Annotated in this window: 111 protein-coding genes, 1 tRNA gene, 1 other RNA gene and 1 pseudogene; 50 read left to right on the forward strand and 64 right to left on the reverse strand. The window is 66.9% G+C overall.

Annotated features, from left to right (window positions below; genetic code table 11):
• A partial coding sequence (locus tag AC2FAN_RS22705; protein WP_485176433.1) for an MBL fold metallo-hydrolase occupies positions 1–828 on the forward strand: 828 nt, incomplete at its 5' end.
• A 228-nt stretch (positions 829–1,056) separates the two neighbouring features.
• Here AC2FAN_RS22705 and rnpB read toward each other — a convergent pair.
• Positions 1,057–1,478, reverse strand: an RNA gene (rnpB, locus tag AC2FAN_RS22710) — RNase P RNA component class A.
• A gap of 56 nt (positions 1,479–1,534) precedes the next feature.
• Complete coding sequence (locus tag AC2FAN_RS22715) at positions 1,535–2,137, reverse strand: lytic transglycosylase domain-containing protein (protein ID WP_265054186.1); 603 nt, start codon at positions 2,135–2,137, stop codon at positions 1,535–1,537.
• A 427-nt stretch (positions 2,138–2,564) separates the two neighbouring features.
• Here AC2FAN_RS22715 and AC2FAN_RS22720 point away from each other — a divergent pair, with 427 nt between their 5' ends.
• The 6 genes from AC2FAN_RS22720 to AC2FAN_RS22745 all read left to right on the forward strand — a co-directional run bounded on the left by AC2FAN_RS22720 (position 2,565) and on the right by AC2FAN_RS22745 (position 9,046).
• Positions 2,565–3,314, forward strand: a complete 750-nt coding sequence (locus tag AC2FAN_RS22720) for a TerB family tellurite resistance protein (protein ID WP_265054187.1) — start codon at positions 2,565–2,567, stop codon at positions 3,312–3,314.
• Positions 3,315–3,324: 10 nt separating this feature from the next.
• On the forward strand, positions 3,325–4,143 hold the full coding sequence (locus AC2FAN_RS22725; RefSeq protein WP_265054188.1) for an N-acetylmuramoyl-L-alanine amidase: 819 nt from the start codon (positions 3,325–3,327) through the stop codon (positions 4,141–4,143).
• 104 nt (positions 4,144–4,247) lie between these two features.
• On the forward strand, positions 4,248–5,909 hold the full coding sequence (locus AC2FAN_RS22730; RefSeq protein ID WP_485176434.1) for an efflux RND transporter periplasmic adaptor subunit: 1,662 nt from the start codon (positions 4,248–4,250) through the stop codon (positions 5,907–5,909).
• 124 nt (positions 5,910–6,033) lie between these two features.
• Positions 6,034–6,792, forward strand: a complete 759-nt coding sequence (locus AC2FAN_RS22735; protein ID WP_485176435.1) for an ABC transporter ATP-binding protein — start codon at positions 6,034–6,036, stop codon at positions 6,790–6,792.
• Positions 6,789–8,021: an ABC transporter permease gene (locus AC2FAN_RS22740; RefSeq protein WP_265054191.1), complete on the forward strand. Its 1,233-nt coding sequence runs from the start codon at positions 6,789–6,791 to the stop codon at positions 8,019–8,021. The genes AC2FAN_RS22735 and AC2FAN_RS22740 overlap by 4 nt, the downstream gene beginning before the upstream one ends.
• Positions 8,022–8,104: 83 nt before the next feature.
• Positions 8,105–9,046, forward strand: coding sequence for a sensor domain-containing diguanylate cyclase (locus AC2FAN_RS22745; RefSeq protein ID WP_485176436.1), 942 nt, complete (start codon positions 8,105–8,107; stop codon positions 9,044–9,046).
• A gap of 229 nt (positions 9,047–9,275) precedes the next feature.
• Here the strand turns inward: AC2FAN_RS22745 and AC2FAN_RS22750 are convergent, their stop codons facing one another.
• The 7 genes from AC2FAN_RS22750 to AC2FAN_RS22780 form a co-directional block, all read right to left on the reverse strand.
• Positions 9,276–9,692, reverse strand: coding sequence for a GNAT family N-acetyltransferase (locus tag AC2FAN_RS22750; protein WP_485176437.1), 417 nt, complete (start codon positions 9,690–9,692; stop codon positions 9,276–9,278).
• Between the two features lie 19 nt (positions 9,693–9,711).
• Positions 9,712–10,014 carry an alkylphosphonate utilization protein gene (locus AC2FAN_RS22755; RefSeq protein ID WP_265054194.1) on the reverse strand — a complete coding sequence of 101 codons (303 nt, stop codon included), beginning with the start codon at positions 10,012–10,014 and terminating at the stop codon, positions 9,712–9,714.
• A gap of 228 nt (positions 10,015–10,242) precedes the next feature.
• On the reverse strand, positions 10,243–13,995 hold the full coding sequence (gene metH / locus AC2FAN_RS22760) for a methionine synthase (protein ID WP_485176439.1): 3,753 nt from the start codon (positions 13,993–13,995) through the stop codon (positions 10,243–10,245).
• Between the two features lie 4 nt (positions 13,996–13,999).
• Positions 14,000–14,911: a methylenetetrahydrofolate reductase [NAD(P)H] gene (gene metF, locus AC2FAN_RS22765; RefSeq protein WP_265054196.1), complete on the reverse strand. Its 912-nt coding sequence runs from the start codon at positions 14,909–14,911 to the stop codon at positions 14,000–14,002.
• Positions 14,911–15,924: an ArsR/SmtB family transcription factor gene (locus AC2FAN_RS22770; RefSeq protein WP_265054197.1), complete on the reverse strand. Its 1,014-nt coding sequence runs from the start codon at positions 15,922–15,924 to the stop codon at positions 14,911–14,913. Before AC2FAN_RS22770 ends, metF begins: the two co-directional genes overlap by 1 nt.
• Positions 15,925–16,779: 855 nt before the next feature.
• The gene (locus tag AC2FAN_RS22775; RefSeq protein WP_265054198.1) at positions 16,780–16,983 is read right to left on the reverse strand and encodes a cold-shock protein; all 204 of its coding nucleotides are present in this window, start codon (positions 16,981–16,983) and stop codon (positions 16,780–16,782) included.
• Positions 16,984–17,222: 239 nt separating this feature from the next.
• A complete protein-coding gene (locus AC2FAN_RS22780; protein ID WP_485176440.1) occupies positions 17,223–19,421 on the reverse strand; it encodes a glycoside hydrolase family 3 N-terminal domain-containing protein in 2,199 nt (732 codons plus the stop codon).
• A 120-nt stretch (positions 19,422–19,541) separates the two neighbouring features.
• Between AC2FAN_RS22780 and AC2FAN_RS22785 the strand changes: the two genes are divergently transcribed.
• From AC2FAN_RS22785 to AC2FAN_RS22805, 5 genes are all read left to right on the forward strand, one after another.
• Positions 19,542–20,165 (forward strand): YitT family protein, encoded by a 624-nt coding sequence (locus AC2FAN_RS22785; protein WP_265054200.1) that lies wholly within the window; start codon positions 19,542–19,544, stop codon positions 20,163–20,165.
• 95 nt (positions 20,166–20,260) lie between these two features.
• A complete protein-coding gene (locus AC2FAN_RS22790; RefSeq protein WP_485176441.1) occupies positions 20,261–21,430 on the forward strand; it encodes an alpha-hydroxy acid oxidase in 1,170 nt (389 codons plus the stop codon).
• Positions 21,431–21,456: 26 nt separating this feature from the next.
• Positions 21,457–22,095 carry a class I SAM-dependent methyltransferase gene (locus tag AC2FAN_RS22795; RefSeq protein ID WP_485176442.1) on the forward strand — a complete coding sequence of 213 codons (639 nt, stop codon included), beginning with the start codon at positions 21,457–21,459 and terminating at the stop codon, positions 22,093–22,095.
• A gap of 153 nt (positions 22,096–22,248) precedes the next feature.
• Positions 22,249–22,461, forward strand: a complete 213-nt coding sequence (locus AC2FAN_RS22800; RefSeq protein ID WP_485176444.1) for a hypothetical protein — start codon at positions 22,249–22,251, stop codon at positions 22,459–22,461.
• A gap of 90 nt (positions 22,462–22,551) precedes the next feature.
• A complete protein-coding gene (locus AC2FAN_RS22805) occupies positions 22,552–23,367 on the forward strand; it encodes a hypothetical protein (protein WP_485176446.1) in 816 nt (271 codons plus the stop codon).
• A gap of 323 nt (positions 23,368–23,690) precedes the next feature.
• Here AC2FAN_RS22805 and AC2FAN_RS22810 read toward each other — a convergent pair whose 3' ends face one another.
• Positions 23,691–25,295, reverse strand: coding sequence for an arylsulfatase (locus AC2FAN_RS22810; protein ID WP_476805603.1), 1,605 nt, complete (start codon positions 25,293–25,295; stop codon positions 23,691–23,693).
• Between the two features lie 364 nt (positions 25,296–25,659).
• On the reverse strand, positions 25,660–27,312 hold the full coding sequence (gene ettA, locus AC2FAN_RS22815; RefSeq protein ID WP_265054202.1) for an energy-dependent translational throttle protein EttA: 1,653 nt from the start codon (positions 27,310–27,312) through the stop codon (positions 25,660–25,662).
• Between the two features lie 161 nt (positions 27,313–27,473).
• On the opposite strand from ettA, the gene AC2FAN_RS22820 reads away from it, so the two are divergent.
• A complete protein-coding gene (locus AC2FAN_RS22820) occupies positions 27,474–28,013 on the forward strand; it encodes a hypothetical protein (protein ID WP_476805602.1) in 540 nt (179 codons plus the stop codon).
• Between the two features lie 99 nt (positions 28,014–28,112).
• Positions 28,113–28,919, forward strand: coding sequence for an MBL fold metallo-hydrolase (locus tag AC2FAN_RS22825; protein ID WP_265054204.1), 807 nt, complete (start codon positions 28,113–28,115; stop codon positions 28,917–28,919).
• Between the two features lie 14 nt (positions 28,920–28,933).
• On the opposite strand, the gene AC2FAN_RS22830 is transcribed toward AC2FAN_RS22825, so the two are convergent.
• Positions 28,934–29,674, reverse strand: coding sequence for an SDR family NAD(P)-dependent oxidoreductase (locus tag AC2FAN_RS22830; RefSeq protein ID WP_485176449.1), 741 nt, complete (start codon positions 29,672–29,674; stop codon positions 28,934–28,936).
• Between the two features lie 112 nt (positions 29,675–29,786).
• On the opposite strand from AC2FAN_RS22830, the gene AC2FAN_RS22835 reads away from it, so the two are divergent.
• Positions 29,787–30,407 carry a TetR/AcrR family transcriptional regulator gene (locus AC2FAN_RS22835; protein ID WP_485176450.1) on the forward strand — a complete coding sequence of 207 codons (621 nt, stop codon included), beginning with the start codon at positions 29,787–29,789 and terminating at the stop codon, positions 30,405–30,407.
• Between the two features lie 94 nt (positions 30,408–30,501).
• Positions 30,502–30,825: a hypothetical protein gene (locus AC2FAN_RS22840; protein WP_485176451.1), complete on the forward strand. Its 324-nt coding sequence runs from the start codon at positions 30,502–30,504 to the stop codon at positions 30,823–30,825.
• 10 nt (positions 30,826–30,835) lie between these two features.
• Here AC2FAN_RS22840 and AC2FAN_RS22845 read toward each other — a convergent pair whose 3' ends face one another.
• Positions 30,836–32,650, reverse strand: a complete 1,815-nt coding sequence (locus AC2FAN_RS22845; protein WP_485176452.1) for a monovalent cation:proton antiporter-2 (CPA2) family protein — start codon at positions 32,648–32,650, stop codon at positions 30,836–30,838.
• A 219-nt stretch (positions 32,651–32,869) separates the two neighbouring features.
• The gene (locus AC2FAN_RS22850; RefSeq protein ID WP_485176453.1) at positions 32,870–33,880 is read right to left on the reverse strand and encodes an aldo/keto reductase; all 1,011 of its coding nucleotides are present in this window, start codon (positions 33,878–33,880) and stop codon (positions 32,870–32,872) included.
• Between the two features lie 156 nt (positions 33,881–34,036).
• On the opposite strand from AC2FAN_RS22850, the gene fliK reads away from it, so the two are divergent.
• From fliK to mog, 4 genes are all read left to right on the forward strand, one after another.
• Positions 34,037–35,638 carry a flagellar hook-length control protein FliK gene (fliK, locus tag AC2FAN_RS22855; protein WP_485176454.1) on the forward strand — a complete coding sequence of 534 codons (1,602 nt, stop codon included), beginning with the start codon at positions 34,037–34,039 and terminating at the stop codon, positions 35,636–35,638.
• The gene (locus AC2FAN_RS22860) at positions 35,635–35,928 is read left to right on the forward strand and encodes an EscU/YscU/HrcU family type III secretion system export apparatus switch protein (protein WP_265054211.1); all 294 of its coding nucleotides are present in this window, start codon (positions 35,635–35,637) and stop codon (positions 35,926–35,928) included. The genes fliK and AC2FAN_RS22860 overlap by 4 nt, the downstream gene beginning before the upstream one ends.
• A complete protein-coding gene (locus AC2FAN_RS22865) occupies positions 35,925–37,088 on the forward strand; it encodes a GNAT family N-acetyltransferase (RefSeq protein ID WP_485176455.1) in 1,164 nt (387 codons plus the stop codon). Before AC2FAN_RS22860 ends, AC2FAN_RS22865 begins: the two co-directional genes overlap by 4 nt.
• A 96-nt stretch (positions 37,089–37,184) precedes the next feature.
• Positions 37,185–37,718 carry a molybdopterin adenylyltransferase gene (gene mog / locus AC2FAN_RS22870; RefSeq protein ID WP_485176457.1) on the forward strand — a complete coding sequence of 178 codons (534 nt, stop codon included), beginning with the start codon at positions 37,185–37,187 and terminating at the stop codon, positions 37,716–37,718.
• Between the two features lie 139 nt (positions 37,719–37,857).
• Here the strand turns inward: mog and AC2FAN_RS22875 are convergent, their stop codons facing one another.
• From AC2FAN_RS22875 to AC2FAN_RS22930, 12 genes are all read right to left on the reverse strand, one after another.
• Positions 37,858–38,412 carry a glutathione peroxidase gene (locus tag AC2FAN_RS22875; RefSeq protein WP_485176458.1) on the reverse strand — a complete coding sequence of 185 codons (555 nt, stop codon included), beginning with the start codon at positions 38,410–38,412 and terminating at the stop codon, positions 37,858–37,860.
• Between the two features lie 128 nt (positions 38,413–38,540).
• On the reverse strand, positions 38,541–38,927 hold the full coding sequence (locus AC2FAN_RS22880) for a response regulator (RefSeq protein WP_110488895.1): 387 nt from the start codon (positions 38,925–38,927) through the stop codon (positions 38,541–38,543).
• Between the two features lie 10 nt (positions 38,928–38,937).
• Positions 38,938–40,035, reverse strand: a complete 1,098-nt coding sequence (cheB, locus tag AC2FAN_RS22885) for a chemotaxis-specific protein-glutamate methyltransferase CheB (RefSeq protein WP_476805598.1) — start codon at positions 40,033–40,035, stop codon at positions 38,938–38,940.
• On the reverse strand, positions 40,035–40,628 hold the full coding sequence (locus AC2FAN_RS22890; protein ID WP_265054216.1) for a chemoreceptor glutamine deamidase CheD: 594 nt from the start codon (positions 40,626–40,628) through the stop codon (positions 40,035–40,037). Before AC2FAN_RS22890 ends, cheB begins: the two co-directional genes overlap by 1 nt.
• Positions 40,625–41,503, reverse strand: a complete 879-nt coding sequence (locus AC2FAN_RS22895; RefSeq protein WP_265054217.1) for a CheR family methyltransferase — start codon at positions 41,501–41,503, stop codon at positions 40,625–40,627. The genes AC2FAN_RS22890 and AC2FAN_RS22895 overlap by 4 nt, the downstream gene beginning before the upstream one ends.
• A gap of 3 nt (positions 41,504–41,506) precedes the next feature.
• Entirely contained in the window at positions 41,507–43,324 is a 1,818-nt protein-coding gene (locus AC2FAN_RS22900; RefSeq protein ID WP_485176459.1) for a methyl-accepting chemotaxis protein, read from the reverse strand.
• A 65-nt stretch (positions 43,325–43,389) separates the two neighbouring features.
• Positions 43,390–43,902 carry a chemotaxis protein CheW gene (locus tag AC2FAN_RS22905; RefSeq protein WP_265054219.1) on the reverse strand — a complete coding sequence of 171 codons (513 nt, stop codon included), beginning with the start codon at positions 43,900–43,902 and terminating at the stop codon, positions 43,390–43,392.
• A complete protein-coding gene (locus tag AC2FAN_RS22910; protein ID WP_485176460.1) occupies positions 43,899–46,220 on the reverse strand; it encodes a chemotaxis protein CheA in 2,322 nt (773 codons plus the stop codon). The genes AC2FAN_RS22905 and AC2FAN_RS22910 overlap by 4 nt, the downstream gene beginning before the upstream one ends.
• Positions 46,221–46,230: 10 nt before the next feature.
• Entirely contained in the window at positions 46,231–46,590 is a 360-nt protein-coding gene (locus AC2FAN_RS22915) for a response regulator (RefSeq protein ID WP_265054221.1), read from the reverse strand.
• 5 nt (positions 46,591–46,595) lie between these two features.
• Positions 46,596–46,877: an STAS domain-containing protein gene (locus AC2FAN_RS22920; RefSeq protein ID WP_476805596.1), complete on the reverse strand. Its 282-nt coding sequence runs from the start codon at positions 46,875–46,877 to the stop codon at positions 46,596–46,598.
• 122 nt (positions 46,878–46,999) lie between these two features.
• A complete protein-coding gene (locus AC2FAN_RS22925) occupies positions 47,000–47,467 on the reverse strand; it encodes a response regulator (RefSeq protein ID WP_265054223.1) in 468 nt (155 codons plus the stop codon).
• A gap of 52 nt (positions 47,468–47,519) precedes the next feature.
• A complete protein-coding gene (locus AC2FAN_RS22930; protein WP_485176461.1) occupies positions 47,520–49,016 on the reverse strand; it encodes a methyl-accepting chemotaxis protein in 1,497 nt (498 codons plus the stop codon).
• A 270-nt stretch (positions 49,017–49,286) separates the two neighbouring features.
• Here AC2FAN_RS22930 and AC2FAN_RS22935 point away from each other — a divergent pair, with 270 nt between their 5' ends.
• A complete protein-coding gene (locus tag AC2FAN_RS22935) occupies positions 49,287–50,033 on the forward strand; it encodes a superoxide dismutase (protein ID WP_485176462.1) in 747 nt (248 codons plus the stop codon).
• A gap of 97 nt (positions 50,034–50,130) precedes the next feature.
• Here AC2FAN_RS22935 and AC2FAN_RS22940 read toward each other — a convergent pair whose 3' ends face one another.
• From AC2FAN_RS22940 to AC2FAN_RS22960, 5 genes are all read right to left on the reverse strand, one after another.
• Entirely contained in the window at positions 50,131–51,531 is a 1,401-nt protein-coding gene (locus AC2FAN_RS22940; RefSeq protein WP_485176463.1) for an amidohydrolase family protein, read from the reverse strand.
• 128 nt (positions 51,532–51,659) lie between these two features.
• The gene (locus AC2FAN_RS22945; protein ID WP_485176464.1) at positions 51,660–52,517 is read right to left on the reverse strand and encodes a LysR substrate-binding domain-containing protein; all 858 of its coding nucleotides are present in this window, start codon (positions 52,515–52,517) and stop codon (positions 51,660–51,662) included.
• A gap of 34 nt (positions 52,518–52,551) precedes the next feature.
• A tRNA-Ile gene (locus tag AC2FAN_RS22950) sits at positions 52,552–52,627 on the reverse strand.
• Between the two features lie 115 nt (positions 52,628–52,742).
• Positions 52,743–55,151: a methyl-accepting chemotaxis protein gene (locus AC2FAN_RS22955; RefSeq protein ID WP_485176465.1), complete on the reverse strand. Its 2,409-nt coding sequence runs from the start codon at positions 55,149–55,151 to the stop codon at positions 52,743–52,745.
• A gap of 310 nt (positions 55,152–55,461) precedes the next feature.
• Entirely contained in the window at positions 55,462–55,872 is a 411-nt protein-coding gene (locus AC2FAN_RS22960) for an acyl-CoA thioesterase (RefSeq protein WP_265054229.1), read from the reverse strand.
• Between the two features lie 141 nt (positions 55,873–56,013).
• Between AC2FAN_RS22960 and AC2FAN_RS22965 the strand changes: the two genes are divergently transcribed.
• Positions 56,014–56,451, forward strand: a complete 438-nt coding sequence (locus tag AC2FAN_RS22965) for a VOC family protein (protein ID WP_485176466.1) — start codon at positions 56,014–56,016, stop codon at positions 56,449–56,451.
• On the opposite strand, the gene AC2FAN_RS22970 is transcribed toward AC2FAN_RS22965, so the two are convergent.
• Positions 56,424–57,671: an MFS transporter gene (locus tag AC2FAN_RS22970; RefSeq protein WP_265054231.1), complete on the reverse strand. Its 1,248-nt coding sequence runs from the start codon at positions 57,669–57,671 to the stop codon at positions 56,424–56,426. The two genes, AC2FAN_RS22965 and AC2FAN_RS22970, sit on opposite strands and share 28 nt — an antisense overlap.
• 181 nt (positions 57,672–57,852) lie before the next feature.
• Here AC2FAN_RS22970 and AC2FAN_RS22975 point away from each other — a divergent pair.
• Both AC2FAN_RS22975 and AC2FAN_RS22980 read left to right on the forward strand, forming a co-directional pair.
• Positions 57,853–58,122: pseudogene (locus AC2FAN_RS22975) on the forward strand (2-dehydropantoate 2-reductase N-terminal domain-containing protein); the annotation flags it as partial.
• Complete coding sequence (locus tag AC2FAN_RS22980; protein ID WP_476805594.1) at positions 58,068–58,373, forward strand: ketopantoate reductase C-terminal domain-containing protein; 306 nt, start codon at positions 58,068–58,070, stop codon at positions 58,371–58,373. The pseudogene AC2FAN_RS22975 and the gene AC2FAN_RS22980, both read left to right, overlap by 55 nt.
• On the opposite strand, the gene AC2FAN_RS22985 is transcribed toward AC2FAN_RS22980, so the two are convergent.
• Together AC2FAN_RS22985 and AC2FAN_RS22990 are read right to left on the reverse strand one after the other, a co-directional pair.
• Complete coding sequence (locus AC2FAN_RS22985) at positions 58,327–58,887, reverse strand: type 1 glutamine amidotransferase domain-containing protein (RefSeq protein ID WP_265054233.1); 561 nt, start codon at positions 58,885–58,887, stop codon at positions 58,327–58,329. The genes AC2FAN_RS22980 and AC2FAN_RS22985 overlap by 47 nt on opposite strands.
• 90 nt (positions 58,888–58,977) lie before the next feature.
• Positions 58,978–59,265, reverse strand: a complete 288-nt coding sequence (locus AC2FAN_RS22990; protein ID WP_265054234.1) for an HlyU family transcriptional regulator — start codon at positions 59,263–59,265, stop codon at positions 58,978–58,980.
• A gap of 255 nt (positions 59,266–59,520) precedes the next feature.
• Between AC2FAN_RS22990 and AC2FAN_RS22995 the strand changes: the two genes are divergently transcribed.
• Positions 59,521–59,772: a DUF2798 domain-containing protein gene (locus AC2FAN_RS22995; protein WP_485176467.1), complete on the forward strand. Its 252-nt coding sequence runs from the start codon at positions 59,521–59,523 to the stop codon at positions 59,770–59,772.
• Between the two features lie 7 nt (positions 59,773–59,779).
• On the opposite strand, the gene AC2FAN_RS23000 is transcribed toward AC2FAN_RS22995, so the two are convergent.
• From AC2FAN_RS23000 to dnaG, 5 genes are all read right to left on the reverse strand, one after another.
• A complete protein-coding gene (locus tag AC2FAN_RS23000; RefSeq protein ID WP_265054236.1) occupies positions 59,780–60,205 on the reverse strand; it encodes a secondary thiamine-phosphate synthase enzyme YjbQ in 426 nt (141 codons plus the stop codon).
• 7 nt (positions 60,206–60,212) lie between these two features.
• The gene (locus AC2FAN_RS23005) at positions 60,213–60,824 is read right to left on the reverse strand and encodes a LysE family translocator (RefSeq protein ID WP_265054237.1); all 612 of its coding nucleotides are present in this window, start codon (positions 60,822–60,824) and stop codon (positions 60,213–60,215) included.
• 153 nt (positions 60,825–60,977) lie between these two features.
• Positions 60,978–61,538 (reverse strand): hypothetical protein, encoded by a 561-nt coding sequence (locus AC2FAN_RS23010; protein ID WP_485176468.1) that lies wholly within the window; start codon positions 61,536–61,538, stop codon positions 60,978–60,980.
• Between the two features lie 221 nt (positions 61,539–61,759).
• Positions 61,760–63,775: an RNA polymerase sigma factor RpoD gene (gene rpoD / locus AC2FAN_RS23015; RefSeq protein WP_265054239.1), complete on the reverse strand. Its 2,016-nt coding sequence runs from the start codon at positions 63,773–63,775 to the stop codon at positions 61,760–61,762.
• Positions 63,776–63,973: 198 nt separating this feature from the next.
• A complete protein-coding gene (dnaG, locus tag AC2FAN_RS23020; RefSeq protein WP_485176469.1) occupies positions 63,974–65,869 on the reverse strand; it encodes a DNA primase in 1,896 nt (631 codons plus the stop codon).
• A 123-nt stretch (positions 65,870–65,992) separates the two neighbouring features.
• On the opposite strand from dnaG, the gene AC2FAN_RS23025 reads away from it, so the two are divergent.
• Positions 65,993–66,268: a type II toxin-antitoxin system VapB family antitoxin gene (locus AC2FAN_RS23025; RefSeq protein WP_485176470.1), complete on the forward strand. Its 276-nt coding sequence runs from the start codon at positions 65,993–65,995 to the stop codon at positions 66,266–66,268.
• Positions 66,262–66,654, forward strand: coding sequence for a type II toxin-antitoxin system VapC family toxin (locus tag AC2FAN_RS23030; protein WP_485176471.1), 393 nt, complete (start codon positions 66,262–66,264; stop codon positions 66,652–66,654). The genes AC2FAN_RS23025 and AC2FAN_RS23030 overlap by 7 nt, the downstream gene beginning before the upstream one ends.
• A 21-nt stretch (positions 66,655–66,675) precedes the next feature.
• Here AC2FAN_RS23030 and AC2FAN_RS23035 read toward each other — a convergent pair whose 3' ends face one another.
• A complete protein-coding gene (locus AC2FAN_RS23035) occupies positions 66,676–67,137 on the reverse strand; it encodes a GatB/YqeY domain-containing protein (RefSeq protein WP_485176472.1) in 462 nt (153 codons plus the stop codon).
• Positions 67,138–67,292: 155 nt separating this feature from the next.
• On the opposite strand from AC2FAN_RS23035, the gene carA reads away from it, so the two are divergent.
• From carA to AC2FAN_RS23055, 4 genes are all read left to right on the forward strand, one after another.
• On the forward strand, positions 67,293–68,501 hold the full coding sequence (carA, locus tag AC2FAN_RS23040; RefSeq protein ID WP_485176473.1) for a glutamine-hydrolyzing carbamoyl-phosphate synthase small subunit: 1,209 nt from the start codon (positions 67,293–67,295) through the stop codon (positions 68,499–68,501).
• A gap of 27 nt (positions 68,502–68,528) precedes the next feature.
• Positions 68,529–68,858 (forward strand): NIPSNAP family protein, encoded by a 330-nt coding sequence (locus tag AC2FAN_RS23045; RefSeq protein ID WP_485176475.1) that lies wholly within the window; start codon positions 68,529–68,531, stop codon positions 68,856–68,858.
• A 173-nt stretch (positions 68,859–69,031) separates the two neighbouring features.
• Positions 69,032–69,850, forward strand: coding sequence for a prephenate dehydrogenase/arogenate dehydrogenase family protein (locus AC2FAN_RS23050; RefSeq protein ID WP_485176476.1), 819 nt, complete (start codon positions 69,032–69,034; stop codon positions 69,848–69,850).
• Between the two features lie 51 nt (positions 69,851–69,901).
• A complete protein-coding gene (locus AC2FAN_RS23055; RefSeq protein WP_485176477.1) occupies positions 69,902–70,327 on the forward strand; it encodes a group III truncated hemoglobin in 426 nt (141 codons plus the stop codon).
• A gap of 100 nt (positions 70,328–70,427) precedes the next feature.
• Here AC2FAN_RS23055 and AC2FAN_RS23060 read toward each other — a convergent pair whose 3' ends face one another.
• Entirely contained in the window at positions 70,428–71,360 is a 933-nt protein-coding gene (locus tag AC2FAN_RS23060; RefSeq protein WP_485176478.1) for a LysR substrate-binding domain-containing protein, read from the reverse strand.
• A 91-nt stretch (positions 71,361–71,451) separates the two neighbouring features.
• On the opposite strand from AC2FAN_RS23060, the gene AC2FAN_RS23065 reads away from it, so the two are divergent.
• Positions 71,452–72,357, forward strand: coding sequence for a DMT family transporter (locus tag AC2FAN_RS23065; protein ID WP_485176480.1), 906 nt, complete (start codon positions 71,452–71,454; stop codon positions 72,355–72,357).
• A gap of 20 nt (positions 72,358–72,377) precedes the next feature.
• Here the strand turns inward: AC2FAN_RS23065 and AC2FAN_RS23070 are convergent, their stop codons facing one another.
• On the reverse strand, positions 72,378–72,644 hold the full coding sequence (locus tag AC2FAN_RS23070; RefSeq protein ID WP_485176481.1) for a hypothetical protein: 267 nt from the start codon (positions 72,642–72,644) through the stop codon (positions 72,378–72,380).
• A complete protein-coding gene (locus AC2FAN_RS23075) occupies positions 72,641–73,894 on the reverse strand; it encodes a class I SAM-dependent methyltransferase (protein WP_485176483.1) in 1,254 nt (417 codons plus the stop codon). Before AC2FAN_RS23075 ends, AC2FAN_RS23070 begins: the two co-directional genes overlap by 4 nt.
• Positions 73,895–74,049: 155 nt before the next feature.
• Here AC2FAN_RS23075 and AC2FAN_RS23080 point away from each other — a divergent pair, with 155 nt between their 5' ends.
• The 3 genes from AC2FAN_RS23080 (at position 74,050) to AC2FAN_RS23090 (ending at position 76,150) form a co-directional block, all read left to right on the forward strand.
• Positions 74,050–74,742, forward strand: coding sequence for a class I SAM-dependent methyltransferase (locus AC2FAN_RS23080; RefSeq protein WP_485176484.1), 693 nt, complete (start codon positions 74,050–74,052; stop codon positions 74,740–74,742).
• A gap of 137 nt (positions 74,743–74,879) precedes the next feature.
• A complete protein-coding gene (locus AC2FAN_RS23085; protein WP_485176485.1) occupies positions 74,880–75,674 on the forward strand; it encodes a hypothetical protein in 795 nt (264 codons plus the stop codon).
• Between the two features lie 11 nt (positions 75,675–75,685).
• Positions 75,686–76,150, forward strand: coding sequence for a hypothetical protein (locus AC2FAN_RS23090; RefSeq protein ID WP_476805586.1), 465 nt, complete (start codon positions 75,686–75,688; stop codon positions 76,148–76,150).
• 24 nt (positions 76,151–76,174) lie between these two features.
• On the opposite strand, the gene AC2FAN_RS23095 is transcribed toward AC2FAN_RS23090, so the two are convergent.
• The 4 genes from AC2FAN_RS23095 to AC2FAN_RS23110 all read right to left on the reverse strand — a co-directional run bounded on the left by AC2FAN_RS23095 (position 76,175) and on the right by AC2FAN_RS23110 (position 79,857).
• Positions 76,175–76,579, reverse strand: coding sequence for a GtrA family protein (locus AC2FAN_RS23095; RefSeq protein WP_485176486.1), 405 nt, complete (start codon positions 76,577–76,579; stop codon positions 76,175–76,177).
• A gap of 88 nt (positions 76,580–76,667) precedes the next feature.
• Positions 76,668–78,002, reverse strand: coding sequence for a hypothetical protein (locus AC2FAN_RS23100; RefSeq protein WP_485176487.1), 1,335 nt, complete (start codon positions 78,000–78,002; stop codon positions 76,668–76,670).
• Positions 78,003–78,306: 304 nt separating this feature from the next.
• Positions 78,307–79,368: a class I SAM-dependent methyltransferase gene (locus AC2FAN_RS23105; protein ID WP_485176489.1), complete on the reverse strand. Its 1,062-nt coding sequence runs from the start codon at positions 79,366–79,368 to the stop codon at positions 78,307–78,309.
• A 126-nt stretch (positions 79,369–79,494) separates the two neighbouring features.
• Positions 79,495–79,857, reverse strand: coding sequence for an ArsR/SmtB family transcription factor (locus tag AC2FAN_RS23110; RefSeq protein WP_265054257.1), 363 nt, complete (start codon positions 79,855–79,857; stop codon positions 79,495–79,497).
• A 154-nt stretch (positions 79,858–80,011) separates the two neighbouring features.
• On the opposite strand from AC2FAN_RS23110, the gene AC2FAN_RS23115 reads away from it, so the two are divergent.
• From AC2FAN_RS23115 to greA, 3 genes are all read left to right on the forward strand, one after another.
• Positions 80,012–81,226, forward strand: coding sequence for an MFS transporter (locus AC2FAN_RS23115; RefSeq protein WP_485176490.1), 1,215 nt, complete (start codon positions 80,012–80,014; stop codon positions 81,224–81,226).
• A 141-nt stretch (positions 81,227–81,367) separates the two neighbouring features.
• The gene (gene carB, locus AC2FAN_RS23120) at positions 81,368–84,685 is read left to right on the forward strand and encodes a carbamoyl-phosphate synthase large subunit (RefSeq protein ID WP_265054259.1); all 3,318 of its coding nucleotides are present in this window, start codon (positions 81,368–81,370) and stop codon (positions 84,683–84,685) included.
• A gap of 103 nt (positions 84,686–84,788) precedes the next feature.
• Positions 84,789–85,262, forward strand: coding sequence for a transcription elongation factor GreA (greA, locus tag AC2FAN_RS23125; protein ID WP_265054260.1), 474 nt, complete (start codon positions 84,789–84,791; stop codon positions 85,260–85,262).
• Positions 85,263–85,309: 47 nt separating this feature from the next.
• Here the strand turns inward: greA and AC2FAN_RS23130 are convergent, their stop codons facing one another.
• Complete coding sequence (locus tag AC2FAN_RS23130; RefSeq protein WP_485176491.1) at positions 85,310–85,921, reverse strand: MarC family protein; 612 nt, start codon at positions 85,919–85,921, stop codon at positions 85,310–85,312.
• 175 nt (positions 85,922–86,096) lie between these two features.
• Here AC2FAN_RS23130 and AC2FAN_RS23135 point away from each other — a divergent pair, with 175 nt between their 5' ends.
• A complete protein-coding gene (locus AC2FAN_RS23135) occupies positions 86,097–86,600 on the forward strand; it encodes a twin-arginine translocation signal domain-containing protein (protein WP_485176492.1) in 504 nt (167 codons plus the stop codon).
• 4 nt (positions 86,601–86,604) lie between these two features.
• Here the strand turns inward: AC2FAN_RS23135 and AC2FAN_RS23140 are convergent, their stop codons facing one another.
• Positions 86,605–87,069: an Lrp/AsnC family transcriptional regulator gene (locus AC2FAN_RS23140; RefSeq protein WP_265054263.1), complete on the reverse strand. Its 465-nt coding sequence runs from the start codon at positions 87,067–87,069 to the stop codon at positions 86,605–86,607.
• A 77-nt stretch (positions 87,070–87,146) separates the two neighbouring features.
• On the opposite strand from AC2FAN_RS23140, the gene AC2FAN_RS23145 reads away from it, so the two are divergent.
• The 3 genes from AC2FAN_RS23145 (at position 87,147) to AC2FAN_RS23155 (ending at position 90,244) form a co-directional block, all read left to right on the forward strand.
• On the forward strand, positions 87,147–88,157 hold the full coding sequence (locus AC2FAN_RS23145) for a mitochondrial fission ELM1 family protein (RefSeq protein WP_485176493.1): 1,011 nt from the start codon (positions 87,147–87,149) through the stop codon (positions 88,155–88,157).
• An 86-nt stretch (positions 88,158–88,243) separates the two neighbouring features.
• A complete protein-coding gene (trxB, locus tag AC2FAN_RS23150) occupies positions 88,244–89,209 on the forward strand; it encodes a thioredoxin-disulfide reductase (protein ID WP_265054265.1) in 966 nt (321 codons plus the stop codon).
• Positions 89,210–89,353: 144 nt separating this feature from the next.
• Positions 89,354–90,244: a LysR family transcriptional regulator gene (locus AC2FAN_RS23155; RefSeq protein WP_061969317.1), complete on the forward strand. Its 891-nt coding sequence runs from the start codon at positions 89,354–89,356 to the stop codon at positions 90,242–90,244.
• 569 nt (positions 90,245–90,813) lie between these two features.
• Here AC2FAN_RS23155 and AC2FAN_RS23160 read toward each other — a convergent pair.
• The 7 genes from AC2FAN_RS23160 to AC2FAN_RS23190 form a co-directional block, all read right to left on the reverse strand.
• Complete coding sequence (locus AC2FAN_RS23160; protein ID WP_265054266.1) at positions 90,814–91,365, reverse strand: NADPH-dependent FMN reductase; 552 nt, start codon at positions 91,363–91,365, stop codon at positions 90,814–90,816.
• A gap of 130 nt (positions 91,366–91,495) precedes the next feature.
• Positions 91,496–92,071, reverse strand: coding sequence for a methylated-DNA--[protein]-cysteine S-methyltransferase (locus tag AC2FAN_RS23165; protein ID WP_485176494.1), 576 nt, complete (start codon positions 92,069–92,071; stop codon positions 91,496–91,498).
• Positions 92,072–92,161: 90 nt separating this feature from the next.
• Positions 92,162–93,118: a protein-methionine-sulfoxide reductase catalytic subunit MsrP gene (msrP, locus tag AC2FAN_RS23170; protein WP_485176495.1), complete on the reverse strand. Its 957-nt coding sequence runs from the start codon at positions 93,116–93,118 to the stop codon at positions 92,162–92,164.
• 177 nt (positions 93,119–93,295) lie between these two features.
• The gene (gene leuB / locus AC2FAN_RS23175; protein ID WP_485176497.1) at positions 93,296–94,405 is read right to left on the reverse strand and encodes a 3-isopropylmalate dehydrogenase; all 1,110 of its coding nucleotides are present in this window, start codon (positions 94,403–94,405) and stop codon (positions 93,296–93,298) included.
• Positions 94,406–94,569: 164 nt separating this feature from the next.
• Complete coding sequence (locus tag AC2FAN_RS23180) at positions 94,570–94,902, reverse strand: DUF1236 domain-containing protein (RefSeq protein ID WP_485176499.1); 333 nt, start codon at positions 94,900–94,902, stop codon at positions 94,570–94,572.
• A gap of 129 nt (positions 94,903–95,031) precedes the next feature.
• Positions 95,032–95,415 (reverse strand): RidA family protein, encoded by a 384-nt coding sequence (locus AC2FAN_RS23185; protein ID WP_485176500.1) that lies wholly within the window; start codon positions 95,413–95,415, stop codon positions 95,032–95,034.
• A gap of 396 nt (positions 95,416–95,811) precedes the next feature.
• Entirely contained in the window at positions 95,812–96,996 is a 1,185-nt protein-coding gene (locus tag AC2FAN_RS23190; RefSeq protein WP_265054271.1) for a lytic murein transglycosylase, read from the reverse strand.
• 135 nt (positions 96,997–97,131) lie between these two features.
• Here AC2FAN_RS23190 and AC2FAN_RS23195 point away from each other — a divergent pair, with 135 nt between their 5' ends.
• The 3 genes from AC2FAN_RS23195 (at position 97,132) to AC2FAN_RS23205 (ending at position 98,182) form a co-directional block, all read left to right on the forward strand.
• Positions 97,132–97,392: a SemiSWEET family sugar transporter gene (locus AC2FAN_RS23195; protein WP_265054272.1), complete on the forward strand. Its 261-nt coding sequence runs from the start codon at positions 97,132–97,134 to the stop codon at positions 97,390–97,392.
• Positions 97,393–97,467: 75 nt separating this feature from the next.
• Positions 97,468–97,824, forward strand: a complete 357-nt coding sequence (locus AC2FAN_RS23200; protein WP_485176501.1) for a DMT family protein — start codon at positions 97,468–97,470, stop codon at positions 97,822–97,824.
• Between the two features lie 55 nt (positions 97,825–97,879).
• Positions 97,880–98,182, forward strand: coding sequence for a hypothetical protein (locus AC2FAN_RS23205; RefSeq protein ID WP_485176502.1), 303 nt, complete (start codon positions 97,880–97,882; stop codon positions 98,180–98,182).
• Positions 98,183–98,350: 168 nt separating this feature from the next.
• On the opposite strand, the gene AC2FAN_RS23210 is transcribed toward AC2FAN_RS23205, so the two are convergent.
• Together AC2FAN_RS23210 and AC2FAN_RS23215 are read right to left on the reverse strand one after the other, a co-directional pair.
• Positions 98,351–99,484 carry a PQQ-dependent sugar dehydrogenase gene (locus tag AC2FAN_RS23210; protein ID WP_485176503.1) on the reverse strand — a complete coding sequence of 378 codons (1,134 nt, stop codon included), beginning with the start codon at positions 99,482–99,484 and terminating at the stop codon, positions 98,351–98,353.
• A 172-nt stretch (positions 99,485–99,656) separates the two neighbouring features.
• A complete protein-coding gene (locus AC2FAN_RS23215) occupies positions 99,657–100,631 on the reverse strand; it encodes a Bug family tripartite tricarboxylate transporter substrate binding protein (protein ID WP_485176504.1) in 975 nt (324 codons plus the stop codon).
• Between the two features lie 139 nt (positions 100,632–100,770).
• Here AC2FAN_RS23215 and AC2FAN_RS23220 point away from each other — a divergent pair, with 139 nt between their 5' ends.
• Positions 100,771–101,580 carry a crotonase/enoyl-CoA hydratase family protein gene (locus AC2FAN_RS23220; protein WP_485176505.1) on the forward strand — a complete coding sequence of 270 codons (810 nt, stop codon included), beginning with the start codon at positions 100,771–100,773 and terminating at the stop codon, positions 101,578–101,580.
• 4 nt (positions 101,581–101,584) lie between these two features.
• Here the strand turns inward: AC2FAN_RS23220 and AC2FAN_RS23225 are convergent, their stop codons facing one another.
• Positions 101,585–102,064: a YaiI/YqxD family protein gene (locus tag AC2FAN_RS23225; protein WP_485176506.1), complete on the reverse strand. Its 480-nt coding sequence runs from the start codon at positions 102,062–102,064 to the stop codon at positions 101,585–101,587.
• A 161-nt stretch (positions 102,065–102,225) separates the two neighbouring features.
• Here AC2FAN_RS23225 and AC2FAN_RS23230 point away from each other — a divergent pair, with 161 nt between their 5' ends.
• Both AC2FAN_RS23230 and AC2FAN_RS23235 read left to right on the forward strand, forming a co-directional pair.
• Entirely contained in the window at positions 102,226–103,428 is a 1,203-nt protein-coding gene (locus AC2FAN_RS23230; RefSeq protein WP_485176508.1) for a pyridoxal phosphate-dependent aminotransferase, read from the forward strand.
• Positions 103,429–103,480: 52 nt separating this feature from the next.
• On the forward strand, positions 103,481–103,852 hold the full coding sequence (locus AC2FAN_RS23235; protein ID WP_485176509.1) for a rhodanese-like domain-containing protein: 372 nt from the start codon (positions 103,481–103,483) through the stop codon (positions 103,850–103,852).
• A gap of 77 nt (positions 103,853–103,929) precedes the next feature.
• Here the strand turns inward: AC2FAN_RS23235 and trmD are convergent, their stop codons facing one another.
• The 5 genes from trmD to ffh form a co-directional block, all read right to left on the reverse strand.
• Positions 103,930–104,649: a tRNA (guanosine(37)-N1)-methyltransferase TrmD gene (gene trmD, locus AC2FAN_RS23240; protein WP_485176510.1), complete on the reverse strand. Its 720-nt coding sequence runs from the start codon at positions 104,647–104,649 to the stop codon at positions 103,930–103,932.
• Positions 104,650–104,808: 159 nt separating this feature from the next.
• The gene (locus tag AC2FAN_RS23245) at positions 104,809–105,483 is read right to left on the reverse strand and encodes an HAD family hydrolase (RefSeq protein ID WP_485176511.1); all 675 of its coding nucleotides are present in this window, start codon (positions 105,481–105,483) and stop codon (positions 104,809–104,811) included.
• Positions 105,467–106,003 (reverse strand): ribosome maturation factor RimM, encoded by a 537-nt coding sequence (gene rimM, locus AC2FAN_RS23250; RefSeq protein ID WP_485176513.1) that lies wholly within the window; start codon positions 106,001–106,003, stop codon positions 105,467–105,469. Before rimM ends, AC2FAN_RS23245 begins: the two co-directional genes overlap by 17 nt.
• A gap of 99 nt (positions 106,004–106,102) precedes the next feature.
• Positions 106,103–106,471 (reverse strand): 30S ribosomal protein S16, encoded by a 369-nt coding sequence (gene rpsP / locus AC2FAN_RS23255; protein ID WP_265054284.1) that lies wholly within the window; start codon positions 106,469–106,471, stop codon positions 106,103–106,105.
• 56 nt (positions 106,472–106,527) lie between these two features.
• Positions 106,528–108,099, reverse strand: coding sequence for a signal recognition particle protein (gene ffh / locus AC2FAN_RS23260; protein ID WP_265054285.1), 1,572 nt, complete (start codon positions 108,097–108,099; stop codon positions 106,528–106,530).
• 440 nt (positions 108,100–108,539) lie between these two features.
• Here ffh and AC2FAN_RS23265 point away from each other — a divergent pair, with 440 nt between their 5' ends.
• Together AC2FAN_RS23265 and AC2FAN_RS23270 are read left to right on the forward strand one after the other, a co-directional pair.
• Positions 108,540–109,097, forward strand: a complete 558-nt coding sequence (locus tag AC2FAN_RS23265; protein ID WP_485176514.1) for a CAP domain-containing protein — start codon at positions 108,540–108,542, stop codon at positions 109,095–109,097.
• Positions 109,098–109,259: 162 nt separating this feature from the next.
• A complete protein-coding gene (locus AC2FAN_RS23270; protein WP_265054287.1) occupies positions 109,260–109,601 on the forward strand; it encodes a hypothetical protein in 342 nt (113 codons plus the stop codon).
• Positions 109,602–109,634 lie beyond the last annotated feature (33 nt).

Here is a 109,634-nt window from a genome sequence, read left to right on the forward strand (position 1 = left end):
GACATCGAGATCACCGCCATCCTCGACGGCTATGTGCCGCTCGGGGCCAAATCCTTCACGGGCGGAGACCCCGGCGACGTGCCGCGCCTCGTCGCTGAGGCCGGCCTGACCGAGGCACTGCCGACCTCGGTCAACGCCTTCGTCGTCAACACGAAGGACAGGACCTACCTCGTCGATACCGGCGGCGGCGCCTGGACCGGCCTTGGCGACACCATGGGCCGGGCCGAGGCCAATCTGCGCGCCGCCGGCATCGAGCCGGCCCAGATCGACGCCGTCATCCTCACCCACGCCCATCCCGACCACGCCGAGGGGCTGATCACCGCGCAGAAGACCGCCCGCTTCCCCAATGCGGAGGTCGTCATCCACGAAACCGAATATGCCTTCTGGCACGATGACGGCATCCTGAGCCGCGTCCCGGCCGAGGCGAAGCCGTTCTTCGAGTCCGCCCGCAACTCGCTCGCGCCCTACGCCGCCCGCACCCGCAAGGTGAAGGCCGGCGAGATCGCGCCGGGACTGACCTTGGAAGATGCGCCGGGCCATACGCCGGGTCACAGCATCCTGCGGCTGTCCTCGGGCAGGGAGCAGATCCTGCTGGTGGCCGATTGCGTGCACAACGCCGCGATCCAGACGGCGCGCCCGGAGATCACCTTCGTCTTCGATGCCGACGGCGCCCAGGCCGCGGCCTCACGCCGGCGCGTGCTCGACATCATCGCGGCGGACGGCATCGCGTTCAGCGGTTCGCACATGCCCTTCCCCGGCTTCGGCACGGTGAAGAAGAGCGGCAACGCCTTCCGCTTCGTGCCCGCCGAATGGAGCTACACGCTCTGAACCAGCGAGCCGCTTGCTGGAGCATGCTGATTTTGCACGGAACCGCTGCGTCATCCCGGACAAGCCGCGAAGCGGCGCCGATCCGGGAACCATCGTAGAGTTCCGGCACCCTTCGATGGATCCCGGGGCAAGCCCGGGATGACGGCGTGGTTCGGAGAAAAATGAGCACGCTCAAGCCGGAAACAAACGAAGGGCCGGGATCGCTCCCGGCCCTTTCGCATTTCTGAAGGTGCCAGTCGGCCTGTAAGCCGGGTTCTGGATGGCCGGAGGATCGCTCCCCCGACGTGACGGCCATTCCTCTGGGATGCACATCGCTGCGCACCTCGAGCAACCAACCCGGACGACAGGGCACAGAAACCTGCCCCTCCCCGCTTGCGCGGGCAGCATCGTCCCTATTCGGTTTTGCTCCCGGTGGGGCTTGCCATGCCGTCCCCGTTGCCGGGTCCGCGGTGCGCTCTTACCGCACCTTTTCACCCTTACCCCGCGCAAGAAGGCCGAAGCCAACGGGCGCGAGGCGGTTCGATCTCTGTGGCGCTTTCCCTGGGGTCGCCCCCGCCGGACGTTATCCGGCACCGTGTTTCCGTGGAGCCCGGACTTTCCTCCCCCGAAAGAACCTGAGCTCTTGCGGGAGCGGCCGTCCAGCCGACTGGCGAGGGGGAGATGCGCGCTGGCGCGGCCCACGTCAAGCGCAGGCCGGCGCGAAGCCTCAGTTGCGCGCCGTGATCGTGCGGACCTTGGCGCAGTAGGTGCGGTTGGCGCCGCTCATCCGGCTGGTCATATGGCCGCTCTGGTACTTCATGACGGTCCGGCAGGTGTCGCCACCGGCAAGCTTGTAGGCCTGCGCCAGATACATCATGCCGTAGCGCGCATTGGTCTCGGCATCGAGCAGGCCGCCCGCGCTGCCGGTATAGCCCATGCCGCGCGCCGTCTGGTGGCGGATCTGCATCAGGCCGAAATTGCCGGCATGCGCGGCGCGCGGATTGTAGCGGCTCTCGACCCGCACCACCGCATCGGCGAGCGAGAACGGCACGCCGTTGGCCGCCGCGTGGCGCGCGATGATCGCCTTGATGCCTTCGGCACCGGCCGGAGCTGCCAGCGCGCGGCTGGGACGGGCCTCGCCCTTCTCCGGCTCGGCATGGGCGACGCTCGCCGCATCGGCCTTGGCGGCCCGTGCGGCCTTGCGCCCGGCTTTGGTGTTCGCCTTGGTCGCGGTCGCCTCAGTCGGCTCGCCCTTCGTCTCACCGGCCTTCTCGCGGGCGATCTCCGCTTCGCGAACGATAAAGGCTCTGGCGTCCGTTTCCGCGTTCACGAATTCCTCCGCCGAAGCGATCCCGGAGAGGCTAATCAGGCACGCAGCCGCTAGGCCGCCACAGACATACCGCATGTTGAACTGAACCCATATTACGCCATGACTGGCCAATGGGGGTGGTCAATTGATGGTTCAATGTGTCGATAATCTGTCACGGCTCAAGCAAAAACCTCCAATAAATGCGTCAACAGGAATTTATTCTATATTCGACTGTTAAGTATTGATATGTAATTGTCGCCTCGTAAAACTTGGCCGGGTTCCCCTGCTCAAAAACGAATCAAGCACGAGCCCGGCCGGCCGCATTCCAGCCTCATTTCCGGCTCGGGGCGCATTATTGGCGCGGCAGGCCGTCGCAGCCCTGCCCCTTGCATCGGCGCCGTCGCTCCCCACATCATCCGCCCTCGGATTCACTGGGATCATTGCGTTCATGGCTTCCTCATTCTGGGGCGCGCTCGGCGGCGGCGGGCTCGGGCTCGTGCTCGGCGGCCCCCTCGGCGCGCTGCTCGGCGCAGTGGCCGGCCATGTGCTGGTCGATCGCGAGGGCGCGCCCTTCGGCCCGGCGCCGCGGGAACTCGTCTTCACCACGGGGCTCGTCGCGCTCGCCGCCAAGATGGCGCGCTCGGACGGCGTCGTGACCTGCGACGAGATCACCGCCTTCCGCCGCATCATCGAGGTGCCGCCCGAGCAGCAGCAGCGCATCGAACACCTGTTCGATCTCGCCAAGCAGACCAGCGCCGGCTTCGAGGCCTATGCCGCGCAGATCGCCGCCGCCTTCAAGGACGAGCCCGCCCTGCTGGAGGACGTGCTCGACGGGCTTTTCCTGATCGCCGCCGCCGATGGCGCGATCCATGAGGCCGAGCACGCCTATCTCCAGTCGGTCGCCGGCATCTTTGGCATCGCGGACGGCGATTTCGCGCGGATCGAGGCCCGTCACGCACGCCGCCCGGATGATCCCTATCTCGTCCTCGGCGCCAGCCGCGAGATGGATGACGCCGAGCTGAAGCGGCATTACCGCCGCCTCGTCGTCGAGACGCATCCCGACCGGGAGATCGCCCGTGGCCTGCCCCAGGAGGCGGTCGCGATCGCGACCCGGCGCCTCTCGGCCATCAACGCCGCCTGGGACGCGATCCAGAAAGAGCGCGGCATGAGCCGCAACCTCTCGCCCGAACCCGCCTGAGCCCGCACGCATGAACGACACCGCCAAACCCGACGCGGCCACCCCCGACAGCCGCTTCGCCGCCAAGGTCTTTCCCTCGCCCAACCATGGCGAGCGCAAAGGCCGCGACGGCAAGGATTCCGATGCCCTTCCCGGTCGCCGGCCGGACATGCTGATCCTGCACTACACCGGCATGCCCATCGCGGGCGAAGCGCTGCAATGGCTCTGCAACCCCGTCTCGCAGGTCTCGTCCCATTATTTCGTCTTCGAGAACGGCCACACGCTCCAGCTCGTGCCGGAGGGCCGGCGTGCCTGGCATGCCGGCGCCTCGCACTGGGCCGGCGAGACCGACATCAACTCCTGCTCGATCGGCATCGAGATCGCCAATCCCGGCCACCCCGGCGGCCTGCCGGACTACCCGGAAGAGCAGCTCGCCGCGACGCTGAACCTCTGCCGCGATATCTGCGAGCGCTGGTCGATCCCGCCCGAGCGCGTCCTCGCCCATTCCGACATCGCGCCGGGCCGCAAGATCGATCCGGGCGAAAAATTCCCCTGGCGCCGCTTCGCCGAGGGCGGCGTCGGCCTCTGGAACGAGCCGGCGTCGATCCGGGGCGGGCGCTTCTTCGCCCGCGGCGAGAGCGGCCAGCCGGTCGAGGCGCTGCAGGCGATGTTCGCCATGCTCGGCTATGGCATCGGCGTGGACGGTGTCTTCGACGAGAAGACGGAGGCTGTCGTCGCCGCCTTCCAGCGCCATTGGCGGCCCGAAAAGGTCGACGGCGTCGCCGATTCCTCGACGATCACGACGCTGCGGGACCTGCTCGCCGCGACGCAAGCAGCCCGCACCGCCTGAACGCGGGCTAACCCAAAGATTGCAGGAAGTTAACTCGCCTGCCGGCCCGGTTTCTGGCAAGCTCCGTCCAATTGCGCGCATGCGCATAGGGTGGGGACGCGACCTTGCGCAGATGGCTGATCGGAACGGGACTGGTGATCCTCGCTGCGGCCGGCGGCTACTGGGCGCTGCGCCCTGCCGGCGGCAACGCCAATGAGCCGGCCTATCGCACCGCGGCGCTCGATCGCGGCCGGATCACGGCGGCGGTGCGCGCCACCGGCACGCTGACCCCGGTCACCACCGTCCTGGTCGGCTCGCAGCTCTCCGGCCAGATCGTCGAGATCCTCGCCGACTACAATTCGCAGGTGAAGGCCGGCCAAGTCGTCGCACGCCTCAACAGCGACCAGATCAAGACGCGGCGCGACGCCGCCCAGGCCGATCTTGAACAGGCCAGGGCCGACCTCCTGGTCAAGCGCGCCCAGTTGGACCGTGCGCGCACCGCCCGCACCAAGGCCGACTCGGTGATCCGCGACCTCGAGGCCCAGCGCGACCGCACCACCGCGCAGCTCACCGACGCCAAGCGCACCTTCGAGCGCCAGAACGAGCTGTTCAACCGCAGCACCGGCTCGCAGCAGAACCTCGACACCGCGCGGACGCAGGTCGAGATCCAGACCGCGAGCCTCGCCTCGAACGAGGCCCAGCTCACTTCGGCCCGCGCCGAGCTCAAGGGGCTCGACGCCGACATCCAGCTTGCGGAGGGGCAGGTCCAGTCCGGCCAGGCGATGATCGGCAGCCGCGAGGCCAAGCTCAAGGACATCCTGATCGACCTGGAGCGCACCGATATCCGCTCGCCGGTGGACGGCGTCGTGGTCCAGCGCCAGGTCGATCTCGGCCAGACGGTCGCGGCCTCGCTCTCCTCGCCCACCCTGTTCCAGATCGCGCAGGACCTGCGCGTCATCGATATATACGCCAATGTCGACGAGGCCGATGTCGGCCGGCTGAAGCCCGGCCAGCCAGTCTCCTTCAGCGTCAACGCCTATCCCAACCGCACCTTCCAGGGCCGCGTCGAGATGGTCAGGCTCGGCGCGCAGACCATCCAGAACGTCGTGACCTATACCGGCGTCGTCCGCGTCGAGAACCGCGACATGGCGCTGCTACCCGGCATGACCGCCAATCTGCAAGTCGTCACCGAGGACCGGGCCGATGCGCTGCGCGTGCCCAACGCCGCCCTGCGCTTCCGCCCGGCCGGCGCCGCCGCGCCGCTTCCGGCCGCCACGGCAGACGCCGCCTCCGAGGGGCCGGCGAACGAGCGCGGCCCGCGCGCCGGCACCGCCTTGCGCGAGCGGATCGAGACCGAGCTGCAACCCACCGCCGAGCAGAAGCAGGCGATCGCCGAGATCCTCAGGGAACGCCGCGGCAACCGCGAGGCGATGGCGGGCCTCTCGCCGGAGGAGCGGCGCGCATCCTTCCGCGCCGCGCGGGCGGAAATCGTCGCCAGGATTGCCGCCGCCCTCGATCCCGAGCGTCGCGTGAAGTTCGAGGCCCTGATGCAGGAGGGCGGCCGGGCCGCGCCGCGCCAGGGCATTCCCGGCCGCGTCTATGTCCTCGACGAAGCCGGCCAGCCCAAGCCGGTGCCGGTGATGCTCGGCCCGACCGACGGTGCCTTCACCGAACTCCTCGGTGGCGACATCAAGGACGGCACCCAGATCGTGGTCGGCGGCGGCCCGCGCCTGACGACGGCGCCGGAACCGCCGGTTGCCCGCGCCCGCGGGCCGCGGCTGTTCTGATGCGAGAAGTGACGACGAGAGCCGTCGTTCTCGGGCGAGGCACAGCCTCGACCCGAGAATCTCGTCGAAGAGATGCTCGGGTCAAGCCCGAGCATGACGAGCACTTTCGCGCGGAGGCACGACCATGCCCCTGATCGAAACCCGCGATCTCTCCCGCGTCTACGATCTCGATTCCGGCCGCGTCACGGCGCTGGACCGGGTCTCGCTCGCGATCGAGGCCGGCGACCTCGTCGCGGTGATGGGCCCCTCCGGCTCGGGCAAATCGACCTTCATGAACCTGATCGGCTGTCTCGACCGGCCGAGTGGCGGGCACTATGTGCTCGACGGCGTCGCAGTCGAAACCCTGTCGAGCGATGGCCTCGCCGAGCTGCGCAACCGCAAGCTCGGCTTCGTCTTCCAGCAGTTCAATCTGCTGCCGCGCATCGACGCCTGCGCCAATGTCGAACTGCCGATGGTCTATGCCGGCGTGCCCCGGACCGAACGCCGCCGGCGCGCGCTCGCTGCGCTGGAGCGTGTCGGCCTGGCGGAGCGCGCGCATCACCGCCCGATGCAGCTCTCCGGCGGCCAGCAGCAGCGCGTCGCCATCGCGCGCGCCCTCGTCAACCAGCCGCGCCTGCTGCTCGCGGACGAGCCGACCGGCGCCCTCGACAGCCGCACCGCGCTCGAAATCCTCGCCCTCTTCCAGGATCTGAACCGCGAGGGCGTCACCGTCGTGCTCGTCACCCATGACGGCGAGGTCGCCCGCCATGCGCGCCGCCTGATCCGCTTCCGCGACGGGCACCTGCTCAGCGATATCAGGCAGGAGCCCGCCGATGCGCGCAGCGCTCTCGCAGCGCTCGATGCCGGCTTGCCGGAGGAAGCTTTGCCCGAGGTCGCGGCATGAGTCTCGTCGAAGCGATCCGTTCCGCCCTGTCCGCTATCGGCGCCAATGCTCTGCGCTCGGCCCTGACGATGCTTGGCATCATCATCGGTGTCGCCGCCGTCATCGCCATGGTCGCGATCGGCTCAGGCGCCCGCGAGCGTGTCACCGGCCAGATCAAGTCGCTCGGCGCCAATCTTGCCATCATCCAGTCCGGCAACGTCACGCAGGGCGGCGTCAGGCTCGGCGCCGGCGCCTCGTCGACCCTGACCGACGAGGACGCCGCCGCGATCCTGAAGGAGGTCGAGGACGTCACCGCCGCCGCCCCGGTCATCTTCACCCGCGCCCAGGCGGTCTATGCCGGCACCAACTGGTCGACGCAGATCACCGCGACCGATCTCGATTTCTTCGCCGCCCGCGAATGGGACATCGCCGAAGGCCGGCTGTTCGAGCCCGAGGAGTTGCGCAAGGGCGAGATCGTCGCCGTCATCGGCCAGACCGTGGCGCGCAATCTCTTCGGCGAGGAGAACCCGCTCGACCAGCAGTTCCGCATCCGCAACGTGCCCTTCAAGGTCATCGGCGTGATGGCGTCCAAGGGCCAGTCGGCGCTGGGGCAGGACCAGGACGACGTCATCTTCGTGCCGCTCGACACCGGCCGGCGCCGCATCGTCGGCCGCAACTATGCGCGTGATCGCTCGGTGCAGAGCATCATGGTGAAGTTCGCCAATGAGGAGGCGATCAATCCCGGCATTGCCGAGGTCACCGCCCTGCTGCGCCAGCGCCATCGCCTGACCGAGGATCAGGAGGACGATTTCATCGTCCGCAACCTCACCGAGATCGCCAACACCGCGACCGCGGCGGCGACGACGCTGTCCTGGCTGCTCGCGGCGGTTGCCGCCGTTTCGTTGCTGGTCGGCGGCATCGGCATCATGAACATCATGCTGGTCTCGGTGACCGAGCGCACCCGGGAGATCGGGCTCAGGCTCGCGGTCGGCGCCCGCCAGAGTGCGATCCTGACCCAGTTCCTGATCGAGGCGACGACGCTGGCGACGATCGGCGGCGCGGCCGGCGTCGCGCTCGGCATCGCAGCGGCGTTGGGCATCGCCCATATCGCCGGCTGGCCCTCGGTGATCTCGATCCAGACGATCCTGATCGCGGTCGGCGTCTCCGGGCTGATCGGCGTCTTCTTCGGCTTCTATCCGGCCAGGCGCGCCGCGAAGCTCGATCCGATCGAGGCGCTGCGGCGCGAATGAATCGCTGCCTTCCGCGCAAGGGCGCAAAGGTCCCTTAACGGACCGCCCGTAGGGTTGCCCTATCGGCAGGCAGGAGCGGCACCTTGAACAGCCATCAACTCGTGGCAGCGGCACGGCCCCTCTACGACCGCGCCGTCGCGTCGGCCGCCATCGGCGCTTGGGAATGCAATCTCGCCAACGAGACGCTGAGCTGGACCGATGGTGTCTATGATCTTTTCGGCCTGAAGCGCGATTCCGCGATCTACCGCAGCGCGACGCTCGATCTTTATGAGGATCGCTCGCGTCGCGAGATGAACCAGCTGCGCAGCACGGCCATCAGCACCGGCCAGGGCTTCGCGCTCGATTGCCGGATCAGGTCCGCGGCGGGCGAGAAGCGCTGGATGCGACTCGTGGTCGGCGTCGGCCATCAGCACGGCCGGCCGATCCGCATCTTCGGCTCGAAGCAGGACGTCACGGCCGAGAAGGGGCTGTGGGCCGAGGTCGCGGCGCTGGCGCGTACGGAAGCCCCGGTCGGCCTGCAAGCCCATCGCGGCCTGACCGATCTGCTGCGCCAGTTCCGCTACGAGCGCGGACGGGACATCGAGCGCCTCGCTGTCGCCGTCTTCGAGATCGATGGCTTCCGGGGCGTCCTCGAAAACTATGGCAAGGCGGCCGGCGACGCCCTGCAGCATTGCGTGATCGAACGGCTGAAGCGGTTTTTCCCCGATGCCCTGGCGGTCGAGCGGGTCGGTCCGGGCACATTCGCGCTGCTGCTGCGGATGCCGGGCGACCGGCACTATCTAAGCACCGTGCTCGACGGCACGCGCCGCCTGCTCTGCCGCCCGATCTCGCACGGCGCGCTCGTGGTGGACTTCACCGTGTCGATCGGCGCCGCCCTGCTGCTGCCGGGCGGCCATCGCGAGCCGCAAGAGGTCTTCGCCGAGGCCGAGGCGGCGCTCCATGTCGCCGGCATGGCGGGCGGAAACTGCGTCCGCGTTTTCGACGGCCCGGTCGCAGCCTCGCGCCTCAAGGCCAGCTTCGCCTAGAGCACCGCCTGGCCCGCTTCCTGAGAGCTTGCTGGATTTTGACGGAACCACGGCGTCATTCCGGGGCTTCGCGTCAGCGAAGAGCCCGGAACCATGAACGCGGGGTCAAACGAGAAGACCCGTCGGATCGGCGCGCTTTTGGATGAGCTGTCGTGTTCATGGGTTCCGGGCTCGGGCCTGCGGCCCGCCCCGGAATGACGGCGCGGGTCCGTATCAAATCAGCAGGGCCCTAGACCAGCGCCTTGATGAAGATGATCGACCCGTCCTGCCCCCGGCCCATGTCGCGCCAGCCATGGCGGCAATAGAAGCGTTCGGCCCGCGTGTCCGATCCCGTCGTCAGCCAGGCCTGTGCGTGGCCGGCCGCCACGAGCCCGGCCAGCGCCGCATCGAGCAGGGCTTGGCCATGGCCGCGGCCCTCATGGGCGGGATCGACGAACAGCGCCCAGACCAGCCCGGTCTGATGGTTGGCGCAGGTGAAGGCCACGACCTCGCCGGCCTCCTCCGCCACCAGGAAGATGGCGTGCTCGCGATACCAGTCGACCTCCTCGGGCGTGACCAGCCCCGGATCGCTCAGGACGTTCTCGTGCACGCCCATGCGGATGGCGTGGATGCGCGCGTTATCGGCAAGGGTCGCTTTGCGGATCATTGCGAGTTCGCCCTGCCGCTCAGCGCTTGCGCACGAATTCGGTGCGCAGCACCAGACCCTTGATCGAGTCGTGGCGGCAGTCGATCTCTTCGGGATTCTCGGTCAGCCGGATAGAGCGGATCACCGTGCCCTGCTTCAGCGTCTGGCCCGCACCCTTGACCTTGAGGTCCTTGACCAGGACGACCGCATCGCCATCGGCCAGCACATTGCCGGCGGCATCGCGCACCTCGACATGCCCGGCAGCAGCGGCGGCCGCTGCCACCTCGGAGGCCGGACGCCATTCGCCCGTCGCCTCGTCGTAAACGTAATCGTCGTCGGCCATGCCGCACTCCCTGAAAGTCGTGAGGGTGGCCTTAGCGCCCGCCGCGCCGAAACGGAACCTCTCCGTCATTCCGGGGCCGCCCGCAGGGCCGAGCCCGGAACCCAGAACCGATGCGCTCGGGAATTTGGGCACGGAGTTATTAGCGCCTTCACGAAGCACGACATCGGTTCTGGGTTCCGGGCTCATGGCGTTGCCATGCCCCGGATGACCGCGAGCGTAATCCGACCGCTACTCCGCCGCCTGCAGCCGATAGGCGGCGGTGTCGTAGTTGAGGATCGGCGCCAGCCAGCGCTCCACCTGCTCGATGCTCATGCCCTTGCGCTCGGCATAATCCTCGACCTGGTCGCGCTCGACCTTGGCCACGCCGAAATAATAGGCGTCGGGATGCGAGAGATAGAGGCCCGAGACCGAAGAGCCCGGCCACATCGCGTAGCTCTCGGTCAGCTTGACGCCGACGCGCCGCTCCGCCTGCAGCAGCTCGAACAGCGTCGCCTTCTCGGTATGGTCGGGCTGCGCGGGATAGCCGGGCGCGGGGCGGATGCCCTGATACTCCTCGCGGATCAGATCCTCGTTGGAGAAGGCCTCGTCGGGCGCATAGCCCCAGAACTCCTTGCGCACGAGCTGGTGCATCCGCTCGGCGAACGCTTCCGCGAAGCGGTCGGCCAGCGCCTTGACCATGATCGAACGGTAATCGTCGTTGTCCCGCGCGAACTTCTCGGAGATGCGCTCTTCCTCCGCACCGGAGGTCACGACGAAAGCGCCGATATAGTCCGGTGCCGCGCCTTCGGGCGCGACGAAGTCGGAGATGCACATGTTCGGCTTGCCGTCGCGCTTGGAGAGCTGCTGGCGCAGGCCGTGGAAGGTCGCGAGCGTGTCCTGCCGGCTCTCGCCGGTATAGAGGCGGATGTCGTCGCCGACGGCATTGGCCGGCCAGAAGCCGACGACCGCCTTGGGGTTGAACCAGCGTTCCTCGACGACGCGCTTCAGCATCGCCTGCGCATCCTCCCAGAGCGCGCGCGCCGCCTCGCCCTGCTTCTCGTCCTCCAGAATCGCCGGATAGCGCCCCTTCAGCTCCCAGGTCTGGAAGAACGGCGTCCAGTCGATCACCGGCACGAGATCGGCGATGTCGTAGGTGCGGAAGACGCGCGTGCCGAGGAAGCTCGGCTTCGGCGGCGTGTAGTTGCTCCAGTCCGGCTTGAAGGCGTTGGCGCGCGCCTTCGCCAATGGCAGGCGCTGCTTGTCGGCCTCCGAGCGGCGATGCGCGGCGGCGACCTTGGCATATTCCGCCTTGATGCCGTCGACATAGGCCGGCTTCTGGTCCTGCGAGAGCAGGCTCGAGACCACGCCGACCGCGCGCGAGGCGTCGGTGACATAAACCGTCTGGCCCTTCTCATAGGCCGGGTGGATCTTCACCGCCGTATGCACGCGGCTCGTCGTCGCCCCGCCGATCAGCAGCGGAATGTCGAAGCCCTCGCGCTCCATCTCGGAGGCGACGGTCACCATCTCGTCGAGCGAGGGGGTGATCAGCCCGGACAGCCCGATGATGTCGACGTTTTCCTTGCGGGCGGTGTCGAGGATCTTCTGGGTCGGCACCATCACGCCGAGGTCGATGACCTCGTAATTGTTGCACTGGAGCACGACGCCGACGATGTTCTTGCCGATGTCGTGGACATCGCCCTTCACCGTCGCCATCAGCACCTTGCCGGCAGCCGAGCGCTCGGAGCCGCCATTCAGGCGCTTCTCCTCCTCCATATAGGGCATGAGATAGGCGACGGCCTGCTTCATCACGCGGGCGGACTTCACCACCTGCGGCAGGAACATCTTGCCCGCGCCGAACAGGTCGCCGACCACGTTCATGCCGGCCATCAGCGGACCTTCGATGACGTGCAGCGGCTTGTCGGCCTTCAGCCGTGCCTCTTCGGTGTCGACATCGATGAATTCGGTGATGCCGGCGACCAGCGCATGCTCCAGCCGCTTCTCGACCGGCAGCTCGCGCCAGGCGAGGTCCTTGCCCGAAGCCGCGACCGAGCCGTCGCCCTTGAAGCGCGGTGCAGCCTCCAGCAGCCGCTCGGTCGAATCCTTGCGGCGGTTGAGGACCACGTCCTCGCAGAGCTCGCGCAGCTCGGGGTCGAGATCGTCATAGGAGCCGAGCTGGCCCGCATTGACGATGCCCATATCCATGCCGACCTTGATGCAGTGGTACAAGAATACCGAATGCATGGCCTCGCGGACCTTCTCGTTGCCGCGGAACGAGAAGGACAGGTTCGAGACGCCGCCCGAGATATGGGCGTGCGGCAGGGTCTCGCGGATCGTCTTCGTGGCCTCGATGAAATCGTTGCCGTAATTGTCGTGCTCCTCGATGCCGGTCGCCACCGCGAAGATGTTCGGGTCGAAGATGATGTCCTCGGGCGGGAAGCCGATCTCCTCGGTCAGGAGCTTGTAGGCGCGCGTGCAGATCTCGATCTTGCGGGCATAGGTGTCGGCCTGGCCCTTCTCGTCGAAGGCCATGACGACGACGGCCGCACCGTAGTTGCGGCAGATGCGGGCATGTTCGAGGAAGGCCGCCTCGCCCTCCTTCATCGAGATCGAGTTGACGATCGGCTTGCCCTGAATCGTCTTGAGGCCCGCCTCGATGACATGGAACTTCGAGGAATCGACCATGATCGGAACGCGGCTGATATCCGGCTCCGAGGCGACGAGGTTGCAGAACTCGGTCATCGCCTTCTCGGAATCGAGCAGGCCCTCATCCATGTTGATGTCGATGACCTGCGCGCCGTTGGCGACCTGGTCGCGCGCCACGTCGAGCGCAGCCGCATAGTCGCCGGCCGTGACGAGCTTCCTGAACTTGGCGGAGCCGGTGACGTTGGTGCGCTCGCCGATGTTGACGAAGGGGATGGTCTCGTCGAGCGTGAAGGGCTCCAGCCCCGCGAGCCTGAGATAGGGCTTCACCTCCGGCATCTGGCGCGGCGCCTTGCCGGCGACGGCCTCGGCGATGGCGCGGATATGCTCGGGCGTCGTGCCGCAGCAGCCGCCGACGACGTTGACGAAGCCCGCATCGGCGAATTCGGCGAGCATCGTCGCCGTCGCTTCCGGGCGCTCGTCATAGAGGCCGAACTCGTTGGGCAGGCCGGCATTAGGATAGGCGCAGACCAGCGTGTCGGCGACGCGCGACATGTCCTTGATATGCGCGCGCATCTCGCGTGCGCCCAGCGCGCAATTGAGGCCCACGGTCAGCGGCGCGGCATGGCGCACCGCGTTCCAGAAGGCCTCGACCGTCTGGCCCGAAAGGGTGCGGCCGGACAGATCGGTGATCGTGCCGGAGATCATCACCGGCAGGCGGATGCCCCGCTCGCGATAGACTTCCTCGATCGCGACGATCGCCGCCTTGGCGTTCAGCGTGTCGAAGATCGTCTCGATCAGCAGCAGCTCGGAGCCACCGTCGATCAGGCCCCTCACCTGCTCGGCATAGGCGTCGCGCACCTGGTCGAAGGTCACGGCACGGAAGCCGGGATTGTTGACGTCCGGCGAGATCGAAAGCGTGCGGTTGGTCGGGCCGATGGCGCCGGCGACGAAGCGGCGGCGCCCGTCCTCGGTCTGGGCGATCGCCGCCGCCTCGCGGGCGATGCGCGCGCATTCGACGTTCAGCTCGTAGACCAGCGCCTCCATGCCGTAATCGGCCTGGGCGATCGAGGTGCCGGAGAAGGTGTTGGTCTCGACGATGTCGGCGCCCGCCCGGAAATAGGCGAGGTGGATGTCGCGCAGCGCGTCCGGCAGCGTCAGCGCGATCAGGTCGTTGTTGCCCTTGAGATCGTGGTTCCAGCCCTTGAAGCGCTCGCCGCGGAAATCCGCCTCGGTGAGCTTCAGATCCTGGATCTGCGTGCCCATCGCGCCGTCGAGCACGAGGATGCGCTGCCGTGCGGCCTCGCGCAGCGAGCGATCGATCTCGGCCCCATCGACCGGGGCTGCCTTGAAGTCAGTCATAGGCTTACTCCGCCGCCACCGCCTGCGCCGCCGGCTTCTCGGGCTTCAAGCCGACGAGATGGCAGATGGCATAGACGAGGTCGGCCTTGTTCATCGTGTAGAAATGCAGGTCGCCGACGCCTCGGTCGATCAGGTCCAGCACCTGCTCGGCGCAGACGGCGGCCGCTACCAGCCGGCGCGTCGCGGCATCGTCTTCCAGCCCCTCGAAGCGGTCGGCCAGCCATTGCGGCACGCTGGCGCCGGTCTTGCGGGCGAAATTCGCCGTCTGCTTGAAGTTCTGGACCGGAACGATGCCGGGCAGGATCGGGATCTCGATGCCCTTGGCGCGGACCTTGTCGAGGTAGCGGAAATAGACGTCGTTATCGAAGAAGAACTGGGTGATAGCCCGCGTCGCGCCGGCATCGACCTTCTTCTTCAGCGCGTCGATATCGGCATCGAGCGAGGCCGCCTCCGGATGCTTCTCCGGATAGGCGGAGACGGTGACCTCGAAATCGCCGATGCGCTTCAGGCCCGCGACGAGATCGGAGGTCTGGTCATAGCCCTCCGGATGCGGCTCGTAGGTCGTGCCGAGGCCGCCGGCCGGGTCGCCGCGCAGCGCCACGACATGGCGCACGCCGGCATCCCAATAGGAGCGGATGACGTCGTCCACTTCCGCCCGCGAAGCCGAGACGCAGGTCAGATGCGCGGCCGGCTTCAGCCCGGTCTCCTCGACCATGCGCTTGACGGTGGCGTGGGTGCGCTCGCGGGTCGAGCCGCCGGCGCCGTAGGTCACCGAGACGAAGCCCGGAGCGAGCGGCTCGAGCCGGCGCACCGATTCCCACAGCGCGACTTCCATCTCCGCCGTCTTGGGCGGGAAGAACTCGAAGGAGACGCGGGGGCGGCGCGTGCCGTGACGGCTGGGGCGAAAGGCGTTCATCACGCAACCTCGAAATCGATCGTACGAACCGGGGGATCGGCCTGGACGCGCCGGTCGCGTCCGCGCCAGAGCATGACCGGAAGCTGGCCGGAGCCGCCATCGGCCAGGGTGACTTCGCGGGAAAGGTCGCAGGCGAGGCCGGCCTCCGCGAACCAGCCCGCAATCTGCACGCGCGAGAAGCCGAGCCGGCGATGCGCATGCTCGGTCCGCAGGAATTCCATGTCGTGCGGGGCGAAATCCACGACGATCAATCGCCCGCCCGGCGCCAGCATCGCCGCCGCCTCGCGCACGGCGCGTGCGGGATCGTCGAGGAAGTGCAGCACCTGATGGATGACGACGAGGTCGAAGGAGCCGCGCGCGAAGGGCAGCGCGTAGATGTCGCACTGCCTGAGCTCGACGCGCGAAAGCCCAGCCTGCTCCAGATTGGCGCGCGCCACCGCCAGCATCGCATGGTTGGCGTCGACGCCGACGGCGCGGCCGAACTTCGGCGCGATCCGCTCCAGCATCCGGCCGGTGCCGGTGCCGAGATCGAGCATGGCGCCGGGTGTGCCCTCGCCGACCGCCTCCTCGACGGCCGCCTCCACGGCATGGTCCGGCACATGCAGGCTGCGCAGCCGGTCCCAGTCGCGCGCGACACTGGCGAAATAGCTCTGCGCTGCCTCCGCCCGCGTCGTCCGCACGGCGGCGAGCCGCTCGCGATCGGCGGCGAGCACCGGGTCACTCAGATCGAGCCAGGCCGCGAGCGAAGCGGCGAAGGCGCCGCCCGGCCCGGTCTCGTCGAGCCGGAAGAAGGCCCAAGCCCCCTCGCGCGAGCGCCGGACCAGCCCGGCCTCGGCCAGAAGCTTGAGATGGCGCGAGATACGCGGCTGCGATTGGCCGAGGATATCGGTCAGGTCCGAAACCGAGAGCTCGCCCTCGGACAGCAGCGCGAGAATGCGCAGGCGGGTCTCCTCGCCCGCGGCTCGCAAGCCGGCGAGAAGCACATCGGAGGACAATGCCGTCGGCTGCCGCACGCGTTCGCACTCCCTCGGCTCGAGAAAAAGATATAAAGATATCTTTATGTCAAAAGGACTGTTCGTGCAAGCGGATTATCGTGCGGAAAACAGGACGGAGCGAATGGCCCCAACCGTCGCAAAATACGGCATCAGCGCCGTTGCCGCGTCATGCTCGGGGCTTGACCCGAGCATCTCCATCAGAACGGGCGCAGGAAACTCCTGAAGCAAGAGATGCTCGGGTCAAGCCCGAGCATGACGCCTCGGCCCGGCGGCGCCGCTGAGCCCAAACTTATCCCCGCCCCGCGAACCCATGCCTATCCTGCGCGCGTCCTATCCGACCGAGGGGCTTCGCGAGGCATCGTGGGCCGGATGGGTTTGCGGGCTTCGCGTCCCGGACCGTTGCGGGTCCGCTCGATCGCCGCGCGTCCGATTGGACGCGATAACGGTGATCGATTTATCCAATATCGCATCGGAAGCATCCGATGCGATAGCGCGGAGGTGCCGACTTCGTCCGGGCCCAACAGGCAGGCCCGCTCCTTCGCCGGAACCCAGAACGAAGCGGAACCCCCAGATACCCGTGCGCGGAGCCGGGCAGCGCGAGGTCGTCGCTGTTCGACACCATCGACATCGACTCGACATCGGCACGCAGCCGTCGACTGCGAAACGCCGCCCGGCTCCGCGCATCCCTCGGATGTCCAAGCCCGAAACCCCGCAGGCTCAGGCCTGACGGGGCTTTCGGTGCATCTCTTCCGGCAAAGGCCGACATCACGCCGGATTCGGCAACGCAGCGCCGATCCGGTCATTATGGCAAGCACGAGCCTGTCACGCCCTGAACCATGCGCGGCAGGCGTCTATCGGCAGCAGAAATAACGTTCAGAGCACTTTCAGATCGCCCGCCGCGGTCTTGCCGCGTTCGGTCTTCAGCTCGAACGACACATTCTGCCCTTCCGTCAGCGTCATCATCCCGGCTTCCTTGACGGCGGTGATATGGACGAACACGTCCTTGCCGCCTTCTGCCGGTTGAATGAAGCCATACCCCTTCTCAGTGTTGAACCATTTGACGGTTCCGGTCGCCATCGCCACATCCCTCGAAGTCGCGCCTGCCGGCCCGCACGCCCTCGAGCCGGATCCGATCAGGTTGAACCAACCTGGTCGGGGAATCCGCCTCCAAGCTACTGATAGAGAACGCGTGATCCGAACAGGTCGCGTTGCGATTTGATCGGCGCGTGCCCTAGCGTGTAAGCCGGCAATGGAAGGATTGACCGAAAACCCATCCTTGTCGAGATTAAACACCGAGCAGTCGAACGGCTGATCGATCAAGACTTGGTCAGGATCACCTGCGTTTTCGCTGCGGCGCGGGATGAACCTCCCAGGTAGATTTCGACCTCGCCGGGATCGACGACGTAGCGTCCCTGTTCGTCATGGGCGCCGAGTTTCGCGGCTTCCAGCCTGAAACGCACGGTTTTCGTCTCTCCGGCCTTGACCATCACCTTCTCGAAGCCTTTCAATTCGCGCAGCGGCCGCGACAGGCTCGCCACCGGCTGGCGGATATAAAGTTGTACCACCTCCTGCCCGTCGCGCGAGCTGGCATTGGTGACATCGACCGAAACCTCGACCACACCCGTCAGCGCCATCGAGGAAGCCGAGACGCGCGGATCGGCATAGGTGAAGCGGCTGTAGGACAGCCCGTAGCCGAAGGGGTAGAGCGGCTCGTTGAGCTCGTCCATGAAGATGGACTCGTAGCGCTGGCGGATCTTTTCCGGGCGGCCGGTCGGGAGCTGGTTGTAATACACCGGGATCTGCCCGACCGAGCGCGGGAAGCTCATCGGCACCCGGCCCGACGGGTTGTAGCGCCCGGTCAGGATGTCGGCGATGGCCGTGCGCCCCTCCGTGCCCCCATGGAAGGTCTGCAGGATCGCGGCGACATGCTCGCTCGCCCAGGTCAGCACGAGCGGCCGGCCCGTCGCCAGCACCAGCACCACCGGCTTGCCGGTCCTGACCAGCGCTTCGAGCAGTTCCTGCTGCACGCCGGGAAGCTCGAGTTTGGTGCGCGAGGCTGCCTCCCCCATGAATTCGCAGTCCTCGCCGAGCATGGCGACGACCAGATCGCTTTCCGCCGCGACGCGGAGCGTGGCCTCCTTGTCGGCGAATTCCGTGCCGCAATTCTTGGCGAAGGCCGGCTGGTAGTTGATCGCGACATCCTTCGGCAGCCGCTCGCGCAGCGCGTCCGGCAGGGAGGTGATGACGCGCCGCCCCAGCCCCGCCGGATCGGTCCAGACTCGCTCATCCTCCGGCACCGCCATGGCGCCGATCACCGCGACCGATTTCACCGTATCGCGGATCGGCAGCGTCTGGTCGGCGTTCTTGAGGAGGATCGCGCCCTCGCGCGCCGCCTGCAGCGCGACCTCGCGGGCCGCTTCCGTCTGCATCAGCTTCGGTGCGGCGGCAGGGTCGACATCCGGCTTCTCGAACAGGCCGAGATGGTATTTCACGCGCAGCACGCGCCGGACCGCCTCGTCCAGCACCTTCACCGGCACGCGCCCGGCGCGGACCTCGTTGGCGAGGTGCTTGTGGTAGACGTCTCCCATCATGTCCATGTCGATGCCGGCGATCAGCGCCTTGCGCGCGGCTTCCGCATCGTCGCGGGCTATGCCGTGCAGCCTCAGCTCCGTGATCGAGCCGAAATCGGAGGTGACGAAGCCGCGGAAACCCCATTTCCCGCGCAGCAGATCGGTCAGCATGCCCTTATGCGCCGTCGCCGGCACGCCGTTCAGGGCGTTGAAGGCCGCCATGGCCGTCATCGAGCCGGCCTCGAACGACGCCTTGAACGGCGGCAGATAGAGGTCAAAGAGCTGGCTCGTCGGGATCCATGTCGAGTTGTAGTCGCGGCCCGCCTCGGCAGCGCCATAACCGACGAAATGCTTCACCGAGGTCGCGACGCCGCCGCGCTGATAGCCGAGGGTGCGCGCCGTCGCGACGACCGAACCGAGCCACGCATCCTCGCCCGCCCCTTCGAGCACGCGGCCCCAGCGCGGATCGCGCGAGATATCGACCATCGGCGCGAAGGTCCAGTTGATGCCGGCGGCCGAGGCCTCCCGCCCGGTCCAATAGGCGGCCTGCTCGATCAGCGCCGGATTCCAGCTCGAAGCCTGGCCGAGCGGCAGCGGGAAATAGGTCGAGAAACCGTGGACGGCGTCGAGCCCGATGATCAGCGGTATCTTCAGGCGGCTCTCGCGCACCGCCTTCTGCACCGCCAGAACCTCGGCCGGCACGACGAAGTTCATCACCGCGCCCATGTCGCCGCTGCGGACCTTGTTGATGTCGAAGCCCTCGCCCCGGCCCGAGAGGTGGAGCTGGCCGACCTTCTCCTCCAGCGTCATCCGCCCGATCAGTGCGTCGACCTTGCGTTCGATCTCGCGCGCCTCCCGCCCCGTTTTCCAGGCCACGGGCTGCTGCGCGAAGGCAGCGGAGGCCGTGCAGAACAGCAGAAGGGCAGCGACGAGCCGCAGAACCATGAAGGGAATCCCCAAGCGATAAGGCCATCAAGCAGCCTGCGCCCTACAGGATCGCTCCCTCTGGCTCAACCGTTGCATGGCCTCTGGCGCATGAAGTCGTCAGCCGATACAGGGCTCGCAATGTCTCAGACCACCATCGCAGCCATGCCGCACAGACACCGCCTCTACGAAGATCTGCTCGCCCTGCCGCTGGGCACGCTGATGATCAGCTTCGGCATCGTGCTCTTCACCAAGGCCACGGTGCTGACCGGCGGCGCGGCCGGGCTCGCCCTGCTGCTGCAATTCGCCATAGGCGCCGATTTCAGCCTGCTCTTCTTCGTCATCAACCTGCCGTTCTACTGGCTCGCCTTCCGGCGGATGGGCTTCGCCTTCACGCTGCGCACCGTCGCGGCCGTCGCCCTGATCTCGCTCTTCGTTTGGGCGACGCCGGGCTGGTTCCGCATCGAGGCGGTCGCGCCGCTCTATGCCGCGATCGTCGGCGGCGTCGCGATGGGCCTCGGCCTGCTGGCATTGGCGCGCCACCGCACCGCAATCGGCGGGGTCAACATCCTCGCGCTCTACCTGCAGGAGCGTCATGGCCTGCGCGCCGGCTGGGTCCAGCTCGCGATCGACGGCGCGATCTTCGCCGCCGCGCTTTTCCTGCTGCCGCTCGACAAGGTCGCGCTGTCCCTGGTCGGCACGCTCGTGATCAACGCCATCCTGGCGATGAACCACAAGCCGGGCCGCTACATGGCTGTCTCCTGACGCAGATCGCCCTGCTGCGCATGAGGTTGCGCGCCGCCGTCCGTCATGCGAGTCCAACCCGAAGAACTGACGGGAAGCGAACGGCGAGACGAGACATGGCCCAGCCCCTGACCATCGAAGACCTGCGCATTCTGGCCAAGCGCCGTGTGCCGCGCATGTTCTACGATTACGCCGATTCCGGCGCCTGGACCGAGGGCACCTACCGCTCGAACGAGACCGACTTCGCCAAGATCAAGCTGCGCCAGCGCGTTGCCGTCGACATGACCGACCGCTCGCTCGCCTCCGACATGATCGGCCAGCCCGTCGCGATGCCGGTCGCGCTCGCGCCCACCGGCCTCACCGGCATGCAGCACGCCGATGGCGAGATCCTCGCCGCCCGCGCGGCCGCCAAGGCCGGCGTGCCCTTCACCCTCTCGACCATGAGCATCTGCTCGATCGAGGACGTGGCGAACCACACCAGCGCTCCGTTCTGGTTCCAGCTCTACGTGATGAAGGACCGCGAGTTCATCTCCCGCCTGATCCAGCGCGCCAAGGCGGCCGGCTGCTCGGCGCTGGTGCTGACGCTCGACTTGCAGGTCCTCGGCCAGCGCCACAAGGACATCCGCAACGGCCTTTCCGCCCCGCCGAAGCCGACCATCGCCAACCTGATCAACCTCGCCTTCAAGCCGCGCTGGTGCCTGAAAATGCTGGACACGCCGCGCCGGCAGTTCGGCAACATCGTCGGCCACGTCACCGGCGTCGCCGACATGTCCTCGCTCTCCTCCTGGACCGCCAGCCAATTCGACCCGAAGCTGAACTGGGACGACGTCCGGTGGATCAAGGATCAGTGGGACGGCAAGCTGATCCTCAAGGGCATCCTCGATCCTGAGGATGCCGAGATGGCGGCCAAGAGCGGCGCCGACGCGCTCATCGTCTCGAACCATGGCGGCCGCCAGCTCGACGGCGCGCTGTCCTCGATCGAGGCCCTGCCCGGCATCGTCGAGCAGGTCGGCGGCCGCATGGAGGTATTGTTCGATGGCGGCATCCGCTCCGGCCAGGACGTGCTCAAGGCGATCGCACTCGGCGCGAAGGGCACCTTCATCGGACGCGCCTTCCTCTACGGGCTCGGCGCCATGGGCGAGCAGGGCGTTACCGCCGCGCTCGACATCATCCGCAAGGAGCTCGACGTCACCATGGCGCTCTGCGGCCTGCGCGACATCAGGGATGTCGACCAGAACATCCTCGTCGGCGGGCGCGAAGGGGCGATGAAGCGGCTGGCGAGCTGACCGCCCTCGCGCCCCCCGCCGCCGCCATGGTCCGCGCCGCAAACGATCCGCGCTTCTGGGATCGCGTCGCCCGCAAATACGCTGCCGGTCCGATCGCGGATATGGCCGGCTATGAGCGCACGCTCGAGCGCACGCGGCACTATCTCAAGGGCCAGGAGACCGCATTCGAGTTCGGTTGCGGCACGGGGACGACGGCGCTCAGGCTCGCCCCTTCCCTCGCCCGCATCGTCGGGACCGACATATCCGGCGGCATGATCGCCATCGCACGCGAAAGGGCCGAGGCCGGGAAGCACGCCAACGTCGAATTCGCGGTTGCCTCTCCCGATGCGGCGCCTTGGCCGGACGAGACCTTCGACATCGCGCTCGGCTTCAACGTCCTGCATCTGGTGGCGGCGCGGGAAGCAGCCTTGAGCGGCATCCGCCGGCTGTTGAAGCCCGGCGGGCTGTTCATCTCCAAGACGCCGTGCCTGAAGGAGATGAACCCGATCGTGCGCATCGCCGTGCCCGTCATGCAGCTCCTCCGCAAGGCTCCCTATGTGTCGTCCCTGTCCGCGGGAGAGCTGGAGCGCGAGATCGCGGCGGCGGGCTTCGAGATCGTCGAGCGTGCCCACCATGCCTCGCGCGGCCGGGACCCGCGGCCCTTCCTCGTGGCCAGGAAGCGCTGAAGGCTCCGGTCACTGCGCCCGGGCGGCAGGACGCAACCGAACTCGGCGGCAGCCAATTTCGTGGCAGGTCCGCTCGCGACCCGTTGCGGACATCCGTCCAGTAGCAGTAACGTCCTACCAGGATGCCGACGAGGCAGGGCCACGACTGAAGCCATGACAGCCCACGCATTCAACATTGTTGGCGCAAGCTTGATCGGCGGTGCGATCCTGATGCTCGTTACCGCTGGCTATTTCGCCCGCCGCTATTCATCCGGCGTCGGCGCTGGCAACTTCGCTACCTTGGTGCCCGCTCTCGCCATGGCCGCGGTGCTGGCTGGGGCTTTCTGCCTGATCGCCGCTATTCTATCGGGCATCGGGCGCCCATAAACGGAGTCTGCTTTCGACCCATTACGGAAATTTTACATAGGAGGAATTGTGTCGCGAGGCGCGACGCCTCTGAGGATTTCGACTGCTCTGATGATCAAGCTGCTTGCGTCCATCACTGTCGCCGCCAGCCTGTGCGTACAGGTGGCCTGGAGCCAATCGGCTGACACACGGGTCACGCCACAACGTTCTTGCCCGGCTGCACAGCCATACTGCAATAACCAGTGGGAAGCAGTCGGAGCAAACGGTGAGCGCTACTGGATGGTTCGGTGGGCGCGAAGCGCTCCATCCGACATTGTAACTCTTCGTTTCCCGTTGCAACTTGTTCATCCAATAGGGCGAATTAATTGCTCCGGCTTCGGCAAAAACTTCCCTCAGCCGAGCTGCCAGCAGCCGTTTGCAATATCATTGCTCCTTGAGGCCAAATATTCCGACTTTGAAGCTTTTCTGAAATTGGGTGAATCTTCATCTCAAAACCCGGATGACCGCCTCACAATTACAATTAATTCATCTGCGAGCAACCCTCAGGAAAGAAGTGTTGACGATAGATTTATGGCGTTTATAGATTCTTTTTCTAGGATTGGTGAAAGAAAACAATACCCAAGAGAACATAGAGGCACCAAATTTAAACTAAAAGAAATCGGACCTCTCAGAAATATATATGGAAATGAAGCGCTTGGAATTACAGATATATATCATGATGGCAGGGATATTCTGCGTTCTAGTAACATAATATCATGCACTTATGAGAATTCTCCTATACAAAAACACAGATGCACTCAGGCATTTGTTATTAAAGAATTCAATTCGATTGCGCAGGTAAGCTATCGTATTGGCTATCTACATCAATGGAAAGCGATAAACTACCTTGTGAATGACGCGATCAAATCCGCCGTGCAGGAGCCATAGTAAATTAGCCGGGCGACCTCGAACGACGGTATCGAAATCGGATTGCCAAGCGACGTTGCCGCTTTGCCAATGTCCGCTTCCGACTCGTTGCAGACGACACTACCCTGTGGTCGACGACGTCCCTATACGCGCTGGAATTTGCGTTGGCTTCTGCAGATGGGCAGCCCTGGCTTGAGCAGCCCTGAGGGGCGCTCGCTGCGTCTGCGGCATGGACGTTGTAAACGCGTCGGCCGTAACCGTTACAGCGGCTGCGGGACTTGACAGAGATTTCTCCGATCGAAGGCGAGGCACCTTGGCGTAGCGCCTCGCCTTCGATACCGGGCTTATCTCGGCGCGAGGCGTTCCAGCTCGTTCAGGCGCTTCAGGGCGGACTGCTGCTGCAACAGCCCGTAGTTGATGCCGGAGGCGTTCAGCGAACTGCCGGCCTGGTAGGGATACTGGCCGAAGTCGGAGAAGAACTCCTTCACCTTGGTCTGGACCGGCACCAGCAGCCACATCTGCTGGCCAAAGAACTTCATCGACTCGCCGCCCTCCTTCATGCCGCGCTCATAGGGATCCATGCGGAGATTGGTGATCATCGCCCATGAGGTCACTTCTCGCGTGGCGGTCGCGATATTGCCTTCGCTGGCAACAGCGAAGCTGACCTTCCAGTCATTCCAGCGCAGCGCATTGAGATTGCCGCCCTGGTCGAAGTAGAACACCGTCTCGCGCGGCCCCTTCTTCTCGTCGCCCTTCAGGAAGGGCATGAAGTTGTAGCCATCGAGATGGACCTTGAAGGTCTTGTTGCCGCTCTGGAAGCCGGTCTTCATCTTCTCCTTGACGTCGCCGAGGCCGGCGGCGGCGCAGAAGGTCGGGAACCAATCCATCAGCGTGATCATCTCGTTGACCTGCGTGCCGGGCTTCACCACGCCCGGCCAGCGCACCATCATGGGAATGCGGAAGCCGCCTTCCCAGGTCGTGCCCTTCTCGCCGCGGAACATCGTCATCGCACCGTCCGGCCAGAGCGCGATCTCGGCGCCGTTGTCGGTGGTGTAGAGCACGATGGTATTGTCGGTGATGCCGAGATCGTCGAGTTGCTTGAGAAGCTGCCCGACATGCCCGTCATGCTCGGCCATGCCGTCGGCATGGATGCCCATGCCGGTCTTGCCCACCGATTCTTTTTTGAGATGGGTGAAGACGTGCATGCGCGTCGAGTTGAACCAGCAGAAGAACGGCTTCTGAGCCTTCACCTGCCGGTCGATGAAATCCTTGGCACCGGCCAGGAATTCCTCGTCGACGGTCGGCATGCGCTTGGTGTCGAGCGGGCCGGTATCCTCGATCTTGCCGTCCGCGCTCGATTTGATCACGCCGCGTGGGCCGTACTGGCGCTTGAAGGCCGGGTCCTTCGGGTAGAAGTAGCCCTCGGGTTCTTCCTCGGCGTTCAGGTGATAGAGATTGCCGAAGAACTCGTCGAATCCATGCCGCGTCGGCAGGTGCTCGTCGCGGTCGCCGAGATGGTTCTTGCCGAACTGGCCGGTGGCGTAGCCAGCTGTCTTCAGCGCGTCGGCGATCGTCGGCATCCACTCGGCAATGCCGTGCGGATCGCCAGGCATGCCGATCGTCAGAAGGCCAGTGCGGAACGGTTCCTGCCCGATGATGAAGGAGGCGCGCCCGGCCGTGCAGCTCTGCTGCCCGTAGGCGTCGGTGAAGATCGCGCCTTCACTGGCGATACGGTCGATATTGGGGGTGCGGTAACCCATCATCCCCATCGTGTAGGCGCTGACCTGCGGGACGCCGATGTCGTCGCCGAAGATGACGAGAATATTGGGCTTTCTTCCGCCGGCCGATGCAGCTGGAGCGGGCGCCGGTTGCTGGGCCTGCGCCGTCTGGACCGGCGCGCCGGCAAGATAACTCGACGTCGCCGCGAGCACGGTCCCGCCGAGAAGCATCGAGCGTCGATTTAAGGCAGCGTTCTTCGAAGAGCGTTCATCCTTGGATTCCACGACATGTCCTCCACCACATCCCTCGGGGTCGGCGTAGATAGCCTGCGCCTTGCGCCGAAGGAGCGTAGAACGGTGTCCGCTGTCGTGCAGCGCTGTAACGGTTACGGAAGCCGCTTACCCGGCGCGCGGCCTCACAGCTCGACTGAACTCCTGTCGAAATGCTCGTGAGTGGCCATATTTCGCAAATCGCTTGATCCGCTCCCCCCATCTCGGACATTCGCGGCACCGGATTTTCCCACCCACTCCGTCCAAAAGAAAAGCCCCGCGGCACGCTTGGTGCCGCGGGGCTTTCTGCTTCCGAGACGGCGCCTTAGCGCGTGAACTTCTTGTACTGAATCCGCTTCGGGATCGTGGAGTCGATGCCCAGCCGGCGCTTCTTGTCTTCCTCGTACTCGGCGAAGTTGCCCTCGAACCACTCGACATGGCTGTCGCCCTCGAAGGAGAGGATGTGGGTCGCGATGCGGTCGAGGAACCAGCGATCGTGGCTGATGATCACGGCGCAGCCCGCGTAATCCTCCAGCGCCTCTTCCAGCGCCCTGAGCGTGTCGACGTCGAGGTCGTTGGTCGGCTCGTCAAGCAGCAGGACGTTGGCGCCGCTCTTCAGCATCTTGGCGAGGTGGACGCGGTTGCGCTCGCCGCCCGAGAGCGAGCCGACCTTCTTCTGCTGGTCGCCGCCCTTGAAGTTGAAGGCCGAGCAATAGGCCCGCGAATTGATCTCTTTCTTGCCGAGATAGATGATGTCGTTGCCGCCCGAGATCTCCTCCCAGACGTTCTTCTTGTCGTCGAGCGAGTCGCGGCTCTGGTCGACATAGCCGAGCTGGACGCTCTCGCCGATCTTGATGGTGCCGGCATCGGGCTTCTCGACGCCGGTGATCATCTTGAACAGCGTCGTCTTGCCGGCGCCGTTGGGACCGATCACGCCGACGATGCCGCCCGGCGGCAGCTTGAAGGACAGCCCGTCGATCAGCAGCTTGTCCTGGAAGCCCTTCGACAAATCCTCGAAATCGACGACATTGTTGCCGAGCCGCTCCGCGATCGGGATGATGATCTGGGCAGTGTCAGGGCCCTTGTTCGAGGCCTTCTGCACCAGCTCGTCATAGCGCTGGATGCGGGCTTTGCTCTTGGCCTGCCGGGCCTTGGGCGAGGCCGAAACCCACTCCTGCTCGCGCTCCAGCGTCTTCTGGCGCGAGACGTCCTCGCGGCCTTCCTGGGCGAGCCGCTTCTGCTTCTGCACCGACCAGGCCGAGTAGTTACCCTCGTAGGGGATGCCCTGGCCGCGATCGAGCTCGAGGATCCAGCTGGTGACGTTGTCGAGGAAGTAGCGATCGTGGGTGACGATCAGGATCGCGCCCGGATAGCTGCGCAAATGGCCTTCGAGCCAGGCAGTGGTCTCGGCGTCGAGATGGTTGGTCGGCTCGTCGAGCAGCAGCAGCTCGGGCTGCTCCAGCAGCAGCTTGCACAGCGCGACGCGGCGGCGCTCACCGCCCGAGAGCTTGCCGACCTCCCAGTCGTCAGGCGGGCAGCGCAGCGCATCCATCGCCTGGTCGACCTTGGAATCGAGGTCCCACAGCCCCTTGGCCTCGATCTCGTCCTGGAGATTGGTCATCTCGTCGGCGGTCTCGTCCGAATAGTTCATGGCGAGTTCGTTGTAGCGGTCGAGGATCGCTTTCTGCGGCGCGACGCCGAGCATGATGTTGTCGCGGACGTTCAGCGTCTCATCGAGCTTCGGCTCCTGCGGCAGGTATCCGACGCGCGCGCCCTCCGCGACCCAGGCCTCGCCGGTCCACTCCTTGTCGAACCCTGCCATGATCTTGAGCAGGGTCGATTTACCGGCGCCGTTAACGCCGAGCACGCCGATCTTGGCGTCCGGGTAGAAGGACAGGTGGATGTCCTTCAGCACCTGCTTGCCGCCCGGATAGGTCTTGGACAGGCCACGCATATGGTAGATGAACTGGCGGGACATGGGGCGAGCGGGCTCCGCTTTCAGGCGCTTGGCGACGAGATGTCGGGAAATCTGGCCGCTATGTAGCGAGCGGCGCCGCTGGCCGCAACCGCATCGGACGATTGCGGCGGGCGAGCGCGTCCTGAACAATGCAGGCGCAAACCGGCCGGGGCCCATCCGACATGTCAGAGCAGAACGGCAAGGCCACGATCGAACTCAGGCTCCGCGACGGCGCGCAGCTCTTCAACACGCTCGACCCCTTCCCCTTCCGCGAGGGCGACATCGCGGCGGAGGCCGATGCGTATATCGTCGATTGGGCGCGCGACCTGCCGAAGGACGCGCCGATCGCGATCGTGATCCATCTCGAAAGGGCCGATGCCGCCGACCGGCCGGTGCCCGATCTCGCGACGGCGATCACCAGCTGGTTCGCCAGCCGAGCGCGCACGGAAACCCAGGCCCTGCGCGAGCTGTTTCGCGACGGGCGCCTGGCCTTCGCCATCGGCTTTGCCGGCCTTGCCGCCTGCCTGTTTCTCAGCTGGCTGCTGACGCAAGGCAGCGAAGGCCCCTTCGCGCGCGTCTTCCAGGAAAGCCTGATCATCATCGGCTGGGTGGTGATCTGGCGCCCGGCCGAGATGTTTCTCTACGACTGGGTGCCGATCCTGCGCCGCAGGAAGCTGTACCGCCGCCTGGCTGGCGCGCATGTCGAGATCCGGCCGGACTGAAACGCCCGGAGCGGTTCGGTTCACGAAACCGCCAGAGCGCTTCCCACGGCCCGCCATTTGCCTGATCGTCGCAGACGAGTGAAACGCGGGAGCCGGTCGATGAATCTGTCGCGCACCTTCGGCCTGTTGGCTTTCGTCGCCGCCGCCTTCGGCTTTGCCCCCGCATCGGTCCACGCCCAGTCTGAAGAGCCGGGCTGCCGGCCGGAGATGGCGAGCCTGAAGCTGCCGATCCAGCGTATCAACCTGGCGAAGGACGAGGTGCGGCTCACCTTCGTCGGCCACGCGACCTTCCTGATCGAGACGCCGGGCGGGATGAAGATCGCCACGGACTACAACGACTATGTCCGTCCGCCGGTCACGCCCGACATCGCCACGATGAACAAGGCGCATTCGACCCATAATTCCCGCAGCCCCGACCCCGCCATCAAGCGCGTGCTGCCCGGCTGGGACGTTTCGGGACAGGGCGCGGCGAAACACGATGTCACGCTCGGCGACGTCCGCGTCCGCAATGTGCCGACCAATATCCGCAGCTATGACGGCGGCACCGACTATGACGGCAACTCGATCTTCGTCTTCGAGATCGGCGAGCTCTGCATCGCCCATCTCGGCCACCTGCATCACCCGCTGGAACCGGGCCATCTGCGCGCGCTCGGCCGCGTCGACATCGTTCTCTTCCCGGTCGACGGCAGCTACACGCTCGACCAGGACGGCATGCTGGAGGTGCTGAAGACGGTCCAGGCCCGCGTCATGATCCCCATGCACTTCTTCGGCGGCGGCACTTTGAACCGCTTCCTCGCCCGGACGCAGGACCTCTGGCCGGTCGAGCGCCGCGGGCAGTCGACGATCACGCTGAGCAAGGCCACGCTGCCGGCGAAGCCCACCATGATCGTGCTGCCCGGGCATTGAGTCCTTGCCGCCATTCAGGTGTTGACGCCGCCGTCGATGGCGAAGCCGGCGCCGGTGATGAAGCGGCCCTCATCGCTGGCGAGATAGGCGACGGCCCCGGCGATATCCTCCGGCCTGCCATAGCGCGGGATCGCCATGCGCGACCGCTGCGCCTCGGCGCCCGGACCATCGGCCGGATTCATGTCGGTATCGGTCGAGCCGGGATGGACGATGTTGACGGTGATGCCGCGAGGGCCGAGATCGCGCGCCAGCCCCTTGGTGAAACCGATCAGCGCCGCCTTGCTCATCGCGTAGAGCGTGATGTCGGGCTCGACAACGCGGTCGGCGAGACAGGAGCCGATCGAGATGATCCGGCCGCCCTCGCCCAGATGCGCGGCGGCAGCCTGCGAGGCCAGCACCACGGCGCGGACGTTCACCGCGAGCGTGGCGTCGATATCGGCGAGGCTCCAATCCGCGACCGGGCCGCCGCGATAGATGCCGGCATTGTTGACGAGGATATCGAGCCCGCCGAGCGCCTTCGCCGCCTCATTGACCGAGCGCTTCACCGCTTCGGGATCGGCGCTGTCGGCCGCCACCGCGACGCCCTTGCGGCCGAGAGCCTCGATCGCCCTGACGATTTCGGCCGCCTTGTCGGCCGAACGCTCATAGGTCAGCGCGACATCTGCGCCTTCGGCGGCCAGCCGCTTGGCGATGGCAGCGCCGATTCCGCGGCTGCCGCCAGTGACGAGCGCGCGCTTTCCAGCAAGGCGTGACATGGGAAACTCCATTTATGTTACGATCGATACATAAATACATGAGGCGCTTGCTCAAGGGCGTCAAGAGAAATATATATCGATCGACACAGAATAACTTAAAGGAGCAGGCGGCATGGCCGAGCGAGGCCGTCCACGCAGTTTCGACCGACGGGCCGCGCTGGAGCGCGCCATGGATGTATTCTGGGATCGCGGCTACCAGGCTGCGTCGATGAGCGACCTCACCGACGCCATGGGCATCAACTCGCCGAGCCTCTATGCCGCCTTCGGCAGCAAGGAGGAGCTCTATCGCGAGGCCATCGGCCATTTCGCCGCAACCGAAAGCGACGACATCCTCGCGCCCTTGAGCGACGCGCGGACAGCGCGGGCGGCGATCGAGGGCTATCTCATGGCGAGCGCCGCGACCTTCACCCGGCCGGGTCGCCCGCCCGGCTGCATGGTCGTGCTCTCGGCGGTCAACGCGGTCGGCGTCGGCGAGGAGACGAGCCGCATCCTGCGCGAAATGAGGGCCGGCAGCGTCAAGATGATCGCGGAGCGGCTGAACCGGGCCATCGCGGCAGGCGAACTGCCCGCTTCGCTCGATACGCACCCGATCTCGAGCTATTACGTCACTGTCCAGCAGGGCATGTCGATCCAGGCCCGCGACGGCGCTTCGCGCGCAACGCTGGAAGCGATCGTGCGCGGAGCCATGGCGGCCTGGGACAGCCTGACTCAGCCGCGCGACGCCGCGGCTTGATCCTCGCCGTTAACGCCTCGCTGAGGCTGATCCCAGGCTTTCCTTGCCGTAGCGGCCGATCGCGGCATCCTGCCTGCAATCGGGAGACCGCTCCATGCGCCGCATCGCCGCCTTCGCCTGCCTGCTCGCTGTCGCCGCCCTGCTGCCCATCCAGGCCGAGGCCGCCCGCTTCCGCTCCGGGCGCGGCGGGTCCGCTCCCGCCACCAAGACCAGCCGCGGCATCGTCATCGTTCCCGGCGCGGCAGGTATCGCAGGCGCCAAGGCCGCGGAAGCCGGCAAGCCCGAGCGAGTGCCCTTCCCGCCCGCCGACACGCCGCGCGAGGAGCCCGTCCTGCTGCGCCTGACCGCCAATGAAGGCGCCCAGAAGCCCTGGTGCCGGACCGATATCGTGGTCGGCGGCTTCTGCATCCTGAACTGAGCCGGGCTCTTCAGTAGTCGCCGCCGAGATCGTCAGGCAGGTTGGCCGGAATCTGCCCCGGCCGCTTCGGCTTGGTCAGCGGCGTCGGCGTCGGCGTGTTGTGCCGCAAAAGCTCGCGCCCCGCATAGAAATCTCCCGCCAGCTGCAGATCGAAGCGTTCCTCGTCGCGCCGACGCACATCCGCCTCGATCTCCTCGGCCTCGTCCGCGGGAACGCCGAGGCATTTGAGCAGCGCCGTGCCGAAGACCATCGCCGATTCCAAGGTCTCGCGGATCTGGTAGTCGACGCCGGCATGGACCAGGTCGAGCGCATGGCCCCGGTCATAGGCGCGCACGAACAGCTTGGCATGCGGGAATTCGGCCTGCGCCAACTGCACGATCGCATCCGCCGTCTGCCGCCGCTCGACGCAGACCACGATCACCTCGGCCCGCTCGGCCCCGGCGGCATGGAGGATATCGCGCCGCGTCCCGTCGCCGTAATAGAGCTTGAAGCCGAACTGCGACGCCGCCCGGATCATGTCGACGTCGAAGTCGATGATCGAAACGCTGATGCCGCGGGCAAGCAGCGCCTGGCTGGCGACCTGGCCGAAGCGGCCGAACCCGACGATCAGCGCCTGCGCCCGCAAGCCATCGGCCACCTCGATGCCGTCGAGATCGGTCTTGGGCGCCGGCAGGAAGCGGTCGAGCGCCAGCGCCAGCAGCGGCGTCAGCGCCATGGAGATGATGACGGTGCCGCTGGCGATGGCGGTGATGCGCGGATCGAAGATGCCGGCCGCGGCCGCAGCCGCGTAGAGCACGAAGGCGAATTCGCCGCCTTGCGAGAACAGGGCGACGCGCGTGATCGCCTCGCGCCAGTCCGAGCCGAAGACCTTAGCGACGATGAAGATGCCGAGCGCCTTGACCGCCATGAAGCCGATGACGGCCACCAGGACGAGCCGCCACTCGTGCGAGACGACGGCGAGGTCGAGCGACATGCCGACGGCGAGGAAGAACAGGCCGAGCAGGATGCCGCGGAACGGCTCGATGTCGGCTTCCAGCTGATGGCGGAAGGTGGATTCCGACAGGAGCACACCGGCGAGGAAAGCGCCCATCGCCATCGACAGCCCGCCGAGCTGCATGGCGAGCGCCGCGCCGAGCACGACGAGAAGCGCCGCGGCGGTCATCACCTCGCGGGCCTCGGCGGCCGCCAGCACGCGGAACATCGGGTTTAGCAGCCAGCGCCCCGCCGCGATCAGCCCGCCCAGCGCCCCGCCGGCGATGGCGAAGGAAACCCAGGCGTGCTCGGCGCTGCCGCGCTGCGGCGACAGCAGCGCGACGATCGCGAGCAGCGGCACGATGGCGAGGTCTTCCAGCAGCAGGATCGAGACGGCTTTCTGGCCCTGCGGCGTCGAGGTCTCGCCGCGCTCGTTCAGCATCTGCATGACCACGGCGGTCGAGGACAGCACGAAGCCCATCGCCGCGATGAAGGCGACCTTGACGTCGAGTCCGCCGGCCATGCCGAACAGCGTCAGCAGGAAGCCGCAGGCGAGAACCTGCGCGATGCCCAGCCCGAAGATGCTGCGCCGCAGCCCCCATAGCCGCGAGGGCTGCATCTCCAGGCCGATGACGAAGAGGAACATCACCACGCCGAATTCGGCGATATGCAGGATGCCTTCCGGGTTGGAGAACAGCCCGAGGCCGAAGGGGCCGATGACGATGCCCGCGCCGAAATAGCCGAGCACGGAGCCGAGACCCAGCTTGCGGAAGATCGGAACCGCGACGACGCCCGCGCCGAGCAGCGCCACGACCTTCACGAGGTCGCCCGTCAATCCTGCCTCGGCCGCCATCCGTCCTCCTTCGCGCCGGCTCACCTCAACCGGTGCCCCAACCTAGAGCATGCGGTGTTGCGATGGAAACGCAGGTCATCCCGGCCGGAGCAAAGCGCAGAGCCGGGATCCAGGCCTGAACCGTGATTGGAAGCGCTCCGGCATGGATCCCGGGTCAAGCCCGGGATGACGGCGATGGGTTCCATCGGCATTGAACCCCGAACAAGGAGTGGCGCAGCGCTATCCCGCGCGGCTGACCCGCCCTTCCAGCGGATAGGCCGGATCGGAATAGCCCGGCGTCGAGGGGTGGCCCGGCGGCACGAGGCTGTCGACCAGCGCCTCGTCCTCCTTGTCGAAATCGGCATCGAGCGCCGCGAGATAGGCCTCCCACTGCTCGAAGGTGCGCGGGCCGGCAATGGCTGCCGTGAGGAAGGCGTTGTTCAGCACCCAGCGCACCGCGAACTGGATCGGCGTCAGCCCCTTCCTGGCGGCATGCTCCTTGATCGTCCGGGCGATGACGAGGCTCTCCTCGCGCCATTCGGCCTGCATGATCCTGCGGTCGCCACGCCCGGCGCGCGTGCCCTCCGCCGGTGCCTGACCGGGTGCGTATTTCGCCGTCAGAACGCCGCGCGCCAGCGGCGAATAGGAGGCTACGCCGAGCCCGAAATAGCCGCAGGCCGGCAGATGCTCGACCTCGGGCATGCGGTTCATCGCGTTGTAATAGGGCTGGCTCACGGCAGGTCGGTCGATGCCGAGCTCGTCGCAGAGCCGGCAGATCTCGGCCAGCCGCCAGGCGCGGTAGTTCGAGACGCCGAAATGCCGGATCTTGCCCTGCCGGACGAGGTCGGCGATCGCATGTACCGTCTCCTTCAGCGACGTCTGACGGTCCTCCTTGTGGAGGTAATAGATGTCGATCGTCTCGGTGCCGAGCCGGCGCAGGCTGTCCTCACAGGCCTGCATGATCCAGCGGCGCGACAGCCCGCCGCTCATCGGCCCCGGCCCCATCGCATTGGCCACCTTGGTCGCCAGCACCCAGTCGTAGCGGTTGGCGGCGATAGCCCTGCCGGTGATCTCCTCCGAGCGCCCCTCATTGTAGGCATCGGCCGTGTCAATGAAATTGATCCCGGCTTCGCGGGCGTGATCGACGATCCGGCGCGAGGCTGCCTCGTCGGTCGGGCCGCCGAACATCATCGTGCCCAGGCAGAGCGGCGAGACCTGGAGGCCGGAGCGGCCGAGGCGGCGATAATCCATGACGGTCATCCTTCGGATCGGAGATGGCGAAGCGTGCCGCAGCCTCCCCGTGGATTCCAGAGGCCATGACGCAGGCGCGCCCTGCGTAGCGCAGCCAACGGCAAGGAAATGCTTAATCTTTCCTGACAGAATGACTTGTCGTCACATGGCAGCCCGATGAACCTCGCCCAGCTCGTCAAGAGCCAGACCTTCGCCACCCTGCTGCAGGCGCTCGACGCGGCAGGCGAGCTGACGGCTGGCCGGACGGTACAGGCGAAGCTGCTCTCGCTGGAGCCGGACGGCACGGCCACGGCCGCGATCGGCGACACGAAGGTCGCGCTCGTCCTCGCCGGACCGCAGGCACGGCAAGCGGCGCTGCAGCCGGGGGCGACGCTGCTCCTGCGGCTCGACCCGCCCGAGCAGCCCGGCGGCGATTTACGCGCCACGCTGGTGGAAGTCCGCCCGCCAACCTCGCCATCCGGCGCTCCGATCGCACAGCAACCCCTCACGCCGCCGCCTGCGACCGGTTCTGCTGCTGCGCCTGCCGCCGTCCTGCCCGCTCCCGCGGCTGCCCCGCCCGCTTCCAGCTCGCCGCAGCCGAATCAGGCCCCGCAGCAACCCTCCGCTGGCAGCGCTCCACCCATATCTGTCGCAGCCGCTCAGCTGGCGCGCGCCACCGCAGAACCATCTGCCCCGGCACCCGCGACCGTGCCGCAGGGCGCGGCACCCGCTGCTGCGGCAATGCCTGCGATTCCAGCGGCCCTGACCGCAGCCGCGGCACGCCTGCTCGCCGGCCCCCTGCTCGGCGCCGTGCTGCAGCGGCAGGACAGCCTCGCCCCGCTTTTCGCCAATCTGCGCGGCCTCGCGGAAGGTTCGATCGCGCTCGCACTGCCCAAGACCCTGCTGCCGGCGATCGACCGCGTGCTCGCCCAGGCCGTGCCGGCCGAGCGCCAGCCTGTCACGGCGCAGCGCCTGAAGGAGGCGTTCCAGAGCTCCGGACTGTTCATGGAGGCCCACCAGGCGGCGGGTGAGCCGCCACCACGACAGGGCGACCTGAAGGCCAGCCTGCAGGCGCTGCGCGAGACCTTGCTGCCGATCGTCGAATCCCTCTCCCCGGATTCGAAGGCGACCCGATTGGACCGCGCGGCCGCAGCGCTCGCGGCCGAGCAGCACACCGAGATCGCGCCGGGCACCGCCGCGGACCAAACGGCCCGTGCCGCCCCGCCCCGCCGCGACGGTCCGCTCCTGCCGCAACCCGCCACTGAGCCGACGCTTGCGCCGGGCGAGAAGCCGCTCGCCATCGCCGAAACCCTGCTCGGCCAGACCGAGGCGGCGCTCGACCGCATCAAGCTGACGCAATACGCCTCGCTGCCGCTGGAGCCAGCCCGCCAGGACGGCACCCAGCCGGCGCAACGCTGGCTCGCCGAGATCCCCATCGCCTTCCAGCACGGCACCACGATGTTGCCCCTGCATGTGGAGCGCGAGGCACCGCGCCGGGACGTACAGGGCGTGAGCCCGCCGCTCTGGCGCATTCGTTTCGCCCTCGATGTCGAGCCGATGGGCCCGCTGCAAGGCGTCGTCACCCTGCAGGGCCGCGATGTCGGCGTGACGCTCTGGGCGGAACGCGATGAAACCAGCCAGATCCTGCGCGGCGCGGCACCTGGCCTTGAGAGCGCCCTGCTCCATGCCGATTTCGCCAGCGGCGCCGTCGATGTCCATACCGGCCAGCCGCGCGTGATGCAGCCGACGGCCGGCCAGTTCCTGGATCGCCTCTCATGAGCGCGCCGCAGCCGCCCCGCATCGCCGTCGCGCTCGAATATGACGGGCACGGGGCGCCGCGCGTCACCGCCAAGGGCCGCGGCGAACTGGCCGAGCGCATCGTCGCGACCGCGCGCGAGCACGACGTTGCCGTCGAGCAGAACGCCATCCTCGCCCAGGCCCTCTCGACGGTCGAGCTCGACGACCAGATCCCGGAGGAACTCTACCGGGCGACCGCGCAGGTCATCGCCTTCGTGCTGTCGCTGCGTGGCGAGATGCGCCGGCTGAACCGGGACGGCCATCGACCTTGACCACCGGAATCGTCGTCAGGCGCATCGGCCCGGCCGCCTACGCGGAGCTGGGACCAGCTTTCGCGGAGCTTGCCGGCCACGCGCTGGAGCCCAACCCGCATATGGCGCCGAGCGCCGTCACGGCCGCGACGATGCTCGTGCCTGAGGACGACATCATCGTGCTCTGCGCCTGGTTCAGCGAGGCGCTGGATTTCGAGCAACTGGTGGGCGTCTGGGCCTTCCGGCGCGAGCGCGATTGGCGCAGCGGCTTCGCCAGCGCCCTCGCCGCGCCGCTGGTGCCGCTCTACGAAGTCTCCTCCCTGCCCGTGCTCGACCGCGACCATGCAGCGGATGCGGCCCGGGCCCTGCTGCGTTATCTCGTCGCCTCCGGCGATCTGCCGCATACGCTGCTGCTGCCGCTCCTGCCCCTGGACGGCCCCTGCTACGCCACCCTCGCGGAAGCCTGCCGCCAGACCGGCAGCCGGATCTCGACCTATGAGCGCTGGGTCCGGCCCGTCATGATCCCCCAGCCGGGCGACGACTCCGAACGTTATCTGCGGCGCGCGCTGGGCTCCGCCTACAAGAAGCGGATGCAGCAGTTCCGGGCCGTGGCGAAGCAGGGCGCGCTGACCTTCCGGCGCAGCCGCGGCCGCGCGGCGCTGGACGCTCTCGATGCGTTCCTCACCCTCGAAGCTGCGGGCTGGAAGGGCGAGACCGGGACGGCGATAGCCTGCCTGCCGGCGGACGCCGCCTATATCCGCCGCATGGCCGAGCTCTTCGCGGCCGACGATGCCTTGCAGATCGACACCCTCCTGCTCGACGGGCAGGTGCTCGCCACCGGCCTGCTCGTCGAAAGCGGGGACCGCCGCCACTTCCTCAAGATCGCCTATGACGAGGCGCAGGCGCGCCATTCACCGGGCCGCACCCTGACGATCGCGATGCTCCAGGCCGACCTCGCTGGCACGCCGCCCGCCCTCTTCGACAGCGGCGCGGGCGAAGGCGTCGATCCCGGCACCTATGTCTGGGGCGAGCGCCGCGAGATGGCCAACGCCATCATCCGCATCGGCCCCGGCAAGCCCGGCGCAGCGCAAGTCGCCGCCTTCAGCCGGATGTGGCTGCGGCGCCTGCGGGAGGCCGTCAAGGCTCGGTCGGGGCGGGCGTCTCCTCCGAAAAGGCGTTGAGTAACAGATTGAAGAGCGCGCCCGCGCGCTGGCGAGCCGGCTTGACCGGCCTTCCTCCCGCCCGATAGAGCCGGGGTGCTGCGCAGGAGATGCCCGATGACTACGGCTGCCCGGATTGGAATCGTCACCGTCTCCGACCGCGCCTCGGCCGGCGTCTACACTGACGAGGGCGGCCCCGCGATCCGGGACTATCTGGCGAAAGTGCTGACCTCCCCGTGGGAGGCGGTCGCGCGCGTCATCCCCGACGATCGCAGGCTCATCGCCGAGACCCTGATCGAACTCGCCGACCGCGAGGGCTGCTGCCTCGTCGTCACCACCGGCGGCACCGGCCCGGCCCCGCGCGACGTCACGCCGGAGGCGACCGAGGACGTGATCGAGAAGCCGATGCCCGGCTTCGGCGAATTGATGCGCCAGGTCAGCCTCGCCAAGGTGCCGACCGCGATCCTCTCGCGCCAGACCGCGGGCATCCGCGGCAGGACGCTGATCGTCAACCTGCCCGGCCGCCCCCGCGCGATTGCCGAATGCCTGGACGCAGTGATGCCGGCGATCCCCTACTGCATCGACCTGATCGAGGGTCCCTACCTCGAAACCGACCCGGCTTTGATCGCGGCTTTCCGGCCGAAGAAATAGAAGCACGTCATGCTCGGGCTTGACCCGAGCATCTCATGCCGGAAGAGGCTCCCGCGCTTCGTCTTACCTGAGATTCTCGGGTCTGAGCTTCGCTCCGCCCGAGAATGACGCTCTCGCCAAAGGCCGGGAATGGCGAAACTCAACCCGCCTGCAGCTCCTCGCCGATCGCGCGCACGAGCTGCGGCGAGAGTGGGTCGGTCGCCGCCGGAAAACCGCCGATCAAGGCGCCGTCGCGGCCGATCAGGTATTTGTGGAAGTTCCAGCGCGGCGTCTCGGTCGGTCGCTCCGCCGCCGCCCAGCGATAAAAGGGATGCGCCTGCGGCCCGCGCACCACGGTCTTCTCGACGAAGGCATAGGTCGCGCCATGGCTCTGCCGCGCCGCCTCGGCGATGGCAGCGCCATCGAGTGGTTCCTGCCCGCCGAAATCATTGCTCGGGACCGCGACCAGCATCAGGCCGCGCGTCTGATAGCGCTGCCAGAGCTGCTCGAGCGTTGCCATCTGGCCGGCATAGCCGCAGCGCGTCGCCGTGTTGACGACGAGGATGGGCCGGCCGCGATAATCGCCGAGCGCTAGTCGCCCTCCGCCCGGCCGGTCGAAACCGAAAGCGTGGGCATCGCTGCGCGCCTGGGCGAAAGCCACGCCCGGCATCGCCGCCAACGCACCGAGGCCGGAGATCACCGAGCGCCTGTCCATGCTTCGCCTCCCTCGTTCCGCACTGATACGTCGGCGGAGCGCAAACGGATGCGCCCCGGCAGCCTTTCGGCTCCGGGGCGCAGGGGCAAGGCAAATTCTCGCGAGCGGACGGCCCGCGAGCAAAAAATTCAGCAGGCGAGGACCTTCTTCACCCGGACCTCGAGGTCACGCAGCTCATAGGGCTTCACCACATAATGGTCGGCACCGTTGGTGGTCGCCTCGTCCATCTTGTCGACCGAGCGTTCCGAGGTCGCCATGATGATCTTGATCTGGTTGAGCTCCGGCACCGAGCGGATGGCGCGCAGCAGGTCGATGCCGCTCATGCCGTCCATGTTCCAGTCGAGCAGCAGCAGATCGTAGCGCTTGGTCTGCATCTTCATCAGCGCTTCGCGGGCGTTCTCCGCCTCGTCTATGTCCTGAAACTCGATCTGCTTCAGGAAATAGGTCGCCAGGCCGCGCATGCTCTTCTGGTCGTCGACCACCAGGATGCGGTACTCGCTTCTGGCCTTTGACATAACTTTCTCCTTACGCGCTCCGCAGGTTCGGGCGCTCGCCGATCAGCTGGCTGACCGCGGCCCCGATCTGGTCCAGCGGAACGACCCTGTCGGCGGCTCCCAACTCGAAGGCCGCTTTCGGCATCCCGTTTACCACGCAGGTCTCCCCACTTTGGATTAACGTCTCGGCCCCGGCTTTGCGCATAGCTAACAAACCGTCAGCGCCGTCGCGGCCCATGCCGGTGAGCAGGATGCCGACCGCATGCGCGCCGAGGCTGCGTGCCACGGAATGGAACATGACGTCGACGGAGGGGGAATGGCCGCTGACGAGCGGGCCTTCCTTGAGCACGCAGACGAGCTCGCCGCGCCGCTCCTCGACTTCGAGATGGCGCAAGCCCCCCGGTGCCACCACCGCCATGCCGGGCCGCAGCCGGTCGCCATCCGCCGCCTCGCGGACATCGAGCCCGGTCGCGGTCGCGAGCCGTGCCGCGAACTTCGCGGTGTAGCCGGGCGGCATGTGCTGCACCACGACGACCGGAAGCCTGAGATGGGCGAGGTCGCGCATCACCGTCTGCACGGCCGGCACGCCGCCGGTGGAGGCGCCGATCGCGATCAGCGAGGTCTTTCCGGCGCGCGCCGGCTCCCTCAGTGGCGCCGGGCGGGCGGGAGCGGTGATCTGAGCCATCTGACGCGCGGCGGCGATCATCTTGCGGCTGGCCGAGGCGCGCTGCAGCGCCGCGACGAGATGCTTCATGAAGCCTTCGAGCGTGTGGGTCGTTCCATCAGGCTTCTCGATGAAGTCGATGGCGCCGAGCTCCAGCGCCTGGATGGTGTTGTCTGCGCCCGGCCCGCCGAAGGCCGAGACGATGAGCACGGGCAGCGGGTCCTGCTTCAGCACCCGCGCCAGCAGCTTGAGGCCGTGCCGCCCGGGCAGTTCGAGGTCGAGCGTCAACACATCCGGGCGCAGCGCCTGGATGGCGTCCCAGCCCTCCTCCGCGCTGCCGGCGACGCCGATCACCTTGAAGCCGGGCGCAGAGTCGATGATCTGCGTCATCAGCTTCTGCATCAAGATGGAGTCGTCGACGACCAGGACCTTGATCGGCGCTGCGGGGGACGTCGGCATGTTCATCACCAGACCTCCACTTCACCAGCCACGGGCTGGGTCTTGAGCCGGTTGAGATAGGCGATTTCCTGCTCGTGGCCGCTGTCGCGCGAGGTGGGCTGGACGTGCTGCACCCAGGCACGGCCCGTCGAGGGCTGGTAATGGATGCGCCGCGAGCGCGTGCCCCCCACATCCCGCGAGACGACGGGAATGCCCTCGACCTTCAGGAATTCGTTGACGAAGGCGATGTTGCCGTCGCCGATGGCGAGCATCGTCGCACCCGAGAGCACGCGCGCCCCGCCGAAGACCTTCGCCTCGAAATTGCTGCGCCGCGCGCCGCGCTTGAGCAGATCGTTGATCAGCACCTCCATCGCCGTGTCGCCATAGCGCTCGCCGGCGCTGGCATCGGCGCTGCCGTTATTCTTCGGCAGCAGGAAATGGTTGAGCCCGCCGACGCCGATCTGCGGATCGCGCAGGCAGACCGAGACGCAGGAGCCGAGCACGGTCGCGACGATCTCATCCTTGGCCGAGGTGATCTCGTGCTCGCCCGGCGCAACGGTAATGATCGTCGCCTCGAAGCGCGGGTCGAAATAGCGGCGAGAGGATCGTGAGACGCTCATGCTGTCCTCTCGTAGATGGTTCGGCCGATGAGGCGCAGGTTCGGGTGCGGCTGCGGCAGCGATTCCGAATGGCCGAGATAGAGGAAGCCGCCGGGCGACAGCAGCGCCACGAACCGATCGAGGATCGAGGCCTTTGTCTGCGTATCGAAATAGATGAAGACGTTGCGGCAGAAGATGATGTCGAACGGCCCGCTCATCGGCCATTTCTCGATCAGATTCAGCCGCTTGTAGGCGACCAGCCGGCGCAGATCCTCGCTGATGCGGGCATCGCCTCGCCCCACCCCGCCTTCCAGCTTGAGCATCGGCTTCACATCGGCCGGCAGCCGCTCGAACAGCTCCGCCGGATAGATGCCGGCTTCGGCCCGCGCCAGGATATCGGTGTCGATGTCGGTCGCCAGGATCTTGAAGTCGAGATCGCTGCGCGCGCCCATCACGTCGCGGCAGGAGGCCGCGATCGAATAGGCCTCCTCCCCGGAGGAACAGGCCGAGGACCAGATGCGGATGCGCCCGCGGCGCCCGGCCCGCTCCTGCAGCAGCCGCGGCATCACGTCCTTGCGCAGATGGTCGAAATGGTGGCGCTCGCGGAAGAAGGCGGTGTGGTTGGTCGTCACCGCATTGATCAGCTCGGGTAGTTCGCCCGCTGCCTGCGGCGTCTTCAGGAAGGCGCAGTATTCGGCGACCGAGCCCATGCCCAGCGCCTTGACGCGACGCGCCAGCCGCCCGCGCGTCATCGCCTCCTTGTGCTCGCGGATGACGATGCCGGCCTGGTCGTAGACCAGCTTCGCGATGAAGCTCATATCGTCGCGCGTCAGGGTGATGTCGGCCATGGCGGGCTGGAGGGCGGCCATGCTGGAAAGCGATGTCGGTCTGGACATGCTTCAGCCTCCCATCCGTCCGCCTGCCGCGACACGGCGAGGCTGTGTCTGCAGGGGCAGGCGCGGCTCGGCCGCCATCGGGGCCGGCATCGCCCGGCGCGCATGCTGCGGCTCAGCCCAGCGGGGCGCAGTTGTCGGGCGGAACGCATCGACGATCTCGCTCAACATCGCGACCTGCCCCGCGAGTTCGCCCGCGGCCTGCACGCCGCGCCCTGCCAGTTCGGCATTCTGCCGTATACCCTTGTCCACCTGAGACACGCTTCGGTTCACCCCACCCATGCCGTGGGCCTGCTTGGCGCTCACGGCTGAAATCTCGGCAACGGTCGTGGACACGCTGTTCACAGCGGCGACGATGCGGCCGAGCGTCTCGCCGGTCTCACGCACCAGCCCCACGCCTTCCGCGACCTGCCCGTTCGACGTTGCGATCAGGCCCTTGATGTCCTTGGCCGCCTGCGCCGAGCGCTGCGCCAGGGACCTCACCTCGGACGCCACCACGGCGAAGCCCTTGCCGGCATCGCCGGCACGCGCCGCCTCGACCGCCGCGTTGAGCGCCAGCAGATTGGTCTGGAAGGCGATCTCGTCGATCACCCCGACGATCTCGGAAATCCGCAGCGAGGAACTCTCGATCCGCTCGATCGCCCCCGCCGCTCGCGCCACCACGCTCTGGCCTTCTCGCGCCGCGCCCATCGTCGTGCCGGCGAGATCGCTCGCCTCCCGCGAATGCGCGCTGCTGCGCCCGACCGATGCGGCGATTTCCGCCGCCGCGCCCGAGGCCTCGCCGAGATCGACGGCGATCTGGTCCGTGCGCATCGCGAGATCGGCGGCGACTGTGTTGACGTCGATGGCGGCGTGGGAGATCGACCCGGCGGCGGCGCGGATCATCTCGATCCGTTCGCCGAGCACGCCGAGCGCCTCGTTGATATCGTGCTGGATCTGGCCAAGCCGGCCCCGGTGGATGCCGCCCATGCGGCGCGTCAGATCACCCTCCGACAGCCCCTCGGCCACCTCGGCGATATCGGCGAAGGCATTGTCGAGCAACTCGTTGATCCGGTTCATGCCTCCGGCCATCCGGGCGAGCACCTCGGATTTGCCCTGCGCGCCGACGCGGCGCGAAAAATCGCCATCGAGGGCCGCCTCGATCAGTTGCGAAACCTCGGCTGCCGCGGCCAGTTCGTCGGTCAGCTCCTGCCACTCGACAGCGGTGCCGAGACTGCGGCCCTCCCCGCCTTCGATGGGCGTCAGCGCCAGGCAGATCGTCCGACGTCCGAGCGTCAGGCGGACGGACTGGCCGGCGGCGAGGCGATGCTCCCCGCGCACCCGCTCCATCACGCGCCCGAGCATGTCCTTGGCCGAGCATCCCGGGAAAGCGGCGCGGAAATCCTCCTGAGCCTCCCCGAAGAAGCGCAGCAGCCCCTTGCTGGCATAAATGATCCGGCCTTCCGGATCGCAGATCATGACGTTGGCGCGGCCATGGTCGAGCGCTGCGCGCAGCCGCACGGCCTCCTGCCCCTGCTCGTGCAATGTGGCGAGTGCGCGCGACAATTCGGCTGCCTCGCCCGAGCCGGTCGCCGTCGGCAGCGCCCATTTGCCGGCCTCCGCCAGGCGCGTCGCGGCACGCGAGACACCGGCCACGGAGCGGGTCGCGCCCCAGGCGGCGAGGCCGCCGAGCAGGGCCACGGCGGAGACGCTCAGAGCCGCCGTGACGGGCGTGCCGGTCGAGGCCGCGTAATAGGCGAGCCCGCCGGCGAGTGCTGCCGAGCCGGCCGCGGTCAGCGGCTGGCTGACCGAGAGTCGTGAAAAGGGGCCGAGCGCGCTGCCCATGGGGTCCGATCGTTTCTTGTTCTGGCCCGCTTGGACGCTACGCTCGGGCTTGTTCTAAAAGATGCTCAGGCAGCCCGGCTGGTCTTGAGCAGCGCTTCGCCGCCGCCGTCCCGGATCACCGCCGCCAGATCGAGCAGCGCCACGATGTCGCTGTCGAGCAGGACGAGGCCTTCGATCAGGCCATGTTCGTCGCGCTCCAGATCCGGCGCCGGGCGCACGGCCGAGACCGGCACGTCGACGATGTCCGAGACCGAGTCGACCAGCAGGCCCGCCGTCTTGTCCTCGACGTCGACGACGACGATGACATGCGTGGCGGAGGCATCGGTCACGCCCATGCCGATCGCGGTGCGCAGGTCGTAGACCGCCAGGATCACGCCGCGCAGGTTGAGCACGCCGCGCACATGCGGTGCCGCATGCGGCAGCGGCGTCGTCGCCTGCCAGCCCTTGATCTCGCGGACCATGCCGACATCGATGCCGAAGGTACGGTCGCCGACCTTGAAGGTGACGATCCGGCGCGCAGCCGATTCAGGCTGTGCGGACGAGAAGTGCTTTTCGCCGAGTTGGAGGGTCATGGTCATCCAGCCATTTTGAGGTCAGATTGAGGGTTCCGGCCGCCGGAAGCGGCGAGCCGCAGCATGGAGTCGATATCCAGGATCAGCGCGACGAGGCCGTCGCCGAGGATCGTCGCCGCCGAGGCGCCGTTGACCGCCCCGTAATTCGCTTCGAGGCTCTTCACCACGACCTGCTGCTGACCGACGATCTCGTCTACCGCGATGCCGACATTGTTGCCGCGTTCGGTCTCGGCGATGATGACGATGTTCTCGTTGGTCGTCCCCATCGAGCCCATCACGTCGCCCAGCCGGTAGAGCGGCGTCACCTCGCCGCGCCAGCGCAGCACCTCCTGGCCGAAGGGCAGCCGCTCGATCGGCGTCGACGCCAGGTGCTGCGTCTCGATGACCGAGGCGATCGGGATGACGTAGCGATCGTCGCCGCAGCGGATCACCATGCCTTCCAGCACGGCGAGCGTCAGAGGCAGGGCGAGCGTGAACTTGCAGCCGCGCCCCGGCTCGGAATCGACGCTGATGCGCCCGCCGAGCGATTCGACGTTGCGGCGCACGACGTCCATGCCGACGCCGCGGCCCGAGATGTCGCTGACGGCTTCCGCCGTGGAGAGGCCGGCGGCGAAGATCAGCTGGTCGATCTCCTCCGGCTGCAGCCGCTCGTCGGCACCGACGAGGCCGCGCGACTTGGCTTTCGCAAGCAGTCTGTCGCGACCGATGCCGCGGCCGTCATCCGTGACCGAGATGACGATGCGCCCGGCGCGATGCTCGGCAATGAGCTTGATCGTGCCTTCGGGGCTCTTGCCTGCCGCGATGCGGTCTTCCGGCGTCTCCAGCCCGTGATCCATCGAGTTGCGGATCATGTGGGTCAGCGGGTCGGCGAGCTCCTCGATGATCGTCTTGTCGACCTCGGTGTTCTCGCCTTCGAGCACGAGGCGCACTTCCTTGCCGAGCGTCTGAGCCAGTTCCCGCACCAGGCGCGGCATGCGCTGGAACACGGCCTTCACCGGCTGCGCGCGCACCGCCATGACATGGTCCTGCAGCTCGCGCGTCTGGCGCGACAGGGTCAGGATGCCCTCGGCAGTCTTGGCATGGACGTCATAGGGCAGCGAGCGCACGCATTCGACCAGCATCGACTGGGTGATGACGATCTCGCCGACGAGATTCATCAGCTTGTCGATGCGCTCGAGATCGACGCGCACGCTGACCGCCTGGCGCTGGCGCGTCGACTGATCATTGGCGGGCGCCCGCGGAGCGGCGCGAACGGCAGCCGCCTCGGCCACAGGAGCCGGCGCGATTGCGGCTGCAACCGGCGCCATTGCCGGCACCGGCGCAACATGCGGTTGGCTCGCGGGCTCGGCGGACGCGCCGAGCTTCGCCAGGATGGCGGACAGGTCCGCGGCCACGGAGCTCGAGACCTCGGAGATTGCCGCGGCAGGCTCGGAGGCGGGCGTCGCTTCGATGGCCGGAGCCGTCGCGAGCATCTCGATCTCGAATTCCTCGTTGGCGAGGCTGAAATCGAAGCGGCCGTGAAGTTCCTCGACGGAAAGCTCGGTCTGCAGATCGACCTCGAAACGCATCCAGCAATCGGTGACGTCGAGGCTCTCCAGCGGCGGCACCTGGCTCAGGTCGCAGCGGATCGCGACGACATCGTCGCCCGGCAACGAGCCGAGCACGACGCGCGGCTCGATCACGCGGCGGAACAGGTCGGTCTCCGGCACGATGCGCAGGCGAACGTTCTGTCCCGGCTTCACGGCGGCAGGCGCAGCCGCCACGGGCTCGTCGTCCCAGCCGTCATCTGCGGAGGCGGGCGCGGCGGTCTTCGCCTCGACCATGGCGAGCAGGTTGCCGAGCGCAGCGATGCCAATTGGGGCATCGTTGTCAGCCACAGGGGCGGCGGGCGCCGGAGCAGCAGACGGCGCGGGTGTGGCAACGGGTGCCGCCACCGGGGCCTGCGGCTCCTTGCCGACCTGTTCAAGTGCGGCCAGCAGATCAGGCCGCTCTGTCGCCGGCTCGTCGTTGCGCGCCGCGGACACCAGATCGGCAACCGCATCGGAGCAGCGCAGGAAGAGCGAGAACGGCGCATCCTCGATCGCGACGCGGCCCGACCTCAGATGATCGAGCGAAGCCTCGAAGACATGCGCGAAGCCCACCAGCTCGGTGCAGCCGAAAGCGCCGGCGCCACCCTTGATCGAGTGAATGGCGCGAAAAGCGGCATTGACATCCTCAGGATCGGTCGAGCCCTCGTCGAGCGCCTGGAGCTTCAGCTCCAACGCCCCGAGAAGCTCTTCGCATTCCTGGAAGAAGGTCTGCTTGAGTTCTGCCAACGGATCCATCGGCCAACTTTCAGTTCTGGTAGCGCGCGACGAGGCCGAGCAGCGTATTGGGCTCGAAAGGCTTGACCATCCAGGCGCTGGCGCCGGCGCGCCGGCCCTCGGCCTTGATCTCGGCGCCGTTTTCGGTCGTCAGCACGATGATCGGAGTGTTCTGGCCGGCCGGCCGCGAGCGGCAGGCGCGGGTGAACTCGATGCCGTCCATGATCGGCATGTTGAGGTCGGTGATCACGAGATCGGGCTTGAACTGGTCGAACTTGTTCAGCCCGTCCTCGCCGTTCTCGGCCTCGGCCACCTCGTGGCCGGCATTGCGCAATGTCAGGCTCAGCAGGCTGAGCAGGGTCTTGGTATCGTCGATGGCCAGGATCTTCATGCCTGTCACTCCAGAACGAGAGCGCTGTGAGCGGCATCGAAGCCGATCGCCCGCAAGGATTCGCGGCATTCAGAGGAAGCCGCCTTGAGCGTGACCGAAAGCCCCCGCGCCTTGGCGCTGGAAGCTGCGGAATGAAGGAGCTGGACCCAGAGGCTCGGCAGCGGGCCGGCCTCGGCGCATTCGACGGCAACGCTCTCCTTCTGCTCAAGCGCGACGAGCAGCTGGTTACGGAACGTCGCAGCCTCGGAACGACCGAGGAAGGGCGGAAGCGAAACGGTTATGACCATGAAGGCGACCCAGGATTGCTCCCGGAGCATCGCAACAAACTGGTAAAAACTTCGCTAAATGCTGAGCTGCTCGTCAACACTCGTGTCGCTTTCACGACATTTGCGAGGCGACGCGGCGGGGATCAGAACATGCTGTTGCTGATGGCGCGCGGCACGAGCGTGATCTTGCCGTTCGCTTCCCGGTATTTCCGGGGCATGTTGATGATGCCCGACAGGTGCAGCCAGAGGTTGTTCGGCGAGATCGGCTTGGTGATGATCTCATGCGCGCCGAGCTTCGCCGCCTGCAGGACCGATCGGCGGTCCGGCCGTTCCATCATCACCAGCACCGGCGCCTTGGCGAAGGGCGAGGTCTTGAAGGAGCGGATGGCGGCCAGGCATTTGACGCTGCCGCCATCGGGAATGTCCCAGTCGAGGATGACGATGTTCGGCTGCTTCTGCAGGAAGGTCGTCGCCGCCGACGACAGGTCCGATGCCTCGAAGATGCGGTTGAGCTGCGTCTGGTACAGCATCGTGCGGATGAGCCGCCGATAATGCGGGCTCGGGTCGATGAGCAGCACCGACAGGTTCGGGAAGGATGGCGCGATATGCATGGCGCTGACTCGGAACTCGCTTACTCAACTCCGCGGGCCGGCATGGAATAGGCTAGACCTTCAGCCCGAACCGGAAACCGCCCCAGTGCCGACCCTTCACCAGGATCGGCGCCGACAGGTCTTCCATCACCAGGAACTGCCCGCCGCCCATGTCCCGCCGATAGCTTTGCAGCAGGAAGGGCTTGCGATTGCGCGCTGCGGCAAGCCCCGTCCGATCGTCGAAGATGCGCCGGTTGCGGCAATTGGCGTTGTTCCACACGGGATCGCCGCCCTGGGCCTGCGAATATTTGCGGTTATGCGTCGGCAGGAAGCCGTTCCGGTCCACCGCCGCGCAGAACACGATACGCCCGTTCAAGGTCAGCAGCTTTTCCTGCAACGGCGGCAACAGACGGTCGGTCAGGGCGACGAAGCGCGTCATATGCTGGACCGGATCGGAGCCCTGTATCGGCCGATAGGCCTCGTCGAACAGGTCGGCCAGCGTCACCTCGCCACGCGCCAGCGCCGCCTCGAACATCTCGCCGATCGTGCCGGCCGTCTCCATCACCGTCGCGATCAGCTCCGACTGCGCGGTCCTAACGCCCGAGGCGGCGATCGATCCGAGAATGCCTTCGCTGATCGCGACCAGCGCCTCGGTGCGCTGCACCGCCTGCTCCAGGATATCGGTCGAGGCATCGACCCCGGCCACCAGCCCGGCGAGGTCGTGCCCCGCCTTGGCGCAGGCCTCGGCATTCTCCCGCGTCGGCCGCGACACCGCCTCGATTTCACCAATCAGCTCGACGACCGAACGGCCGAAGCTGTCGAACTCGCTCATCTGCTGCGAGATCGTCCGGCTGCCCTCGCGGGCGCGCTGCGCCGTCTGCGCATTCTCCTGGCTGCGGCGCGAGAGCGCGTTGACGGCCTTGACCAGCAGGTCGAGCTGGGCGGCGCTCGCCGCCGTCGCCTCGCGGGTCTGCTCGGCCAACGCCTTCACCGCTGCGGCGATCACCGCGAAGCCCTTGCCGGCCTCGCCGCTGCGAGCAGCCTCGACACCGGCATTGATCGAGAGCAGCTGGATCTCGCGGGTGATGGACTGGATCGCATCGCTGGACGCGCGCGCCTTGTGGGCATCGCTGACCGCCTGCGCCAGCGCCTGCGACATCGACTGCGCCTCCTGCGACAGCGTCTCGATATCGGTCTGTGCCGCGTTGAGGCCGAGCTTGACCGAGCCGGTCACCCGCTCGAGGCCGCTGCGCACTCCGGAAGCCGCGGCCTGCGCGCCCTCCGCCGCCTGCCGAATCGCATGGTTGGCGCGCGAGACCTGCTCGACGGCGCCGACGACTCGCCTGAGCCCGGTGGTCTGGGTCTCGAACTGCTGGGTCACGTCCCCGATTCGGCCAGAAACATCGGTGATTTCGGCGCTGAGCTTGCCGAAGCGGTCGGCGATCTCGCGCACGGCACGCTCCGCGCCCGTCTCCACAACCGCGCGCGCCGGCGCGTCGAGAGACGGCGCGGCATCGGCGAAAGGGGCGTCGAGGATTGGCAGATCGGCCTTGAGAGCCAGTGCGTGCATGCGAGGCGTTCCCTGAACCGACGGAATTCCTTCCAGACCGTAGTAAAACGCGGTAAACCGCTGGTTAAGAAGGCATTCCGGACGTTAAAAGCAGTCTGGCAACCGGCAGGCCCGTCACATGGCGGCCCGTCGGCGGCCGGGCGGACTGCCGTCGATCCGGGAGGCGGCACCGCGTCGGAACCCTCTCGACCTTCGAACGTAGACCCAACGATCATCACCGCCGGCGGTCGCCGGCGATGCCAGCCACGAAGCTTCACACTGGAGAACGTCATGACAGAGTTTTCGGTCTTCTCGCGCCGTGCCGTTCTCGGCTTCGGCATATCGGCCCTGACCGCGGCCGCCGCGCCGAAGGTCTGGGCGCAGGCCGCTGCGCCGGCCGCGCCGACCGGCCCCTTCTCGCTGCCGAAACGTGCTTACGAGGCCAATGCGCTCGAACCGCATATCGACGCGGCGACCATGGACATCCACTACAACCGCCATCATGCGGCCTATGTCGCCGCGCTCAACAATGCGGCCAAGGACAACGGCGTCATCGCCAAGGCCTCGGTCGGAGAGCTGCTCGCCGATCTCAACCAGCTGCCCGAGAGCCTGCGCACGCTCGTGCGCAACAATGGCGGCGGCCATGCCAACCACACCATGTTCTGGGAGGTGATGGGCCCGGGCGCCGGCGGCGCACCGACGGGTGACGTCGCCGCAGCGATCACCAAGGACCTCGGCGGGTTCGACAAGTTCAAGGCCGATTTCGAGGCGGCGGGCCTGCGCGTCTTCGGCTCGGGCTGGGTCTTCGTCACGGTCGACAAGGACGGCAAGCTCGCACTGCTGGCCAAGCCGAACCAGGACAGCCCGATCATGGAGAAGCAGATGGTGCTCTTCGGCAACGACGTCTGGGAGCATGCCTATTACCTGAAGTACCAGAACCGCCGGGCCGACTACCTCAAGGGTTGGTGGAACGTGGTGAACTGGGCGAAGGTCAACGAGCGCTACGCCGCCGCCAAGGCCGGCAAGCTCGCGATCTGAACCGCAGCGGACAGACCCGTTTCAAGCAGGAAGAAAAGCGCCTGCACGCGGCCGGTCGGCCGCGTGCAGGCGAAAGTCACCATGAAGGTGCGCGGGATCAGGCGACCCCGACGCTGCCGTAGACCATGCGGCCGCGATGGAAGGTGGCGCTGCGCTCCGGAATGCGCGCGACGGCCTCGGCCGAGCAGCTGGCCGGGACCAGCGTGAAGGCGGCATCGTCACCGGCCTTGGGCCAGGCCCGCTTGCCGCTGTCGTCGAGCGGCAGTACGCCGCCGGTCGCTATGGCCATGGCGCGCGACAACCGGAACTCGTCGCTGCCCCGGTAGATCTGCGCGTAGAGGTTCGCCTTCTCCAGCATGTCGCCCTTGCCGAAGGGCGACCAGTGATCGACGACGCTGTCGGTGCCGGTCATCACGAAGACGCCCTTCTCGCTCAGCTGCGGCAGCGGCATCGTCAGGCTTCCCAGCGGCACGGTCGAGGCGATGGTCATCTGCTGCGCCGCCATGCGCCCGATGGTTTCCGTCAGCGCGCCGGCAGACAGCGTGGTCAGAGCGAAGGCGTGGCTGATCGTCACCTTGCCGCGCAGGGTCGGGTTCTTCTCGACGGTATCGATCATGCGATTGATCGCCGCGACGCCGGCCGGATTGGTCTCGTGCAGGTGGATATCGACGCCCTTGCCGGTGTCGAGGGCGATCTGGAACATGGCGTCGAGCGACTTTTCCATCGCCCCGTCGACATTGGTCGGGTCGAGCCCGCCGACATAGGCGACGCCCATCTTCATCGCCTCCCGCATCAGCCCGTCGACCTTCGAGAGCAGCAGCCCGTGCTGCGGGAAGGCGACGATCTCGCATTCGAAGTCGTCGCGATGGTTCTCCAGCGCGCGCTGGAGATGCTCGAGGCTCTTGAGGCCGCTGACCGGATCGATGTTGCAGTGGCTGCGGGCCACGGTGGTGCCCTTGGAGTGCAGCAGGGCGATCAGAGCCTCGGCGCGCTGCTGCGAGGTCGGCAGCAATTGCGGAATCAGCTTCTCTTCGCGGGCGATCATGTCGAGGATCGTCTTGCCCTGCCGCGGCAGCGGCGCCTGCCATGGGCCGCTGTAGAACGTCTTGTCGAGATGGATGTGCATGTCGCGCATCGCCGGCAGGGCGAGCTGGCCATGGGCCTGGTAGCGGGGCACGCCGACAGGCAGGGTCGCGCCGGCCGGATGCAGCGCGGCAATCTTTCCGGCCTTGATCTCCAGCGTGTAGAGCGCCGTGCGGGTGCCGACGACGACCTCGCCGTCGCGCTCGAAGCCTTCCTCTAGCCGCACATCGGTGAGGTAGTAGTGCTGGTCCGTCAGTGTGCCGACACCGGCTTCGGACACCGGCCGTGCCGGGGTGGCCGCAGCCGGCGCGGCCTGGGCGGCGCCGCTCGCCAGTCCGGCGACGGCATAGGCGGTGGTGAGTTTTCCGGTCTGGCTGAGAAAGGCCCGTCGGCTGTGGTGATGCCCGGTTTCCATGGCTTTGTCCGTTGCCTCGCTGGTTGCGTTTCCGCCCCTGAATTACGCTCGGGCAGCTCGGCTTGGCAGCGATATTTGCCAATCCTGGCTATTCGAAACGGCAATACTGCGTGCCGGCAGCATCTCGCTCACCAATCCAGCCGGCAGAATCCGGCCAGCCGCTCCGCCAGCACGATGGCGGCGGCGGGCGCGTTGTCGCGATAATAGAGCGCCAGCTCGAAATCCTTGATCTCCGGCAATCCTTCCGCCGTTCCCAGCGTTCGGTGGCCGGGCAGGCGGCAGCTCGCGGGCAGCAAGGTCACGCCGAGCCCGGCAGCGGATGCGGCGGCCAGCGCCGCGAGGCTGGCGCTGCTGTAACCCACGCGCCAGCGGATACCGAGGCCGTCGAGCGCCTGGCAAAGCTCGTCGCGATAGAGCCCGTTGAGCGGGAAGACGACCAGCGACACCGGCGCGCGTTCGATGGCGGGATGGGCCAGGCTGTCCAGCCACAGCAAGGGCTCCTGCCGGGCGGCACGGGGCGGCTGGCGCCGGCGCTGCTTGACCAGGATCACGTCCAGCTCCTCGCGGTCATAGGCGCTGCGCAGGTCGGCGCTGAGGCCGCTGGTGACATCGAGCCGCAGATGCGGCTGCTCGCGGCTGAACGCGGCGAGCAGGTCGACGGTGGGCACCGTGAAGTCCTCGGGCATGCCCAGCCGCAGCACGCCGTCGCGCCAGATGCCGGTCAGCGCATCATGCGCCTCCTCGTTCAGCGCGATGATGCGCCGCGCATAGCTCAGCAGCCTGCCGCCCTCCTCGGTCAACTCCACCTGATGCGAGGATCGCTCCAGCAACGGCTTGCCGAGCAGATCCTCCAGTCGCCTGACCTGCTGGCTCACGGTGGACTGCGAGAGGGAGACGCGATCGGCAGCGCGGGTGAAGCTCAGCGTCTCGCACACCGCGACGAAGCTGAGCAGCAGCTGCGGGTTGAACATCGGATAGCGATTCATGCGCCCGCCGCCTGCAGCACCTCGCCGAAGATATTGGTGGGCCGGGCCGGACTCGAACCGGCACCGGCGCTGTTATGAGCAGCGAGCTCTAACCATTGAGCTACCGGCCCGTCACTCGCCTAGCATCGCCCGAGGCCGGCAAGCAAGGCGGGAGGGGCACATCCAAAAGGAAAAGGCCTCGCGGCACGCCGCGAGGCCTCATGTTCGTCCGAGCTTTCAAGCGGATCAGGCCGCCGTCGCCATGTCCGACCGGCCCTGATGACCGGCGGCATGCCCCTCGCGGAAGGTGAAGCGGGCGATGTGCTCGGTCAGCGCGCGGGTCTGCTCGTCGGTCAGCGCCAGTGCCGCGTTGGTCTCCTCGACCAGCGCCGCGTTCTGATGCGCCATCGTGCCGATGCCGTCGATCTCGGTGTTGATCGCCGAGACGTCGGTGGCCTGGTTGCGGGCGGTCTGCGAGATGCCGTTCATCAGCCCCGTCAGCTCGTTAACCGAGGAGACGATCGCGCCGAACATGGCCGAAGTCTCCTCGACCAGGCCGACGCCGACCTTGACGTCGCCATGCGCCGCCTCGACCAGCTTCTTGACGTCGTTGGACGCATCGGCCGAACGCTTGGCCAGGCTGCGCACCTCGGTCGCCACCACCGCGAAGCCCTTGCCGGCGTCGCCGGCGCGAGCTGCCTCGACCGCGGCATTGAGCGCCAGCAGGTTGGTCTGGAAGGCGATCTCGTCGATCATCGCGATGACCTCGGAGATCTTGCTCGACGACTGGCGGATGCGCTGCATCGCCTGCAGGGCCGAGGCCACAACCTTCTCGCCCTGCTGCGCGCGTTCCTCCGCGCCCTGCGCCATGCCGGTCGCCTGGGCCGCCTCGGTCGCAGTCTTCTTCACCGTGCCGGCGAAGGCGCCGAGCTGGTTCGTCGCCATCGAGACGGCGTTGCTCTCCTCGCTGGTGCGCTCGGCGAGATCGGTCACGCCGTCGAGGATCTCGCTGGTCGCGCTGCGGACCGCCGAGACGGTCTCGGCAAGCCGCGCAAGCGTGCTCTCGAACTCCTCGGCAAGCGCGTTCGTGCCGTCCTTGAGCTCGGCGAAGGCGCCCTGATACAGCCCCTCGATGCGGGCAGAGAGATGCCCCGCCGAGAGCTCCGCCAGAACCTCGCAGGTCTCCGAGAGGCCGGCGCGCACCGTCTCCAGCAGCGTATTGACGGAACCGGCGAGCGCATTGAGCTCGGCGTCGGCGAACTGGGCAGAGACCCGCTTGCTGAAATCGCCGGCCGCGGCGGCAGCCACGACCACGCCGAAGGCCTCGCCCAGCTCCTGCATCATCTGCTGGCGCTGTTCCTGCGCCCGGGCCTGATCCTCGATCTTGGCGACCTCGGCGGCGCGCAGCGCCACCGCATTGTCCCGGAAGAGCAGCACGCTCTTCGAGATGTCGGAGATCTCGTCATTGCCCTTGGTGTCGACTGCCGTCTCCAGCGCGCCGTCGGCGATGGCCCGCGTCGCCGACCAGAGGCGGTTGAGGCGACCCACGATCATCGGCCGGACATAGAACAGCGACAGGGCCAGCGCGATCAACAGCGAGCCGAGCCCGATCCCGCCGAGCCAGAGCTTGCTCTGGTCGATCAGCGAGGAGGTCGCCTCGCCCGAAGAGACAGCCTCGCCGCGCGCGGTGCCGACCAGCTCGTTCACCTGGCTGCGGACGGCCTCGGCCGCGACATGGGTCTGCTTGAGGCCGGTCTCGATCGCGGCGCGGGTTGCGAGATCACGCTCGCGGATCGCGATCAGCCCGCTCTGGCCTTCGCCGAGGTCGATCACGGCGTTGACCGCCTGGCCGCGCGCCGGATTGGGCTGCAGCTTCTGCGCCGCGGAGAGGAAGCCGCGAACCTGCCCGAGGATGGCGCTGAAGCGCGCCTTGGCGTTGTCCAGCTTTTCGCGGTTCTCGATCTGCGAGATTTCGCGAAGCAGGCCGACGAGTTCGCTCACCTGGAGCTGGAGCGCCTGGGCCGTCTGCAGCGCGGCGAGGTCCTTGTCGATGATGTTGGCCAGCGCTTCCTCGACCTCCTTGCCGGCAAGCTGCGTCGCACTGGCGATGTTCATCTTGACGTTGAACTGCGCATCGCCCGTCTCGAAATCGGCGAGGGCGGTGAAGCCTTCGCGCGCCTTCGAGAGCTGGCCGAGCGCTTCGCCCTGCTCCGATGCGTTGCGCAGGCGGTCGCCGGTGAGGTCGTTGATGTCGTTGATCTGGCGCGACAGCATATCGATCGCCGCCTGGGCCTTCGCCTTGTCGACCTTGCCCTGATCGGCGATGCGACGAAGCAGGTCCATCTGGCGGGCCTCGACCTTGTCGAGTTCACCCGTCAGCGTCGAGCGCTGCTGCACCGTCTCGACCTCGCTGAAGCGCGCCGCCAGCGCCGTCGACTGCGTGGCCGCCTGCGAGAGCTCGAGCGCGAGCTCCACGACAGGCATCTTCTGCCCGACGAGGTTGTCCACCGTCTGGTCGACGCGGTCGTAGGAGAACCACGCGACCGAGGAGGAGACGAGGGTCAAGGCGGTCATCATGCCGAGGGCGGCATAGATCCGGGTTGCGATGCCGATCCGCAACGGCGCGCCCTCACGCGTGGGCTTGGCTTTCGTCATGAAGTCGTACTCCGGATATCCGCAACGCTGGAGAAGGAATTCAAGGGAACGGGGTCTACCAGGCCGCTGCCGGGCCACGACGGTTCGATCGCGTCATAGCAATGGGAATCCCCGCCCTCCCCTGGCCTGACGGCCAGGCGGCTGGTTCCGCACGCGGCATCGAATGGACATGGAATCCCCCGGCCGGGTCCCTCCCGGTCTGTGGAGCGCAGCATTGTCCAAGCGCGCTTAAAGAACGCTTAAAAGTGGATTCTTTTGAATCACATTGTCCGAGGGCGGCTTCACGCCCTGTTAGGAATTCGGGCGCCCCTCAATCCCCGGCCGGCTTCGGCACCGGGCGCGGGCGGCCCTCCTCGTCGATGGCGACGAAGGTGAAGGTCGCGTCGGTGACCTTCTCGTGCAGGGTCGTGCGGAAGCGCTTGGCCCAGGCCTCGACATGGATCCGCATCGACGTCCGGCCGACCGACTCGATCTCGGTGTAGACGCTGAGCACGTCGCCGACTTTCACAGGGTGAATGAAGGTCATCGCCTCCACCGCGACCGTGACCACGCGCCCCTGCGCCTGGTCGACGCCGGCGATACCGCCCGCCTGGTCCATCCGCGACATCACCCAGCCGCCGAAGATGTCGCCATTGGCATTGGTATCGCCCGGCATGGCGATGGTCCGCACGGTCAGCGTGCCGCGCGGCTCGTCTTCATGGCGCTGGTCGGCTTTGGTCATGGGTATCCTGCAAGGCATGCGGGGAGATCCGCAGTGCGATGATGGCGAGGCTGCCGCCGGCAGGCAAGTGACCCGAACCCTTTGCCTCGCCCGGCGTTACCGGCGACAATCGCCGAGGCCCCGCCAACGAGGATCGCCGCCATGCCCAGCCCCGCGCCGTCCAGCCCGGAACCAATGATCTGCATCTCGTTGCGCTATGCCGACGCCCCGCGGATGTATGACTGGCTGATCGAGGCCTTCGGCTTCGAGAAGCACGCCGCCTATTATTCGGAGGACGGCAAGACCCTGCTCCACGGCGAGCTGCGGATGGGCGGCAGCTACATCATGCTCGGCTCGTCCGAGGGCAACGAATTCGGCAAGCTCGTCTCGCGGCCCGCCGAGCTCGGCGGCACCACAGCCTCACCCTATATCGCGACCGACGATATCGATGCGCGCTGCGAACGCGCCCGCAAGGCCGGCGCCGAGATCTGCATGGAGCCGACAGACCAGCCCTATGGCAGCCGCGACTTCATCTGCAAGGACCCGGAAGGGCATGTCTGGTGCTTCGGCACCTATCGTCCCGGCGCGCCCACGAGCTGAGCCGGCGAGGAGGCCCGCCGCGACCGCAGCATCAGCCAGCAGACCACGCTCAGATTGACGAGGTTCCAGGCGAGCCCGTTGAGGAAGGCCATCCGGTACGAGCTGAAATAGTCGAAGATGACGCCGGACAGATAACCGCCGACCGCCATGCCGAGAACCGTCACCGACATGACCAGACCGATGCGCACGCCGGCCTGCTTTGCCGGCAGGTATTCGCGGATGATGACGGCGTACATCGGCACGATGCCGCCCTGGAACAGCCCGAAGATGGCGCTGACGACATAGAGCGACTGCAGCCCGTCGAACCAGAGATAAAGGAAGAGCGCGACGCCCTGCATGAGGGAGCCGAGCGCCAGCGTCGCCACACCGCCGATCCGGTCCGCGATGAAGCCCGAGCCGATGCGGCTGACGATGCCGAGCAGCATCATCAGCGAGAGCATCTCGGCGCCGCGGGCGACGCCGTAGCCGAGGTCGCCACAATAGGCGACGATGTGGACCTGCGGCATCGCCATCGCGACGCAGCAGGCAAAGCCGGCGACGCAGAGCAATAGCTGGAGCTGTCCGGCGCTGAGGCCGAGATCGCCGCGCGCGCCCGCGCTGTGCGCCTCGGCCGCCGCGAGCGTCGCGGCTGCCGGCTGGCGGCGGAAGAATGGCGCCAGCGGCAGCATGATGACGAGCGCCGCGACGGCGATACCGAAATGGGTCGCGCGCCAGCCATGATGGGCTAGTCCCCAGGTGATGATTTGCGGCCAGACCACGCCGGCGAGATAGCTGCCGGACGCGCCGCAGACCACGGCGAGCCCGCGATGCCGGCGGAACCAGTGCGACAGGTCGGAGATCAGCGGCGAGAAGCCCGCCGCGCTGCCCATCCCGATTAGCAGCCCATGCGCCGCCGCGAACTGCCAGAGCGAATGCGACAGGCCCGCCGCGGTGTAGCCGGCGGCGAGCAGCAGCGCGCCGGCGATGATCGGCACCGAGATGCCGTAGCGGTCGGCGACGCGGCCCATGACGATCTGGCCCACGCCGAAGCCGAGCATGGCGCAGGTATAGGGCAGCGAGGCGCCCGCCCGCAGCGTGTCGAACTCCCCCTGCATCGCCGGCAGCACCACCACGACCGACCAGGAGCCGACGCAGGCGACGGTGCCGACCACCAGCGCGACGGCGAGGCGCAGCCAGGCATAGGGAGAATCCGGTTGGTAGCGGTCGGCAGGCTGGGACATGTTTCCTCGGCAGCCACTCGTTCGGAGGTGACTCTTCTACCGGCAGCTTTAGCGCCTGAGGCGGGCCGGACAAGCGCACCGGAGGCAGGGCGGCCGCGCGGTCGCGGCAGGTTGGCCTGCCGGGGCGGCGCTTGACGATGCTCCGCGTTGACGGGGCACCGGAGCGGCAGGAGCGTGCGACATGGCGAGGATCTGCATCTACGGCGCCGGACTGGTCGGCTGCTATCTCGGTGGGCGCCTCCTGGCTGCCGGCGGCGATATCCGCTTCATCGGCCGCCCCGCCATCGGCGATGTGCTGCGGCGCGACGGCCTGACCGTCTCGCATTACGACGGCCGCAGCTGGCATGTGCCGCCGGAGGCGATCGTCTTCGTGACCGATGCGGCGATCGCCAAAGATTGCGACCTCGTCCTCGCCACGGTGAAATCCGGCGGCACGGCCATAGCGGCGCGGGATCTGGCCGCAACCTCGCGGCAGGCCGGCCGACGGAGATCGACTGGATCAACGGCGAGATCGTCCGGCAGGCCGGGACGCTCGGGCAGGCGGCGCCGGTCAATGCCCGGCTCTGCGACCTCGTCCACGCCGCAGAAATGGAAAATCCGCGGCCCTCATGGACCGCGGATGCGCTTTTCGGGGAATTGCGGCGAGCCGCCGCTGTCAGGCAGCGCGGCGCTCGTGGCGGCCTTCCCGGACCTCCTCGATGATCTTGGCGACGAAGGCCGGCAGGTCGTCCGGCTTGCGCGAGGTAACGACGCCCTTGTCGGTGACGACCTCGCTATCCTCCCAGCTCGCCCCGGCGTTGATCAGGTCCTGCTTGATCGTCTTGTAGGACGTCATCTTGCGGCCCTTGGCGATGCCGGTATCGATCAGCAGCCACGGGCCGTGGCAGACGGCGGCGACCACCTTGCCCTGCTCGAAGAAGGACTTGATCAACGCCAGCGCCTTGTCGTTGCCGCGTAGCGTGTCGGGGTTCATCTGCCCGCCCGGAAGCACGATCGCGTCGTAATCCTCGGCCTTCGCCTGGTCGAGCGTCCGGTCGACCTTGACCGGCCGGCCCCAATCCTTGTTCTGCCAGCCCCTGATCTCGCCCGCCTCGGGCGAGACGATATCGACGGTAGCGCCGGCCTTCTGCAGGGCGGCATGCGGCACGTCGAGCTCAGACTGCTCGAAGCCATGCGTCGCGAGGATGAGAATCTTCTTTCCGGCCAGATCGGTCATGGCGTTCTCCTGATCGTTGGGTGTGATCAGGAAACCGATGGGCCGCGGAACCGTTCCCCGGAAAAAAGGTCGCGGGGGGCGCAAAAGCGCTCAGCGGAAGATGCGCTCGCCTTCCATGTCGACGATCTGCTGGCCCTTCACCAGCGTGAAATCGGCTGCCTCGGCCTGACCCGGGAAGCGATCGGCGCGGATGAAACGATGGCTCTTCGTCTCGCCGTCGACCACCTTCTCGATCACGCCGCAAAGCTGGTACTGCCCGGCCTCCTGATAGGGCGTGGCATGGATGGTGAAGCCGTTGTGCTCGATGCTCTTGACGGGACCTGCCGGCTTGTCGTCGGCAGGCTTGCGGCCGCCGAACAGCGATTTCAGGAAGGACATGCGGCGCTCTCCTCCGGCCGGTGATCTTCAGGAGCGGAGCAGTAGCCCCCTCGCCGGCCGCTGCCAAGTCGAACCCGCCTGTATCCGGCAAGACCAGCGTGAAAGCGGCTTGGCAGCGCCGGCCCGATCGACTATGGAGCCGCGATCGGGCCTCGAACCCGTTCGTAAGCGTCTCACGTCAGGCAACGCATCCCTTCGGCTCACGGCCGCATCAGGATGCATCCGAACGGCCTGCCACTTGCGAAAGCCTGATCCATGTCCCGTCCTACCCTCCGCCGCCTCCCCGCCCGCTACGCCGGCGTGGTGATGCCGTTTGTCCTGTCGGTGATGATGACCTTCGTCGTCTCCGGCATCTCGACGTTGAAGGCGCTCGGCCTCACCGCCGAGTTCCTGCAGACCTGGCCCGCCTCCTGGGCGCTGTCCTGGCTCGTCGCCTTCCCGACGTTGATCCTGGTGCTGCCCCTGGTCCGGCGCCTCGTCGCGCTGGTCGTCGCGCCGCCGGCCTGAGCGCGCCTCAGGCCGAGAGGTGGAGCGCCACCTCGCGCCGATGCGGCCGCGCCCGGTGTTCGAACAGGTAGATGCCCTGCCAGGTGCCGAGCGCGAGGCGGCCGCCCATCACCGGGATCGACAGCGAAACCGGCGTCAGCGCCGCCTTGATATGGGCGGGCATGTCGTCGGGCCCTTCCGCGCGATGGACGAGATAATCCATCGCCGGATCGTCGGCAGGCGGCACCAGCCGGCGGAAGAAGGCGTCGAGGTCGCGCTGCACGTCCGGGTCGGCATTCTCCTGGATCAGCAGGGAGCAGGAGGTATGGCGCACGAAGAGCGTCAGCAGCCCGCTCTCCTCCCCGCTCGCACGCAGGAAGGCGACGACGCGGTCGGTGAACTCGTTAAGCCCCGGCCCGCGCGTATCTACCGTCAGGATCGCTTGTCGCGACATCGCCGCGTCAGCGCTCGGTCAGCGCGAGCTTGGCGCCCAGCGCCACGAAAGCGGCGGCGAAGCTGCGCCTCAGCCACGCCATCACCGCCGGACGGCCGATCACCCGGTCGCGCATCGCCGCGGCAAAGAGCCCGTAGAGCGCGAAGACGATGAAGGTCATCGCCATGAACACCCCGGAGAGCTCCAGCATGCGCGCCAGCGGGCTCGGCTCGCCCGCCGCGATGAACTGCGGCAGGAAGGCGACGAAGAAGATCGAGAGCTTGGGATTGAGCAGGTTGATCGCCAGCCCGTCGCGCAGCACGCGCCAGGCCGAGCGCGGATCGGCCCTGGTCTCGACCTTGAGCGCGCCATGTTCCCTGAGCGTCTGCCAGGCCATGAACAGCAGATAGGCGACGCCGGCGTATTTCACGATGGCGAAGGCAAGCGCGCTGGCATGGAGCAGCGCCGCGATGCCCATCATCGCCGCGATCAGATGCGGCACGATCCCGAGCGTGCAGGCGAAGGCCGCGAGCACGCTCGCCCGCGAGCCGCGCGTGAGGCCCGCCGCGATGGTGTAGAGCGCGCCGGTTCCGGGCGAAGCCACGATGATGAGCGAGGTCAGCAGGAACTCTGGGGACATAGTGCCTCCGGACAGCTGGGAGGCGCAGGAAGCCTTTTCCTGCCGGGAAGATCAAGGCCTCGCCGCTTCGCTGAAGGCGGGGGCAAGGCGTGGGAACAATTGCTGGCGCTACAGCGGACGCTCTGAGCCCGTCACCTTTCGAGGTGGACGGCGTCAGCGCGCCTGCCAGAAATAGAGCTGGCCGGAATGGTTGTTGCCGACCAGCCGCTGCTCCTGCGCGACGATGTTGGTGCCATCGAACAAGTCCCAATGGTCGCCATTCGTCCATTGCAGGAACAGGAAGGAATATTTCTTGTCGCCGGTCGTCTGGTAGCAATTCTCCAGATAGAGCACGCCCTTCCGACCGAGCACCTTGGGTGAGACGTCCTTGCAGACACCCTCGATATCGGGCTGGCCATGGGCGCGCTGGACGCGCGGCAGCAGTTCCGAAGCCCGGATGAAGAGTTGCTGGCTCAGCCGATTGAGGGGCTGTCCTGAGCCGGGCAGCACCCCGGGACGTGGCCCGCCTGCCAGTGGCGGCGCTCCCTGGAAGGATGATTTGAGATCCGCATTCATGATGGTCTGGATCGTCGCGTCATCCTGCGACGGCGTCAGCTTGAGCGTATAGCCCATACAGATCGCGCAGCGATTAGTGGCGTCGCCGATCGCGTTCTTCGCCCAGGGGCGGACCGTGGCGAAGCGCTCCTGTAGCGCGTCATAGGTGAACGGGAGCACGGGCAACCTCCGGGAGCGCAAGGCAGCGTTGTCGATGATCGACCGCCTGCTCAATCATTGAGTGGCGGCAGACTGACCAGCCGCGGGCCCGGCGGCATCCTTCGTTCACAGGAGGACTGATCCGGCGTTCGCTTCGGAGCGCGCCAAAAGAAAAGCCCGCCTCCACAGCATGGAAGCGGGCCTTGTTCTCGAGCGGCCTGCGGCGACGCAGGCTCTCGCGATCAGTTGTCCAGGAAGCTCCTGAGCTTCCTGCTCCGGCTCGGATGCTTCAGCTTCCTGAGCGCCTTCGCCTCGATCTGGCGGATGCGCTCGCGGGTGACGCTGAACTGCTGGCCGACCTCTTCGAGGGTGTGGTCGGTGTTCATGCCGATGCCGAAGCGCATGCGCAGCACGCGCTCCTCGCGCGGCGTGAGCGAGGCCAGCACACGCGTGGTGGTCTCACGCAGATTGCTCTGGATCGCCGCGTCGATCGGCAGGATCGCGTTCTTGTCCTCGATGAAGTCGCCGAGATGCGAATCCTCCTCGTCACCGATCGGGGTTTCGAGCGAAATCGGCTCCTTGGCGATCTTGAGGACCTTGCGGACCTTCTCCAGCGGCATGGCCAGCTTCTCGGCCAGTTCCTCCGGGGTCGGCTCGCGGCCGATCTCGTGCAGCATCTGGCGCGAGGTCCGCACGATCTTGTTGATCGTCTCGATCATGTGGACGGGGATGCGGATCGTGCGGGCCTGATCGGCGATCGAGCGGGTGATCGCCTGCCGGATCCACCAGGTCGCGTAGGTCGAGAACTTGTAGCCGCGGCGGTACTCGAACTTGTCGACCGCCTTCATCAGGCCGATATTGCCTTCCTGGATCAGGTCGAGGAACTGCAGGCCGCGATTGGTGTACTTCTTGGCGATCGAGATCACGAGGCGCAGATTGGCCTCGATCATTTCCTTCTTCGCCTGCCTTGCCTCGCGCTCGCCCTTCTGGACCATCAGCACGATCTTGCGGAATTCCTGGATCTCCAGGCCCGTCTCGGAGGCGAGCGTGTGCACCTCCTCGCGCAGCTGCTTGATGCGCTCCAGCTCGGACCCGACGAATTCCTTCCAGCCGCGCGAACCCAGCTTGGAGACGCGAAGCACCCATTTCGGATCGAGCTCGCCGCCGACATGCTGCTTGAGGAAGTCCTCGCGGCCGACGCCATAGCTCTCGGCGAGGCGCAGCAGGCGCGTCTCGTGGCCAATCAGGCGCTTGTTGATGTCGTAGAGCTGCTCGACCAGCGCCTCGATGCGGTTGTTGTTGAGCGAGAGCGACTTCACCGCGGTGATGATGTCGTCCTTGAGCTTCTTGTATTTGCGGTCCTGCGACGGCGAGAGCTTGGTGTTCTCCAGCCGGTTGGCGATGTCCTGGTCCTGCAGGCGGCGCAGCTTCTTGTAGTCGTCGGCGATGGCGTTGAAGGTCTCGAGCACGCGCGGCTTGAGCTCGGCCTCCATGGCCGAGAGCGACACGTTGTTCTCGAGGTCGTCATCGTCCATCTCCGGCGGGGTCTCGCCCTCCGGGGTCTCGGCCTGCTCGGCTTCCTCAGCGCCTTCCTCTCCCGGGATCGCGTCGGGGTTCTTCCCGTCCGGGCCGGCATAGGTCGCCTCGAGATCGATGATGTCCCGCAGCAGGATCTTGCCGTCGACGAGCTCGTCGCGCCAGATGATGATAGCCTGGAAGGTCAGCGGGCTCTCGCAGAGCCCGGCGATCATCGCCTCGCGGCCGGCCTCGATGCGCTTGGCGATGGCGATTTCGCCCTCGCGGGAGAGCAGCTCGACGGAGCCCATCTCGCGCAGATACATCCGCACCGGATCGTCGGTGCGCTCGGTCGGCTCGAGGTTGCGCTTGGTCTCGGTCGGCAGCGTCTGGCGCGAGGCCTCGACGAGATCACCGCCCTCGACCTCGTCGTCGTCGCTGCCCGCGGCTTCCTTGCGGTTGGCGCGCTCCTCGCCGGCCGCTTCCGGGTCCTCGTTGTCGACGACGTTGATGCCCTGCTCGCTGAGCTGGCCGAGCACGTCCTCGATCTGCTCCGAGGAGAACTCCTCCGAGGGCAGAACCTCGTTCAGTTCATCATAGGTGACATAGCCGCGCTTCTTCGCGAGCTTGATCATCCGCCGTACGGCCTGATCGGTCAGATCGAGCAACGGGCCGTCGGTAGTCGGGGGGGCATCCGGCGCGACCTGATCGGTCTTTTCCCGTTCGCTCGCTTTTGTCGCCATCAATAGCGCTCCGCATTCGTGCGCCGGACATGGCCGAGGCAGCCATATACCGACGCATAAAAGGGCGGCGCGACCGCAGACCCGGCGCGCTCACCCACCCAAATCACTGCTCGCAGATGGCACCAGACGTCGTTGACGAATCGTGAACCACCCGACACCTTGCGCGCATCAAACGGGCAACCGCCATTCGCTGGGCTATCAATCTTCGGACATGGCCTCGGTGCCGTCGATTGTCTCGAGGCGGGCCTTGACGTCCTTGATCCAGGCGAAATTGGCTTCGGTCGCGTCGTCAGCCAATGCGCGCTCGGCTGCTCTCAACTCGCTATTTAGCGTCCGCGCGCGATGATGCAAGACGATGGCCTGATGAATCGAGTCGAAAACCGATTCTGGATCAGCATCTTGCGCGAGTTTAAGCCGTTCGGCCGGCCCCGTGACCGCCATCAGCTGGTTGCGCGCCTCCTTGACCCGCGGCTGGGTCAACCGATTCGCCAGCGTCTCGCGGTCGAGCGTCTCCTCCACCGCATCGAGCAGCGCCTGCCGGAAGCGCTCGGCTGCCGATCCGTCGAGCGACATCTCCGCGATATCGTCGGCGCAACGCAGGATGAGGTCGGGGTGGCTCGCCAGCGCCAGCAGGATGAAGGCCTCGCGCTGGTCCTCTCCCCGCATCTTCGCCACGATCCGTGACTGGGTCAGCGCGCTCGAAGCCTTGAGCGGACCTGCAAGCCAGGGCGGCACCTGCCGGGCGCCTCCCCGCATCGGCCCGCCCCGGCTGCCGCGCTGAAAATTGCTCTGTCCGCCACCACGCTCGGGCCGCGCCGGAGCGGCGCTGGCGAAGAGCTGGCCCAGTCGCTCGTCCATCTCGCGGCGGTAATGCTTGCGGGTCGTCTCGTCGCGGATCTGGCCCAGCGGCTCCTTCAGCCGCCGCTCGAAGGCGGCGCGCCGTTCCGGCGTATCGAGCGGCCCGGCCTCGACCTCGCGCTGCCAGAGCATGTCGACGAGCGGCCGCGCCGCCGCGACCACCTCGGCGATGGCCTGCCGCCCGCCCGAGCGGGCGAGATCGTCAGGATCCTGCCCGTCCGGCAGCAGGGCGAAGGAGAGCGACTTGCCCGGTTCGAGCATCGGCAATGCGATGTCGATCGCGCGGCTCGCGGCCTTGCGGCCCGCCTTGTCGCCGTCCAGGCAGATCACGGGCTCGTCGGCCATGCGCCAGAGCAGGCCGAGCTGATCCTCCGTCAATGCCGTGCCGAGCGGCGCCACCGTCTGCGGAAAGCCCGAGAGCGACATGGCGATGACGTCGACATAGCCCTCGACCACGATGACCTGCCCGGTGTCGTGCGAGGCCTTGCGGGCATTGTGGTGGTTGAACAGCAGCGAACCCTTGTGGAAGAGCGGCGTCTCCGGCGAGTTCAGGTATTTGGCCGCCACCTCCGCGCTCATCGCCCGGCCGCCGAAGGCGACGACGCGTCCGCGCGAATCGTGGATCGGGAACATGATGCGATCGCGGAAGCGGTCATAGGGCACGGCGATCTCCTCGCCATGCACCAGGAGCCCCGCCTCCATCATCAGCTCGGCCGGCACGCCCTTGCCCGCCAGATGGTCGCGCAGCGCAAAACGATCGACCGGGCCGTATCCCAGCCGGAAGCGCGTGCGCGCCTCGCCGTCGAGCCCGCGCGTCGAGAGATAGCGCCGGGCCGCCCCGCCGCGCTCGCCCATCAGCTCGGCTTCAAAGAACTTCGCCGCGATCTCGACGACCTCGTGCAGCCCCTTGCGCTTCTCCTCCTGGACCTGCGCTTCCTGCGTGATCTTCGGCAGGATGACGCCGGCCTCGGCGGCGAGCTTCTCGACGGCCTCCGGGAAGGAGAGCCCCTCGGTCTCCATCACGAACTTGAAGATGTCGCCGTTCTTGCCGGAGGAGAAATCGAAGAAGGAGGCCTTCTGGTCGTTGACGAAGAAGGACGGTGTCTTCTCGGCGTTGAACGGCGAGAGCCCCTTCCATTCCCGCCCCGCCTTCTGCAGGCGCACGCGTTTGCCCACGACCGCCGAGACAGGCAGCCGCGCCTTGATCTCCTCAAGGACGGAGGGCGGGAACTTCATGGCGTCCTGTCTGGACCCTTCGCAGCCCTGTGCCAACCGGCAAGTCTGCCTTTCCCGGCCTTATCGGCCATATCCACAGCGCGCCCCATCTGGTAAAGAAAATCGCGAAAAAGGAAGAAAGCGATGGCGCTCAACATCAAGGATCCGGAGACCGAGGAGGCCGTGCGCCTGCTCGCGCGCCGCCGTGGCCTCAGTCTGACCGAGGCCGTGCGCCAGGCCGTCAGGAGCGAGCTCGACAAGGATGAATTGTCCAAGGAGGAGAAGGCCCGGCGGGTGGCTGAAGGGCGGCGTTGGCTTGCCGACTTCTACGAGCGGCACAACATCAAGCCCGCCGAGAAGCCGATGACAAGGCAGGAGATGGACGACATCATCGGCTATGACGAGAACGGGATGTGGTGAAGATCGTCATCGACAGCTCGGCGCTCGTCGCGATCCTCACAGGTGAATCTGATGCCGGAGACTTGCTCGGACAGATAGCGGCGGCCTCGGAACGCTGCCTTTCCGCAACGAACCACCTGGAAACGCGCATCGTCCTCGCTTACGGCCGCAATGTGCCGCCGACGCATCTCGAAGAATTGCTGACCCGCTGGCAGGTCGACATCGTCCCCTTCGACGCAGCCCTCTCCGATCTCGCCTTCGAAGCCTATGGCCGCTACGGCAAGGGCCGCCACGCCGCCCGCCTCAACATGGGTGATTGCGCCGCCTATGCGCTGGCGAAGGCACGCGGCTGGCCCCTGCTCTACAAGGGCGACGACTTCTCCGAAACGGATATCGAGCGGGCCTGAGGCCCGCCCGTTCCTGCCGGCTCAACCGCCCAGCGCCGCCTTCACCATCGGGCTGACCTTGCCGAAATCCATCTGGCCGGCATAGGTCGCACGCAGGATGCCGATGACCTTGCCCATGTCCTTGACGGCAGTCGCGCCGCTCTCGGCGATGGCGTTGTCGATCGCAGCCTTCACCTCCTCGTCGGACATCTGCTTGGGCAGGTAGGAAGAGATCACCGCGACCTCGGCGCGCTCGCCATCGGCGAGCTCGGGGCGGGCGTTGGCGTCGTAGATCGCGATCGATTCCTGGCGCTGCTTGATCATCTTCTGGAGCACGCCGAGGATCTCGTCGGCCGTAGCTTCGCCCTTGCCGGCGCCGCGCGCCTCGATGTCCTTGTCCTTCAGCGCCGCCTGGATCAGGCGGATCGCGCCGACCCTGCCCTTCTCGCCGGCCTTCATCGCTTCCTTCAGATCGCCGGTGAAGCGCTCGCGCAGGCTGGTCATCTCGTTGTTCCTTTTTCTCTTGTGCGGCCTGCACCAACCTTGATTGACGGGCAGCGCCCGGCTCTTTAAGGCTCGCGTTCCAGACCGGCGGAGTGGATTGCCACAGCCCCGCCCCCGCATTCTGCCGCTGGCGCGGCCTGGACCGAGACATAGACATGACCGCTTCCGAAGGAAACCCCGCCGATAGCGGCTGGACCGAACCGCGCGCGACCGCGCTCCTCGTGCTCGCCGACGGCACGGTGCTGGAAGGCTTCGGCCTCGGCGCCGTGGGCGAAGCGCCGGGCGAGGTCTGCTTCAACACGGCGATGACGGGCTATCAGGAAATCCTGACCGACCCGTCCTATGCCGGGCAGATCATCACCTTCACCTTCCCGCATGTCGGCAATGTCGGCGTGAACGACGAAGACACCGAGACCGTCAACGCCGCCGCCTCTTCCGGCGTGCGCGGCTGCGTGCTCCACGCCGTCATCACAGAGCCGTCGAGCTGGCGCTCCAACCGGCATTTCGACGCCTGGCTGAAGGCCCGCAACATCGTCGGCATCTGCGGCGTCGACACCCGCGCGCTCACCGCGCTGATCCGCGACAACGGCATGCCGAACGCCATCCTCGCCCACAGCCCGGACGGCGTGTTCGACATCGAGCGACTGAAGAAGCAGGCGGCAGGGCTGCCCTCCATGGCCGGGCTCGACCTCGTTCCGCTCGTCACCGCTGCCCAGCGCTATGACTGGGACGAAACCCCCTGGGTCTGGCCGGCCGGCTACGGCAAGCGCGAAGCGGCGAACTACAAGGTCGTCGCCATCGACTACGGCGTGAAGCGCAACATCCTGCGCCTGCTCGCCAAGGCTGGCTGCGACGTCACGGTCGTCCCTTCGACCGCGAGCGCCGAGGACATCCTCGCCCTGAACCCCGACGGCATCTTCCTTTCCAACGGCCCGGGCGACCCGGCCGCGACCGGCGAATATGCGGTGCCGGTCATCAAGGAACTGCTTGACAGGAAGGTCCCGACCTTCGGCATCTGCCTGGGACACCAGATAATGGCCCTCGCCATCGGCGGCCAGACGATGAAGATGAAGCAGGGTCATCATGGCGCCAACCACCCTGTGCAGGACAAGACCACCGGCAAGGTCGAGATCGTCTCGATGAACCACGGCTTCGCCGTCGATCCCGCGAGCCTGCCGGCCAATGCGGTCGAGACCCATGTCTCGCTCTTCGACGGTTCGAACAGCGGTATCGCGCTGACCGACCGCCCGGCCTTCAGCGTCCAGCATCACCCGGAAGCCTCGCCCGGCCCGCAGGACAGCCACTATCTCTTCAACCGCTTCATCGATCTGATGGCGGCGGAGAAGGGCAAGAAGGCGGCCTGAGGGCCGCCACTGTCGACGGAGACGGGCATGATCCACCAGTTGCGCATCTACGAGATCTTCGAGCGCAACAAGGCGGCGTTCCATGCCCGCTTCCGCGACCATGCTGCCCCTATCATGGCGCGGCACGGCTTCCGGATCGCGGCGATGTGGGAGACGGCGAGCGCCGGGCGCATCGAATTCGCCTACATCCTGGCCTGGCCCGACAGCGAGACGAAGACGCAGGCCTGGACGAGCTTCATGGCCGATCCCGAATGGATCGAGATCAAGCGCGTGACCTCGCTGCAGCATGGCAGCCTCGTCGGCGCGATCGAGGATCGCATCATGAGGCCGACCGACTACTCGCCGAAGCTCGGTTGACAGCGCGCCGCCTTCGGCGCTTTAAGCAGCTCATGACCAGCCTGATGGCCCTTCAGCAGAGCTATTACGCCCCGTCCTCATAGAGGCGGTGGCATTCCCATGTTCAACCGCCGCGCTGGCGGTTGAATTCAGGCAAGTCACCCGGCATCGCGGCTCCCCACCGGACCAGAGCGATGCGATCCAAGATCAAGACCATCACTTCCATCGGCATCATGGGCTTCGGCGCCTTCGGCCGCCTGATGGCTCGTCATCTCCAGCCGCATTTCGCGCTACGCATCTGCGACCCCGCTCATCCACCCTCGCCCGATACGACCGGCAAGGGCCTGCGGCCGGCGACGATCAGTGAAATCGGCAGCTGCGACCTCGTCATCCTCGCCGTGCCCGTCGCGGCGATCCCCGAGGCGGTCGCGTCGCTTAGGCCCCATCTGAAGGCCGGCGCGATCGTGCTCGATGTCGGCTCGGTCAAGATCGGCCCGGCGCGCGTGCTCGCGGAAGGCCTGCCCGGGCATGTCGAGATCATCGGCACGCATCCGCTCTTCGGCCCCCAGAGCGCCCGCAACGGGCTTGCAGGACTGAAGATCGCGCTCTGCCCGATTCGCGGCCACAGCACGCCGCGTATCGCCGCCTTCCTGCGCCATGTCCTCAAGCTGAAGGTCATCGTGACCACGGCCGACGCCCATGACCGCGAGGTTGCGATGGTGCAGGGCCTGACCCATCTCATCGCCAAGATCCTGGTGCGGATGGAGCCATTGCCGCAGCACATGACCACCGCGAGCTTCGACCTGCTGATGCAGGCTACGGAAATGGTCCGACACGATGCGCCGAACGTCTTCATGGCGATCGAGCGCGCCAATCCGCATGCCAAGGCTGTGCGGGACCGCTTCTTCGCGCTGGCCGAGGAGATGCGGATGTTTCTGGAGAATGGCCATCAGGACATCGTCCAGACTGAACCGGCCCTGCCTCACAAGGTCGCAGACGCGGTACCGGCCTAGCCTTCACCGCCCGCCCCGCCGACAATACGGAAAACCTCGAATGTCCCAGCGATGACCGACAACCCCCTCACCCATCCGGGCGCCGTCCACCCCGATCTGCGCGAGCCGATGATCGGCCTGCTCGTCCGCACGTTCTACGAGCGGGCGCGGCAGGACGACGTGATCGGCCCGGTCTTCGCGGCGGCCGTCCAGGATTGGGACGACCATATCGCCAAGATCACCGATTTCTGGAGCAGCGTGATGCTGCGCACCGGGCGCTACAACGGCCGGCCGATGCGCCCGCATCTGATCCTCCCGCTGGAGGGCCGGCACTTCGACCGCTGGCTCGACCTGTTCGAGGCGACGGCGCGGGAGGTCTGCGAACCGGAGATCGCGGAGGCCTTCATCGTCCGGGCGCGGCGCATCGCCGACAGCTTCGAGATGGCCCGCGCCAGCCAGCGCGGCGAATTTTCTGCGCCCCGGCATAGCTTGCGATAGATTCAGTCCGTCATTCTCGGGCTTGACCCGAGAATCTCATGACAGGCGCAGGAGCCTCATCTTCCGGAGATGCTCGGGTCAAGCCCGAGCATGACGCGGATCACGCCGCCCTCGCCTCGCGGCTTAAGAATGCCTCAATGTCAGCCGGCGCCGCGCCAGCCTCGCCTGCGATCCGCTCGGCCAGCGCCGCCGCGGAAGGCCTCAACGTCCCGAACGGCCGGTCGAGCCAATAGGAAACCGGGTTCAGCGCCTCGCGCTCATCCGCCCGGACGATCCGCCCGGCCACCAGTTGCTCGCGTGCCAGAGGCGGACGCGCCAGGGCGATGCCGAGGCCGTGTGCGGCGGCATCGAGCACCAGATTGTAGTCCTCGAAACGGCGATCCTGCGGGCGCGGGCGATAGTCCAGCCCCTGCGCGGCGAACCAGGCCTTCCAGCCGGCAGCGTCGGAATCGTGGATCAGCGGCTGGGCCAAAAGACGCTCCGGCGCGCCCACGCCAATGGCCGCGGCGAGCTGCGGCGAGGCGATCGGGAAGCACCATTCCTCGAACAGCTTGAGCGAGAGCCGATCCGGCGCCCCGCCCCGCCCGCAGCGGATGCCGAGATCGACGCCCTCCTCCTCGAAATCGACCCTGCGATGCTCGACCTGCAGCACGATGCGCAACGAGGGCACCCCCGCCTCCAGCACCGCGAGGCGCGGCATCAGCCAGAGCGAACAGACCGAGGGCGGCGCGCTCACGCGCACCACCGAGGCACCGCGCGCCTCGCGCCAGCGGTCGGAGGTGTCGGCGATCAGCGCGAAGGCTTCCTGCGTGCGCTGGAGCAGGCGCTGCCCTTCCGGCGTCAACGAGACGCCGCGCGCCTGCCGCAGGAAAACGCGCAGGCCCAGCCAATGCTCGAGCTTGGCGATCTGCCGGCTGACGGCGCCATGCGTCAGGTTCAACGCCTCGGCGGCGGAAGAGAAGCTCCCGGTGCGGGCGGCCGCCTCGAAAGCGCGCAGCGTGTCCAGCGGGGGCAGGTTTGAGCTGTGATCCATCCTCACAGCTCATGCGCGAATTGTTCGTTTGTCAATCAGCTCGCCGAGGCGTCTATCGAGAGCAACCTTTCGTCACCGATGGATCGACGCCATGTCCTCCTCAAGTTGCACGTCACCCGCACTGGCCACCCCGAGCACCCGTCTCGACCCGACGCTGGTCTTCACCGTGACCTTCACGGTCCTGGCCTGGGCCTCCTCCTTCCCGGCGATCCGTGCCGGGCTCGCCGGCTTCGGCCCGGCCGAGATGGCCTCTTTGCGCTTCGCGCTCGCCGGCGTGCCGGCCGCGCTCTTCCTCATCGCGACGCGGGCCAAGCTGCCCGAGCGCGCCGATATCTGGCGCTTCCTCATCGGCGGCGTGATCTTCATCGCGGGCTATGCGCTGTTGCTGAACTTCGGCCAGCGCGTGATGCCGGCCGGCCCCGCCGCCTTCATCATCAACACCAATCCGATCATGACCGCCGTGCTCGCCATGATGATCCTGGGCGAGCGCTTCAGCCTGACCGCCTGGCTCGGCACGGCGCTCTCGTTCGCCGGCATCGGCGTCATCGCGCTCGGCAAGGGTCTCGATGTCGAAATCGGGATGAGCGTGCTGCTGATCCTTGGCGCCGCCTTCTGCAACGCCATCACCACGGTCGTGCAGAAGCCGCTCTTCGCCCGCTACAAGCCGCTCCATGTCGCGGCCTGGAACATGGCGATCGGCGGGTTCGTGCTCCTGCCCTTCCTGCCATCCGCCATCTCACAGGCTCAGGCCGCGCCGACCGTATCCTTCTGGTCGGTGGTCTATCTCGCCGTCGTGCCGAGCCTCATCGCCTACGGCACCTGGGCCATCACCCTCTCGCGCCTGCCGGCTGCCCGCGCGTCCAACTTCCAGTACGCCGTGCCGCCGATGGCGATGTTGATCGGCTTCCTCTGGCTCGGCGAGATGCCGACCCTCTTCGGGCTGATCGGCGGCATCATGGCGCTGGCGGGTGTCGTGGTGGTCAATCTGAAGCGCTGACTGCGCAACGCGGCGGGCGGCTATCCGGCCCGCCGCGACAGAGCACCTGACAGCCATGCGACCGCGCGCGTGGCCGCATCCAAGGCGTCCTGCCGGGCGCCATAGACGATGCCCGAGTAGTAATGGACCGGCGTCCAGGCGCCGGTATCCTCGACATCGCGCCGGAACTCCTCGAAGCCGAACGTACCGTCGGGCCGGGAGAACAGATCGACGCAACGATCATGCTCTTCGTTCTCGACGCTGTCGAAGACCAGCCAGGATTTGTCGAGGCGCCTGGATATGGTCAAAATCCGCGGGCCTCCAGTGCCTTCTCCTCATCCGCGATGTAGTCCCGGATGACCGGGACGGCGCTCTTATGCGGGCCCAGCAGCAGCTGGAACACCATGTCGCCGCCGATGTCGAAGGAGATCGAGCAGGCGCAGAGATAGAACTCCCACATCCGGGCGAAACGCTCGCCCATCATCGCGACCACCTCCTCGCGCCTCGCCATGAAGCGCTCGCGCCAGGCTTCCAGCGTCCAGTGGTAGTGCCGCCGCCAGAACTCGCAATCGGACGACCAGAGCCCGGTCTGTTCCACCGCCCCGAACACCTCCGACAGCGCCGGCGCATAGCCGCCGGGGAAGATGTACTTTTCGAAGAAGGGGCCGGTGAAACCGGGCGGCCCGGCGCGGCCGATGCAGTGGACGAGCGCGATCCCGTCCGGCGTCAGCAGATCGCGGATCTTCTCGAAATATTCGAGATAATGCGCGAGGCCGACATGCTCCATCATCCCGACCGAGACGATGCGGTCGAAGCTGCCGGTCAGCTCGCGATAGTCCTTGTTGATGAAAGTCACGGCATCGCCGACGCCGGCCGCCTCGGCGCGCTTCTGCGCGGCGGCCATCTGGTCGGGCGAGACGTTGAGGCCGGTCACCTTCGCCCCACAGGCCTTGGCCAGATAGATCGCGAGTTCGCCCCAGCCCGAGCCGATGTCGAGCACGCTCATGCCGGGCTCGATGTTCAGCTTGGCGGCGATGTGCCGGAGCTTGGCCTTCTGCGCTTGTTCGAGCCCCACGTTCGGCGAATGCCAGTACGCGCAGGAGTACGTCATCGTCTCGTCGAGCCAGAGCCGGTAGAAATCGGTCGGGATGTCGTAGTGATGCTTGACCTTCTTGCCGGCGACGCCGAGCGGGTTGTGCATCTGCCAGCGCCTGATCTTGAAGCGAACCTGCCGGATAGCCTTCTGCAGCGGGTGCTTGCGCATCTCCTTGCGCTGCATCCAGAACAGCGTCAGCAGATCGTGGATCGTGCCTTCCTCGAAATCGATCCGCCCGTCCATGTAGCCTTCGGCCAGCGCAAGCTCGGGATTGAGGAAGAGTTCGCGCTCGATACGGTCGTCATGGAAGCGGACCGTGACGGCCGGCGCCATCTTGCGCACGCCGGCGAACAGCATCTCCGCCGGCCCCGGGCCGAAGATGTGACGCTTCCCATCCGGCGTGATGACGGTCAAGCGCCCCTGCCGGATGAACCGTTTGAGCAGCCGCGGCAGCAGAAGCATCGATTCCCCCTTGAACGCCATCTTGAGTCGGGTGGCGCCTCCACGAGTTAAGCGGAAACGGATGGGTGCCGAAACCCCTGCCTGTTGCGGAGCCGCCCTGCTTGCGTTTAGTCATCGAGGACGGCTGCATTCGGCCCGGAGGATCGAACCTACCCATGTCCTGGCGCGATTTCTGGAACGGCGAGCATTCGATCTACGTCTCGCCGCGCCACAAGGCCCTGCATTACCGCGCCATCGCGACCGACCTGATCGGCCACATACCGGCGCCCGACGCCGTCGTGCTCGACCATGGCTGCGGCGAGGCGCTGGATGCCGGCCGCGTCGCCTCGGCTTGCGGCAGGCTCTGTCTCTGCGAAGCGGCACCCAACGTCCGCGAAAAGCTGCGCGCCCAGTTCGGCCGCAGGGAGAACATCACCGTGGTCTCGCCGGAGGAGGTCGAGGCCCTGCCCGAAGCGACGCTCGATCTCGTCGTCGCCAATTCGCTGGTCCAGTATCTCTCCCGCGACGAGCTGAAGGCACTGCTCAAAACCTGGCGCGGCAAGCTCAAGCCGGGCGGCGCGCTGGTGATCGCCGATGTCATCCCGCCCGATGTCAGCCCGCTCACCGACGCCTCGCAGCTGCTCGCCTTCGCCTGGCGCGGCGGCTTCCTGACCGCGGCGCTCGCCGGCCTGGTCCGCACCGCCTTCTCCGATTATCGCAAGCTGCGCGCGCAGTACGGGCTATCGACCTACACGCCAGAAGCCGTCACCGAGCTGATCCGCGAGGCCGGATTCACGACGATCGAGCGACCCGCCAATTTCGGCCACAACCCCCACCGCATGACCTTCAAGGCGACGAAGTCCGCGTGACCGACGAAAGCGCAGGTCCGCGCCGGCAACCGCGCGGAGTTGTACTAAAGTTCCGTAGCTGAAATCTGCCGGACATCTTGATCTGGCGAAATAAATATGGCTTTGAGCGCGGCTTGCCCGAACGGCGCGAGATCTCCGTGCAGGAACACTTCGTCTGTCCCTATTGCGATGCCGCGCTTAACAGGGGCGTGCTGTCGTGCCGGTGCTGCGGACGGGACCTCACCCCCGTACTGCCCCTGCTGCGCCGTCTCGATACGCTCGAGGAGCGGCTTGCGGCCTTCGAGAAGCGGGCCGAGGAAGACCGTGCCGCGCTCGCCGCCCGGCCGGCTCCGGTCGCCGAAGCCGTAGCCTCCGAGCCTCCAGAGGCCCAGCATGCGGCCGCGCCCACCGTTCCGCATGGCACGCGGCGGCGCTTCTGGGTTCTGCCCTTCGGCCTGGTGCTACTGCTGCTGGCCTATTGCGGGGTCGTGCTCTGGCTCGATCTGCCGCTCTGGGCGCTGCGCCTCGCTTCGATCGCGATCCCCTTTCTCACCGGCCTGATCTATTTCGGCATCCGCCCCCGGCTGATCGCCTTCGATATCGGCATCGCGGCCGCCTTCGCGATTTTTTCTGTCGTGACAATGAACGCGTTGCTTGGTTGGCACGACAATATACCGCTCCTTCCGCAGGGGCCGGCAGCCTGGCGCGAGACTTCGTTCTACGCGCTGAGCATCGGCGCCTCCATGTTCTCGGGGATGTTGCTGCGCGTGACGCAGGCTGCGCTTGCCGCGCGTGGCCTCGTCTCGCTGCCGGAACTGCGCAAGGGGCTGCTGGCCGTGCATGGCAAGGTGCCGATGGAAACGCTGAAGACCATCGAAACCACCATCCTGATGGCCGGTACCGCCATTTCTGCCATCGCCGGCCTCGTCGCCGCAATCCTGGGAGTGAAATAGGAACGATGATCATGACTGTGCTCGTCCGGCACATTATGCCTGCCGTTCTCGCCGTTGCCGCCACGCTGACGGCCGCGCAGGCCGCCGACCCCGTCCAGCTCATCACCCGCGAGGAGGCCGGTCTACCGACCGCCGCCAAGGCGGCGGCGAGCACGCGCAACCTCACCCGCGGCCCGGGCATCGATACGCTGCCGACGCCTGACAAGGGCGTCGACGGCAAGCCCTTCCGCCTTGCCGTGCGCTTCATGCCGAGCAACGGCGTGCCGATCGACCCCGGCACCGTTCGCGTCTTCTACCGCCGCCAGCCCCCGGTGGACATCACCGAGCGGATCAAGCCCTTCATCACCCCGGCCGGGATCGACGCTCCTTCCGTCATCGTCCCAAGCGGAAGCCACGTCATCGAGATCGAGGCGACCGACAAGGAAGGCCGCATCGGCCGCAGGCAGATCACGCTGACGGTCGATCCGCCGAGGTAGAGGAAGCTGGCGGGTGGCGGCCCCTTACGCCACCCGATCGGCGAAGCTGAAGAACTTGTGGCCGAGGAACGAGAAGACCATGACCACGCCCGTGGTGACGATCTGCATCGGCAGATAGGGCAAGCCGGCCCGCGTCACGAACAGATGCATCAGGATGCCGGTGAGCACAAAGCCGCCGGCCGCGATCACGGCGAAGCGCCAGCCGGCCTGCGCATGGCTGCGCGTCGCATCGAAGGTCATCCAGCGGTTGAGCGTGTAGGAGACCAGGGCGCCGACGACGAAGCCGGCGAGCGTTGCCGGCACCGGGTCGATTCGGCCGAGTTCGACGAGCCCGATCAGCACGCCGTAATGCGCGACGGCCGTCAGGCCACCGGCGATGACATAGGCCACGAGCTGGCGGAACTGGCGCGGATAACGGCGAAACGGCATCCGCGCTTCCTAGAGCATTTTCGAGCGAAGTGGATACCGCTTCGCGTGAAGACAATGCGATAAAACAAAAGGCTGGGGGCTGGCCCGCTCAGCCCGCGTCGCTGCCGGCGAGATTGGCCGGCAGGCCGCCGACCGGCATGTCGAGCCCCTGCTTCAACGTGTCGAGATGATATTCGCGGATGCGCCCGTTGGTGGGATCGCTGACGAAGGCGCTGCCGCCGATCACGGCGAGGCCAGGCGTCGGCGTTTTCGCGCCATAGGCGCAATCGAAGGCCGCGACGGCGTCGAAGGAAGCGATCTCCTTCCAGGCCGGCGCGACCGCGTACACCCTGAGCTTGCCGTCCGGCGTCAGGTTGGCGAGGCGGTTGCCGGTGCTGCTGAGTTCGAACTGGCAGGCGGCCTGCCCGCCGGGGATCGCAAGCACATCCGCCGTCGAGAGCGCCTTGGCGTCGGGGTCGATCCGCAGCAATGCGTCATAGGGCGCCTTCAGCCCGTAATTGCCGACGAGATGGCGCCCGCCGTCGCGGGATTTGAGCGCGCTGATGCGCCGCTCGTCCGGATAGGCCAGCTTGCGCGCGCTCCATGCGGCCGCGGTGCCCTTGCCTGTTTTCGAGAGCACCAGCAGCCCGCCGCCGTCGCCCTCGGCGCAGCCGAAGAGGTGGCGGCCGCCGCGTGTCGGCGCATAGCCGTGATAGAGCTTGCAGGAGGCATCGGCCCGCGCCGGATCGTTGAAGCCCGCGATCCGCTTCCAACCGCCGTCCTTCTGTGAGGGCTTGCCCTGCTCCAGGACCTCGAAGCCGTTGGGGCGCGGCGAGGCGCTGCGGTCGTCGCCCTTGGCATAGGCGGGGTTGGGCACCGAGATCAGCCATTGCCGGGCACCGAGCGGCACTGCGATGCCATGCTGCGGGGCGGGGCTCGGCCAGACCGTCACCGCCGGATCGGGCTTCGCGAGGCTGTCGATCCCGACCATCACGACGCGTGGCTCGCTCTTGCCCTCCCAAGGGCGCAGGCCGTCATAGAACAGCGCGAGCTGCCCCTGCCCGGAGATGACATGGGCCGGCCGGTCGCCCTTCGTCATGAAGTCGATGAGCTTCGGCTCGGCCTTGTCGAGATCGACATGGTCGCCATGCGATTCGGCGATCAAGCCGGTATCGAGGATGCGCAGTGTCCCCGCCTCGTCCCCGGTCTTCACCACGACGAAGCGGCCGCCGGATACACCTGCAAAACCCGGATTGGCCTTCGGCACATCGAAGCTGTGCGTGACCTCGCCGCTGTCGAGATCGAGGATGCGGACGACCGGCTTGTCGTGATCGGCGAAGACGAGGCGCCCGCGCAGCGATAAATGGTCATGCGCCTGCGCGGCGGAAGCGAGCAGGCAGCCGGCGAGGCCGAGGCCGGCAGCAGCGAGGTGAGGCGAAGGCAAGGCATCTCTCCAGATAATGTAATGATACAACATTACATTATCTTGGATGAAACTCAATCCGCATCCGCGGCTGGTGCCGGCTGCGTCTCTGCCGAAACGCATGTCATCCCGGACGGAGCAAAACGAATATCCGGGAGCCATGCCTGAAGCTCCTGGATACGCTCTGGCATGGATCCCGGGTCGAGCCCGGGATGACGATGCGGTTCCGAGCAAAATCATCTCGTCAAGAATGCCCGAAGATCGCGAGCGATCTGGCCCGATCGTTTGGGGCCGCGCCGGTTCCGACCGGCGCCGCCCGCCCGGCTCAGGCCCGCACCTCGAACACCATGTTGAACGGCGTCTCGGTCGCGCGCCGGAAATGCGAGAAGCCGGCATCCATGGCGACCTTGCGCAGCCGCATCTCCCCGGCCTGCGCCCCCAGCCCCAGCCCCACCTCCTGCGAGAGCGAAGCCGGCGTGCAGATCATGGTCGAGGCGCCGTAGAAGATCCGCCCGACGGGATTGAGGTTGTCCTTGAGATGGTCGTGCGCGAAGGGCTCGACGATCATCCAGCTGCCGTCCCGCGCCAGCGATTCCCGCACATGCTTTCCGGCGCCGACCGGATCGCCCATGTCATGCAGGCAATCGAACATGGTCACGAGATCGTACTTCCTCTCCGGGAAGTCCTTGGCCGAGGCGCGCTCGAAGACGATGCGGTCGCCCACGCCGGCCCTGTCCGCCGCCTCGCGCGCCCGCTCGATCGACGGTCCGTGATAGTCGAAGCCATAGAACCGCGATTGCGGGTAGGCCTGCGCCATCAGGATGGTCGAGGAACCGTGCCCGCAACCGACATCGGCGACGGTCGCGCCATCCTTCAGCTTGGCTTCGATGCCGCCCAGCGCCGGAATCCAGCTGGCGATCAGATTCGCGTTGTAACCCGGCCGGAAGAAGCGCTCGGTGCCCCGGAACAGGCATTTGCTGTGCTCGTGCCAGCCGAGGCCGGCGCCGCTGCGGAAGGCCTCCTCGACCTTCGGCTCGTCGACCCACATCGACTGCACGATCTCGAACGCGCCGGCAAAGAAGGCGGGACTGTCTTCCTCCGCGAAGGCCATGGCCTGTTCCGGCGAAAGGCTGAAGCTGTCGCTGCCCTCGTCGTAATCGACATAGCCGGCCGAGGCCTGCCCGGCGAGCCATTCGCGCAGATAGCGCTCCTTGAGGCCCGTCTTCGTGGCCAGTTGCTGGGAGGTGACGGGCTCGCCGTCGGCCATCGCCTTGTACAGGCCGAGCTGGTCGCCCAGCACGATCAGGGCGCCGGTGACGGAGGCTCCGACATCGCCGACAAGACGTCCTACCAGGGCATCGAGTTTCTGAGGGTCGGCTGCACGCATGGCCATGCTCCTCGGGTTAGGGCGTGGCCGGTGCTTCTCGCGCGATCCGGCTCGACGCCATCGCGGAAGCCGTGAACGCTAAACCCGTGGAAAGGCCTGTCAACGAGATAAAATCTGACCTTGCGTCTACCCGCCGTCCGAAAGCCAATCGGACCCGAGGCGCGGCAGGTTCGGATCGCGCCGCGCCGTCTCCACAACGCTGTCGAGCAGCCCCGGAAAGCGCTGGTTCAGCTCGTCGCGCCGGATGCTGAGATAGCGCGAGGTGCCCTCCACCCGCATGCGCGTGATGCCAGCCTCGCGCAGCTTCCCGAAATGGTAGGACAGGAGAGAGGGCGAGGCGAAGGCGGTGAAGTGGCTGCAGCGCGCCTTGTCGACCTCGCTGACATCTGCGAGCGCCACGAGGATGCCGAGGCGGATCGGATCGGCCAGCGCCGCGAACACGTCGGCGGGCGCGACATCCTCGATATCGGGATGGAAAACCGGCTTCATGCCCTCCGAGATAGGCGATGCCACCGCTCCTGACAATATTCAACATTCGTTGAAATTACCCTTGCGGTCAGTGATGCGCGATCTTAAAATTCAACGATCATTGAAATTTTGAAGCTCGCCTTCGAAACAGCGATCATCCGCAAGGATCAGTCCCATGGATACGCGTCTTCTCTCGCTCGCCGGCGGCGCCTTCGCCATCGGCACGGGCAGCCTGATCGTCACCGGCATCCTGCCCCATCTCGCCTCCGGCCTCGGCGTCTCCGTCGATGCCGCCGGCCTGCTCATCTCGATCTTCGCCCTCGCCTATGCGATCGGCTCCCCCATCCTCTCGACCGTGCTCGGCGACGCCGACCGCAAGACGGTGCTGGTCGGCGCGATGACGGTGTTCGGCCTCGCCAATCTCGGCGCTGCCTTTGCCAGCGATTTCTGGGTGGTGATGGGCGCGCGGATCGTGATGGCGCTCGCTGCCGGCGTGTTCATGCCGGCTGCCAACGCCGTCGCGGTCGCGGTCTCCGCGCCGGAACGGCGCGGCCGGGCCATCGCGCTCGTCACCGGCGGCATGACCGTCTCGCTGATTCTCGGCATACCCATCGGCACCGCGGTCGTCGGCTTTGGCGGCTGGCACCTCGCCTTCCTCATCGTGGCGCTGTTCAGCGTGCTCTCGCTGGCGGGCCTTCTCGTCAAGCTGCCCAAGGGCCTGCCGCGCGGCACCAACACGCTGCGCGAGCGCCTCCAGGTCGCGGGGCGCAGCGACGTGCTGCTGGCGCTGGCCACGACGATGCTTTGGACCACAGGCGCCTTCGTCCTCTACACCTACATCGCGCCCTTCCTGACCAACCATGCCGGCATCGCCGGGCCCTGGCTCGCGGTGACGCTCGTCGTCTCCGGCATCGGTTCTGCCATCGGCAACCAGCTCGGCGGCATCGCCAGCGACCGCTTCGGCCCCGAGCGCACGCTCACCGTCGTGCTCAGCGTGCTGGCGCTGGCACTGCTGACGGCCTCGCTGATCGCGGTCGGCCTGCCGCCGGCGCTTGCGATCTACCCGATTCCCTTCGTGCTGCTGATCTGGAGCGCGGCCGGTTGGGCCGGGCACCCCTCGCAGATGTCGAGGCTCGCCGCGATGGCGCCGGACGCGGCCGTGGTCGCGCTCTCGCTCAACGCCTCCGCCCTGTATTTCGGCATCGCGGCCGGCGCGGCGCTGGGCCAGCAGGTGATGCGGCATGCCGGGACCTGGCCGCTCGGCTTCGTCGGCGCGGCCTGCGAGGTCGCGGCGCTCGCCGTGCTCTTCGTCGCGATGCGCCGCAAGCGCCGCGTGCCGCGCCCGCTGGAGATCGATCTCACCATGCCGGCACCACGGCCTGTGCGTTGATCGGGGGCGGAAGCGGTTTTAGCTTCCTTCCGCCGCCTTGCCCGTCTATAGCGAGCGCCTAGCATTCATTCAGACGCTCGCCAGGCCTCCGCTCGCCCGATCGGACCGGCCTTGCGCGCGCCCGCAAGACCGGTCGAGATCATGCCCAAGCGCACAGACATCAAGTCCATCCTGATCATCGGCGCCGGCCCCATCATCATCGGACAGGCCTGCGAGTTCGACTATTCCGGCACCCAGGCCTGCAAGACGCTGAAGGCCGAGGGCTACCGCATCGTCCTGGTCAACTCGAACCCGGCCACGATCATGACCGATCCGGATCTGGCCGACGCGACTTATGTCGAGCCGATCACGCCGGAGATCGTCGCCAAGATCATCGAGAAAGAGCGCCCGGACGCGCTGCTGCCAACGATGGGCGGCCAGACCGCGCTGAACTGCGCGCTCTCGCTCAAGAAGATGGGCGTGCTGGAGAAGTTCAACGTCGAGATGATCGGCGCCACGGCCGAAGCCATCGACAAGGCCGAGGACCGCGAACTCTTCCGCGAGGCGATGACCAAGATCGGCCTGGACACCCCGCGCTCGCACCACATCAAGACGCTCGGCCAGGCGCTCGACGCGCTCGAGGATATCGGCCTGCCCGCCATCATCCGCCCCTCCTTCACCATGGGCGGCACGGGCGGCGGCATCGCCTACAACAAGGGCGAGTTCATCGACATCGTCGAGCGCGGCATCGACGCCTCCCCCACCAGCGAGGTCCTCATCGAGGAAAGCGTGCTCGGCTGGAAGGAGTACGAGATGGAGGTTGTCCGCGACAAGAAGGACAACTGCATCATCGTCTGCTCGATCGAGAACTTCGATCCGATGGGCGTCCACACCGGTGATTCGATCACCGTGGCGCCGGCGCTGACGCTGACCGACAAGGAATACCAGATCATGCGCGACGCCTCGCTGGCGGTGCTGCGCGAGATCGGCGTCGAGACCGGCGGCAGCAACGTGCAGTTCGCGATCGATCCTGCCACCGGCCGCATGATTGTCATCGAGATGAACCCGCGCGTCTCGCGCTCCTCGGCGCTGGCCTCCAAGGCGACCGGCTTCCCGATCGCCAAGGTCGCGGCGCGCCTCGCCGTCGGCTACACGCTCGACGAGATCGAGAACGACATCACCGGCGGCGCGACGCCGGCCTCCTTCGAGCCGACCATCGACTACGTCGTCACCAAGATCCCGCGCTTTGCCTTCGAGAAGTTCCCGGGCTCCGAGCCGACGCTGACCACCGCGATGAAGTCGGTGGGCGAGGCCATGGCCATCGGCCGCACCTTCCAGGAATCGCTGCAGAAGGCCCTGCGCTCGCTGGAAACCGGGCTCGACGGCCTCGACGAGATCGAGATCGACGGCTTCGGCCATGGCGACGACCGCAACGCCGTGAAGGCGGCGATCTCGACGCCGACGCCGGACCGCATCCTCCACGTCGCCCAGGCCATGCGCTTCGGCTTCAGCGACGAGGAAATCCACGAGAGCTGCAAGATCGATCCCTGGTTCCTCGCCCAGATGCGCGGCATCGTCGAGACCGAGGAGAAGATCCGCAAGTTCGGCCTGCCGCAGACGCCGGGCGCCTTCCGCCAGATCAAGGCGATGGGCTTCTCCGACAAGCGTCTCGCCGCAGTCTCGGGCAAGAACGAGACGGAAGTGCGGGCGCTGCGTCACGCGCTGGAGGTGCGCCCGGTCTACAAGCGCATCGACACCTGCGCGGCCGAGTTCGCCTCGCCGACCGCCTATATGTATTCGAGCTATGCCATGCCCTTCGCGGGCAAGGTCGCGGACGAGGCCAACCCGTCCGACCGCAAGAAGGTCGTGATTCTCGGCGGCGGACCGAACCGCATCGGCCAAGGCATCGAGTTCGACTATTGCTGCTGCCATGCCTGCTACGCGCTGCGCGACGCCGGCTACGAGACCATCATGGTCAACTGCAACCCGGAGACGGTCTCGACCGACTACGACACCTCCGACCGGCTCTATTTCGAGCCGCTGACGGCGGAGGACGTGCTCGAGATCCTCGATACCGAGAGGCGGAACGGCACGCTGCTCGGCGTCATCGTCCAGTTCGGTGGCCAGACGCCGCTGAAGCTCGCCAATGCGCTGGAAGAGGCGGGCATCCCGATCCTTGGCACCTCGCCGGACATGATCGATCTTGCCGAGGACCGCGACCGCTTCAAGCGCCTGCTCGACAAGCTGCACCTCAAGCAGCCGAAGAACGGCATCGCCTACTCGGTCGAGCAGTCCCGCATCATCGCCGGCGAGCTTGGCCTGCCCTTCGTCGTCCGCCCATCCTACGTGCTCGGCGGCCGCGCCATGGCGATCATCCGCGACGAGGTGATGTTCGAGGACTACCTGCTCGGCACCCTGCCCTCGCTGATCCCCTCCGAGGTCAAGGCCAAGTACCCGAACGACAAGACCGGCCAGATCAACACGGTGCTCGGCAAGAACCCGCTGCTGTTCGACCGCTACCTGTCGGATGCGATCGAGGTCGATGTCGACTGCCTCTGCGACGGCAAGGACGTCTTCGTCGCCGGCATCATGGAGCATATCGAGGAAGCCGGCATCCATTCCGGCGATTCGGCCTGCTCGCTGCCGCCGCGCTCGCTCAGCCCCGAGACCCTCGCCGAGCTGGAGCGCCAGACCAAGGCGATGGCGCTCGCGCTCGATGTCGGCGGGCTGATGAACGTCCAGTACGCCATCAAGGACGGCGACATCTACGTGCTCGAGGTCAATCCGCGCGCCTCGCGCACCGTGCCCTTCGTCGCGAAGGTCATCGGCCAGCCGATCGCCAAGATCGCCGCCCGCATCATGGCCGGCGAGGCTCTGGCGGGCTTCGGCCTGAAGCCTTCGAAGCTCGACCATGTCGGCGTCAAGGAAGCCGTATTCCCCTTCGCGCGCTTCCCCGGCGTCGACGTGCTGCTCGGCCCGGAAATGCGCTCGACGGGCGAGGTCATCGGCCTTGACCGCTCCTTCGACACCGCCTTCGCCAAGAGCCAGCTCGGCGCCGGCTCCAAGGTGCCGGTCAAGGGCACCGTCTTCGTCTCCGTGCGCGACGACGACAAGCCGCGCATCGTCGCATCAGTGCGCATCCTGGCCGATCTCGGCTTCCGCATCCTCGCCACCGGCGGCACGCTGCGCCTGCTGCAGGAGCAGGGCATCGACGCGGCCCGGATCAACAAGGTTCTGGAAGGCCGGCCGCATGTCGTCGACGCGATCAAGAACGGCGAGATCCAGCTGATCTTCAACACCACCGAAGGCCCGCAGGCGCTTGCGGATTCCCGTTCGTTGCGGCGGACGGCCCTCTTGCACAAGGTTCCCTATTATACCACCTTGGCCGGAGCGATCGCCGCGGCGGAGGGCATAAAGGCCTATTGCAGCGGCGATCTCGAAGTACGATCGTTGCAGTCATATTTCGAACGCGCGGCCTGAGGCCGTACGCGGCGGAGTAGAGAGACGAAGCGGAAGCGCGGGGACGCCGGCAGCCGATTTGCCGCTGGCGAGCCGCGCTTTCGGAGCTTATGGGACGGAAAGAATGGAAAAGGTTCCAATGACCGTGGGCGGCTTCGCCGCTTTGGAAGCGGAGTTGAAGCACCGCCAGCAGGTCGAGCGTCAGCGCATCATCACAGCCATCTCCGAGGCACGCGCCCTCGGCGACCTCTCCGAGAACGCCGAGTATCATGCGGCGAAGGAAGCGCAGTCGCTGAACGAGGGCCGCGTCCAGGAACTCGAATCGCTGATCGGCCGCGCCGACGTGATCGACGTGACCAAGCTCGGTGGCGACACGATCAAGTTCGGCGCCACCGTCAAGCTGATCGACGACGATACCGAGGAAGAGAAGAGCTACCAGATCGTCGGCGAGCCGGAATCGGACGTGAAGTCCGGCAAGGTCTCGATCGGCTCGCCGATCGCGCGCGCGCTGATCGGCAAGAAGGTCGGCGATTCCGTGCAGGTCAACACGCCCGGCGGCGGCAAGTCCTACGAGGTCGTCAGCATCGCCTTCCGCTGACGCAGAGCGTCATACTCGGGCCTTGGCCCGCGTATGACGCCTGCTCCCTAGCTCGCCAGCACCACCTTGATCGCCTTGATGATGCCGTCCACGGCGACGCTCGCCAGGATGAGGCCCATCACCCGGCTGATGACGCTCGCCCCCGCATTGCCGATGATCGCGATGATGCGCGACGCGCAGAACAGCAGCACGAGCAGCATCGCGAGGATGATGACGATCTGCACCACGGTCTCGGCCTGCTCTGCGAGGCTGATCTTGGAATTGTCCGTGACAGTCATCACCGTCAGCATCGCGCCGGGGCTGGCGATGCTCGGAATCGCCAGCGGATAGACCGCCTTCTCCAGATCGGCTGAGCGCAGCAGCTTCTGGTCTTCCTCCAGCTTCGATTCGCCGAAGATCATCGTCAGAGCGAACAGGAATAGCACGATGTTGCCGGCGATCTGGAACGAGCTCAGCTCGATATCCATCGCGGTCAGCAGTACCTGGCCGAGCAGCACGAAGAACAGCAGCACGAGGAACGCGACCAGCGTGCCGTGCAGCGCGATCCGGCGCGCCGCGGCGGCGCTCAAACCGGCGGTCACGGCCAGGAAAACCGGCAGCGTGCCGATCGGGTCGATCACGACCCAGAGTTTTATGAATTCCGTCAGCCAGCGTTCCATGCAATCCCCCTTCGATACCGTTCAATAGAACAGGCTGCGGCGGCAGCCCATACGCGGCCGCCGTTGATACCGCTTGGCAACCATGATCGGCAGATGATGGCGCGCGGGCCGGCAGCCATGGACTATCGCTGCTTCGCTCCTACATTGAAGCGACGAGCCTCTGGAGATCCCGGCCATGATCACGCGTCGACATTTTCTGGCTTCCTCGCTCGGCGCTGCGGCGCTGGCCGCGTTGCCGGGCGTTTCGTCCGCTTTCGCGCAGGCCGCGCCGATCGGCTCGATCAAGATCGAATTCGCTCCGACCGTCACCCACGCCTGGGGCGCCAACATTGCGATCGTCAGAAGCGAGCTCGAACGCACGCTCGTCGACCTGCTCGGCCCCTCGCTCCAGCGCGGAGCCGGCACGCGCCTCGTCGTCAACATCAGCAGCGTCTGGCTGGCGAGCTATGCCGGCGGCGGCGGTGGCGGCAAGCCCAGCGATGGCGGCGCCAGCAACGACTATCTCGAGAGCATCGCGACGCTCTATGATCGCAGCGGCCGCGAGCTCGCGAGCTATCCGATCCTGTCGACCGAGCTCTCGGGCGGTGCCGGCGCCTGGTATCTGCCGGATGTCGATCAGCGCCGGCTGCGGGCGCTCGCGCGCAACAACGCCTACTGGATCAAGCGCTACGTCGGCTGAACCCTCAGCCGAACGGTACGATCGGCTCGTCCTTGACCCGGTCGAGGGCGAGCGCGGTGCGCACGTTGCGGACATTCGGCAAGGCCGTGAGTTCGCCGACGAAATCCTGGAACGCCTTCAGGTCCGGCGCCACGCATTTCAGCACGAAGTCGATGTCGCCTGAGAGCGTCCAGCACTCGCGCACCGTGGACCAGTCGCGGATACGGCTCTGGAAGGCGGCGAGATCGGCCTCGGCCTGGCTCGCCAGATGCACGAAGGCGAAGCAGACGACCTCGAAGCCCAGCTTCCGCTCGTCGAGATCAGCATGGTAGCCGCGGATCAGCCCGGCTTCCTCCAGCGCGCGCACGCGCCTCAGGCAGGGCGGCGGCGAGATGCCGACGCGGCTCGCCAGCTCGACATTGGTCATGCGCCCATCGGCCTGGAGTTCCCGCAGGATGCGCAGGTCGATATCGTCGAGTTTCGGACGCACGAAGATCCCCGGAGGCAAAATATCCTCAAAGTAAAGCCGCGCTGGTGTAGACGGCGGCGACGGGCGATACAAGGCGCATGCCGCAGACGCAGACAGCCATGCACGAGAATCCGACGCCGACCGTCTGGGTCCTGACCGACGGCAAGGCCGGCGACGAGCTTCAATGCCTCGGTGTCGCCGAGCGGCTGGGCGTCGCGCCCGAAATCCGGCGCGTGAAGCCCCGCAAGCCCTTCGCATGGCTGATGCCGCGCGGACCGATCGACCCGCGCGAGGCGCCGGATCGGCCGGGAAGCCCGCTCCGCTCGCCCTTCCCCGACATCGCCATCGCCTCGGGCCGGCGCGCCGTGGCCTATCTGCGCGCGCTGAAGAAGGCCTCGAACGGCGCGATCTACACCGTCTTCCTGAAGGACCCGCGCACGGGAACCGGCGCGGCCGACCTGATCTGGGTCGCCGGGCACGACCAACTGCGCGGCGACAACGTGCTGGTCACCACAACCTCCCCTCATCGCCTGACGCCGCAGAAGCTCGCAGCCGCGCGCGCCGTGCCACCCGCGGCCATCGCTGGCCTGCCCGCTCCGCGCGTCGCGGTGCTCGTCGGCGGCGACAGCCGGCACCATCGCTTCACCGCGGCCGACATCGAGCGCCTCGCCGGGCAGCTCGACGAAGTGGCCCGGTCGGGTGCGGCCCTGATGGGCTCCCCCTCTCGGCGCACCTCGCCGGCCCTCGCCGCCGCCGTCGCCGCCGTCTTCGCTCGCCATGGCGGCTGGTGGTGGGACGGTTCCGGCGAAAACCCCTATCCCGCCCTCCTCGCCAACGCCGACGCCATCGTCGCCACGGCCGACTCGACCAACATGATCGGAGAGGCGGCTGCGACCGGCTCCCCCGTCCTGGTGTTCGAGCCGCAGGGCGGCCACGACAAGATCGCCGCCCTGATCGCTGGGCTGGAAAATGAGGGGGTTGTGCATCGCTTCTGTGGACGCCTTGAAGGCGAACGCTACGAGCCGATAGACTCCACGCCGATCATAGCCGATGCGATATGGCAGGGCTGGCAGCGCCACCGGGCCGATTTCGGCCTCGCGGACGGTTGAGCCCGGAGGCTCTTGTTTCGGCGCCGCGCCGCCGTATCTGACGGAACGAAGCTGCGGACCACGACCGCAGGAGAGGAATTGAGACGATGGCCCATACCCACGCCCGCGTCATGATCGTCGGCTCCGGCCCGGCCGGCTACACCGCCGCCATCTACGCCGCCCGCGCCATGATGGAGCCGGTGCTGATCTCCGGCCTGCAGGCAGGCGGCCAGCTGATGATCACCACCGATGTCGAGAACTATCCCGGCTTTGCCGACGTCATCCAGGGCCCCTGGCTGATGGAGCAGATGCGCGCCCAGGCCGAGCACATGGGGACGAAGATGGTCACCGACCATATCGCCCGCGTCGACCTCTCGCAGCGCCCCTTCCGGCTCTGGGGCGATGGCGGCGAGACCTATTCCTGCGATGCGCTGATCGTCGCCACCGGCGCCCAGGCGAAATGGCTCGGCCTGCCCTCCGAGCAGGCCTTCCAGGGCTTCGGCGTCTCGGCCTGCGCGACCTGCGACGGCTTCTTCTTCCGCAACAAGGAGGTCGTGGTCGTCGGCGGCGGCAATACGGCTGTCGAAGAGGCTCTCTACCTCGCCAATCTCGCCAGCAAGGTCACGCTGGTGCATCGCCGCGACAGCCTCCGCGCCGAGCGCGTGATGCAGGAGCGCCTGTTCAAGCATCCGAAGATCGAGGTCGTCTGGGACAGCGCCATCGCCGAGATCTGCGGCGGGACGCAGCCGCCGAACGTCACGCATCTGCGCCTGACGAACATGAAGACGGGCGTCGAGAGCGAGCTGAAGGCGGACGGCGTGTTCATCGCCATCGGCCACAAGCCGGCCACCGAGCTCTTCGCCGGCCAGCTCGCCATGAGCGAATCGGGCTACCTCGATGTCGAGCCGGGCACGACCCGGACCAATGTCCCCGGCGTCTTCGCGGCCGGCGATGTCACCGACGAGCATTACCGCCAGGCGGTCACGGCGGCTGGCCTTGGCTGCATGGCCGCGCTCGATGCGGAACGCTGGCTGGCGGCCAGCGCATTGGACCGTCGCGAAGCTGCGGAATGAATGGGTCGGCGCAACCTATCACCAATTCTGATAGGTTGTGTCACCAGATTCAGTGCGAATAATAGGTACTACCTGCCACACAGACATTGACGCACAAGCGCTTTATCCCGCATCATGCATAAAACGCATAACGGGGGAAGCGCGGTGGATTGGGACCGCATTAGAATATTTTATACGGTCGCGGAGTCAGGCAGCTTTACGAAAGCTGGCGATGTTCTCGGCTTGAGTCAATCAGCCGTCAGCCGGCAGATCGGTGCGCTCGAGCGTGAGCTGCGCGCGCCCCTGTTCCATCGGCATACGCGCGGTCTGATCCTCACCGAACAGGGCGAGCTGCTCTGGCGGGCGGCACGCGAGATGACCCAGCGGCTGGAGCGCACGCGCTCGCAGCTCTCGGAGACGCGCGAGCATCCCTCCGGCGAGCTCAAGGTCACCGCCACGCGCGGCCTGGGCGGCCATTGGCTGACGCCTCGCCTTGCCGAGTTCCTGGATCTCTACCCCGACATCAGGGTCGAGCTCATCCTGACCGATGAGGAACTCGACCTGTCGATGCGCGAGGCCGACATCGCGATCCGCCTGCGCCAACCGCAGCAGCCGGACCTGATCCAGCGCAAGCTCTTCACGGTGCACTTCCACGTCTACGCCTCGCCGGCCTATGTGAAGCGCTTCGGCGAGCCGAAGAGCTACGACGATCTCGACAACCACCGCATCCTGTCCTTCGGCGGCACGTCGCCCTCCTATCTGACGGCGGTTCATTGGCTCGGCACGATGGGGCGCGACCAGCGCAATCCGCGGCCGATCCATCTGACGGTCAACAACATCACCGCGATGAAGCGCGCGGTCGATTCGGGCGCCGGCATCGCCGTGCTTCCGGACTACCTGATCGAGACCGGCTCGCCGCTCGTGCAGCTCATGCGCGAGACCGAGATGCCGCAGCTCGAGAGTTATCTGGTCTATCCGGAAGAGATGAAGTCTGTGGCCCGCGTCCAGGTCTTCCGCGACTTCCTGATCCAGAAGGCCCAGCGCTGGACCTACTGACAAGTCGGACCACTCGAATACATGAATCGGGCGCCTCAGGGCGCCCGATTGCTTTTTGGCTGTTTTGTGACCACTGGCGCACTTCGCATGTGCCAAATTCGAACAGCACCGTCCGAAATCGCTTTTTAACCGCGGGAATTCGACTGCGAGAGGGCCTTAGCAGCCTCTCCGTGCCGGCCGCATCCTGCAATGAACGCATATTTCTCAATCATTTAGGCTCAAATTCGCGCCATCTGCCCTTAGTTCATGCAGCCAGCGCATGGCGGACCCAAGCTATGTTGCATTGCAAAACGGCAAGTCATGCTCGATATTGTACTCACGGTTGTTCGGAACGGGCTCCGCAATCTCCTCCCGGCGTTGAGTTCGTTTCAGCCGTTCCCCTCTGAGATGTTTGGCGTTTCGCCAGATGTTTCAAACTTTCAAGGCCGGCTCCCCTCGGGGACGCCGGCCCTTTTTTTGTCCATTCCAGTATTCCTGATCGACCGCGGCGCTGCGCCTCGGAGGCCCGACAAAAGAAAAGGCACCGCCCATAAGCGGTGCCTTCCGATTGCGTGCGGCGGTCTCGTCGCTCAGGCGGCGAGCTTGCCGGCGATTTTGGCGAAACCGTCGAGGAAGCCCTGCAGGAAGCTGCGCGTCCCCTCGTTGGTGATCTCGTGGTTGGAGTCGATCAGCTCTTCCTTGAAGGTGATGAAGACCTGCCCGCCGACCACGACGCCGGCGAGGTTGGTCATGATCATCCGCAGTTCGTTCTGGGCGACGGCGGTGCCGACGGCGCCGCCGCTCGTGCCGGTCACCGCCACGGTCTTGCCGGCCCAGGAATTCTTGCCATAGGGGCGCGAGGCCCAATCGATCGCATTCTTGAGCGCGGCCGGGATCGAACGGTTGTGCTCGGGGGTGACGATCAGGATGGCGTCAGCTGCCTCGATCTCTCGCTTCAGCCGCAGCGTCGGCTCGGGGCGGTCGGCTTCCAGGTCCTGGTTGAACAGGGGAAGATCGTCGATCCGCACGAAGGAGGGTTCGAAGGCATCCGCTCCCAGCTTGGCCAGAGCCTCCGCCAGCTTGCGGTTGATCGACTCGCGGCGCGTGCTGCCGACGACGATGGCGAGCTTCAACTTGGCCATGGTATTCCTCGTTACTGGGCGGAAAGTGCCGCGACAGTAGAGGCCTCGGCGATCCCGGAGCAAGCCGGTCGCCTGCAAGGGCACCATTGCAGCAATTCAAGCGCGAAGGCCGAGTGTCCACCCAACCGCATTACTGCCGCGGCGGCCGGGCAGCGAGCGGCAGCGCGTCGAACAGGCTGGGCTCGCCGCTGGTGCGCGCCTTCTCGATCGTCAAAATCCTGAGCTTGGTCTCGACGCCGCCATCGGCCGAGAAGCCGCCCGTCTTGCCGCCGGCCGCGAGAACGCGGTGGCAGGGCACGATGATCGGCCACGGGTTCTGGCCGAGCGCCACGCCGACGGCCCGCGCCGCGCCGGGATCGCCGATGCGAGCCGCGACCTCGCCATAGGTCAGCGTCTCGCCGGGCGGGATGGCGAGCGCGACCTCGTAGACCTTGCGGTTGAAATCCGAGACCACCTCGATCGCGATCGGAAGATGCGAGAGATCGCGCGCCTCGCCGGTCAGCAAAGCCCGGATCGATGCCACGGCCTCGGCGACGAAGCTCTCCGCCCCGGCCTCCTCGGCCTCGGGAAAGCGCCGCGCCAGCCGCCGACGCGCCGCCGCCTCGTCGCCTTCCGGCAGTTGCGCCCCGATGAAGCGCTCGCCTTCCCAGGCCAGCGCACAGGTGCCGATCGCCGTCTCGAAGAGATGGAAATGCTGGGTGGCCATGGTCGCTCTCCCGGTCCGCTGCGTGGACGGAACCGATCTAGCATGCCGGATAGCGGCCAGGGCACCCGAAAGCTGGCAGCAGAGGCCGGCTCACATGAAGAGCTTCTCGCCCTCCAGCCCCTTGTAGAGCCCTGCGACCTGCTCGCCATAGCCGTTGTAGATCAGAGTCGGCCGCCGGTCGCGCGAGCCCAGCACTTGCTCGCTCGCCTGGCTCCAGCGCGGATGCGGCACCGCCGGGTTCACATTGGCCCAGAAGCCGTATTCCGAGGCCTGAAGCCCCTCCCAGAAGGTCTTGGGCCGCTCAGCCACGAAGCTGATCTTGCGGATCGATTTCACCGATTTGAAGCCGTATTTCCACGGCGTGATCAATCGGATCGGCGCACCGTGCTGCGTCGGCAGCGGCTTGCCGTAGATGCCCGTCACCAGCAGCGGCAGCTCGTTCGTCGCCTCCGCGATGGTCAGCCCCTCGGTATAGGGCCAGGGATACCAGCGCTGACCCTGGCCGGGCGCGACGCGAGGGTTCAGGAAGGTCTCAAAGCGGATGTATTTCGCTGAAGAGAGCGGCTTTGCGAGCGCGACAAAGGATTTGAGCGGGATTCCGGTCCAGGGTACGGCCATCGCCCAGGCCTCGACGCAGCGGAAGCGGTAGAGCCGCTCTTCCAGCGGCAGCTTGCGCACGAGATCGTCGAGGCCGATCTCGAAGGGCTTCTCGACCATGCCGTCGACCTGGATCGACCAGGGACGCGTCGCGAGGCGCCGCGAGGCCTCGACGATGTCCTTCGACATGCCGAATTCGTAGAAGTTGTTGTAGTTCGCGGCGTCCTCCTCAGCCGTCAGCGCCACATCGATCTTGTAGGCCTCGTTGCGCTTGGCCGGATAGAGATCGAGCGTCGGATCGGGCGTCTGCGCCATCGCGCTTCCCGGCAGCGCAGCCCCCACGATCAGCCCCGCCCCTGCGCCGATCAACTGGCGGCGGTTGAGGAAGGCGCCCTCCGGCGTGGCCTGGCTTTCCGGCATTTCCCAGCCGGCACGGCGCTTGATCAGCATGACGGACATACTCCGTTTCGATGGCCGCTGTTAGGCCACGAAAGCGGGGTCACGGCAATTCACGAGGGGGAGAGGTTTCCCCAGCCGGTCATGGTCGGGCTTGACCCGACCATGTCTGGAAGAATTTGGCTGGTTTACGAGATGGTCGGGTCAAGCCCGACCATGACGCAGATATTCTCAGCCCCGCGCTTCCAGCGCCTTGATGATCGCCTGGCCCATCTCGCTGGTCGAGACGGCGTTGGCGCCCGGTGCGGCGATGTCCTTGGTGCGGGTGCCCGAGCCGAGCACGTCGGCGATCGCGCCTTCGAGCCGGTCGGCTGCCTCGCCGGCGCCGAACGAATAGCGCAGCGCCATGGCAAAGGAGCCGATCATCGCGATCGGGTTGGCAAGGCCCTTGCCGGCGATGTCCGGCGCCGAGCCATGGACGGGCTCGTAGAGCGCCTTGCGCTTGCCGGTGGCCGGGTCCTCTGCGCCGAGCGAGGCGGAGGGCAGCATGCCGAGCGAGCCTGTCAGCATGGCCGCGACGTCGGAGAGGATGTCGCCGAAGAGGTTGTCGCAGACGATGACGTCATACTGCTTCGGCCAGCGCACGAGCTGCATGGCGCAGTTGTCGGCCAGCACATGCTCGAGCTCGACATCCCCATATTCGGCGGCATGGAGCGCGGTGACCGTCTGCTTCCAGAGCACGCCGGTCTTCATGACGTTGTGCTTCTCGGCCGAGGAGACCTTGTTGCGGCGGGTGCGCGCCAGTTCGAAGGCGACGCGGCAGATGCGCTCGATTTCCGGGGTCGTGTAGATCTGGGTGTCGACGCCGCGCTTGGAGCCGTCCTCCAGCGTGACGATCTCCTTCGGCTCGCCGAAATAGACGCCGCCGGTGAGCTCGCGCGCGATCAGGATGTCCAGGCCTTCGACGACCTCGGGCTTGAGCGACGAGGCCGAGGCTAGCGCCGGGTAGCAGATCGCCGGGCGCAGATTGGCGAACAGACCGAGATCCTTGCGCAGGCGCAGCAGCCCGGCTTCCGGCCGGTGCTGGTAGGGCACATCGGCCCATTTCGGCCCGCCGACGGCGCCGAAGAGCACGGCGTCGGCATCCTCAGCCAGCTTCATGTCGCCTTCCGAGATCGCGGCCTTGTGCGCGTCATAGGCCGCGCCGCCAACGAGCCCCTTCTCGATCTCGAAGGAGCCGAGGCCCTGCTTGCCGAACCAGGATACGATCTGCTCGACCTGGCCCATCACCTCGGGGCCGATGCCGTCGCCGGGGAGCAGCAGGAGCTTATGGGTTGCCATGATCGTGAAGCCTCGTGTCCAGGTCGTTTCCTGCGCAGGCTGATAGGCGGCGGGGCGCCGCCATGCAAGCCGAAGCCCCGCAGAGCCGCCACGCAAAAAGCCCGCCCCTGTCGGGGCGGGCCTTCTTGACCGTCAGGCCGCGAGTGCCGCTCGCGACGCGGCGGTCACTCGATGATCTGGATGACGCGGCGGGTGCGGGGCTCGACCAGCACGGCGCGGTCGTTCACCACGGTATAGCGGTAGTTGCTGACGCCGTATTCGGCCGGCACCTCGCGATAGACCACGCCCTGCTGCGGCAGCACCGTGCCGACCGCGAGCGGCTGGGCGTAAGTGAAGGAGGTCGGGCGCTGCGTGATGACGTATTCCTTGAAGCGCGGCGCAAGCTCGCTGCGCATCGACGGCGCTTCCGGCAGGCCGTTGGGCTGGCCCTGGCCCTGCGCCATGGCGGCGGCGGGCAGCAAGACGAGGCCCGCGGCGAAAACGATATTCCTGAGCATCTGGATGTCCTTCATCTGCGACGAAGCCGAAGGTCGCCCTTTGCTATCCCTATGCTCGAAGAACGGCCCGGCCAGCATGAGGTTCCGCAGAAAATGCGAAAGCCGGTGATGCGCCGCCCGAGGAGGCGCTCAGCTCCGCAACCGCGCCGTCACCTCGATCTCGACCTTCATCTCCGGCTTGAGCAGCCCTGCGATGACATAGATGCCGGCTGCCGGCCGGATCTCGCTGAAGATCTCGCCGCAGACGCCGAGCAGCGGCTCGCAATAGCTGCGATCGGTGACGAAATACTGAGCCCGGACGATCTGCGACAGCGACGAGCCGGCCTCCTCCAGCACCGCCCCGATCGTGCGGAAGATGTTGCGGGTCTGCTCGGCCGGATCATCCGGCATCGCCATGGTGACGTAGTCATAGCCGGTCGTGCCGGAAATGAAGACGAGATCGCCGTCGATCACGGCCCGCGAATAGCCGAAGGAGCGCTCGAAGGGCGAACCGGTGGAAATGAGGCGGCGCATGGCGAATTCTCCGAAGAACCAAAGCGGGTCATCCCGGACGACCGAAGGAAGAGCCGGGATCCATGCCTGAAGATTCCCCGAAAGGCTCAGGCATGGGTCCCGGATCGGCGCCGCTGACGCGGCTTGTCCAGGATGACCAGCCATTCATGCAGTATGGCCGCAGACGCCACCCGTTTTCTGGAAAGCAGCGCCTGGAACCTGCTGATTTTGACACGGAACCATGCCGTCATTCCGGGGGGCCGTAGGCCCGAGCTCGGAACCCAGAACCGACGCCCTCTGCCGGAAGGGCGGCTGGGCTCCGTTTCCTTGCCGACACGCCGCATCGGTTCTGGGTTCCGGGCTCATTGCTTCGCAATGCCCCGGAATGACGGCGGAGTTCCACATCGATCAATGCGTCTAGACCCGCCCGCCCTTCAGCGCGCGCAGAACCTTCTCGCCCGGCCGGCCGGTCTGCGGCATGCCGATCTTCCCCTCGATCTCCTTGATCGCGGCCCGCGTCAGCGCGCCCACCGCGCCATCGGGCTCGCCGACATTGTAGCCGCGCGCGATCAGCAGGCGCTGCAGCTCGCGCCGCTGCTCGCGCGACAGCGGCAAATCGTCGGTCGGCCAGTCGCCCTGCACGCCCGGCCGGCCACGCAGCCGGTCGGACAGGAGGGAGATGGCCAGGGCATAAGAGTCCGCGCCGTTATAGCTGTAGGCGGCGTCGTAGTTCTTGAAAACGAGGAAGGCCGGGCCGTTGCGGCCGGCCGGCATGAGCAGGCCTGCATTGCCGGTGCCGTTCAGCGCCGAGCCGTCGTATTTCACGATGCCACGCGCCGCCCAGGTCGAGACGGGGTGCTTCGGGTTGCGCCCGGTCGGCCCGGAATAGCCATCGGGCACGCGCACCTCGTAGCCCCAGGTCGCGCCGGTGACCCAGCCCGCCTTGGCCATGAAGTTCGCAGTCGAATGCAGCGCGTCGGGAATCGAGTCGACGAGATCGCGCCGGCCGTCGCCATCGCCGTCGACCGCGAGGCGCAGATAGGTCGAGGGGATGAACTGGGTGTGGCCGAAAGCGCCGGCCCAGGAGCCGAACAACCGCTCGGGCCTGACATCGCCGCGCTGGATGATCTGCAGCGTCGCGATCAGCTCGCCCTTGAAGAAGGCGTTGCGGCGCGGCGCCAGGCAGGCGCCGGTCGAGAGCGCCTGCACGAGCGGCATCTTCCCGCGCGCCTTGCCGAAATCGCTCTCGACGCCCCAGACGGCGGCGATGGTGTGGCGGTCGACGCCGAAGCGCTGCTCGGCCGCCGCCAGCGTCGAGGCGTGCTGGCGCATCATCGAGCGCCCTTCCGCGACCTTCTCGTCATCGACCAGCGTGCCGAGATAGTCCCAGATCGGCGTCTTGAACTCCGGCTGGTTGTTCATCGCCTCGATCACCTTCATGTCCGGCTCGACGCCGGCCATGGCCCGATCGAAGGTCGCGCTCGATACGCCCTTGGCCGCAGCGGCCGAACGCAGGCCCGCGAGGCAGGATTGGAAGTCCGCTTGAGCCGGGGCGGCGGAAGCAAGCAGGACGAGTGGCAAGGCCAATGTGATTGCGCGCATGGGTCTCCACCGAATCGCATGAACCACGCGAAGCTAGGCCGCTGTGGTTAATGGAGATTAACGATCGAGAATGGCGGCACGAAGAAGCGAATCCGGCTATGGGAAAACCATCATCCCTCCCGCGATTCGTCCGCCATGTCGCCAGCCGCCATCGAGCTCCTCGGCTTCGCCGCAGCCACACTGACCAGTCTGTGCTGGCTGCCGCAGGCCTGGCGCACCATCCGCACCCGCGACACCCGCGCGATCTCGCTGTGGACGCAAGGGCTATTTGCCGCAGGCACCGCGCTGTGGCTGAGCTACGGCATCCAGATCCTGTCCTGGCCGGTCATCGCCGCCAACGCCCTCACCCTTCTCCTCGTTCTCGTCATCATCTCGATGAAGCTTCGCTTCGGCTGAGCGCCGGAACTGTTGCGCCGAACGCCCGTTGTCAGCCGTCGCCCAACCAAGCCGTCGCGAAGAGAGCCCCCCGGCATGCCCTCCCTGACCACCGCCCATATCCTGCCGATCGCGATGCTGTTCGGCTCGAACATCTTCATGACCTTCGCCTGGTACGGGCACCTCAGCTACAAGAGCACCGCGATCTGGCTCGCCATCCTCGCCAGTTGGATGATCGCACTGCCGGAATACATGCTGGCCGTGCCGGCCAACCGCATCGGCTCGGCCATCTATTCCGCCGCCGAACTCAAGACGATGCAGGAAGTCATCACGCTCACGGTTTTTGCCGGCTTCTCGGTATTCTGGCTCAAGGAATCCTTGACCTGGAGCCATGCCGTCGGCTTCGCCCTGATCGCAGCGGGCGCCTTCTTCATCTTCCACGCCAAGGTCTGAGGACGCGACGCTCCGGCCGATATCTCCAACGACAAACCGACCAGGAATACCTGCCTTGAACAAGACGGCACTGATCCTCTGCGGCCTCCTGCTCGCCCCGGCGGCGGCGATGGCCGGCCCGACCTGCAGCCCGAGCAGCGAGCGCGCGCGCATCCTGTCCGCCGCGTCGCCGAACGCGATCCACCGCAACTGGCAGGGCGGCAAGCAGCTCGGCTATGGCTGGTCGCTGCAGGTCGAGCGCAGCACGCATGACGCGGCCGGCACCGAATACTATGTCGGCGACCTCTACGATCCGGACGGCCAGCTCGCGACGCGGAAGGTCTTCGCCGTTGAAAGCGAGTGGGATTGCGGGCCGTAAGGCGGGGCGCCGGGCATCATTTCTCGGGCGAAATCCTCGGACCCGATCTTCGATCGGTCCAAGGATAAACCCCGCGTAGACCCGAGAATCGCTAGCAATATGAGGCTGAAAGAGCCTCTCTCGGCGAGAGATGCTCGGGTCAAGCCTGAGCATGACGCGCCTTCATGCTCACCTGGCCGGTCGCACCCTCAGGATCTTGCCGTTGGCATCGTCGCTGAGCAGGTAGAGGAAGCCGTCCGGCCCCTGCCTGACATCGCGGATGCGCTCGCCGATCGTGGTCAGCAGGCGCTCTTCGCCGGTCACCTTTTCGCCTTCGGTCGAGAGCCTGACCAGCATCTGGCCGGCGAGCGCGCCGACGAAGAGCGAGTTCTTCCAGGCCGGCCAGACAGGGCCGGTATAGAAAGCGGCGCCTGACGGCGCGATCGACGGGTCCCAATAGAACAGCGGCTGCTCCATGCCCGGCTTCGCCGTGCCCTCGCCGATCTTCGCCCCGGAATAATCGATGCCGAAGGTGATGACCGGCCAGCCATAGTTCAGCCCGGCTTTCGGCGTGTTGACCTCGTCGCCGCCGCGCGCGCCATGCTCGGCCGTCCAGAGCTGCCCGCTCTCCGGATGCAGGGCAGCGCCCTGCACGTTGCGGTGGCCGATCGACCAGATTTCCGGCGCCCAGCCCTGCTTCCTGGGATTATCGGCCGGCGCGCCGCCCTCCGGCCGGATGCGGATGACCTTGCCGAGATGGTTGGCGGGGTTCTGCGCCTGGTCGCGCTCGCTGTAGCGGTCACCCACGGTGACGAAGAGCGCGCCCGTCCGGTCGAAGACGAGGCGGGAGCCGAAATGCATGTTCGAGCTGATCGTCGGCATCTGCCGGAAGATCACCTCGACGCCGGTCAGGGCGGTGCCCTGCTCGTTCAGCTTCCCCCGCCCGACGCTCGTGCCGTTGCCGCCCGAGCGCGGCTCGGCGAAGGAGAAGTAGACGAAGCGGTTCCGTGCGAACGCGGGATCGAGCGTCACGTCGAGGAGCCCGCCCTGCCCGCGCGCCATCACGCTCGGCACGCCCGTGATCGGCCGCGACAGCTTGCCGTCGGTCTCCACGATCCTGAGCCGGCCCGGCCGCTCGGTGACGAGCATGCGCCCGTCCGGCAGGAAGGCGAGACCCCAGGGGTTTTCCAGCCCGCTCGCCACTGTCTCGACGGCGAGTTCTCCGGCGCTGGACGGGAAGCGCTGCTGGGCTATGGCGGATTGCGACAGGAACGCCCCGAGCATCCCCGTCGCAAACGTCAGTCCCGCAAACACAAACCGCATCGTCGTCTCCCATCCATCGTCCGGCCCTGCCAGAGATAGAGGTCAACGTCGCGGATCACCAAGCCGTTGCGACGAGCTCACGACGAAGTGAGGCGTTTACGGCAACGAAACGGCACCGTCGTTCCGGGCGCACCACTGAGGCGGCCTGCCCGGAATGACGGGGAGATACCGCTTATTCCGGCTTCACGCCGGCGTCGGCGATGATCTGCTTCCAGGTCGCGATTTCCTGGATGTGGTAGGGCTTGAACGCGGCGAGATCGCGCACCTTGAGCGTGAAGCCGAGCTTCAGGATGGCATCGCGGGTCGCCGGCTTGTTCAGCGAGGCGATGACGGCCTTGGACAGCGTGTCGAGCACGTCATCCGGCGTCTTCACGGGAGCGAAGAAAGCCGCCCAGGAATCGGCATCGGCATTGCTCACGCCCTGCTCGCGCAGCGTCGGGATATTCTTGGCGCTCGGGTTGCGCTCCGGGCTCGCGATGGCGAGCGCCCTCAACGTGCCGGCATTGATCTGCTCCAGCACGCTCGGCAGCGTCGAATTGGCGATGTCGATGCGGCCGGCGATGATTTCCTGCACCAGCGGTGCGGCGCCCCTGAACGGCACATGCGTCATCTTGATGCCGGTGCGCTGCATGAACAGCTCCATCGCCAGATGCGAGCCGGAGCCGACACCGGTCGAGCCGTAGTTGAGCTTGCCCGGATCGGCCTTGGCGAGCGCGATCAGCTCGGGAATCGTCTTGGCCGGCAGGTCGTTGCGGACGACGAAGGCGTGCTCGAAGGCGCCGACGCCGGCGAGCGGCGCGAAATCCTTGACCGCGTCGTAGCCCGGCTCCTTCAGCAGGAACATGTTGTTGCCATGCGTCTGGTTGTTGCCGAATACGATCGTGTAGCCGTCGGGGGCGGCATGAGCGACGGCGCGCGTGCCGACCGCGCCCGACGCACCGGCCCGGTTGTCGACGACGACGTTGTGCCCGAACGCGACCGTGAGGTCTTGCGCCACGAAGCGCGCGATGGCGTCGGTCGGCCCGCCCGCCGGATAGGGCACGACCAGGGTGATGACCTTGCTGGGGAAGCTCTGGGCCCGGGCCACAGACGGAGCGAGGACGGCGCCGGCCATCAGGCCGAGCGTGGAACGGCGGGTCAACGACATGAACTTCCTCCCGGACGCCCGCCTCTATGGCGGTGCTGATTTCGCGGCAGATTTACGGGCAAAGGCGACATGCGTCCAGCGCCAGATATGCGCCGGCTAAAGCAGGGTAGCCTGCGCCATAAACAGAGGAGGACGGCCGATGACGGTACGCATCGAGAGGCAGGGCAAAGTCGCGACGGTCGTCCACAGCCGGCCGGAAGCGCGCAACGCCATGGACCCCGAGAGCGCCGAGGCGCTGACACGCGCCTTCCTCGAACTCGACGGCGATGAGGAGACCGCCGCGATCGTGTTCTGGGGCGAAGGCGGCGCCTTCTGCGCCGGTTGGGACCTGAAATACGCCCAGGCCTTCACCGATGCCGAGCGTTTCGAACGCGAGATCGTCGAGGGCCTCGCCTTTCCGCCCGCTGGTACGCCACCGCGGGGCCCGATGGGCCCCTCGCGATTGGAGATGAGCAAGCCGCTGATCGCCGCGGTCGAAGGCCCGGCAGTCGCCGGCGGCATGGAGCTGGCGCTGTGGTGCGACGTCCGCGTGATGGCGGAGGACGCCTATTTCGGCGTCTACTGCCGGCGCTGGGGCATTCCGCTGATCGATGGCGGCACGGTCCGCCTGCCGCGCCTCGTCGGCCAGGGCCGCGCGCTCGAGATCATCATGACCGGCCGGAAGGTCGAAGCCGACGAAGCCCTGCGCATCGGCCTGTGCGAGAAGGTCGCGCCAAAGGGGCAGGCACGCGCCGCCGCGGAGGCGATGGCGCAGGAGATCGCGCGCTTCCCGCAGGGCGCCGTTCGCGCCGACCGCGCCAGCGCCATCGCGGGACATGGTCTGAGCGTCAGGACCGCGCTCGAACAGGAATGGAAACGAGGCGTCCACACCATCGCAACGGAGGGCGCGGCCGGCGCCGGCCGTTTTGCCGCCGGCAAGGGACGCGGCGGCGATTTCTCGGAGATCTGACGCGTCAGGGCACGAGCCCGGCCCGCTTCAGCCGCTGGATCGCGAGGTCGAGCGCCTGCAGGAAGGCCGAGCGATCCTTCGGCGAGAACGGCTTCGGCCCGCCGCTGGCCGCGCCCATCGCCCGCAGATCCTCCACCATGTCGCGCGTAGCCAGCGCCATGCCGATCGAGGCCTCGGTGAACGGTTTGCCGGTCGACCCGATGACGTCGGCGCCGGCCTTGATGCAGCGATCGGCCAGCGGAATGTCGGCCGTCACGACGATCGACCCGCGTCCGACGCGCTCGGCGATCCAGTCATCGGCCGCATCGAAGCCGCCAGAGACCGTCACGCGTTCGATCCATGGCTCGCGGGGCACGTTGATGAAGCTGTTGGCGACGACGAAGACCTTGACCCGGTGGCGCTCGGCGACGCGGTAGATCTCCGGCTTCACCGGGCAGGCATCGGCATCGACATAGATCGCAATGGTTGCGGCTGTGCTCGTCATGCCCCGGCCTTCGCATGCTCGGGCTGCGGGATCAAACGGCGGAAATTCATGACGCTTCTGCAAAACATCAAGCAGTTGCGCTTGCGATCATGGCCGGCAGGTCATAGACCACGCGCGCGCCTGCTGCGGCGCATCCTTTCCGCTCCCCGGAGATCAGTCCCATGGCCTTTCTTGCCGATGCCCTGAAGCGCGTGAAGCCCTCAGCGACCATCACGATCACGCAGAAGGCCCGCGACCTGAAAGCCCAGGGCAAGGACGTGATCTCGCTCTCCGTCGGCGAGCCCGATTTCGACACGCCGGACAATATCAAGGAAGCGGCCATCGCCGCGATCCGGCGCGGCGAGACCAAGTACACCCCGGTCTCCGGCATCCCGCAGCTGCGCGAGGCCGTCGCCCGCAAATTCAAGCGCGAGAACGGCCTCGACTACAAGGCGAGCCAGACCATCGTCTCGACCGGCGGCAAGCACGTCATCTACAACGCGCTGCTCGCCACGCTGAACCCCGGCGACGAGGTGATCTGCGTCTCGCCCTACTGGGTCAGCTATCCCGAGATGGTCGCGCTCTGCGGCGGCACGGCGAACTTCGCCGAGACCTATCTCAAGAACGACTTCAAGCTGCAGCCGGAAGACCTCGAGAAGGCGATCACCCCCAAGACCAAGTGGGTGATCCTGAACTCGCCGTCGAACCCCTCGGGCGCCGCCTACAGCCACGCCGAGATGAAGAAGCTCACGGATGTGCTGATGCGCCATCCCCATGTCTGGATCCTGACCGACGACATGTACGAGCACCTCGTCTATGGCGACTTCCAGTTCGTCACGCCGGCGCAGATCGAGCCCGCCCTCTACGAGCGCACGCTGACCATGAACGGCGTCTCGAAGTCCTATGCGATGACCGGCTGGCGTATCGGCTACGCCGCTGGCCCGCAGCAGCTCATCAACGCCATGGACCTGGTCCAGGGCCAGCAGACCTCGGGCACCTCGGCGATCTCGCAATGGGCCGCGGTCGAAGCTCTCGACGGCACGCAGGATCACATCCCGGTCTTCAGGAAGGCGTTCGAGCGCCGCCGCGACCTCGTCGTTTCCATGCTGAACCAGACCCGCGGCCTGAAGTGCCCGACGCCGGAAGGCGCCTTCTACGTCTATCCCGACTGCTCGGAGCTGATCGGCAGGAAGCTGCCGAGCGGCAAGGTGATCGAGACCGACGAGGATCTCGTGATGGGCCTGCTGGAGACGGAAGCCGTCGCGGCCGTGCACGGCTCCTCCTTCGGTCTCGGCCCGAACTTCCGCATCTCCTACGCCACCTCGGACGAGAAGCTGGAAGAGGCCTGCCGCCGCATCCAGCGTTTCTGCGCCGAGCTGCGCTGAGACGATGGCGACCGGCGCCGCAACGCGCCGAATCTTTCTGGCCGGGAGCCTCGTGCTCCCGGCCTCTTTCGTTTTCGGGCAGAGCGCGAACACGCTCGCCCCGCGCGAAGCGTTTGAAGCCGCTCAGGCAAAGCGAATCCTGCTGATCGATATCCGCAGCGCGGAGGAATGGGCCGATACCGGCCTGCCGCAGGGCGCCCTAGCGTTCGATGCCGATGCGCCGGCCTTCGAGGTCCGCCTCGCCGGGCTTCGTCTCGACAACCCCGGCAAGCGCATCGCGCTGATCGACCGCACCGGCGCGCAGGCCGTGGCCGTCGCGCAGAAGCTGGCCGGACGCGGCTGGCGCGATCTCGCGGCGGTGCGGGGCGGCGTGCTTGGGCCGGGTGGGTGGCTGGCCGAGAAGCTGCCACTGACGCCGCCGTAGAATCCTTCTCCCTTCGAGGAGAAGGTGTCTGCGAAGCAGACGGATGAGGGCCGTCGGTGCCGGCCTTCCCTCATCCGTCAGCGCTTCGCGCTGCCACCTTCTCCCCCGAGGGGAGAAGGATTCAACAGGTCCGGCCTTCTCTCCCGCGTGATCGTCTCCGCCTGCTGGCGCCGCCATTTCGCGATGCGGGCATGGTCGCCGGAGAGCAGCGCCTCGGGCAGGCCCCTGCCTTCCCATTCGCGCGGGCGGGTGTAGTGCGGATATTCGAGCAGGCCGTTCTCGAAGCTTTCGTCCTCGCCCGAGGCTTCCTTGCCCATCACGCCGGGAATGAGCCGCACGCAGGCATCGAGCAGCGTCAGCGCCGCCATCTCGCCCCCCGAGAGGATGTAGTCGCCGATCGAGACCTCGATCAGGTTGCGCCCCTCGATGACGCGCTCGTCGACGCCCTCGAAGCGCCCGCAGACGATGACGAGGCCGGGGCCATCAGCCCATTCGCGCACCTGGCGTTGCTGAAGCGGCCGCCCGCGCGGCGACATGAGCAGGCGCGGGCGTTCATCCTCGGCCGGCACGGCGGCATCGATCGCCGCCCCCAGCACGTCGCAGCGCAGCACCATGCCGGCGCCGCCGCCGGCCGGGTTGTCGTCGACATTGCGATGGCGGCCGATGCCGTGCTCGCGGATCTGGTGGGTATCGAGCGCCCACAAGCCCTTGCGCAGCCCCTCGCCCGCCAGCGAGATGCCGAGCGGGCCGGGAAACATCTCCGGGTAGAGCGTCAGGATCGAGGCATGGAAGGGCATGGCTTAGTCCAGTCCAGCGTTTGAAAAACCGCCGTCATCCCGGGCGAAGCGAAGCGCAGACCCGGGATCCATGCCTGAGCGTAATCGAAAAGAGTTCAGGCATGGATCCCGGATCGGCGCGGCTGCGCCGCTTGTCCGGGACGACACACCGATTGGAAGCTAACCGAAGCGCAATGCCGGCAACCCGTCCAGCGCCGTGAAATCGCGAACCGAGGCGATCAGGTTGCCATAGGCCGCGAAGCCGCCGGCATCGAGCATCGTGAGCAAGGCGATGGCGCGCATGCCGGCGCGATGCGCGGCCTCGACACCGAGCGGCGCATCCTCGAAGACGATGCAGTCGGCGGGTTGAACCTTCATGCGCTCGGCCGCGGCCAGGAACATGTCCGGATGCGGCTTGCCGCGGAAACCCTGGCTCGGCGAGACGATGGTGGCGAAGCGCTGGCGCAGGCCGAGCGTGTCGAGCACCACCTCGATATTCGCCGGCGGTGCGGCGGTCGCCACCGCCATCGGGATGCCGGCCGCTTCGGCGCGCGCGATCAGGTCGAGGAAGCCGGCATTCGCGGCGACATGCGGCAGGTATGCCTCCCGATAGAGCGCCTCCTTGGAATCGCTCATCGCATCCAGTTCGGCGACGGCCGCCTGCGGGAAATAGGAGGAGATGATCTCGTTGCCGGCCATGCCGGCGGTGCGCGCGGCAAAGGTGTTGCGGTCGAACGGCAGGCTGTTGCTGACGTGCCAGCTTTCCCAGGCATCGTCATGGAAACGCATGTTGTCGACGATGGTGCCGTCCATGTCGAAGATCAGCGCGCGGGCCGGCTTATCGCTTGGCATCATTTGGTTGACCGTCGTCGGGTTCGAACAATCCAGCCGGCGGCTCGGCCTCGATCCGCCTTGCGGCGATGTCGATGCGCGGCACGACAGCTTTGGTGAAGGGTATCAGCACCGAGCGCCCGTCCGGCGTCTCGATATCGAGCAGGTCGCCCGCGCCGTAATTCTCGACTGTCGTGACGGTTCCGAGCGTCGCCCCATCGGGGCCGATGACGGTGCAACCGATCAGATCGGCATGCAGGAACTCATCCTCATCCTCGCTCGCGGCCAGCTTGTCGCGCGCGACGAGCAGCTCGACGCCGTTCAGCGCTTCCGCCTGCTCGCGGGTCGTCACGCCCTTGAGCCGCGCGACGACCACCTCCTTGGCGGGGCGGACGTCATCGATCTCGTAGATTCGGCCCTTGCGGTCGACCAGCGGGCCGTAACCGGCGATCGCGAGCGGATCGCCGGTGAAGGTCTTGATCCTGACCTCGCCGCGCACGCCATGCGGCGCGCCGACGATACCGAGCAGGATGAGATCGCTCATGTCAGCACGTCATGCTCGGGCTTGACCCGAGCATCTCCTGCAAGAGGTTCTCGGGCCGAAGCTGCGCTTCGCCCGAGAATGACGCGCGGACAGTCAAGCTCACGCCTCGGCAGAGGCTTCGGCAGCCGGGGCAGCGGCCTTCTCGGCCTTCTTCTCGGCGCGCTCCTTGGCCTTCTCGCCCGGAACGGCCTTGTTCGGGTTGTTGCGGGCCGGGCGCTTGGCGATGCCGGCGGCATCGAGGAAGCGCAGCACGCGGTCGGTCGGCTGGGCGCCCTTGGCGAGCCAGGACTGCACCTTCTCGAGGTCGAGAACGACGCGCTCGGCCGAATCCTTCGGCTTCATCGGATCATAGGAGCCGATCTTCTCGATGAAGCGGCCATCGCGCGGCGAGCGGGCGTCGGCGACGACGATGCGATAGTAAGGGCGCTTCTTGGCGCCGCCGCGGGTCAGGCGAATCTTGAGGGACATTGTCTTCTTCCTTTGGTTTGAAGTTTGAAGTTTGAAGTCGTGTTGAATGGTGAAGGCTACTTCTTCTTGCCGAACGGTCCGCCCAGCCCGGGCAGCCCGCCGCCGCCGAGGCCCGGCAGCTTCGGCATCATGCCGGCCGGGGGCGTGATGCCCTTCGGAAGCCCTGGGAAACCGCCAGGGGGCATCGAGGGCAAGCCACCGCCCGCGCCGAGCTGCTTCTGCAGTTCGGCGAGCTGGGCGGGATCCATCTTCGACGGGTCGGGCATGCCGGCGGGAAGACCGCCGCCGAGCCCAAACATGCTGCCGAGCTTGCCGAGCATGCCACCCTTCTGCTTGCTCATCATTTTCATGGCGTCAGCCATGCCGCGATGCATCTTGAGCAGCTTGTTGATGCTCTCGGCCGAGGTGCCGGAACCGGCCGCGATGCGCTTCTTGCGGCTGTTCTTGAGCAGGTCGGGGTTCTTGCGCTCGGCCGGCGTCATCGAATCGATCGCGGCGATCATGCGCTTGAACATCTTGTCGCCGACGCCCGCGCTGGCGAGCTGGGACTGGGCCTGCTTCATGCCGGGCAGCATGCCCATCACGCCGCCGATGCCGCCCATCTTCTCCATCTGCTGAAGCTGCGCACGCATGTCGGAGAGATCGAACTGGCCCTTCGCCATGCGCTGCGCGGTCGCCTGCGCCTGCTCGGCATCGATCGTCTCGGCCGCGCGCTCGACGAGGCTGACGATGTCGCCCATGCCGAGGATGCGGTTCGCGACACGAGAGGGATGGAAATCCTCGAGTTCGCCGACTTTCTCGCCGGTGCCGACCAGCTTGATCGGCTTGCCGGTGACGGCACGCATCGAGAGCGCCGCGCCACCGCGCGAATCGCCGTCCATGCGGGTCAGCACGATGCCGGTGAGGCCAACGCGTGCATCGAAGGCGCGCGCGGTGTTGACCGCGTCCTGGCCGGTCAGCGCGTCGGCGACGAGCAGCACCTCGTGCGGGTTCGTCGCGGCCTTCACCTCGGCGACCTCGGCCATCAGCGTGTCGTCGAGCGTGACGCGGCCGGCGGTGTCGAGCATGACGACATCGTAGCCGCCGAGCCGCGCCGCCTCGATGGCGCGCTTGGCGATCTGCACGGCCGACTGGCCGGCGACGATCGGCAACGTCTGCACGCCGACCTGTGTGCCGAGCACCGCGAGCTGTTCCATGGCGGCCGGGCGTCGCGTATCGAGCGACGCCATCAGCACCTTCTTCTTGTTCCGCTCGGTCAGCCGCTTGGCGATCTTCGCGGTCGAGGTCGTCTTTCCGGAGCCCTGCAGACCCACCATCAGGATCGGCACCGGCGGCACGGCGTCGAAGCCGATGCCCTCGCCCTCCCCGCCGAGCGTGTCGATCAGGACGTCGTTGACGATCTTGATGACCTGCTGGCCGGGCGTGATCGACTTCAGAACCTCGGCGCCGACGGCGCGCTCGCGCACCTTGTCGGTGAAGCTGCGGACGACCTCGAGCGCGACGTCGGCCTCCAGCAGCGCACGGCGAACCTCGCGCAGCGCGGCGTTGACATCCTCCTCGGTCAGCGCGCCCCGGCGGGTCAGCCCCGAGAGGATGCCTGAGAGTCTGTCGCTGAGCGTGCCGAACATGCGGACCTGCCTGCTTGCCTCAAGGAGCCTTCACGGCCGAGCCTCATCGCCAAACGGTTTCGCGCCCGAGGGCGCAGACGCGCTGTCGGGCGTTGACCTCCGGGCTCATGGAAGCGCTAGGCGCGGCCCGGTCGGCGGATGTGGTTTCGGCGATGTCGGCGAAACGAATGCGGTCTTAAAGCCGAAGACCATGGCGAAAGTCAAGTTTTGGGGGAAGTCGTGCCGGCTGGCCGCATCCCCTGGTTGCAATTCCATGCGCCCTGCCGCATTCCTGTGCCCAGCCCTGCGTCTTCCAGGCTTGGCCGATCGCCGGGGATTCTAGTCCGCAAGGGCTTCTGCCGGGTTATCGACGGTGCGCGGTGCGGCTGAGGTCTTTCGGCCCCAGAAAGGCCCATATCGGGCGGCATCGCTCGCCTCCCTGTTCGCAACGATGCTGGTCCATGAAACGCTCCTCGGTCCTCGCTCTCCTGGCCCTGTCCTGTCTGCTCGCGGCCTGTGCCGGCGGTTCGCGCCAAGACGGCCCGCTGAATCCCAGGACGGTCGAGAAGATCGCCGCCGTCTCGCTCGATCCGGCATCGGCGGGGCGCATCCTCAACGCCTATCGCGCCAGCAACGGCCTCGGCCCGGTCAAGCCCGATCCGCGCCTGATGGCGATGGCGCAGCGCCAGGCCGATGCGATGGCCGCGCAAAATGCGCTCTCGCATGATGCCGGCGGCAGCTTCGGCGCGCGCGTGCAGGCGGCGGGCATCGACAGCGCCCGGGCGGCCGAGAATCTCGGCGGCGGCTACTTCTCGACCGAGGAAGCCTTCGCCGGCTGGCGCCAGTCCTCCGGCCACAACGCCAATCTCCTGATGAAGGAGGCGACCCGTTACGGTATCGCCCTCGCCAAGGATCCGCGCACGAGCTACGGGGCCTGGTGGGTGCTGGTGGTCGCCGCCGACCCCGAGCGGCGCGTCACGCTCGACACCGGGCCGCTCGTACCCGTCCAAAGGCGTTGACGAGCGAAATTCCGAGATGACAGGCCGTGGCCCTTGCGGCTAGCAATGACGTCCTTTTCAAAGAGGATACATACTGCAATGGCCAAATTGTCTGGAATAGCATTCGCTCTAGCTGCCCCGTTGCTGATCGCAGGCGTGACTGTGGGTCAGGCACAGCCTTGCGTGACGAATTTCAACTCTGCCGGCGTGCCGATGGTCTCGCAGATTACCTACAAGACCTGGGATCTCTTCAAGAAGCCGCCGGCCGCCGTGCTGCCCGCGATCGCCAGGGCGATCCAGGCCGATGGCGACTTCATGGACATCCGCACCGACAAGGCCAGCGGCACGATCTCCGCGATACAGGAGGTGACCGGCTCCGGCCGTCCGCAGCTCCTGAAAGTGACCACGCGCAAGCAGCCGACCGGCACGCGCGTCGACATCGCCTTCACCGTGCAACCCGGCCAGATGTCGCCGGAAGGAGCTGTCCGGACAGCCCTCTGCGACTTCCTCGACAGCGCGCGCTGAGCCGTCGCGAGCCCGAGAACACGGGGCTCGCCG

Source organism: Allobosea sp. RIT-PG3_2, from assembly GCF_057321085.1.

What these genes read in the sequence shown, in the direction of transcription:
- AC2FAN_RS23105 (WP_485176489.1), bottom strand. Translation starts at nt 79,368, where the DNA reads ATGCGTGCAGCCGACCCTCAGAAACTCGATGCCCTGGTAGGACGTCTT.
- carA (WP_485176473.1), top strand. Translation starts at nt 67,293, where the DNA reads ATGACCGCTTCCGAAGGAAACCCCGCCGATAGCGGCTGGACCGAACCG.
- AC2FAN_RS22775 (WP_265054198.1), bottom strand. Translation starts at nt 16,983, where the DNA reads ATGGCGACCGGAACCGTCAAATGGTTCAACACTGAGAAGGGGTATGGC.
- AC2FAN_RS23190 (WP_265054271.1), bottom strand. Translation starts at nt 96,996, where the DNA reads ATGCGCGCAATCACATTGGCCTTGCCACTCGTCCTGCTTGCTTCCGCC.
- AC2FAN_RS22990 (WP_265054234.1), bottom strand. Translation starts at nt 59,265, where the DNA reads ATGTCCTTCCTGAAATCGCTGTTCGGCGGCCGCAAGCCTGCCGACGAC.
- AC2FAN_RS23065 (WP_485176480.1), top strand. Translation starts at nt 71,452, where the DNA reads ATGTCCTCCTCAAGTTGCACGTCACCCGCACTGGCCACCCCGAGCACC.
- AC2FAN_RS23145 (WP_485176493.1), top strand. Translation starts at nt 87,147, where the DNA reads ATGCCGCAGACGCAGACAGCCATGCACGAGAATCCGACGCCGACCGTC.
- AC2FAN_RS22830 (WP_485176449.1), bottom strand. Translation starts at nt 29,674, where the DNA reads ATGTCACGCCTTGCTGGAAAGCGCGCGCTCGTCACTGGCGGCAGCCGC.
- metH (WP_485176439.1), bottom strand. Translation starts at nt 13,995, where the DNA reads ATGACTGACTTCAAGGCAGCCCCGGTCGATGGGGCCGAGATCGATCGC.
- AC2FAN_RS22835 (WP_485176450.1), top strand. Translation starts at nt 29,787, where the DNA reads ATGGCCGAGCGAGGCCGTCCACGCAGTTTCGACCGACGGGCCGCGCTG.
- AC2FAN_RS23225 (WP_485176506.1), bottom strand. Translation starts at nt 102,064, where the DNA reads ATGACGAGCACAGCCGCAACCATTGCGATCTATGTCGATGCCGATGCC.
- AC2FAN_RS23110 (WP_265054257.1), bottom strand. Translation starts at nt 79,857, where the DNA reads ATGAAGCCGGTTTTCCATCCCGATATCGAGGATGTCGCGCCCGCCGAC.
- AC2FAN_RS22845 (WP_485176452.1), bottom strand. Translation starts at nt 32,650, where the DNA reads ATGGCGGCCGAGGCAGGATTGACGGGCGACCTCGTGAAGGTCGTGGCG.
- AC2FAN_RS22755 (WP_265054194.1), bottom strand. Translation starts at nt 10,014, where the DNA reads ATGGCCGACGACGATTACGTTTACGACGAGGCGACGGGCGAATGGCGT.
- AC2FAN_RS22860 (WP_265054211.1), top strand. Translation starts at nt 35,635, where the DNA reads ATGAGCGCGCCGCAGCCGCCCCGCATCGCCGTCGCGCTCGAATATGAC.
- AC2FAN_RS23185 (WP_485176500.1), bottom strand. Translation starts at nt 95,415, where the DNA reads ATGCGCCGCCTCATTTCCACCGGTTCGCCCTTCGAGCGCTCCTTCGGC.
- AC2FAN_RS22970 (WP_265054231.1), bottom strand. Translation starts at nt 57,671, where the DNA reads ATGTCCCAGCCTGCCGACCGCTACCAACCGGATTCTCCCTATGCCTGG.
- AC2FAN_RS22785 (WP_265054200.1), top strand. Translation starts at nt 19,542, where the DNA reads ATGTCTCAGACCACCATCGCAGCCATGCCGCACAGACACCGCCTCTAC.
- mog (WP_485176457.1), top strand. Translation starts at nt 37,185, where the DNA reads ATGACTACGGCTGCCCGGATTGGAATCGTCACCGTCTCCGACCGCGCC.
- AC2FAN_RS23025 (WP_485176470.1), top strand. Translation starts at nt 65,993, where the DNA reads ATGGCGCTCAACATCAAGGATCCGGAGACCGAGGAGGCCGTGCGCCTG.
- AC2FAN_RS23265 (WP_485176514.1), top strand. Translation starts at nt 108,540, where the DNA reads ATGAAACGCTCCTCGGTCCTCGCTCTCCTGGCCCTGTCCTGTCTGCTC.
- carB (WP_265054259.1), top strand. Translation starts at nt 81,368, where the DNA reads ATGCCCAAGCGCACAGACATCAAGTCCATCCTGATCATCGGCGCCGGC.
- AC2FAN_RS23000 (WP_265054236.1), bottom strand. Translation starts at nt 60,205, where the DNA reads ATGTCGCGACAAGCGATCCTGACGGTAGATACGCGCGGGCCGGGGCTT.
- trxB (WP_265054265.1), top strand. Translation starts at nt 88,244, where the DNA reads ATGGCCCATACCCACGCCCGCGTCATGATCGTCGGCTCCGGCCCGGCC.
- AC2FAN_RS23130 (WP_485176491.1), bottom strand. Translation starts at nt 85,921, where the DNA reads ATGGAACGCTGGCTGACGGAATTCATAAAACTCTGGGTCGTGATCGAC.
- AC2FAN_RS22790 (WP_485176441.1), top strand. Translation starts at nt 20,261, where the DNA reads ATGGCCCAGCCCCTGACCATCGAAGACCTGCGCATTCTGGCCAAGCGC.
- AC2FAN_RS22920 (WP_476805596.1), bottom strand. Translation starts at nt 46,877, where the DNA reads ATGGTCATAACCGTTTCGCTTCCGCCCTTCCTCGGTCGTTCCGAGGCT.
- AC2FAN_RS22780 (WP_485176440.1), bottom strand. Translation starts at nt 19,421, where the DNA reads ATGGTTCTGCGGCTCGTCGCTGCCCTTCTGCTGTTCTGCACGGCCTCC.
- fliK (WP_485176454.1), top strand. Translation starts at nt 34,037, where the DNA reads ATGAACCTCGCCCAGCTCGTCAAGAGCCAGACCTTCGCCACCCTGCTG.
- AC2FAN_RS23200 (WP_485176501.1), top strand. Translation starts at nt 97,468, where the DNA reads ATGCCCTCCCTGACCACCGCCCATATCCTGCCGATCGCGATGCTGTTC.
- AC2FAN_RS23215 (WP_485176504.1), bottom strand. Translation starts at nt 100,631, where the DNA reads ATGTCGTTGACCCGCCGTTCCACGCTCGGCCTGATGGCCGGCGCCGTC.
- leuB (WP_485176497.1), bottom strand. Translation starts at nt 94,405, where the DNA reads ATGGCAACCCATAAGCTCCTGCTGCTCCCCGGCGACGGCATCGGCCCC.
- AC2FAN_RS22720 (WP_265054187.1), top strand. Translation starts at nt 2,565, where the DNA reads ATGGCTTCCTCATTCTGGGGCGCGCTCGGCGGCGGCGGGCTCGGGCTC.
- rimM (WP_485176513.1), bottom strand. Translation starts at nt 106,003, where the DNA reads ATGAGCGATCTCATCCTGCTCGGTATCGTCGGCGCGCCGCATGGCGTG.
- cheB (WP_476805598.1), bottom strand. Translation starts at nt 40,035, where the DNA reads ATGAACATGCCGACGTCCCCCGCAGCGCCGATCAAGGTCCTGGTCGTC.
- AC2FAN_RS23245 (WP_485176511.1), bottom strand. Translation starts at nt 105,483, where the DNA reads ATGATGCCAAGCGATAAGCCGGCCCGCGCGCTGATCTTCGACATGGAC.
- msrP (WP_485176495.1), bottom strand. Translation starts at nt 93,118, where the DNA reads ATGCTGATCAAGCGCCGTGCCGGCTGGGAAATGCCGGAAAGCCAGGCC.
- AC2FAN_RS23045 (WP_485176475.1), top strand. Translation starts at nt 68,529, where the DNA reads ATGATCCACCAGTTGCGCATCTACGAGATCTTCGAGCGCAACAAGGCG.
- AC2FAN_RS22960 (WP_265054229.1), bottom strand. Translation starts at nt 55,872, where the DNA reads ATGACCAAAGCCGACCAGCGCCATGAAGACGAGCCGCGCGGCACGCTG.
- AC2FAN_RS23060 (WP_485176478.1), bottom strand. Translation starts at nt 71,360, where the DNA reads ATGGATCACAGCTCAAACCTGCCCCCGCTGGACACGCTGCGCGCTTTC.
- greA (WP_265054260.1), top strand. Translation starts at nt 84,789, where the DNA reads ATGGAAAAGGTTCCAATGACCGTGGGCGGCTTCGCCGCTTTGGAAGCG.
- AC2FAN_RS23035 (WP_485176472.1), bottom strand. Translation starts at nt 67,137, where the DNA reads ATGACCAGCCTGCGCGAGCGCTTCACCGGCGATCTGAAGGAAGCGATG.
- AC2FAN_RS22940 (WP_485176463.1), bottom strand. Translation starts at nt 51,531, where the DNA reads ATGGAAACCGGGCATCACCACAGCCGACGGGCCTTTCTCAGCCAGACC.
- ettA (WP_265054202.1), bottom strand. Translation starts at nt 27,312, where the DNA reads ATGTCCCGCCAGTTCATCTACCATATGCGTGGCCTGTCCAAGACCTAT.
- AC2FAN_RS23195 (WP_265054272.1), top strand. Translation starts at nt 97,132, where the DNA reads ATGTCGCCAGCCGCCATCGAGCTCCTCGGCTTCGCCGCAGCCACACTG.
- AC2FAN_RS23080 (WP_485176484.1), top strand. Translation starts at nt 74,050, where the DNA reads ATGTCCTGGCGCGATTTCTGGAACGGCGAGCATTCGATCTACGTCTCG.
- AC2FAN_RS22905 (WP_265054219.1), bottom strand. Translation starts at nt 43,902, where the DNA reads ATGACCATGACCCTCCAACTCGGCGAAAAGCACTTCTCGTCCGCACAG.
- AC2FAN_RS22925 (WP_265054223.1), bottom strand. Translation starts at nt 47,467, where the DNA reads ATGCATATCGCGCCATCCTTCCCGAACCTGTCGGTGCTGCTCATCGAC.
- AC2FAN_RS22750 (WP_485176437.1), bottom strand. Translation starts at nt 9,692, where the DNA reads ATGATCCGCAAAGCGACCCTTGCCGATAACGCGCGCATCCACGCCATC.
- AC2FAN_RS23075 (WP_485176483.1), bottom strand. Translation starts at nt 73,894, where the DNA reads ATGCTTCTGCTGCCGCGGCTGCTCAAACGGTTCATCCGGCAGGGGCGC.
- AC2FAN_RS22850 (WP_485176453.1), bottom strand. Translation starts at nt 33,880, where the DNA reads ATGGATTATCGCCGCCTCGGCCGCTCCGGCCTCCAGGTCTCGCCGCTC.
- rpoD (WP_265054239.1), bottom strand. Translation starts at nt 63,775, where the DNA reads ATGGCGACAAAAGCGAGCGAACGGGAAAAGACCGATCAGGTCGCGCCG.
- AC2FAN_RS22935 (WP_485176462.1), top strand. Translation starts at nt 49,287, where the DNA reads ATGACAGAGTTTTCGGTCTTCTCGCGCCGTGCCGTTCTCGGCTTCGGC.
- AC2FAN_RS23115 (WP_485176490.1), top strand. Translation starts at nt 80,012, where the DNA reads ATGGATACGCGTCTTCTCTCGCTCGCCGGCGGCGCCTTCGCCATCGGC.
- AC2FAN_RS22880 (WP_110488895.1), bottom strand. Translation starts at nt 38,927, where the DNA reads ATGTCAAAGGCCAGAAGCGAGTACCGCATCCTGGTGGTCGACGACCAG.
- AC2FAN_RS23055 (WP_485176477.1), top strand. Translation starts at nt 69,902, where the DNA reads ATGACCGACAACCCCCTCACCCATCCGGGCGCCGTCCACCCCGATCTG.
- AC2FAN_RS22900 (WP_485176459.1), bottom strand. Translation starts at nt 43,324, where the DNA reads ATGGGCAGCGCGCTCGGCCCCTTTTCACGACTCTCGGTCAGCCAGCCG.
- AC2FAN_RS23165 (WP_485176494.1), bottom strand. Translation starts at nt 92,071, where the DNA reads ATGGCCACCCAGCATTTCCATCTCTTCGAGACGGCGATCGGCACCTGT.
- AC2FAN_RS22890 (WP_265054216.1), bottom strand. Translation starts at nt 40,628, where the DNA reads ATGAGCGTCTCACGATCCTCTCGCCGCTATTTCGACCCGCGCTTCGAG.
- AC2FAN_RS22825 (WP_265054204.1), top strand. Translation starts at nt 28,113, where the DNA reads ATGAATCTGTCGCGCACCTTCGGCCTGTTGGCTTTCGTCGCCGCCGCC.
- AC2FAN_RS22955 (WP_485176465.1), bottom strand. Translation starts at nt 55,151, where the DNA reads ATGACGAAAGCCAAGCCCACGCGTGAGGGCGCGCCGTTGCGGATCGGC.
- AC2FAN_RS22725 (WP_265054188.1), top strand. Translation starts at nt 3,325, where the DNA reads ATGAACGACACCGCCAAACCCGACGCGGCCACCCCCGACAGCCGCTTC.
- AC2FAN_RS23135 (WP_485176492.1), top strand. Translation starts at nt 86,097, where the DNA reads ATGATCACGCGTCGACATTTTCTGGCTTCCTCGCTCGGCGCTGCGGCG.
- AC2FAN_RS23230 (WP_485176508.1), top strand. Translation starts at nt 102,226, where the DNA reads ATGGCCTTTCTTGCCGATGCCCTGAAGCGCGTGAAGCCCTCAGCGACC.
- AC2FAN_RS22930 (WP_485176461.1), bottom strand. Translation starts at nt 49,016, where the DNA reads ATGCACGCACTGGCTCTCAAGGCCGATCTGCCAATCCTCGACGCCCCT.
- trmD (WP_485176510.1), bottom strand. Translation starts at nt 104,649, where the DNA reads ATGCCCTTCCATGCCTCGATCCTGACGCTCTACCCGGAGATGTTTCCC.
- AC2FAN_RS22820 (WP_476805602.1), top strand. Translation starts at nt 27,474, where the DNA reads ATGTCAGAGCAGAACGGCAAGGCCACGATCGAACTCAGGCTCCGCGAC.
- AC2FAN_RS22915 (WP_265054221.1), bottom strand. Translation starts at nt 46,590, where the DNA reads ATGAAGATCCTGGCCATCGACGATACCAAGACCCTGCTCAGCCTGCTG.
- AC2FAN_RS22840 (WP_485176451.1), top strand. Translation starts at nt 30,502, where the DNA reads ATGCGCCGCATCGCCGCCTTCGCCTGCCTGCTCGCTGTCGCCGCCCTG.
- AC2FAN_RS22910 (WP_485176460.1), bottom strand. Translation starts at nt 46,220, where the DNA reads ATGGATCCGTTGGCAGAACTCAAGCAGACCTTCTTCCAGGAATGCGAA.
- AC2FAN_RS23095 (WP_485176486.1), bottom strand. Translation starts at nt 76,579, where the DNA reads ATGCCGTTTCGCCGTTATCCGCGCCAGTTCCGCCAGCTCGTGGCCTAT.
- AC2FAN_RS22740 (WP_265054191.1), top strand. Translation starts at nt 6,789, where the DNA reads ATGAGTCTCGTCGAAGCGATCCGTTCCGCCCTGTCCGCTATCGGCGCC.
- metF (WP_265054196.1), bottom strand. Translation starts at nt 14,911, where the DNA reads ATGAACGCCTTTCGCCCCAGCCGTCACGGCACGCGCCGCCCCCGCGTC.
- AC2FAN_RS23180 (WP_485176499.1), bottom strand. Translation starts at nt 94,902, where the DNA reads ATGCTCAGGAATATCGTTTTCGCCGCGGGCCTCGTCTTGCTGCCCGCC.
- AC2FAN_RS22800 (WP_485176444.1), top strand. Translation starts at nt 22,249, where the DNA reads ATGACAGCCCACGCATTCAACATTGTTGGCGCAAGCTTGATCGGCGGT.
- dnaG (WP_485176469.1), bottom strand. Translation starts at nt 65,869, where the DNA reads ATGAAGTTCCCGCCCTCCGTCCTTGAGGAGATCAAGGCGCGGCTGCCT.
- ffh (WP_265054285.1), bottom strand. Translation starts at nt 108,099, where the DNA reads ATGTTCGGCACGCTCAGCGACAGACTCTCAGGCATCCTCTCGGGGCTG.
- AC2FAN_RS22965 (WP_485176466.1), top strand. Translation starts at nt 56,014, where the DNA reads ATGCCCAGCCCCGCGCCGTCCAGCCCGGAACCAATGATCTGCATCTCG.
- AC2FAN_RS22945 (WP_485176464.1), bottom strand. Translation starts at nt 52,517, where the DNA reads ATGAATCGCTATCCGATGTTCAACCCGCAGCTGCTGCTCAGCTTCGTC.
- AC2FAN_RS22805 (WP_485176446.1), top strand. Translation starts at nt 22,552, where the DNA reads ATGATCAAGCTGCTTGCGTCCATCACTGTCGCCGCCAGCCTGTGCGTA.
- AC2FAN_RS23220 (WP_485176505.1), top strand. Translation starts at nt 100,771, where the DNA reads ATGACGGTACGCATCGAGAGGCAGGGCAAAGTCGCGACGGTCGTCCAC.
- AC2FAN_RS22875 (WP_485176458.1), bottom strand. Translation starts at nt 38,412, where the DNA reads ATGGACAGGCGCTCGGTGATCTCCGGCCTCGGTGCGTTGGCGGCGATG.
- AC2FAN_RS23090 (WP_476805586.1), top strand. Translation starts at nt 75,686, where the DNA reads ATGACTGTGCTCGTCCGGCACATTATGCCTGCCGTTCTCGCCGTTGCC.
- AC2FAN_RS22985 (WP_265054233.1), bottom strand. Translation starts at nt 58,887, where the DNA reads ATGACCGATCTGGCCGGAAAGAAGATTCTCATCCTCGCGACGCATGGC.
- rpsP (WP_265054284.1), bottom strand. Translation starts at nt 106,471, where the DNA reads ATGTCCCTCAAGATTCGCCTGACCCGCGGCGGCGCCAAGAAGCGCCCT.
- AC2FAN_RS23210 (WP_485176503.1), bottom strand. Translation starts at nt 99,484, where the DNA reads ATGCGGTTTGTGTTTGCGGGACTGACGTTTGCGACGGGGATGCTCGGG.
- AC2FAN_RS23160 (WP_265054266.1), bottom strand. Translation starts at nt 91,365, where the DNA reads ATGGCCAAGTTGAAGCTCGCCATCGTCGTCGGCAGCACGCGCCGCGAG.
- AC2FAN_RS22735 (WP_485176435.1), top strand. Translation starts at nt 6,034, where the DNA reads ATGCCCCTGATCGAAACCCGCGATCTCTCCCGCGTCTACGATCTCGAT.
- AC2FAN_RS23005 (WP_265054237.1), bottom strand. Translation starts at nt 60,824, where the DNA reads ATGTCCCCAGAGTTCCTGCTGACCTCGCTCATCATCGTGGCTTCGCCC.
- AC2FAN_RS22795 (WP_485176442.1), top strand. Translation starts at nt 21,457, where the DNA reads ATGGTCCGCGCCGCAAACGATCCGCGCTTCTGGGATCGCGTCGCCCGC.
- AC2FAN_RS22895 (WP_265054217.1), bottom strand. Translation starts at nt 41,503, where the DNA reads ATGTCCAGACCGACATCGCTTTCCAGCATGGCCGCCCTCCAGCCCGCC.
- AC2FAN_RS22810 (WP_476805603.1), bottom strand. Translation starts at nt 25,295, where the DNA reads ATGCTTCTCGGCGGGACCGTGCTCGCGGCGACGTCGAGTTATCTTGCC.
- AC2FAN_RS22995 (WP_485176467.1), top strand. Translation starts at nt 59,521, where the DNA reads ATGTCCCGTCCTACCCTCCGCCGCCTCCCCGCCCGCTACGCCGGCGTG.
- AC2FAN_RS23050 (WP_485176476.1), top strand. Translation starts at nt 69,032, where the DNA reads ATGCGATCCAAGATCAAGACCATCACTTCCATCGGCATCATGGGCTTC.